At 54.6% G+C, this 115,343-nt stretch carries 88 protein-coding genes, 1 other RNA gene and 3 riboswitches (1 of these 92 running past the window's edge); of the genes, 41 read left to right on the forward strand and 48 right to left on the reverse strand.

What is annotated here, in order from left to right; genetic code table 11:
- Nucleotides 1-80: 80 nt before the first annotated feature.
- Nucleotides 81-1,175: an ISAs1 family transposase gene (locus ACMHXI_RS15250; protein ID WP_109248997.1), complete on the forward strand. Its 1,095-nt coding sequence runs from the start codon at nucleotides 81-83 to the stop codon at nucleotides 1,173-1,175.
- Between the two features lie 275 nt (nucleotides 1,176-1,450).
- Here ACMHXI_RS15250 and gcvP read toward each other — a convergent pair whose 3' ends face one another.
- The 6 genes from gcvP to ACMHXI_RS15280 form a co-directional block, all read right to left on the reverse strand.
- Nucleotides 1,451-4,339: an aminomethyl-transferring glycine dehydrogenase gene (gcvP, locus tag ACMHXI_RS15255; RefSeq protein WP_208123720.1), complete on the reverse strand. Its 2,889-nt coding sequence runs from the start codon at nucleotides 4,337-4,339 to the stop codon at nucleotides 1,451-1,453.
- Nucleotides 4,340-4,453: 114 nt separating this feature from the next.
- Nucleotides 4,454-4,843 (reverse strand): glycine cleavage system protein GcvH, encoded by a 390-nt coding sequence (gcvH, locus tag ACMHXI_RS15260; RefSeq protein WP_025009008.1) that lies wholly within the window; start codon nucleotides 4,841-4,843, stop codon nucleotides 4,454-4,456.
- 23 nt (nucleotides 4,844-4,866) lie between these two features.
- Nucleotides 4,867-5,961: a glycine cleavage system aminomethyltransferase GcvT gene (gene gcvT / locus ACMHXI_RS15265; protein WP_025009007.1), complete on the reverse strand. Its 1,095-nt coding sequence runs from the start codon at nucleotides 5,959-5,961 to the stop codon at nucleotides 4,867-4,869.
- A gap of 250 nt (nucleotides 5,962-6,211) precedes the next feature.
- Entirely contained in the window at nucleotides 6,212-7,423 is a 1,212-nt protein-coding gene (locus tag ACMHXI_RS15270) for an FAD-dependent monooxygenase (RefSeq protein WP_037474072.1), read from the reverse strand.
- Nucleotides 7,424-7,425: 2 nt separating this feature from the next.
- Complete coding sequence (ubiH, locus tag ACMHXI_RS15275) at nucleotides 7,426-8,697, reverse strand: 2-octaprenyl-6-methoxyphenyl hydroxylase (RefSeq protein ID WP_144166211.1); 1,272 nt, start codon at nucleotides 8,695-8,697, stop codon at nucleotides 7,426-7,428.
- Between the two features lie 67 nt (nucleotides 8,698-8,764).
- Nucleotides 8,765-9,346 carry a UPF0149 family protein gene (locus ACMHXI_RS15280; RefSeq protein ID WP_039034573.1) on the reverse strand — a complete coding sequence of 194 codons (582 nt, stop codon included), beginning with the start codon at nucleotides 9,344-9,346 and terminating at the stop codon, nucleotides 8,765-8,767.
- Between the two features lie 263 nt (nucleotides 9,347-9,609).
- Here ACMHXI_RS15280 and zapA point away from each other — a divergent pair, with 263 nt between their 5' ends.
- From zapA to sodC, 5 genes are all read left to right on the forward strand, one after another.
- Entirely contained in the window at nucleotides 9,610-9,918 is a 309-nt protein-coding gene (gene zapA, locus ACMHXI_RS15285; protein WP_025009004.1) for a cell division protein ZapA, read from the forward strand.
- Nucleotides 9,919-9,958: 40 nt separating this feature from the next.
- Nucleotides 9,959-10,139: non-coding RNA, 6S RNA (ssrS, locus tag ACMHXI_RS15290), on the forward strand.
- An 8-nt stretch (nucleotides 10,140-10,147) separates the two neighbouring features.
- The gene (locus ACMHXI_RS15295) at nucleotides 10,148-10,804 is read left to right on the forward strand and encodes a 5-formyltetrahydrofolate cyclo-ligase (RefSeq protein ID WP_144166212.1); all 657 of its coding nucleotides are present in this window, start codon (nucleotides 10,148-10,150) and stop codon (nucleotides 10,802-10,804) included.
- 50 nt (nucleotides 10,805-10,854) lie between these two features.
- Nucleotides 10,855-11,313 carry a hypothetical protein gene (locus tag ACMHXI_RS15300; RefSeq protein ID WP_117199907.1) on the forward strand — a complete coding sequence of 153 codons (459 nt, stop codon included), beginning with the start codon at nucleotides 10,855-10,857 and terminating at the stop codon, nucleotides 11,311-11,313.
- Nucleotides 11,314-11,539: 226 nt separating this feature from the next.
- Nucleotides 11,540-12,061 (forward strand): superoxide dismutase family protein, encoded by a 522-nt coding sequence (sodC, locus tag ACMHXI_RS15305; protein WP_025009001.1) that lies wholly within the window; start codon nucleotides 11,540-11,542, stop codon nucleotides 12,059-12,061.
- 99 nt (nucleotides 12,062-12,160) lie between these two features.
- On the opposite strand, the gene ACMHXI_RS15310 is transcribed toward sodC, so the two are convergent.
- Nucleotides 12,161-13,114, reverse strand: coding sequence for a DUF808 domain-containing protein (locus ACMHXI_RS15310; protein WP_025009000.1), 954 nt, complete (start codon nucleotides 13,112-13,114; stop codon nucleotides 12,161-12,163).
- A 290-nt stretch (nucleotides 13,115-13,404) separates the two neighbouring features.
- Between ACMHXI_RS15310 and rpiA the strand changes: the two genes are divergently transcribed.
- Complete coding sequence (gene rpiA / locus ACMHXI_RS15315) at nucleotides 13,405-14,061, forward strand: ribose-5-phosphate isomerase RpiA (protein WP_025008999.1); 657 nt, start codon at nucleotides 13,405-13,407, stop codon at nucleotides 14,059-14,061.
- A 94-nt stretch (nucleotides 14,062-14,155) separates the two neighbouring features.
- Here rpiA and ACMHXI_RS15320 read toward each other — a convergent pair whose 3' ends face one another.
- From ACMHXI_RS15320 to brnQ, 5 genes are all read right to left on the reverse strand, one after another.
- Nucleotides 14,156-14,470, reverse strand: a complete 315-nt coding sequence (locus ACMHXI_RS15320; RefSeq protein WP_025008998.1) for a cupin domain-containing protein — start codon at nucleotides 14,468-14,470, stop codon at nucleotides 14,156-14,158.
- 87 nt (nucleotides 14,471-14,557) lie between these two features.
- On the reverse strand, nucleotides 14,558-16,282 hold the full coding sequence (gene recJ, locus ACMHXI_RS15325; RefSeq protein WP_413735389.1) for a single-stranded-DNA-specific exonuclease RecJ: 1,725 nt from the start codon (nucleotides 16,280-16,282) through the stop codon (nucleotides 14,558-14,560).
- Between the two features lie 108 nt (nucleotides 16,283-16,390).
- A complete protein-coding gene (gene dsbC, locus ACMHXI_RS15330; protein WP_028779388.1) occupies nucleotides 16,391-17,119 on the reverse strand; it encodes a bifunctional protein-disulfide isomerase/oxidoreductase DsbC in 729 nt (242 codons plus the stop codon).
- A gap of 124 nt (nucleotides 17,120-17,243) precedes the next feature.
- A complete protein-coding gene (xerD, locus tag ACMHXI_RS15335) occupies nucleotides 17,244-18,188 on the reverse strand; it encodes a site-specific tyrosine recombinase XerD (protein WP_342188894.1) in 945 nt (314 codons plus the stop codon).
- A gap of 36 nt (nucleotides 18,189-18,224) precedes the next feature.
- The gene (gene brnQ / locus ACMHXI_RS15340; protein WP_044735101.1) at nucleotides 18,225-19,634 is read right to left on the reverse strand and encodes a branched-chain amino acid transport system II carrier protein; all 1,410 of its coding nucleotides are present in this window, start codon (nucleotides 19,632-19,634) and stop codon (nucleotides 18,225-18,227) included.
- A 576-nt stretch (nucleotides 19,635-20,210) separates the two neighbouring features.
- Between brnQ and ACMHXI_RS15345 the strand changes: the two genes are divergently transcribed.
- From ACMHXI_RS15345 to ACMHXI_RS15370, 6 genes are all read left to right on the forward strand, one after another.
- Complete coding sequence (locus tag ACMHXI_RS15345) at nucleotides 20,211-20,942, forward strand: tRNA1(Val) (adenine(37)-N6)-methyltransferase (RefSeq protein ID WP_413735392.1); 732 nt, start codon at nucleotides 20,211-20,213, stop codon at nucleotides 20,940-20,942.
- Nucleotides 20,943-21,049: 107 nt separating this feature from the next.
- Nucleotides 21,050-22,276, forward strand: coding sequence for an ATP-dependent RNA helicase SrmB (srmB, locus tag ACMHXI_RS15350; RefSeq protein ID WP_045283068.1), 1,227 nt, complete (start codon nucleotides 21,050-21,052; stop codon nucleotides 22,274-22,276).
- Nucleotides 22,277-22,457: 181 nt separating this feature from the next.
- Complete coding sequence (locus ACMHXI_RS15355) at nucleotides 22,458-23,669, forward strand: efflux RND transporter periplasmic adaptor subunit (RefSeq protein ID WP_025008995.1); 1,212 nt, start codon at nucleotides 22,458-22,460, stop codon at nucleotides 23,667-23,669.
- Complete coding sequence (locus ACMHXI_RS15360; protein WP_187575496.1) at nucleotides 23,669-26,818, forward strand: efflux RND transporter permease subunit; 3,150 nt, start codon at nucleotides 23,669-23,671, stop codon at nucleotides 26,816-26,818. Before ACMHXI_RS15355 ends, ACMHXI_RS15360 begins: the two co-directional genes overlap by 1 nt.
- Nucleotides 26,819-26,988: 170 nt before the next feature.
- A complete protein-coding gene (locus ACMHXI_RS15365) occupies nucleotides 26,989-27,606 on the forward strand; it encodes a TatD family nuclease-associated radical SAM protein (RefSeq protein ID WP_144161568.1) in 618 nt (205 codons plus the stop codon).
- 180 nt (nucleotides 27,607-27,786) lie between these two features.
- A complete protein-coding gene (locus ACMHXI_RS15370; protein ID WP_025008993.1) occupies nucleotides 27,787-30,006 on the forward strand; it encodes a PAS domain-containing protein in 2,220 nt (739 codons plus the stop codon).
- Nucleotides 30,007-30,531: 525 nt separating this feature from the next.
- On the opposite strand, the gene ACMHXI_RS15375 is transcribed toward ACMHXI_RS15370, so the two are convergent.
- The 5 genes from ACMHXI_RS15375 to gbpA form a co-directional block, all read right to left on the reverse strand.
- Nucleotides 30,532-32,688, reverse strand: a complete 2,157-nt coding sequence (locus tag ACMHXI_RS15375) for a S46 family peptidase (RefSeq protein ID WP_100142563.1) — start codon at nucleotides 32,686-32,688, stop codon at nucleotides 30,532-30,534.
- Nucleotides 32,689-32,824: 136 nt separating this feature from the next.
- A complete protein-coding gene (locus tag ACMHXI_RS15380; RefSeq protein WP_025008990.1) occupies nucleotides 32,825-34,018 on the reverse strand; it encodes an aromatic amino acid transport family protein in 1,194 nt (397 codons plus the stop codon).
- 424 nt (nucleotides 34,019-34,442) lie between these two features.
- Complete coding sequence (locus ACMHXI_RS15385) at nucleotides 34,443-34,880, reverse strand: hypothetical protein (RefSeq protein WP_044735944.1); 438 nt, start codon at nucleotides 34,878-34,880, stop codon at nucleotides 34,443-34,445.
- A gap of 215 nt (nucleotides 34,881-35,095) precedes the next feature.
- A complete protein-coding gene (locus ACMHXI_RS15390; protein ID WP_208185033.1) occupies nucleotides 35,096-36,364 on the reverse strand; it encodes a dicarboxylate/amino acid:cation symporter in 1,269 nt (422 codons plus the stop codon).
- Between the two features lie 574 nt (nucleotides 36,365-36,938).
- A complete protein-coding gene (gbpA, locus tag ACMHXI_RS15395; RefSeq protein ID WP_413735397.1) occupies nucleotides 36,939-38,381 on the reverse strand; it encodes an N-acetylglucosamine-binding protein GbpA in 1,443 nt (480 codons plus the stop codon).
- Between the two features lie 83 nt (nucleotides 38,382-38,464).
- A riboswitch (cyclic di-GMP riboswitch) is annotated at nucleotides 38,465-38,549 on the reverse strand.
- Nucleotides 38,550-38,783: 234 nt separating this feature from the next.
- Nucleotides 38,784-38,956, forward strand: a riboswitch (yybP-ykoY riboswitch).
- Nucleotides 38,957-38,976: 20 nt separating this feature from the next.
- Between gbpA and ACMHXI_RS15400 the strand changes: the two genes are divergently transcribed.
- Nucleotides 38,977-39,534, forward strand: coding sequence for a TMEM165/GDT1 family protein (locus tag ACMHXI_RS15400; RefSeq protein ID WP_025889349.1), 558 nt, complete (start codon nucleotides 38,977-38,979; stop codon nucleotides 39,532-39,534).
- A 64-nt stretch (nucleotides 39,535-39,598) separates the two neighbouring features.
- On the opposite strand, the gene katB is transcribed toward ACMHXI_RS15400, so the two are convergent.
- The 6 genes from katB to ACMHXI_RS15430 all read right to left on the reverse strand — a co-directional run bounded on the left by katB (nucleotide 39,599) and on the right by ACMHXI_RS15430 (nucleotide 48,271).
- Nucleotides 39,599-41,062 (reverse strand): catalase KatB, encoded by a 1,464-nt coding sequence (gene katB, locus ACMHXI_RS15405; RefSeq protein ID WP_208185035.1) that lies wholly within the window; start codon nucleotides 41,060-41,062, stop codon nucleotides 39,599-39,601.
- A 332-nt stretch (nucleotides 41,063-41,394) separates the two neighbouring features.
- Nucleotides 41,395-41,682, reverse strand: coding sequence for a YgjV family protein (locus ACMHXI_RS15410; RefSeq protein WP_044735110.1), 288 nt, complete (start codon nucleotides 41,680-41,682; stop codon nucleotides 41,395-41,397).
- 10 nt (nucleotides 41,683-41,692) lie between these two features.
- Nucleotides 41,693-42,163 carry a cupin domain-containing protein gene (locus ACMHXI_RS15415; protein ID WP_096140950.1) on the reverse strand — a complete coding sequence of 157 codons (471 nt, stop codon included), beginning with the start codon at nucleotides 42,161-42,163 and terminating at the stop codon, nucleotides 41,693-41,695.
- A gap of 38 nt (nucleotides 42,164-42,201) precedes the next feature.
- Complete coding sequence (locus ACMHXI_RS15420; RefSeq protein ID WP_025008982.1) at nucleotides 42,202-42,639, reverse strand: PaaI family thioesterase; 438 nt, start codon at nucleotides 42,637-42,639, stop codon at nucleotides 42,202-42,204.
- A gap of 118 nt (nucleotides 42,640-42,757) precedes the next feature.
- Complete coding sequence (exeM, locus tag ACMHXI_RS15425) at nucleotides 42,758-45,349, reverse strand: extracellular exonuclease ExeM (RefSeq protein ID WP_413735400.1); 2,592 nt, start codon at nucleotides 45,347-45,349, stop codon at nucleotides 42,758-42,760.
- A 420-nt stretch (nucleotides 45,350-45,769) separates the two neighbouring features.
- Entirely contained in the window at nucleotides 45,770-48,271 is a 2,502-nt protein-coding gene (locus tag ACMHXI_RS15430; RefSeq protein ID WP_413735402.1) for a S8 family serine peptidase, read from the reverse strand.
- A gap of 411 nt (nucleotides 48,272-48,682) precedes the next feature.
- Here ACMHXI_RS15430 and ACMHXI_RS15435 point away from each other — a divergent pair, with 411 nt between their 5' ends.
- Both ACMHXI_RS15435 and ACMHXI_RS15440 read left to right on the forward strand, forming a co-directional pair.
- On the forward strand, nucleotides 48,683-49,111 hold the full coding sequence (locus tag ACMHXI_RS15435) for a curlin (protein ID WP_025008981.1): 429 nt from the start codon (nucleotides 48,683-48,685) through the stop codon (nucleotides 49,109-49,111).
- 18 nt (nucleotides 49,112-49,129) lie between these two features.
- Nucleotides 49,130-50,566 carry a curlin gene (locus tag ACMHXI_RS15440; RefSeq protein WP_025889354.1) on the forward strand — a complete coding sequence of 479 codons (1,437 nt, stop codon included), beginning with the start codon at nucleotides 49,130-49,132 and terminating at the stop codon, nucleotides 50,564-50,566.
- 997 nt (nucleotides 50,567-51,563) lie between these two features.
- Here the strand turns inward: ACMHXI_RS15440 and ACMHXI_RS15445 are convergent.
- The gene (locus tag ACMHXI_RS15445) at nucleotides 51,564-52,229 is read right to left on the reverse strand and encodes a helix-turn-helix transcriptional regulator (protein ID WP_025008979.1); all 666 of its coding nucleotides are present in this window, start codon (nucleotides 52,227-52,229) and stop codon (nucleotides 51,564-51,566) included.
- Nucleotides 52,230-52,440: 211 nt separating this feature from the next.
- Nucleotides 52,441-53,046 carry a DUF2238 domain-containing protein gene (locus ACMHXI_RS15450; protein WP_071238484.1) on the reverse strand — a complete coding sequence of 202 codons (606 nt, stop codon included), beginning with the start codon at nucleotides 53,044-53,046 and terminating at the stop codon, nucleotides 52,441-52,443.
- Between the two features lie 158 nt (nucleotides 53,047-53,204).
- Between ACMHXI_RS15450 and serA the strand changes: the two genes are divergently transcribed.
- Together serA and ygfZ are read left to right on the forward strand one after the other, a co-directional pair.
- The gene (gene serA / locus ACMHXI_RS15455; RefSeq protein ID WP_028779409.1) at nucleotides 53,205-54,434 is read left to right on the forward strand and encodes a phosphoglycerate dehydrogenase; all 1,230 of its coding nucleotides are present in this window, start codon (nucleotides 53,205-53,207) and stop codon (nucleotides 54,432-54,434) included.
- Nucleotides 54,435-54,542: 108 nt separating this feature from the next.
- Complete coding sequence (ygfZ, locus tag ACMHXI_RS15460; RefSeq protein WP_109247847.1) at nucleotides 54,543-55,505, forward strand: tRNA-modifying protein YgfZ; 963 nt, start codon at nucleotides 54,543-54,545, stop codon at nucleotides 55,503-55,505.
- A 58-nt stretch (nucleotides 55,506-55,563) separates the two neighbouring features.
- Here the strand turns inward: ygfZ and ACMHXI_RS15465 are convergent, their stop codons facing one another.
- The 3 genes from ACMHXI_RS15465 to ACMHXI_RS15475 form a co-directional block, all read right to left on the reverse strand.
- Nucleotides 55,564-56,595, reverse strand: a complete 1,032-nt coding sequence (locus tag ACMHXI_RS15465; protein ID WP_044735116.1) for a two-component system response regulator — start codon at nucleotides 56,593-56,595, stop codon at nucleotides 55,564-55,566.
- 88 nt (nucleotides 56,596-56,683) lie between these two features.
- Entirely contained in the window at nucleotides 56,684-61,987 is a 5,304-nt protein-coding gene (locus ACMHXI_RS15470) for a PAS domain S-box protein (protein ID WP_413735406.1), read from the reverse strand.
- A 249-nt stretch (nucleotides 61,988-62,236) separates the two neighbouring features.
- Nucleotides 62,237-62,386 carry a hypothetical protein gene (locus ACMHXI_RS15475; RefSeq protein ID WP_413735408.1) on the reverse strand — a complete coding sequence of 50 codons (150 nt, stop codon included), beginning with the start codon at nucleotides 62,384-62,386 and terminating at the stop codon, nucleotides 62,237-62,239.
- 90 nt (nucleotides 62,387-62,476) lie between these two features.
- Between ACMHXI_RS15475 and ACMHXI_RS15480 the strand changes: the two genes are divergently transcribed.
- On the forward strand, nucleotides 62,477-63,385 hold the full coding sequence (locus tag ACMHXI_RS15480) for a LysR substrate-binding domain-containing protein (RefSeq protein WP_167716534.1): 909 nt from the start codon (nucleotides 62,477-62,479) through the stop codon (nucleotides 63,383-63,385).
- Here the strand turns inward: ACMHXI_RS15480 and ACMHXI_RS15485 are convergent.
- The gene (locus tag ACMHXI_RS15485) at nucleotides 63,370-64,737 is read right to left on the reverse strand and encodes an alanine/glycine:cation symporter family protein (RefSeq protein ID WP_144215845.1); all 1,368 of its coding nucleotides are present in this window, start codon (nucleotides 64,735-64,737) and stop codon (nucleotides 63,370-63,372) included. The two genes, ACMHXI_RS15480 and ACMHXI_RS15485, sit on opposite strands and share 16 nt — an antisense overlap.
- Before the next feature lie 117 nt (nucleotides 64,738-64,854).
- A riboswitch (glycine riboswitch) is annotated at nucleotides 64,855-64,955 on the reverse strand.
- Between the two features lie 355 nt (nucleotides 64,956-65,310).
- Between ACMHXI_RS15485 and ACMHXI_RS15490 the strand changes: the two genes are divergently transcribed.
- The 8 genes from ACMHXI_RS15490 to ACMHXI_RS15525 all read left to right on the forward strand — a co-directional run bounded on the left by ACMHXI_RS15490 (nucleotide 65,311) and on the right by ACMHXI_RS15525 (nucleotide 74,889).
- Complete coding sequence (locus ACMHXI_RS15490; protein ID WP_101095530.1) at nucleotides 65,311-65,976, forward strand: ABC transporter ATP-binding protein; 666 nt, start codon at nucleotides 65,311-65,313, stop codon at nucleotides 65,974-65,976.
- Entirely contained in the window at nucleotides 65,969-68,542 is a 2,574-nt protein-coding gene (locus tag ACMHXI_RS15495) for an ABC transporter permease (protein ID WP_101095531.1), read from the forward strand. The genes ACMHXI_RS15490 and ACMHXI_RS15495 overlap by 8 nt, the downstream gene beginning before the upstream one ends.
- Entirely contained in the window at nucleotides 68,542-69,732 is a 1,191-nt protein-coding gene (locus tag ACMHXI_RS15500) for a lipocalin-like domain-containing protein (RefSeq protein WP_101095532.1), read from the forward strand. Before ACMHXI_RS15495 ends, ACMHXI_RS15500 begins: the two co-directional genes overlap by 1 nt.
- 257 nt (nucleotides 69,733-69,989) lie before the next feature.
- On the forward strand, nucleotides 69,990-70,289 hold the full coding sequence (locus ACMHXI_RS15505; protein WP_025889977.1) for a chaperone NapD: 300 nt from the start codon (nucleotides 69,990-69,992) through the stop codon (nucleotides 70,287-70,289).
- Nucleotides 70,286-72,769, forward strand: a complete 2,484-nt coding sequence (gene napA / locus ACMHXI_RS15510) for a nitrate reductase catalytic subunit NapA (protein ID WP_208185044.1) — start codon at nucleotides 70,286-70,288, stop codon at nucleotides 72,767-72,769. The genes ACMHXI_RS15505 and napA overlap by 4 nt, the downstream gene beginning before the upstream one ends.
- Nucleotides 72,770-72,779: 10 nt before the next feature.
- Entirely contained in the window at nucleotides 72,780-73,523 is a 744-nt protein-coding gene (gene napG, locus ACMHXI_RS15515; RefSeq protein WP_144438187.1) for a ferredoxin-type protein NapG, read from the forward strand.
- Nucleotides 73,520-74,452: a quinol dehydrogenase ferredoxin subunit NapH gene (gene napH, locus ACMHXI_RS15520; RefSeq protein WP_144438186.1), complete on the forward strand. Its 933-nt coding sequence runs from the start codon at nucleotides 73,520-73,522 to the stop codon at nucleotides 74,450-74,452. The genes napG and napH overlap by 4 nt, the downstream gene beginning before the upstream one ends.
- Nucleotides 74,449-74,889: a nitrate reductase cytochrome c-type subunit gene (locus tag ACMHXI_RS15525; protein WP_025889974.1), complete on the forward strand. Its 441-nt coding sequence runs from the start codon at nucleotides 74,449-74,451 to the stop codon at nucleotides 74,887-74,889. Before napH ends, ACMHXI_RS15525 begins: the two co-directional genes overlap by 4 nt.
- Nucleotides 74,890-74,996: 107 nt before the next feature.
- On the opposite strand, the gene ACMHXI_RS15530 is transcribed toward ACMHXI_RS15525, so the two are convergent.
- On the reverse strand, nucleotides 74,997-75,632 hold the full coding sequence (locus ACMHXI_RS15530; protein ID WP_413735413.1) for a class I SAM-dependent methyltransferase: 636 nt from the start codon (nucleotides 75,630-75,632) through the stop codon (nucleotides 74,997-74,999).
- Between the two features lie 970 nt (nucleotides 75,633-76,602).
- Entirely contained in the window at nucleotides 76,603-77,595 is a 993-nt protein-coding gene (locus ACMHXI_RS15535) for an aldo/keto reductase (protein WP_025889972.1), read from the reverse strand.
- A gap of 96 nt (nucleotides 77,596-77,691) precedes the next feature.
- Between ACMHXI_RS15535 and ACMHXI_RS15540 the strand changes: the two genes are divergently transcribed.
- Complete coding sequence (locus tag ACMHXI_RS15540) at nucleotides 77,692-78,624, forward strand: LysR family transcriptional regulator (RefSeq protein WP_219017903.1); 933 nt, start codon at nucleotides 77,692-77,694, stop codon at nucleotides 78,622-78,624.
- Between the two features lie 63 nt (nucleotides 78,625-78,687).
- On the opposite strand, the gene ACMHXI_RS15545 is transcribed toward ACMHXI_RS15540, so the two are convergent.
- On the reverse strand, nucleotides 78,688-79,161 hold the full coding sequence (locus tag ACMHXI_RS15545; protein ID WP_025889971.1) for a hypothetical protein: 474 nt from the start codon (nucleotides 79,159-79,161) through the stop codon (nucleotides 78,688-78,690).
- 120 nt (nucleotides 79,162-79,281) lie between these two features.
- Complete coding sequence (gene acnA / locus ACMHXI_RS15550; protein WP_109247832.1) at nucleotides 79,282-81,954, reverse strand: aconitate hydratase AcnA; 2,673 nt, start codon at nucleotides 81,952-81,954, stop codon at nucleotides 79,282-79,284.
- A 338-nt stretch (nucleotides 81,955-82,292) separates the two neighbouring features.
- On the opposite strand from acnA, the gene ACMHXI_RS15555 reads away from it, so the two are divergent.
- A complete protein-coding gene (locus ACMHXI_RS15555) occupies nucleotides 82,293-82,553 on the forward strand; it encodes a DUF5062 family protein (protein ID WP_025008966.1) in 261 nt (86 codons plus the stop codon).
- Nucleotides 82,554-82,568: 15 nt separating this feature from the next.
- Here ACMHXI_RS15555 and ACMHXI_RS15560 read toward each other — a convergent pair whose 3' ends face one another.
- A complete protein-coding gene (locus ACMHXI_RS15560) occupies nucleotides 82,569-83,591 on the reverse strand; it encodes a GGDEF domain-containing protein (RefSeq protein ID WP_413735416.1) in 1,023 nt (340 codons plus the stop codon).
- 110 nt (nucleotides 83,592-83,701) lie between these two features.
- Complete coding sequence (locus ACMHXI_RS15565) at nucleotides 83,702-83,842, reverse strand: hypothetical protein (RefSeq protein ID WP_156018842.1); 141 nt, start codon at nucleotides 83,840-83,842, stop codon at nucleotides 83,702-83,704.
- Nucleotides 83,843-83,937: 95 nt separating this feature from the next.
- On the opposite strand from ACMHXI_RS15565, the gene ACMHXI_RS15570 reads away from it, so the two are divergent.
- Nucleotides 83,938-84,819 carry a LysR family transcriptional regulator gene (locus tag ACMHXI_RS15570; RefSeq protein WP_107005056.1) on the forward strand — a complete coding sequence of 294 codons (882 nt, stop codon included), beginning with the start codon at nucleotides 83,938-83,940 and terminating at the stop codon, nucleotides 84,817-84,819.
- Nucleotides 84,820-84,831: 12 nt separating this feature from the next.
- On the opposite strand, the gene ACMHXI_RS15575 is transcribed toward ACMHXI_RS15570, so the two are convergent.
- Entirely contained in the window at nucleotides 84,832-85,701 is an 870-nt protein-coding gene (locus tag ACMHXI_RS15575) for a universal stress protein (protein WP_413735419.1), read from the reverse strand.
- Nucleotides 85,702-85,809: 108 nt separating this feature from the next.
- Between ACMHXI_RS15575 and ACMHXI_RS15580 the strand changes: the two genes are divergently transcribed.
- Nucleotides 85,810-87,006 carry a cation:proton antiporter gene (locus ACMHXI_RS15580; RefSeq protein ID WP_144191231.1) on the forward strand — a complete coding sequence of 399 codons (1,197 nt, stop codon included), beginning with the start codon at nucleotides 85,810-85,812 and terminating at the stop codon, nucleotides 87,004-87,006.
- Nucleotides 87,007-87,065: 59 nt separating this feature from the next.
- Here the strand turns inward: ACMHXI_RS15580 and ACMHXI_RS15585 are convergent, their stop codons facing one another.
- Complete coding sequence (locus ACMHXI_RS15585) at nucleotides 87,066-89,303, reverse strand: S9 family peptidase (RefSeq protein ID WP_190533202.1); 2,238 nt, start codon at nucleotides 89,301-89,303, stop codon at nucleotides 87,066-87,068.
- A gap of 183 nt (nucleotides 89,304-89,486) precedes the next feature.
- On the opposite strand from ACMHXI_RS15585, the gene ACMHXI_RS15590 reads away from it, so the two are divergent.
- The 3 genes from ACMHXI_RS15590 to ACMHXI_RS15600 all read left to right on the forward strand — a co-directional run bounded on the left by ACMHXI_RS15590 (nucleotide 89,487) and on the right by ACMHXI_RS15600 (nucleotide 92,093).
- Nucleotides 89,487-90,476 (forward strand): class 1 fructose-bisphosphatase, encoded by a 990-nt coding sequence (locus ACMHXI_RS15590; RefSeq protein WP_219161241.1) that lies wholly within the window; start codon nucleotides 89,487-89,489, stop codon nucleotides 90,474-90,476.
- 207 nt (nucleotides 90,477-90,683) lie between these two features.
- Nucleotides 90,684-91,211: an inorganic diphosphatase gene (gene ppa / locus ACMHXI_RS15595; protein WP_025008962.1), complete on the forward strand. Its 528-nt coding sequence runs from the start codon at nucleotides 90,684-90,686 to the stop codon at nucleotides 91,209-91,211.
- 435 nt (nucleotides 91,212-91,646) lie between these two features.
- Entirely contained in the window at nucleotides 91,647-92,093 is a 447-nt protein-coding gene (locus tag ACMHXI_RS15600; protein WP_028779430.1) for a hypothetical protein, read from the forward strand.
- Between the two features lie 31 nt (nucleotides 92,094-92,124).
- Here the strand turns inward: ACMHXI_RS15600 and ACMHXI_RS15605 are convergent, their stop codons facing one another.
- The 4 genes from ACMHXI_RS15605 to ACMHXI_RS15620 form a co-directional block, all read right to left on the reverse strand.
- Nucleotides 92,125-93,369 carry a dicarboxylate/amino acid:cation symporter gene (locus tag ACMHXI_RS15605; RefSeq protein WP_413735445.1) on the reverse strand — a complete coding sequence of 415 codons (1,245 nt, stop codon included), beginning with the start codon at nucleotides 93,367-93,369 and terminating at the stop codon, nucleotides 92,125-92,127.
- Nucleotides 93,370-93,549: 180 nt separating this feature from the next.
- Nucleotides 93,550-93,807 (reverse strand): hypothetical protein, encoded by a 258-nt coding sequence (locus ACMHXI_RS15610; protein WP_413735422.1) that lies wholly within the window; start codon nucleotides 93,805-93,807, stop codon nucleotides 93,550-93,552.
- 295 nt (nucleotides 93,808-94,102) lie between these two features.
- The gene (locus tag ACMHXI_RS15615; protein WP_025008959.1) at nucleotides 94,103-94,792 is read right to left on the reverse strand and encodes an LrgB family protein; all 690 of its coding nucleotides are present in this window, start codon (nucleotides 94,790-94,792) and stop codon (nucleotides 94,103-94,105) included.
- A 4-nt stretch (nucleotides 94,793-94,796) separates the two neighbouring features.
- Nucleotides 94,797-95,264, reverse strand: coding sequence for a CidA/LrgA family protein (locus tag ACMHXI_RS15620; RefSeq protein WP_025008958.1), 468 nt, complete (start codon nucleotides 95,262-95,264; stop codon nucleotides 94,797-94,799).
- 99 nt (nucleotides 95,265-95,363) lie between these two features.
- On the opposite strand from ACMHXI_RS15620, the gene ACMHXI_RS15625 reads away from it, so the two are divergent.
- Nucleotides 95,364-96,254, forward strand: coding sequence for a LysR family transcriptional regulator (locus ACMHXI_RS15625; RefSeq protein ID WP_044735137.1), 891 nt, complete (start codon nucleotides 95,364-95,366; stop codon nucleotides 96,252-96,254).
- Nucleotides 96,255-96,622: 368 nt separating this feature from the next.
- A complete protein-coding gene (locus tag ACMHXI_RS15630) occupies nucleotides 96,623-97,828 on the forward strand; it encodes an aromatic amino acid transport family protein (protein WP_028779434.1) in 1,206 nt (401 codons plus the stop codon).
- Nucleotides 97,829-97,918: 90 nt separating this feature from the next.
- On the opposite strand, the gene ACMHXI_RS15635 is transcribed toward ACMHXI_RS15630, so the two are convergent.
- A complete protein-coding gene (locus ACMHXI_RS15635; protein WP_025008957.1) occupies nucleotides 97,919-98,356 on the reverse strand; it encodes a hypothetical protein in 438 nt (145 codons plus the stop codon).
- 333 nt (nucleotides 98,357-98,689) lie between these two features.
- Between ACMHXI_RS15635 and ACMHXI_RS15640 the strand changes: the two genes are divergently transcribed.
- Complete coding sequence (locus tag ACMHXI_RS15640; RefSeq protein ID WP_190535963.1) at nucleotides 98,690-99,547, forward strand: DUF72 domain-containing protein; 858 nt, start codon at nucleotides 98,690-98,692, stop codon at nucleotides 99,545-99,547.
- Nucleotides 99,548-99,578: 31 nt separating this feature from the next.
- Nucleotides 99,579-100,745, forward strand: a complete 1,167-nt coding sequence (locus tag ACMHXI_RS15645; protein ID WP_028779436.1) for an AAA family ATPase — start codon at nucleotides 99,579-99,581, stop codon at nucleotides 100,743-100,745.
- Nucleotides 100,746-100,781: 36 nt separating this feature from the next.
- On the opposite strand, the gene ACMHXI_RS15650 is transcribed toward ACMHXI_RS15645, so the two are convergent.
- A complete protein-coding gene (locus tag ACMHXI_RS15650) occupies nucleotides 100,782-101,321 on the reverse strand; it encodes a hypothetical protein (RefSeq protein ID WP_028779437.1) in 540 nt (179 codons plus the stop codon).
- Nucleotides 101,322-101,457: 136 nt separating this feature from the next.
- Here ACMHXI_RS15650 and ACMHXI_RS15655 point away from each other — a divergent pair, with 136 nt between their 5' ends.
- Nucleotides 101,458-102,387, forward strand: coding sequence for a GGDEF domain-containing protein (locus ACMHXI_RS15655; protein ID WP_208185049.1), 930 nt, complete (start codon nucleotides 101,458-101,460; stop codon nucleotides 102,385-102,387).
- Nucleotides 102,388-102,464: 77 nt separating this feature from the next.
- Here ACMHXI_RS15655 and lysS read toward each other — a convergent pair whose 3' ends face one another.
- On the reverse strand, nucleotides 102,465-103,967 hold the full coding sequence (gene lysS / locus ACMHXI_RS15660; protein ID WP_028779438.1) for a lysine--tRNA ligase: 1,503 nt from the start codon (nucleotides 103,965-103,967) through the stop codon (nucleotides 102,465-102,467).
- A gap of 17 nt (nucleotides 103,968-103,984) precedes the next feature.
- A protein-coding gene (gene prfB / locus ACMHXI_RS15665; protein WP_162173410.1) for a peptide chain release factor 2 occupies nucleotides 103,985-105,083 on the reverse strand; the annotation gives its coding sequence in 2 pieces (ribosomal slippage) (nucleotides 103,985-105,007 and nucleotides 105,009-105,083; 1,098 coding nt in all).
- A gap of 272 nt (nucleotides 105,084-105,355) precedes the next feature.
- Between prfB and ACMHXI_RS15670 the strand changes: the two genes are divergently transcribed.
- Entirely contained in the window at nucleotides 105,356-106,333 is a 978-nt protein-coding gene (locus tag ACMHXI_RS15670; RefSeq protein ID WP_107110799.1) for an ion channel, read from the forward strand.
- Between the two features lie 187 nt (nucleotides 106,334-106,520).
- Nucleotides 106,521-110,768, forward strand: coding sequence for a formate dehydrogenase subunit alpha (fdhF, locus tag ACMHXI_RS15675; RefSeq protein WP_413735427.1), 4,248 nt, complete (start codon nucleotides 106,521-106,523; stop codon nucleotides 110,766-110,768).
- Between the two features lie 93 nt (nucleotides 110,769-110,861).
- On the opposite strand, the gene ACMHXI_RS15680 is transcribed toward fdhF, so the two are convergent.
- The 3 genes from ACMHXI_RS15680 to chrA form a co-directional block, all read right to left on the reverse strand.
- Nucleotides 110,862-112,526: a methyl-accepting chemotaxis protein gene (locus tag ACMHXI_RS15680; protein WP_025888698.1), complete on the reverse strand. Its 1,665-nt coding sequence runs from the start codon at nucleotides 112,524-112,526 to the stop codon at nucleotides 110,862-110,864.
- Nucleotides 112,527-112,809: 283 nt separating this feature from the next.
- Nucleotides 112,810-114,468 (reverse strand): methyl-accepting chemotaxis protein, encoded by a 1,659-nt coding sequence (locus ACMHXI_RS15685; protein WP_025008952.1) that lies wholly within the window; start codon nucleotides 114,466-114,468, stop codon nucleotides 112,810-112,812.
- Nucleotides 114,469-114,568: 100 nt separating this feature from the next.
- Nucleotides 114,569-115,343, reverse strand: partial view of a chromate efflux transporter gene (chrA, locus tag ACMHXI_RS15690; RefSeq protein ID WP_208149986.1) — the 3' portion only. 374 nt of this gene lie beyond the right edge of the window; only the last 775 of its 1,149 coding nucleotides appear in the window; its start codon lies off the right edge, out of view; its stop codon occupies nucleotides 114,569-114,571.

Genomic DNA, 115,343 nt, shown 5'->3' on the forward strand with positions numbered 1-115,343 from the left:
CAGGGCGGGATCCCACTTTAAATTGAACTTTTACGGTTGGTCATGATCTGATCTGCCTTGCCCTTAATCCACAGATGACCATGACCCTTTTGAAACAACTAGAACAGATTACCGATCCCCGTAAGGACATCAATCTAAAGCATAATTTAGTGGATGTGGTGTTCCTGACACTCAGTGCTATCCTCAGCGGTGCGACTGGGTGGAAGTCCATTCAGGAATTCGGAGAAGAACAGCTAGATTGGCTCCGTCTGTACCGAAAATTTGAAAATGGCATCCCTAAAAGGCATTGTATCAGTAATATAATCAAAGCATTGGACAGCGAACTGCTCCTTCAAGCCATATTTGGCTGGATCAATGAGCAACGGCAAACGGAAGGGAAAACCGTTATCGCGCTGGATGGAAAAACCCTGCGCGGGGCGTGGAGTGAGGATGCTAAGAATGCACTCCATGTTGTCAGCGCATTTGATGTCGGCAACGGCATTACACTTTACCAAGACAGTTCACATTCTAAAGGGAAAGAAGCTGAAGTCGCCCGCAACATGATTGATGCTATGGCACTGGATAATGCCGTTCTGACGCTGGATGCACTGCATTGTCAGGTGTCTACCATGAACAAAATTAAACAGGGGAACGGTGATTTCATTATTCAGCTCAAGTCGAACCAGCCGGGATTATTTGAAGCAGTCAAAACCAGCTTCAGTAAAGCGTATGAGCAGCCAGAACTGGCTATATTTGAGCAGTTCAACATGGGTCATGGCCGCAGGGAGCGCCGAACAGTCATGCAGATAGAAGCAGAATTATCAGCGGAACTTAAGAAAAAGTGGCCGCACATCACCTCATTTATCGAAGTTGCCAGTGAACGGACAGTCGATGGAATAACATCATGTTCTTCACGCTGGTATGTCAGTTCCTTACCGCTCAATGCCGAAGAGGCCGCGAGGACTATTCGAGAGCATTGGGGGGTAGAAAATCAGCTCCATTGGGTGCTGGATGTGGTCTTCCGCGAAGATGCGCTGAAGGTAACGGATCCTGATGGCGCAAAGCATCTCGCCCTATTTAACCGAGCGGCTCTGAGTGCGATAAGGCAGCACCAAGGCAAAAAAGACAGTCTGGCAGGTAAGCGCCGCCGTGCTGGTTGGAGTCCTACATTTCGCTCAGAGTTGTTATTTGGTTAAGATATAAGCAAAGTGGAATCCCGCCCTGTAGTAACCATGGCGTCACTGCCGAAGAGAAGACAATGAAGCCGATCATTTTCGCCGCGCAGTTTACTTGAGTAAATGAGCAGCGAAAATGATTGGATGAAGCCCTAACTAATGTGCTCCACTAAACCATAATTGCGTTGCTGACGAAGCTAATGCTAGGCAAATCGATGGCGCCAGCGCGCAGTTGACTAATGTCAATGAGCACTGGCGCCAAGATTTAACGCCGCAGTAGCGAGTCCAAGCAGCAATTACTCGTACTCAGACATGGGCACACAGGCACAGAACAAATTCCTATCCCCATACACATCATCAATACGATTCACGGTTGGCCAGAACTTGTTGGCCTTGACTGTGGCATTCGGGAATACCGCCAGTTCGCGATCGTATGGACGGCTGTCGAAGGCGGGATCCATGATGTCGGCTAGCGTGTGTGGTGCATTGTGCAGCGGGTTATTGTCCGCAGGCCACTCACCGGCTTCGACCCGGGCGATTTCACCGCGGATGGCCACCATGGCTTCGATAAATCTGTCCAGTTCGGCCTTGGACTCAGACTCGGTCGGCTCGATCATCAGGGTTCCGGCAACCGGGAAGCTCATGGTCGGAGCGTGGAAGCCGTAGTCGTTGAGGCGTTTGGCAACATCCATTTCAGTGACGCCGGAGGCTTCTTTCAGCGGACGCAGATCGATAATGCACTCGTGAGCCACACGGTCGTTACGGCCGCGGTAGAGCACAGGATAGTGCTCTGACAGCTTCTTCATCACATAGTTGGCGTTGAGCATGGCGTTCTGGGTTGATTCACGCAGGCCCTTGGCGCCCAACAGCTTGATGTACATCCAGCTGATTGGCAGTATGCTGGCGCTGCCGTAAGGCGCGGCAGAGACGGCGCCGTTGTTGTCGCTTTCGCGGCCAGGCTTAACCAGAGTATGACCGGCAACGAAAGGAGCCAAATGCGCTTTTACGCCGATAGGACCCATGCCTGGACCACCACCGCCATGAGGGATGGCGAAGGTCTTGTGCAGGTTGAGGTGGGAAACGTCCGCGCCGATAAAGCCGGGAGTGGTCACGCCCACCTGGGCATTCATGTTGGCACCGTCCAGATACACCTGACCACCGTGTTGATGGATCACCTCACAGATCTCCGAGACGGTTTCTTCATACACGCCGTGGGTGGAAGGATAAGTGATCATAATGCAGGATAGGTTGTCGGCCACTTCGGCCGCCTTGGCGCGCAGATCTTCCATGTCCACGTTGCCGCGCTTGTCACAGCCCACAACCACTATCTTCATACCCGCCATCTGCGCCGAAGCCGGGTTGGTACCGTGAGCCGACTGAGGGATCAGACAGACATTGCGGTGCCCCTCGCCGCGGGATTCATGGTACTTCTTGATGGCCAACAGACCGGCGTATTCGCCGGATGCACCCGAGTTGGGCTGCAGGCACATGGCGTCATAGCCGGTGATTTCCACCAGATAGTCAGACAGCTCATTGAGCAGCTTTTCATAACCCTTGGCTTGATCCAGCGGGCAGAAAGGATGCAGGTTGGCAAATTCCGGCCAGCTGATAGGCAGCATCTCGGCGGTGGCGTTCAGCTTCATGGTGCATGAACCCAGAGAGATCATCGAGTGGTTCAGCGCCAAGTCTTTGTTTTCAAGACGCTTGATGTAGCGCAGCATCTCGGTTTCGCTGTGGAAGCTGTTGAAGGTTGGATGCGTCAGGATAGCCTCATCACGCAGCAGCGCAGCAGGGATGGACTCACTGCCCTTGGCAAGGATTTCAGCGTCCAGTGCCGCCACATCCAGGCCATGACCGGCGCCCAGGATGATATCGAACAGGGCAGCCAGATCATCAGCGGTAGTGGTTTCATCCAGGCTGACACCCAGAGTGCCTTCGGCATCGATACGCAGGTTGCTCTCGGCGGCAACGGCGCGGGCCAGCACGGCGTCTTTGTCGGCCACTTTGAAGGTCAGAGTGTCGAACCAGCTAGCGTTGACCAGCTCAACGCCCTTGGCCTTGAGGCCGGCGGCGAGAATGTCGGTCAGGCGGTGGATACGCTCGGCTATGGTCTTCAGCCCTTGTGGGCCATGGTATACAGCGTAGAAAGAGGCCATGTTGGCCAGCAGGATCTGCGCGGTACAGATATTGGAGTTGGCCTTTTCGCGGCGGATATGCTGCTCACGGGTTTGCATCGCCATCCGCAGCGCTGTGTTGCCGCGGCTATCTTTGGAAACGCCTATGATACGGCCAGGCATGGAACGCTTGTGCTCGTCACGGGTCACGAAGAAAGCGGCGTGCGGGCCACCATACCCCATAGGCACGCCGAAACGCTGCGCGCTGCCAAAGACCACGTCGGCGCCCAGGCTACCGGGAGACTTGAGCAATACCAGCGACATGATATCGGCGGCAACAGCCACAATCGCCTTCTGCTCACGCAGCTTGGCGAAGAGTTCACGCTGATCGTTCAGCTCGCCTGTCTTGCCGCTGTACTGGAACAGGGCACCAAAGAGTTCATGATTGAGCGCTTCCTCGGCGGGGCCTACGACGACTTCAAAACCAAAGCATTCGGCGCGGGTCTTGACCACATCCAGCGTCTGCGGGAACACGTCATCGGCAACGAAGAAGATATTGGCTTTCTTGGCCTTGGATACCCGCTTGGCCAGCGCCATGGCTTCGGCGGCGGCAGTGGCTTCGTCCAGCAGCGAGGCGGAGGCCAGATCCAGGCCTGAGAGGTCCATGGACATCTGCTGGAAGTTCAGTACCGCTTCCAGGCGGCCCTGGGCGATTTCCGGCTGGTATGGGGTATAAGCCGTGTACCAACCCGGGTTTTCCAGCACATTGCGCAAAATGACGTTAGGCACTTCAGTGCCGTAGTAGCCCATGCCTATGTAGCTCTTGAAGACCTTGTTCTGCTTGGCCAGACCCTTGATATAGGCCAGACCTTCGGCTTCGCCACAGGCTTCGCCCACGGCCAGATCCCGGTTCAGACGAATCGACTCCGGTACTATCTGCGCCGTCAGATCTTCCAGTGACTCGGCGCCTACATAGTTCAGCATCTCTTGCTGCTGCAGGGCGTCGGAGCCGATATGACGACGGATAAAGAGTTCGTGCTGCTCTAACTGAGTGAGGGTTTGCTTGGTCATGATTAACCTTGTTCCATGTTCGCCGGTATCCAGCCGTAGGGAGGCGGTGTACCAGTCTCTTTATTTAGTGGTAAAACAAACGAAGCCCCGGAGGGCTTCGTTTTTCAGCAACGCTTATTCTTCGTCGATGACAGCCTGATATCCTTCGGCATCCAGCAGGTTGTCCAGCTCAGACAGGTCAGAAGGCATGATACGGAAGAACCAGCCATCACCGAATGCATCGCTGTTGACCAGCTCAGGGCTGTCTTCCAGCGCTTCGTTGATGGCAATCACTTCACCGGACAGAGGGGCATAGATATCTGAAGCGGCCTTAACAGACTCGGCCACAGCGCAATCCTCAGAGGCGCTGACAGTGTCGCCTACTTCCGGCAATTCAACGAAAACCATATCACCCAGCAGCTCCTGCGCATGTTCAGTGATACCGACTGTGTAGCTACCGTCTTCTTCCTTGCGGATCCATTCGTGAGAAGAAGCGTACTTCAGTTCGCTTGGAATATTGCTCATTATTCTTGTTCCTTTCCCGTGTTTTAGAATGCTTGTTTACCGTTACGCACAAAGCCTGGCGCCACTACTTTAACAGCAACGCGCTTCTTGCGCATTTCGACTTCGGCCGTATCCCCAATGGAGTTCGGTACCCGGGCCATCGCAATAGAATAGCCCAATGTCGGTGAGAATGTACCGCTGGTGATCACGCCTTCCTGCTCTTGGCCGTTGGCGTCGGTAAAGAATACCGGCATGCCGTGGCGCAACACGCCTTTTTGCTCCATCACCAGGCCGATAAATTTGTCGGCTCCGGCCTCTTTGATGGCGGTCAGGGCTTCGCGACCGATAAAGTCACGATCGCTCGGTTCCCAGGCAATGGTCCAGCCCATGTTGGCGGCCAATGGATTAACGGTTTCATCCATGTCCTGACCATAGAGGTTCATCCCGGCTTCCAGGCGCAGCGTATCGCGGGCCCCCAGACCACATGGCTTAACACCGGCCTCGAGCAGCGCTTGCCACAGGGCTTCGGCTTCTTCGGCAGGCACTATGATTTCATAACCGGCTTCACCTGTGTAACCTGTGGTGGCCACAAACAGGCTGCCTGCCTGCACACCGAAGAAAGGCTTCATGCCTTCAACGGCCGCGTTTTGCTCGGCAGTGAACACAGTAGCGGTTTTGGCCTTGGCATTGGGGCCCTGCACGGCAATCATCGCCAGCTCAGGGCGCTCGGTCACTGTGACATCATAGGGCTTGGACTGCTCGGCAATCCAGGCGAGATCTTTTTCGCGGGTGGCAGAGTTGACTACAACCCGGTAATGGGTGTCATCGAGATAATAAGTGATCAGATCGTCAATCACCCCGGCTTCATGGTTCAGCATGCCGCTGTACAGCGCCTTGCCGGAGACCTTGAGTTTGGCGATATCGTTGGCCAGCAGTTTACGCAGGAAGGCTTTGGCGTCGCTGCCGGTGACATCAACAACCGTCATATGGGAGACGTCGAACATACCGGCGTCCTGACGCACTGCGTGATGTTCTTCTATCTGCGAACCATAGTTGAGTGGCATATCCCAACCATGAAAATCAACCATCTTGGCATTGGCTTCCAAGTGCTTGTTAAAGAGTACAGTTTTATTAGCCATTGTTATCCCTTCTAGTCGGGGCTTTACAGTGTCACCCAGGGGCAACACTGAGTTAAAATGCAGCGAAATTATACCCTGCGTCACAAATTTGTATACAAGTGATTTTTCTAATCCGAACCATTATGGATTAATTTTTCTCATGGTTTGCCTGTAATTTTTTTACAGTAAATCACAGCGCGTGTATAAAAAACGCCCAAAAGTGACTGTTTTTGGGCGCTTTCCTTCACATACGGCTAACCGGGGATGAAGATTATTCAGGACGGCACAAACGCGGCAGCTTGAATTTGTGTCCCATGGCCTGTTGCATGAACACAGTTTTCAGCCCAGCGACATTGTCCACCAGGTTGAGACCGAGATCGCGAATCGCCTTCTTCAGAGGATTACTGCCGGCAAACAACCGCTTGAACCCCTCCATGGCAGCTATCATCTCCATCGCCTCGGCTTTGCGCCAGCGCTCAAGGGCGCGCAGTTCGCCATAGGCGCCGATATCCTTGCCTTCGCCGTGCAATGCCGCCACGGTTTCCACTATGGCGCCGGCATCGAGGAAACCCAGGTTGACCCCCTGCCCCGCCAACGGATGTATGGTGTGTGCCGCATCACCGGCCAGCAACAAACGATGGCGGGCGAAATGGCGCGCATAACGCATCCGCAGCGGAAAGCTCTGGCGTTCACTCTCCAACTGACACAGGCCCAGGCGGCCATCGAAGGCGGCGGTAAGTGCCCGGGAAAAGGCCTCATCATCCAAAGCCTGCAAGGCTTCGGCCTTTTGCGGCGGCACCGACCAGACGATGGAGCAGAGGTCACTCTCATAAAGCGGCAGAAACGCCAGTGGGCCGTCGGCACTGAACACCTGGCGGGCGCAGTCACCATGGGGCAACTGAGTACGAATGCTGGCGACTATGGCGTGATGGCCGTAATCCCAGAAGGTCAGTGGGATCTGGCACTGTTGGCGAACCCAGGAGTTGGCGCCATCGGCAGCCACCACCAGGGCGGCACTAAGGTTATCGCCGTTATCCAGCGTCAGCCAGGCTTCACGCTCACCAAAGGCGATACGCTCAAGCCGGGTGTGTTCCAGCAGTGTCAGCTGTTCCAGCTCTGCGGCTCGCTGGGCCAGGGCGTAGTGAATGGCATCGTTTTCGATTATGGTGCCAAGGGAAGTCTCGCACTGGCTCTGGGCATCAAACTGGATGCGCCCCATGCCGTCTTTTTCCCAGACATCCATCTTGCTGTATGGCCCGAGACGGGACTTGTCCAGATAGGCCCAGGCCCCCAAGTGTTCGAGCAGCGCCTGGCTGGCCTTGTTGATGGCACTGACCCTCAGGCGTGGCGCCCCCTCGACCGGCGCGGCACCGGCGGCATCTATCACCACCACCTTGAGCCCGGCCTGTTCCAGGCCGCAGGCCGTTGCCAGTCCCACCATACCGCCGCCCACCACGGCCACATCATAGCTTTGGAAATTCATCGTCACTGACTCCTGGAAAACAAACAAGCAGCCGATTGCCTGTGCCACCCCATGGCTCTGTGGGCCACCGGGGTCTTGAGAGGTGGGCACCAGGAGAGGATCCTGAGTCCCAAATTACGTCCGGCCACCAGCGGCCAGTAGTTGTTGGAAAAACCGCGCACCAGAAACTCGATATTGTTGATGGTCTGGCGTCTGTCCTGCTCACGGGCAGCATGATAGGCATGCAGCACCTGGGCTGCGCCTGGGTCGCCACCTGCGGCCAATACCGGCTCCAGCGTTTCCAGCACAGTGACCAGATCCCTGAGCCCCAGATTGAACCCCTGCCCGGCTATCGGGTGCAGAGTCTGGGCGGCATTGCCCAAATAAAGCGTACGGTGATAGATGGGCCTTGGCATGTAAGAGAGACTCAGTGGGTAGCGGTTGCGCTCACCCACGGCCACAAAACGCCCGGCTCGATAGCCGAAGGCCTTCTGCAGCTGCTGCAAAAACTCAGCCTGCGGCAGAGCCTGCACCCGCTCGGCCTCTTCATGGGGCAAGGCCCACACCAGAGAGAGCCTGGCCTGGCCGTCGCTGTCCCCCATAGGCAGCAGTGCCAACGGGCCGTGCTCGGTGAAGCGCTCCCAGGCCATGCCATTATGGGGCTTGTCGGTAGCAACATTGGCGATAACCGCGCTCTGGCCAAACTCAAACTGCTGCAACGCCTGTTGCTGCTGGGCACGCACCGAGGAGTTAACCCCATCTGCCGCCAGCAATAAACGGCAGGAAAGCCGCCGACCATTACTGAGGGTCAAACTATGGCCCGCAGCCGAGGTTTGCAGCTTCTCGAGACGCGCCGGGCAATAAAGCTGGATATCACTGTTGCCGATGGCGCCAAACAGCCTCTGGCCGACCCGCTCGAGTTCCACTACCTGGCCGAGGGAGTCCAGCGCAAACTGCCCGGCGTTGAGCTCTGTCATGCCGAAATGGCCGCGATCCGAGACATGAATATCGGTTATCGCCGTGCCTAGGTCTTCAAGCAAAGGCCAGATGCCGAGGCGCTTGAGCTCAAACACTGAGCCATTGGCTATGGCGATGGAGCGGGCATCGAAACCTGGATGTTGCCTGGCGGGATCGAAGGCCTCGATAACGGCTATTTTCAGCGGACGGGAGAGTTTCCTGGCCAGGGAGGCCAGCCCCAATGCCAAGGTGGCACCGGCCATGGCGCCGCCGACAATGGCGATATCCAGCTCAGTGCATTCCTGACTCACAGCTTGGGCGTCAACTTGCGGGTTCATCTTTCCTCTACTCAGGCACGCTCAATGGGTGCCGTCACAGAAAATGACAGGGCGAACGGGCGCCCTGTCAATGCAGCGTATTATTGTCTGGTGTTTCGGCGTCGAGATCCGGCAACTCTGGGCCGAACTCTGAATAGCAGAGAATGGCGGCCATGCGAACAAACTCCAGCAGCTCGAGATATGCACTTTCGGATTCGTCATCGTCGGCAACATCGAACTCTACCTGGGCAATTTCCGCCAGATCTTTGATCACTTCACGAACATCTTCCGATGCCTGATTCAAACCCGGTTGAATAATGGCGATGCCGGTGAGGAAGCTCTGAGTCCAGAGCGAGAGTGCCTCGACCCGCACTGTCAGAGGTTCTTCCTCTTCCGGCAGCAGCAGGGTGAAGCCAAAGTCTGGATCCTGCAGTCGATTGACTGTGTCACCAAAAAGTTCGGTTATCAGTTGTGTCAGTTCGTCGGGCAGGCGCTGACCGTCGTTCATCAGCTCGAGCAGTGGCTGATACCAGGCCTGCTCCTGCTGTGACACGCCGCCACAAATCAGGCCCACCAAGGCGCCATGCACTTCAACCGGATGCTGACCTATGTCGGCGTTGTCGAGCGCACTGCGCAGGCTTTCGATACGTAATGAGGGTGGGGTTGCCATAAAGCTGTCCAAGTATTGAATTTACCCCCGTCATGCTAGCAGAGTTAGGGAAGGCGACCAAGACTGGAATCTTACCCAAGCTGCGAGCCAGGTCGTGCATTTGGCAATGCATCCAGGCTTCGCCGTTTATCTACTGCCGGGATTTGTACCAAGCTGGTCAGGGAAACAGCAGCCAACGCAACAAAGCGGCGCTTGTCTTGCACTTTAACGCTGAGCTAGATATATTCCGCCACAGAGCCAAAGAAAAGGATCCCGTGCGGAAGATGAGTAACAGTGCCATAGATATCACCCTGTTGGGGCGCACCTACTCCATCGCCTGTCCCCCGGGTCAGGAACAGGCTCTGCAAGCGGTGGCGCAGAAATTGGAGCTGCAACTGGGCAAGATAAAGTCCCGCACCAACGCCATCAGCCGCGAGGAAATGGCTTTGATGGCCGCACTCAACATAGGCTATGAGCTCTATGAAGAGCAGCGGAAGAATCAAGATTATATGAGCCAAATGGATGACAGAATCCGTTTGCTGCAATCCACTCTTGAGCACGCATTGGTTGAGCGAAGCGCAAGAGAGGATTAAACTGAAATAGCACGAACCCTCACAGGTTCGACCCAGAATTTGCTCCCTGGGGTGTGCGACAGCTGGTAATGTCCCTGTGCCGATATTTTTAATCTCAGGGTGAATGTTTTACTGACATTGTGCATGCTCGGCGCGAACCGAGAAGCCTTAGGATGTAATCATTTACCCGCCTTGAACCTACGGTTCAAGGGCTACACCGGCATCGACATTCTGGGGAGCATCCTCATTTATGACTCACACAGACTCTAGCAGCCAAACCCGTGATGCGCGTTGCAAGACGCTCAGGCAAGCCATTCGCCATGCCCGCAGGGCCATTCCCGAAGCCGAGCAGCATGTTGCCGCCCTCAAGGGTTGTGAGCAGTTTCTAACCTTGCTCGATGAACTGAGCGCCCAAGGCAGAGAAATCAAGACAGTCGCCCTCTACTTTAGCTGTGACGGCGAGCTGGACACAGCTCCCCTTATCGAAGCGCTATGGCAACGGGGAATAACCACCTGTCTGCCGATCATTCATCCCTTTGCCCCGGGGCGTTTACTGTTTCTGCGCTATCAACTCTCCAGTCAACTGCACGCCAACCGCTTTGGTATCCCCGAGCCCAGACTGGATATCCGCAGTCTGGTGCCTTTGGCTGAGCTGGATCTCATCCTCACGCCATTGGTGGCCTTCGACGCCCAGGGCAACCGCATGGGCATGGGCGGCGGCTTCTACGACAGAACACTGGCGGCGGCGCAGCAAAGCGCCCGAACTGTGCCATTGCTGGCAGTCGGTTTTGCCCATAACCTGCAGCTGGTGGACTCCCTGCCCCTCGCCCCTTGGGATATCCCGCTGCCCTTTATCGTTACCCCGGACAAGCTGCATAGCTTCAACACTCTGACGGCTGAATCTTGACCCGAAAAAGTGGTATAACATCAGCCTGAGAAGTCGCGGAGTAAGCAAGTATGGCACGTCAGTATCGCAGCCTTGATAGACCAGACAGTGCCCAGCGGGCCAAGGTTAAGCAGCAGATGCAGCGGGAAACCTATCACAATATGCGCCGGCAACAGTCACAGCCCAAGGCGCTGCTCGGCGCCTTGCTGGGCGCCATTCTTGCTATGTGGCTGTTTCTATTTATGGCCGGCAGCAACAGCACTCTGGTTTGGCTGTATATGCTGCCGGCGGTGGCTGTGGGCCTGGGTGCCAGATGGCTGGGGAAGTGTTTCGAGTGGCAGCTTTTGCTGCCGGTTCCGCTGATTACACTACTGCTTTATAGCCTGGCACTCTGGTTGTTGCTGCGCTTTCATGCCTCTGATCTCCTGATAGTGCCGCTTTGCTGTGGTATCAGTCTTTACTGCGCCCGCCGTTCACTGAGCCCCATGGAGCAAAGCGCCCTGTGGCAGGCCAAGCTGGATCAACACTGAGACCTGGCTCCAGGCTTTTTATTGCTATTGCTGAAATATCTTGGTGAATTGGCGAATCCTCTTATGGCGTAGGCTTGAATCTCAGGGCAGGTTAGCACCAGACATTATGCCGGCTGGCACTCTGCCCTGGCGGCTTCTATGCTGAAAGCCATATAGGCAGCTCATTATCATGCCGCCGAGTCGGCCTTGTCGTTTTTGGAATTCCACTCAAAGGAGAGAACAAGCGATGAAAAAGTCCATCCTGATCCCGGGTTGTTTGTCACTGGTGTTTGCCGCATCACAACTGGCCGCCGAAGAAGTCAGTATCTCATTACTGTCGGCCGATGGCCCAAGCCCCATAGGCAGCATCAGTCTCAGTGATTCCGCCTACGGCCTGGTGTTAACCCCCAACCTCAAGCAACTCACGCCCGGCGTTCACGGCTTCCATGTGCATCAAAATGGCAGTTGTGACACCAGCAGTAAAGACGGTAAGACGGTATTGGGCGGCGCGGCCGGAGGTCACTTCGACCCTGATGGCAGCGGCAAGCACGGTTACCCCTGGACAAATGACAATCACAAGGGTGATCTGCCGGCGCTCTATGTCGATGCTGATGGCATGGCTTCCACACCTGTGCTGGCACCAAGGTTGAAACTGGCCGACGTCAAAGGTAAGGCACTGATGATCCACATGGGAGGCGATAACCATTCAGATCACCCGGCGCCACTGGGTGGCGGTGGCGCCCGCATGGCCTGTGGCGTGATTAACTGAGCCGCACCAAACACAAAAAACGCGGCTCTTGAGCCGCGTTTTTTAATTCAATTCAAGCCAATGTCTTTTTAGCTTTGATCTTTTGTTGGCTTGGCACGTTTAGTGGCTTTCACTCTTGCCTCTCAAACGCTCCACCATACTCATCAAGGCCACCGCGATGGCACCGGCCACAATGCCAAACAGGGCGTTGAGCAAGGTAGGTGTCAGCGCTGCCAACACAGGGCCGGCCACAGCCAAAGAGCCTACCCAGTTGGCGGCATGGGTTATTTGCTCACTGACCCAATGCAGGCCATGGGTGAGAATGCCGCCACCTACCATAAACATGGCGGCAGTGCCCACTATGGTAAGCAGCTTCATAAGTTTAGGGGCAGCACTGACCAGCATAAGCCCAATACGCCTGAGGTTGTGGGCCCAAAAACCCTCGCCTCTGCGTCTTGAGAGATACAGCCCGGCGTCATCCAGCTTAACGATACCGGCCACCAAGCCGTAGACCCCGATAGTCATTACCACTGCAATGATAGACAGAGTGGCCAACTGGGTCATAAAGGCTTTTTCCGCCACAATACCCAAGGTGATGGCGATGATCTCTGCCGACAACACAAAGTCGGTACGTATCGCGCCTTTGACTTTCTGCGCTTCCCAGGCGCGAATATCCTCGACCTCTTTCATGGCGGCCTCGGCGGCGGCTTCATCATCTGTTTCGGCAGAAGCCTTGCTGTGACTGGCCTTGTGCCAGAGTTTTTCAAAGCCTTCAAAGCAGAGAAACAAGCCACCGAACATCAACAGAGGTGTAACTGCCCAGGGAATAAAGGCGCTGATCAGCAAGGCTGCCGGCACCAAAATAAGTTTGTTGCGAAAAGAGCCCTTGGCAACGGCCCATACCACGGGCAGCTCCCGCTCGGCGCTGATCCCTGTTACCTGCTGCGCATTCAGCGCCAGATCGTCCCCCAATACCCCGGCGGTTTTCTTGGCGGCAACCTTACTCATTACCGCCACATCATCCAGGATGGTGGCAATATCATCCAATAGAGTCAGTAGACTCGCTCCAGCCATTTAAATCTCCTTAAACCAGGTCAATTTTGCGCTCTAAATAGGTTCGGTATGCGACATATTCAAGCGGCAACTGTGCACTTTTTCAGCGCAGCACTGCCACATCAGCCTGGCCGTTCCCCCCTGGCCGTATAGTAGCGCAGGGGCGCAGGCGGGCGCAGTAAAAAGTTCTTAACTTATGTTGCACTTCAAGAACTATTCTTCAGGACAAGATTGAGCGGCACTTTTCACTACAACTCGGAGTATACTAGGGCAAGTTCAAGTAAATTTGTCAGAATCAACAGGATGGCATTATGACCCAAGATGAAATGAAGAAAGCGGCCGGTTGGGCAGCGCTGGAATATGTCGAGAAAGACAGCATAGTTGGCGTGGGCACCGGCTCTACCGTCAACCACTTTATCGATGCTCTGGCTACGATAAAGGCCGATATTGAAGGCGCGGTTTCCAGCTCTGAAGCCTCCACCGCCAAGCTCAAACAGTTGGGGATCCCTGTGTTTGATCTCAATTCGGTAGACAAGCTGTCTGTGTATGTCGATGGCGCCGATGAAATCAACGGCCACATGGACATGATCAAGGGTGGCGGCGCCGCACTGACCCGGGAAAAGATAGTTGCGGCCGTGGCCGACAAGTTTATCTGTATCGTTGATAATACCAAGCAAGTCGATGTGCTGGGCAACTTCCCGCTACCGGTGGAAGTGATCCCCATGGCCCGCTCCTACGTGGCCCGTGAGCTGGTGAAACTGGGTGGCGATCCTGTCTATCGTGAAGGTGTGGTAACAGATAACGGCAACGTCATTCTGGATGTCTACAACCTGAAGATACTGAACCCCAAAGAGCTGGAAGTGCAGATTAATGCCATAGTGGGCGTAGTGACCAATGGTCTGTTCGCCAACCGTGGCGCCGATGTGCTTCTGGTGGGCACCCCTGAAGGGGTTAAAACCATCAAGTAAGCCTTAATCTTAAATGGCAAAAGCCGCCAGCAGGCGGCTTTTTTGTGGAAAATTGAGCGGATTGCAGAGCAAAAGCATCGCAAGAACAGTCGGCTCAAGAGTAAAAAATGGCCAACCAGACGCTAGTTTGATCCTCGGCGGTCCAACTGACTCTGTGGCGTACATGAGCGGGGATATTGAGCCAGTCCCCCGGGTTCAGGCTCACTTCTGAACCATCTTCATATTGCAGCCGGGCGGCGCCCTGCAGTAGCAATACCCATTCATGCTGCGCTTGATCGTACCATTGCCCTTCGGGTGTCACCTGACCGTGGGACAGAATGCGCTCAATTTTAAGATCCGGCGTGGCCAAAAGCGCGTCAAACTGCTCGGCATCAAGCTGCTTGGGTAAGTTGGCAAACAGATTGTTCATCTTGCTCTCCTGCGATATATGCCCCGTTACTCGACCTATCCCTATCTTAAATAGACTCCCGGTTTGCACTTGGTTTTACAGCCAGTGTTACAAGGGCTCCAGCTGCTCGACCAGCAATTGCAGGTTACTGTTGCCGCGAAACTCGTTCACATCCAGCTTATACAGCAGGCGCACATGATTGATGCTGGCATCAGGCCAGGTCTTGAGATCCACATTAAAGGCGATGGCATCGGCCATGATCCGGCCGCATTCGGTTTCCAACACCAGTTTAAGGTGTTTCTCTGCCACCAGTCTCTGCTGCAGAATTCTGAAATGGCCATCAAATAGCGGCTCGGGGAAAGCCTGGCCCCAGGGACCGGCATCTCTAAGCAGCTGCGCCGTATCCAGGCTAAAGCATTCAAGCGGCAATTCACCGTCGGAGAACAGCTCGCCATTGAGATCTTCCAGGGTCAGCAGCTCACGGACACAGGTGTCAAAGGCCTCGGCAAACTGCTCGAAGGCATCCTTACGCAAAGAGAGCCCGGCGGCCATGGCATGACCACCGAACTTGAGGATCATCCCCGGATGACGGGCATTGATAAGCTCCAGCAAATCGCGCATATGCAGCCCCTTGATGGAGCGGGCCGAGCCCTTGATTTCAGTGTCGCTGGCTTCGGCAAAGGCGATTACCGGGCGGTGGAACCTGTCTTTGATCCGGGAAGCCAGAATACCTATCACCCCCTGATGCCAGTCCGGCTGATACAGGGCTATGCCCCAGGGCTGTTCACTCTCTTTGAGCTGCAGCGCCTCCAGGCTCTTCATCGCTTCTTGCTGCATGCCGGTTTCCAGCTCACGGCGCTCGGCGTTGAGGCCATCAAGCTCGGCCGCCATCCTTCTTGCCTTGAGCATGTCATCACACAAGAGAGTTTCAACCCCGAGCGCCATTTCATCCAGCCTTCCGGCGGCGTTGAGTCTGGGGCCAACCGCAAAGCCGAAATCGGCGGCCACCAAACGCGCCGGATTGCGGCGGGCCACCTCCAGCAAGGCGGTGATCCCCGGACGACAGGCGCCGTTTCGCACCCGTTTGATACCGGCATCCACCAAAATACGGTTGTTGGCATCGAGCGACACTACATCGGCCACTGTGCCCAGGGCCACCAAGTCCAGCAATACGCTCAAGTTGGGCTCGGCCAAAGCATGATTAACAAACCAGTGACGTTTTCTCAGCTCGGCCCGCAGTGCCAACATCAGATAGAAAGCCACCCCGACCCCGGCAATCGACTTGGAAGCGAAGCTGCAACCGGGTTGGTTGGGGTTAATGATGGCATCGGCCTCGGGTAATTCATTGCCCGGCAAATGGTGATCTGTGATGACAACCGTCATCCCCAGCGCCTTGGCGGCCCTGACGCCTTCGATGGAGGAGATACCGTTATCGACAGTGATCAGTAGCTCGGCGCCCTTGCTGTGCGCCACCGCCACTATTTCAGGGCTGAGGCCATAGCCATAATCGAAGCGATTGGGGATCAGATAATCACAGTTTTCCATTCCCATCATTCTGAGCGCCAACAGACACACACTGGTAGAGGTGGCACCATCGGCATCGAAATCACCCATGATCAGAATGCGCCGATTGGCGGCGATGGCATCGGCCACCAACTCGGCACCTTGCTGCAAGCCCAACATGGTATCCGGCCTGAGCAGACGATTGAGCACCAGTTCGCACTCGGGAGCCTGAACGCCGCGACTGGCGTAAATCTGTTTTAACAGCGGATGCAGATTAGCGGGTAAATGGCTGTCGTCCACCCTGGGACGACGGACGATTTTGTGGATCACTATGGGCTATTCTTGAAAATGGCTTTGCCGGGCAAGATAACAAAAAGGCGAGTGGGTTGCTCGCCTTTTTGAGTGAGATTTTTCGATTGAGCGCTGCCGCTATTGAGATTAAAGGCTACGACTCTCAAGGTTGTTCAACAGATCTTTCGGTGGCTGATAACCCGGGATCAGGCTGCCATCTTCGAGGATCAACGCAGGAGTACCATTGATACCAAAACTCATCCCCAGTTGATACTGCCCCGGGATATTGGCATCACACTTGGCCATCTTGATACTCTTGCCGGCCTTGGCGTCATCCATGGCCTTGTGAGGGTCTTTGGCACACCAAACCGCTTCCATCTCTTCGGCGTTGGGTGAAGGCACGCCCTGACGGGGATAGGCCAGATAGCGCACTGTTATCCCAAGGTCGTTGTATTCCTGCATCTGGTTATGGAGCTTACGGCAATAACCACAGGTGATATCGGTAAAGACAGTCACCACATGCTTTTCGTTCTTGGCCTTGTAGACCAGCATCTTGTCTTCGAAGGACTTGAGCATCTCGAGTCTTGGGCCTGCAAGCGCCGCCTCGGTGAGGTTTTTCATCCCTTGATTCAGATCATAGAGGTTGCCATGCAGCAGCTTGGAACCATCTTTACTGACATAGAGCACGCCGCGGTTGGTGATTGCCTGATACAGGCCTGGGATAGGTGAATCTGCCATAGAGATCACTTCAATACCCAAGGTGTCACTGAGCTTTTGCTTCAGCTGATCACCTGGTTCGGAAGCCGCAGAGGCAACACCGACAAAGGGTGTAACCGCCAGCGCCAGACACAGAGAGAATGCACGGGTTAACTTCATTGGAAATCCTATCTTATTTGGGCCTGATTGGTTTTTTATCGTCTCTCATCAGACCGGGCCAGAGGCTGAAAAGTTACAGGCTGTTGTCAGTGAAAGCAACTAATTGCGTGCCAGATCACCGAATTCAGCCTCTTGGATGATGCTGCTGATGCAGCGATAGCAACCTGGCATTGGCCACATGGGTATAAATTTGGGTGGTGGACAGCGAGCTGTGACCCAACAGTAACTGCACTACCCGCAAGTCAGCGCCATGGTTGAGCAAATGAGTGGCAAAGGCGTGTCTCAAAGTATGGGGCGACAGCTCGGTGCTGATACCGGCCCGCAACGCATAAAGCTTGATCCTGTGCCAGAAGGTTTGCCGGGTCATCATCTGGGCGCGCTTGGAGGGAAACACCACATCACTCTGTTTACCGCCGAGCAGCTCGGTGCGCGCCAGCTTGAGGAAAGACTCGATTTCGCTGACGGCCACCTCGCCCATGGGCACCAAGCGCTCCTTGCCGCCTTTACCCGTGATCCGTACCAGGCCCTGACGCAGACTCATCTGCTCCAGCGTCAACCCCACCAGTTCACTGACCCTGAGTCCGGTGGCGTATAACAGCTCAAGCATCGCCTTGTCTCTGGCTTCGACCGGGTCTTCCCGTATGGGCTCAGCCAGCAAGGCATCCACCTCAGCCTCGCTGAGACTACCGGGCAATTTGCGCTTGAGCTTGGTGGACGCGATACGCGCCATGGGATCTTCCGCTATCAGTTGCCGACGCAGCAAAAAACCATAAAAGCGCCGCAAGCTGCTCTTCAACCTGGCACTGCTGCTCTGGGCAACCCCTTTGTCGACACGAAAACCGAGATAATCCTGCACCGCTTCGCGCCCGGCAGAGTTGAGCGTCAGCCCTCTTCCCTGCAGGTACTGATCAAAATGGCGCAGATCATTGCGATAAGCCGCCAATGTGTTGTCGCTCAGGCCCTTACTGGACCAAAGGTCATCGAGAAAACCTTCAATCAAGGGGTCCTGGACATAAGCGGATGAAGAAGTCGCGGCCACAAACAATACTCCAATAAAAAACGGCGTCATCAAGGATAACGCCGTCTCGAAATGGACTCCAGCTACTCAGACAGCCTGTGCCGCCTTGGGGCTGACAAACAAACAGATAATCATCACTGTCAGGGTGGGTGGCAGCCAGGCCATGCCCTCTTCGTAGAGAGGCAACGCCGACATCACAGGGGCCAGGCTTTCAACCCCGGACACAAATGCCAGCAGCAAGCTGTTGGGCTCGGCCACTTGGGTCAGCGGCTTGAGTGAAGCCACTGTCACCTTAAGGGCATCAAAAATTCCGAAGAACAAGGCCACCGACAGCGCCAGTCTGTGGGCAAATTTCGGATTGCGGAAATAAGGCGTCAGGAAGGTCACCAACACCAAAGCGATAGCCACAGGGTAGATGGTCATCAGCACAGGAATACTGATAGCCAACAGCTGGGTCAGGCCTACGTTGGCCACCACGGCACAGATCACGCTGAACAGCACCACCAGAAAGCGATAAGTGGCGCCCGGGATCAACTCCTGGAAGAAGTCGGAGCAGGCACTCACCAGCCCCACAGCCGTGGTCAAACAGGCCAGAGTCACCACAGTGGACAACAGGATAATGCCCATATCACCGAATTCGTGAGTCACATAGTTGGTGAGGATTTGGCCACCGCTCTCGGCGCCCTTGGCCATATCACCTGCGGTTGCACCGAGGAAGAACAGCGACACATACACAAATGCCAGACCAGCGGCGGCTACCAGCGCAGCGCGCACCAGATAGCGGGTCTGCAAGCCAGGCTCAGACACGCCCTTGTTGCGCAAAATATCGATAATCAGCATACCGAACATCAAGGATGCCAGGGTATCCATGGTGTTGTAGCCTTCGATAATGCCTTTGGTCAGTGGGTGCTTGATATAGTCACCACTGGCGGCCGGTACTTCGCTGCCGGGCAGCAAGATAACGGACACTGCCAGCCCCATCAGCAGCAGAATCAGCACTGGGGTCAATACCTTGCCTATGCTATCCATCAGTTTGCCGGGAAACAGTGCCAGCAGCATGGTCACCAAAAAGAATCCCAGAGTGTAGAGCAACTGAGGCTTGTTCAGCTCAAGCCCGAGAATGTTCACTACCGATGCAGGGTCTTGAATAAAAGGCAGCGCGCCAATCTCATAGGCCACCAGACCGGTACGAGGCGCCGCGAATGCTGGGCCAATAATGATATAGATAGCGACTGCCAGAGCGGTCGCGGCAAAGGCCGGCAACAGCTTCATCACCTTGCCCTGCGCCTTGGCCACAGCTATCAAACCGGCCAGCGGCAAACCCACGGCGGTAATCAAAAAGCCAATCATGGCCATTGGCATGTTTTCGCCGGCCAACTGCCCGGCAAAAGGAGGAAAAATCAGGTTGCCCGCCCCCAGGAAAAACGCAAAGGTCATGAATCCCAGGCCCAGGGTGTCACCAAGTGTCAATTGAGTCTTGTGCACTGTATGCCCCATCTTGTTATGTTTTTCTAATAAACTTAAGTGATTGCAACATTTTTAGCTATAGCTGAAATAATAGCCGTCGCGCTCGCCCTACTCGAGTGTAAAGCCTTTATTACAGATATCCGTGGTAAATTTGGCCTATTCTTGGCGAGTTTATGAACAAATGGCAGGGGGTTTTCGCTGCTTTGCTTATCCTAAAACTGTTTTACCTTGATCTAATTCGCAGAATGCCGCGAATTAAGGGGGAACACTAATACCAGCCCCTCTTAAAGTGCGCAATAAGCCAACCAAACAGCAGCCTAAAAACACAACAGATGCAAAACTCAGGATGAGAAAAAGTTGTTCAAGGTCACACCCAGCCCCAATTGAGGCAACAGGCGTAGCATTTTGCAAACATTTGTCGACTCCCCAACGCCCTTGCTGGTACGACCTTTAACACTTGTCCAGCATCACCAGCCTAAAGTTAGCAGCATCCCCTGCCAAAGTATGAACCAGACCGAAACAAAACGGCGCCAAAGCCTTGGCGAATGATGACTCTTTCGGGATAAAATCCCCGCCAAGCATTCTGCTTGGGAGGTTGAGCACTCAATGGCATTCAGTTTCAAGGCATTTCATATCGAAGATTACGGTTGCGGTATGCCGGTCAGTACAGATGGGGTGCTCTTGGGCTCTTGGGCGCCATTGACCGGGGCCAAGCGGGTGCTGGACATAGGGGCCGGCAGCGGCTTACTGAGTCTGATGGCGGCGCAGCGCAGTGAGGCAGAGATACTGGCGGTTGAGCTCGACAGCAGCGCGGCCCATGCAAGCCGTGCCAACTTCAAGGCTTCGCCCTGGGCGAGCAGACTCGCTTTGTATCAAGGCTCAATTCAGGCCTATTGCGATGAACATGCCTTGGCAGACTCAGCGCTGTTCGACCATATACTCTGCAACCCACCCTATTTCGAAACCGGCCCACGCTCGGATGACCCCAAACGAGCCATAGCGAGACACACAGAGCATCTGAACTTTGACGAGCTGTGTGTGGCGATAAAGCAATTACTCAAGCCACAGGGACAGGCGAGCCTTATTCTGCCTGTTCAGAGCCTGGACAGATTTGCGTGCGCCGCAATAAAGGCAGGCTTGCGACTGGCCGCGCGGGTCAGTGTCAGCAGCACGCCTCAAAAGCCCAGTAACCGAGAGTTACTGCTGCTTGAACATGCCAAGGAAGGCGAGGCGGTTGCCGCGCCAAAAGCTCATTCCTCCCTCTACATAAGAGAAGCAGACGGCCGCTATTCGGAGGCTATGGCACAACTGACCCGGGATTTTTACCTGAAACTCTAAGCCGTTGCCGGTTGCAAGGGACTTATTCTCAGCTTCCCAAGCGACAAGCTGTGCACGGCACCCCAGACAAGGTATACTCCCGCGCATTATTGTTTGAGATGCTCCCCATGCTATTTGAAGATTTCGATCTGGACCACAGGCTTTTGGATTCACTGAAAGCCATGGGCCACAAGACCCCGACCAGTATTCAGCAATTGGCTCTGCCTTTGGCGCTGGAGCAACGGGATATTCTTGCCCATGCCCCAACCGGCACAGGTAAGACCGCCAGTTTCCTGCTGCCGGCACTGCAACATCTGATTGACTTCCCCCGCCGTCGTCCCGGCCAGGCCAGAGTACTGGTGTTGACCCCGACCCGCGAGCTGGCCAGTCAGGTTCACAGATATGCCTGCCATCTGGCGACCGGTCTTGGGCTGGAGATTGGCATAATCACAGGCGGCGTCCCTTACGCCCCACAGGAAGAAACCCTGGCCGGTAACCTGGATATTCTGGTGGCGACCCCGGGCCGCCTGCTCGAATATCTTGAGAAGCGCAAGTTTGAAGCCACCGAAGTGGAACTGCTTATCATAGATGAAGCCGACCGCATGCTGGATATGGGCTTCTCCCAGGTAGTGCAGACCATAGCCATAGAAGCGCAGGGACGTAAGCAGAACATGCTGTTCTCCGCCACACTGGAAGGCAGCGGCGTGCGCCGTTTTGCCACTGAGTTGCTCAACGATCCTGTGTTGGTGGAGGCCGAACCGCCACGCAGCGAAAAAGCCAAGATCCATCAATGGATCCACCTGGCCGACAACAAGGAGCACAAGTTCGCTCTCTTGTGTCACCTGCTCAATCAGGAAGAAACCAAGCGCGCCATCGTCTTTTGCAAGACCCGCGAAGTGGTCAGCAGCCTCGAGGGTTTGTTGCTGCAGGCCGGGATCCCGGCCGCCTTTATGCGCGGCGATATGGAGCAGAAGAAGCGTTTCCAGGCTCTGGGTCGTTTCACCAAGGGTGAAGTCAAAGTGCTGTTGGCTACCGATGTCGCCGCTCGCGGCATAGATATCGAAGGCATCACCCATGTGATCAACTATGATATGCCCCGCTCTGCCGATGCCTATGTGCACAGAATAGGCCGCACCGGCCGCGCCGGCGCCAAGGGCACAGCCATCTCTCTGGTGGAAGCCCATGATATGCGGATCCTCAGCAAAGTTGAGCGCTATATCGAGCAAAAGCTGAAACGGCGAGTCATCGAAGAGTTGCGCCCCAAGCACAAAGAAGCCAAGGTACCGACCAAGAAAAAGGTCAAAGCCAAGGATGCCAGTGCCAAAAACAGCAAGAAAAAGAAGAAGAAAAAATAAGCTTCGACTTAATTTCTCGTTTAAAAAGGACCTTTGGGTCCTTTTTTTGTTACCTGCCTCACAGCCCTCCCGCCGCCGACAGCTTTTGACACATTTTATTTACAAAAACACATTTATTGGCCGCTGCTTGTCTGGTAATTTAAGCTCAGATTAAGCCTCCAGCATGGATATGCAGAAGAATATGAAGACATTTTTCCGAAGAATAGCGCCGCTGCTCATCATAGTGGTCGCCGTACTCGGCGCCAAACTCCTGATGATGACCAAGCAGGAGCCGGAGCAAAAAGCGGAAGAGATCCCGCTGCCTGTGGTCGACGTGACTCAGGTCGAACAACAGACAATGTCACTCAACCTGCCCTCTTACGGCACTGTGACTCCCAAGTACAAGACTCAGCTGGTCAGTGAAGTTCAGGGCCGTATCCTCAGCATAGCCCCGGCCTTTGTGGCCGGTGGCGTGGTGCATCAAGGCGATGAACTGGCGGTGATAGAACCTTCTGACTATGAGGCCGACCTGATGCAGGCTCAGGCCACTCTGGCCCAGGCCAAGGCAGCATTGGATGAAGAAATCGCTCGCGGCGAAGTCGCCAAGATAGAATTCAGCGGTTATGACAACGGTATGCCACCCGAGCTTGGCTTGCGGGTTCCTCAGTTGAAGAAAGAGCAAGCCAACGTCAAGTATGCCGAAGCGGCACTCGCCAGAGCCAAGCGCAACCTGGAACGCACCGTTATCCGGGCACCTTTCGATGCCATAGTGCGCGCCCGCAGTGTCGATTTGGGGCAGTACGTTTCCATAGGCACCAATCTGGGTGAGCTGTACGACACGGCTGTAGCCGAAGTGCGCCTGCCGCTGGCCAACAAAGACCTGGCCTATCTGGAGTCGGTGGACAACCCTGAGACTCAGGTAACCCTGAGCGCCGCCCTGGCGGGTAAAACCGTGACCTGGACCGGCAAGGTAGTGCGCAGTGAAGGGGTGATAGATCCGGATAACCGCATGGTCTATCTGGTGGCCGAAGTGCAGGATCCTTATCTGCGAAAGCAGAAACAGACCGGCCAACTGCCGCTGAAATACGGCAGCTTTGTCAACGCCGTGATCAAGGGCCGCACCGTCGATGGCCTGGTGAAACTGCCAAGGTATATGGTGCGTAATCAGCATGTGGCCGTGGTAGACAAGGACAACAAGATAGAGATGCGTCACGTCAACGTGGTACGCACAGATCTTGAGTATGTCTACATCAAAGACAGCCTCAAGGATGGCGAGCGAATCTCCAAGACCAATCTCAACAATATGACCAATGGTCAGTTGGTGCGGGTTGCCAACAGCAAAGACAAAGACGCTTCCCACAGCGAAGAGGATGAAACTCAGGAACAGCGTCTGGCTGCGGCGGGTGAACTCTGATGGAGCAGGAAAAAGGAATCATTGCCTGGTTCGCCCGCAACAATGTTGCCGCCAACCTCTTGATGTGGATCCTGCTTATCGGTGGGATCTTCAGCGCCTTTCTGATCAATAAAGAGGTCTTTCCCAGCTTCGAACTCAACTATTTGCGGATCTCTGTCGCCTACCCAGGCGCAGCGCCGCAGGAGATTGAAGAAGGGATCACCATCAAGATTGAAGAAGCGATTCAGGACATCAGCGGCATCAAGAAGGTTACCTCGGTTGCCAGCGAAGGCGTGGGCTCTGTCACCATAGAGGTGGAAGACGGCTATGATGCCAAAGAGGTGCTGGATGAGGCCAAACTCAGGGTCGATGCCATCGCGACTTTTCCGGCCAATATCGAAAAGCCGGATATCTACCGGATCAAGCCGGAAAACAACGTTATTTGGGTGTCTGTCTATGGCGACATGACACTGCACGACATGAAAGAGCTGGCCAAGGAGATCCGTGATGAGATCACCAACCTGCCGGCGGTGACTCGTGCCGAAGTGACCGGGGTGCGCGACTATGAAATCGGTATCGAAGTCTCGGAAGATAAGCTCAGAGAGTACGGCCTCACCTTCACTCAGGTGGCGCAGGCAGTACAAAACACTTCGATAGATCTGCCCGGTGGCTCAATTCGGGCTCAGGACGGTGACATACTGCTGCGTACCAAGGGCCAGGCCTACACGGGAGATGACTTTGCCAACATAGTGGTCAGCACTCGCGCTGATGGCAGCCGGGTGATGCTGCCCATGGTGGCCGAGATCAAGGATGACTTTGAGGAGCGGCTCGAGTACACCCGCTTCGACGGCATGCCGGCGGCCATCATAGAGATCACCAGCATAGACGATCAAAACGCCCTGGCGATTGCCGATCAGGTCAAAGGTTTTATTGCCGAGCGTCAAGCCACTCTGCCCAGCGGCGCCAAGCTGGACTACTGGGGCGACCTGACCCACTATCTCAAGGGCCGCCTCAACATGATGCTGTCCAACATGTTTATGGGTGCCTTGCTGGTGTTCATTATCCTGGCGCTGTTCCTGGATCTGAAACTGGCCTTCTGGGTCATGCTGGGGCTGCCTGTGTGCTTCCTCGGTGCCATGGCACTGATGCCGATGGAACCTTTTGGCCTGTCTATCAACATGTTGACTCTGTTCGCCTTTATTTTGGTGCTGGGGATAGTGGTGGATGATGCCATAGTCATAGGCGAGAGTGCCCATACCGAGGTTGAGCGTCACGGCCACTCGATCACCAATGTGATCCGCGGTGCCAAGAAGGTCGCCATGCCCGCTACTTTCGGTGTGTTGACCACAATTGCCGCCTTTATCCCCATGTTGATGGTGCCAGGTCCCATGGGGATCATCTGGAAATCCATCGGCATGATAGTGATCCTCTGCCTGGCCTTCTCGCTGGTGGAGTCCAAGTTCATTCTGCCGGCGCACCTGGCGCACATGAAGCCCAGCAAACCCAATCCCAACCCTGGGCCATTTGGCCGCTTCAAGCGCGCCTTCAACGAAAAAGTGCAGCATTTTATCCACCACAGTTACCGCAACTTTATGGAGCGGATGATCCCCCACAGATATACCCTGGTGGCGGGCTTTATCGGTGTGCTTATTCTGTCGGTCGCCATGGTCACCAGTGGCAAGGTGCGCTGGGTGTTCTTCCCGGATATTCCGTCCGACTTTATCCAGGTCAATCTGGAAATGGATGAAGGCAGCTCAGAGCTCAACACCCTGGATGTGGTGCAGAAAATTGAAAATGCCCTCTACACCATGAACCAGCAGATGGAGTCCGAAATCGGCTACCCTGTGGTGAAGCACAGCTTCATCAATATGAGCAGCCGCACCTCGGCATTTATCTTTGCCGAGCTGACCAAGGGTGAAGACAGGGACGTGGACGGCGTGACCATAGCCGAGGCCTGGCGCAAACAGCTGCCGGACTTGGTGGCAGTGAAGAAACTCAATATCAATGCCAGCACCAATGATGCAGGCGGCGATATCTCTTTCCGCTTTACCTCCACCGATCTGGAACAATTGTCTGCGGCCGCCAAAGAACTGAAACAGAAGCTTGCCAGCTATGAAGGCGTTTATGATATTGCCGATAACTTCTCCTCCGGCAGCCATGAAATTCGCCTCAAGATTCGTCCCGAGGCAGAAGCGCTGGGGCTGACATTATCGGATCTGGCGCGCCAGGTGCGTTATGGCTTCTATGGCTATGAGGCGCAACGAATTTTGCGCAACAAGGAAGAGGTCAAGGTAATGGTGCGTTATCCGCTGGAGCAGCGCCGCACCATAGGCCACCTGGAGAACATGATGATCCGCACGCCAAACGGCATGGCGGTGCCCTTCTCTACCGTGGCCGAACTGGAGCTGGGGGAATCTTACTCTTCCATTACCCGGGTGGATGGTCGCAGGGCGATTACCGTGACCGCCAACGCCAACAAGGATAAAGTGGAGCCCTCCAAGGTGGTGCAGGAGATCCAGGAGAAGTTTATGCCCGAACTCGAGCGTAAATATCCCCATATTTCCGCCAGTCTCGATGGTGCCAGCCAGGATGAACAGGCCGCCATGGTCGGCTTGCTGCAAGGCTTCTTCTTCGCGATATTTACTATCTATGCCTTGATGGCCATTCCGCTCAAGTCCTACAGCCAGCCGCTGATCATCATGTCGGTGATCCCCTTCGGTATGATAGGTGCGCTGTTCGGTCACTTTATTCTGGGGCTGTCCATGAGCATTCTCAGTCTCTGCGGCATAGTTGCTCTGGCCGGGGTAGTGGTGAATGATTCATTGATTTTGGTGGACTTCGTCAACCGCGCCCGTGAGCAGGGTCAGTCAGTGGTCAAAGCGGCCATAGATTCGGGGTGTTATCGTTTCCGGGCGATTATCCTCACCTCGCTGACCACTTTTGTCGGCCTGGTGCCCATCATAATGGAGCGCAGCCTGCAGGCACAGATAGTGATCCCCATGGCCACCTCTCTGGCATTCGGTATTTTGTTCTCCACCCTGGTGACCCTGATCTTGGTGCCCATGCTCTATATCATTCTCGATGATCTGAGCCACAAGAGCCGAGCGTTTTATCACTGGTGGTGGCGGCCGAAAGAGACAGAGGCCCAGTTAAACGAGTCGCAACACTGAGTAAGTGATTGAAGGGAGCCCAAAGGCTCCCTTCCCTTATCAGGCAACAAATTCAACTCTACCGCATCTCGTGTGGCTCCTAAGTGGGTGTTTTCTGATCCTGCTAGCATTTTTCACTGCGGCTCTTGGTTAGACTCCAAGTTATCTCCTGCATGCCTTATTGAGTCGTTATGAGCAGCACAGCCCAAAGCCAACCCACACTCGTCTATGACATACGCAACAGCCGCTATCTGAATATCACCGGCCGCTGCACCCTGAGATGCCGCTTCTGTCCCAAGCATAACGGCAGCAAGAGCATTCATGAGTATCAGCTGGATCTCAAGGTTCGCCCCCGCGGCAGCGATATCATTCCGCTGCTCGGCGAGGTAACCCGTTTCGATGAATATGTGTTCTGCGGCTATGGTGAACCGACGCTCAATCTCGAAACCTTGCTGGAAGTGGCCCGCGAAATCAAACACCGCGGTGGTAAGGTCAGGGTCAATACCGATGGCTTGGGTAACCTGTTTCATAGGCGCAACATATTGCCTGAGCTGGCCGAGTGCGTCGATGCCCTGTCGGTCTCACTCAATGCCGACACTGAATCAGGCTACATTAAACACTGCCGCCCACGTCTGGCTGGTTCCTGGGATGCGGTCAACGCCTTTATTCGCGAAGCTCCCCGTTACATCAAGCAGGTGCAGGTATCGGCACTCGATGGCCTGGAAGGGGTGGATATCGACGCTTGTCGCAAAATAGTGGAAGACGCCGGCTGTCAATTCAAGCACAGGATCCTGGGACAGCTGGGTTAGCAAAGAGGCGGCACCAAGCAGATGGACCTGTAAACCTGCGCAGGCCCCCATAGGGATGTGTTCGCGCCTTCAGGGGCCACAGTGTTAACTGCCCGGTGAGCGGTCGGTAACTGCCGATGCCCACTGGGTTATTTCGTGTTAACATGAGCGCAATTTTCACTCTGGAGCCAGCACAGTTCCATGTTCAAAAAGAATACCGGACTCAAAGACACACCTCTGCTTATCTCGGCTCAGGGTATTCACTGGTCCCGGCAGCGCTTGCTGGCCGTTGCCAGTCAGCTGAGCATGCTGGTGATCACTGTGATACTCATTACCAATGTGCTGATCACCTTGGGCGAGCGACGTCTGCAGGAAGAGTGGGCGGTACAAAGATACAGCGAGCTGCAAACCGTTGGTGCCCTGCTGGCCGATAAAATCTCCTTCCAGCAGTTTCGCACCCAGATGTTTGCCAAGTCAGAGTATCTGCGCCAGTACCTGGATAATCCGGGACACAAAGAATATCAACGGCTGATGACGAGCTGGGACAGCCTGAAGCGCAGCACCCCAGAACTGCTGGATCTGGCGCTGTTTGATGCCGATGGCAAGTTCCGTATCGCCACCAGCAATACCTTCGGCAGCATGTCCATGCCGCCGGCACTCCTGGGCAACAAGCGCAATCTGGGGGGGCAGGAAATCTATACCTCGGCATTGGAGTTTGCCCCGATTGACGGCCGCCTCGAGCCCTATATTTACCAGTTGGCCTGGCTGGAAAATCAGGATCAGAGCGTGCGCGGTTATCTGGTCACCTACAACTCCATGTTGCAGATGCTGCAAGCGATAAAGCCCGCCTTCTCCAGTAATGCCTCACCTCTGCTGCTGTTTGACAATCAGGGCCTGCTTTATGCCGGCGCCTCAGATCTGGACCCCTTGGCCAGGCTGCCTGAAACCATGGGCAGCAGCATAAGACAGAGCTATCCGGCACTGTGGAGCAAGATGGCCAGAAGTAACTTTGGTCAATTCCACGGAGAAGACGCCACCTTCGTCTATCTCAAGGTACAACTGGCTTCGCAAAACGATACCAAGCGCGAATATCTGCTGCTTTCCTATATCCGCAATCACGACATCGCCTCCCGTTTCTTTCAGTGGCGCAACATCCTTTTGGCCTGCGCCGCCATACTGACCATTCTGGCAACCGCGGTTATTCTGCTGACCCATATGTTCCGCCTCGAACAGCGCGCCAGACAAAACAGTATCGAGTTGGCCCGCGGCCTGTTCCGCTCCAACCTGGGTTGTGTGCTGGTCAACCCCAGCGGCCGTATCGTCAGCGCCAATGCCACTGCCGCCCGCACTCTGCAACTCGAGCAGGATGAGCTGCCGGATCGCAGTTTGCAACGGATCCTGCAGCTGGAAGACGAGCTCTATTCTTCGATGAAACAACAGTTGGCGGATGCCGGCGAGTGGCGCGGTGAAGTGCAGCTCGAATCCCTGGACAATGCCCAACTCAGATTACATATCCGCCGCTACAACGCCAGCAGTCAAACCTATTTGCTGATCACCTTTGAAGATATCGGCGAACTGAAACAAGCCCAGCAGGAAGCCTTCCTTAGCAAGCTATTGACTGGCAGCAATGTGGCCACCGCCCTGACCACGCCCTCAGGGCAGTTGCTCAAGGTCAATGAAGCCTTTGATAAGCTGATGCAACTCAACGGTGATCTCAGCCACAGCCTGGCGGCTTTGCTGGAAAACGATCTTGGCAACCAGTGGCAGAGAATTAGCCAGTTGGTGAGCATGCAAGGCCAGTGGCAAGGGCAAATACTCTGCACCCACAGCCACGGCAGTTGCCTGCAGGCCACGCTCAAGGGCTATCTGGATGAAGATGGCGAGATTGAATATCTGGTGTGCACCCTGGAGCAGGCAACCCCAAGAGGCAAGATTGAAGCCAGTGGTGATCTGGTGCCGCACCGCAGCACCATCCTGGTGAACCTCAGGGATCTGGATCGCTACTTCAAGTCCATGTCCGAAGAGGAAAAGCTACAAGCCAGTCTGCTCCTGATGGACATCAGCCCCGAGGGCATGCTCAGCCATATGAGTGATATCGGCCAGCTGGAGAACCGCCAACACGAGGTGGAGATGCAGCTGCTCAGGGATCTGCCCAACAGCTATCAGATGTCCCATTGGCAGTTGGGTAAGCTGATTATCATACTACCGGAAACCGATGCCAATCAGGCGCATCACTATGCGGTCAAGGCACTGGCCAACTTGGGCGAAAACGGCTTGGCAGAAGGGATCAGTATAGGCATAGCCGCCTATCTGCCGGGCCAGAGCCTGGAGCAGTTCCTCGGCAATGCCGAAGTGGCGCTGAAACGAGCCAAGCAGACGGGTGAGCAGAATATCTGCCAGGCCTATACCCGTCAGCTCTGAGATGCAGCTGCCTTTGATACTGGAGGTCAATCGGTGCAAGTTGCTGTCTGCGGCGCTGTTTTTCATGGCGCGGCCCGTCGCATTCTACTTCAGTGACAGTTGATCTAGCTGGCCACGTCGGCTCTGCCGCTGACTTTGGGCTCTGTCTTGCTGGCCTTGATGTGTCTCTATGGCCTAAGGCCAGCAGCGATTTCCCTCAGCATCCATCAGCATGGCATCTGCTACCGCTCTTTGCTGCGGACACAGAAGCTGGACTGGCAGGATATCAGCGATATTTCATCTGTTTAATATTCAGCGAAACCCGCTAATTGGTTACTACTATTCAGATAGTTACCTGGCAAGGCTGGCACAGCGCAGCCCGCTCAGGGCCAAAGCTCGCGGGGTACTGCAATCTTTGCCCGCTAACTTTGAACGCCCGGCCGCCTAGGTGTGTGAGCTGTTGGATCAGGCCCTGCAACTCTCAATCCCCAGCGCTAGCTAAAAAAATCCCCGCAACTTGGCGGGGATTGTTGTTGATGGCGAAGCCTACTTAACGATTTCCATCTCTTGCAGCAGGTTGTCTGCATTATCCAGATACTTCATCACCCACAGCATGTAACGGCTGTCCACCTGAATGGAGCGGTTGATGTTATCGTCGTAGTTCCAGTCACCTATGATGCTCTCATAAACACCGTCAAACAGCAGTCCCACCAGCTCGGCGCGGCCGTTGAGGGTTGGCGAGCCTGAGTTACCGCCTGTGGTATCCAGAGTTGAGAGGAAGTTGACCGGTACCGAGTCAATATCCTTGAAGTAGAAGTCACCATATTGCTTGGCCTTGATAAGCTCCAGTTCTTTCTTGGGAGCATCGAAAGGTTCAACCCCGGTGTCTTTCTGCACTATGCCCTCCAGACGAGTGAAAGGTACGGCGTAGAGACCATCTTTGGGTGAGTAGCCCTTCACATGGCCCACTGTCACCCGCAGGCTGGAGTTGGCATCGGCATACACAGGTTTACCCTGCTCACGGTTGTAGGCAATGATGGCTTCCATGTACTGAGGACGCACCTTCATCAGCTCACCGGCCAACTCTTTCTTTTTCTGCTCCAGCTGCATACCTGTGTCATAGAAGGCCACGGCAAACTGGATCATAGGATCTTTCGAGGCCTTGAAATCGGCAACCGACTTGTCCATCCAGGCCAGACGCACATCTTTGTTATCCAGCTTGGTATTCTTGTACATCTTGTCCAGAGTCTTCTTCAGCTTGGCCTCATCGAGCTTGTTGCCTATGCCGAAGTACTTGTCCAGCGCCGGCAGGCGCTCAGACTTGGGCAGCGCCGCATAACGCTTGAGCATCTCAAACACCAGCGCCTTGTCGACACTGGCGGCATAACGGCGATCGATACGCTCCATACCGGCCTTGAAGCGGATCATGTCACGCTCCTGGAAACCCGGCTCGCGTTCCATGTCCGGCAATGCCTTTTCATTGGCCAGACGATAGAGTTCGCGGGCCGTTGGCAACATAGTGGTATACCCCAGATAGCCCAGGATAATGTCACGCTGCTGATCCGCCTGGCTTTGGGCTACCAGCTTGTCCAGCTGTGCCAACACCTCGCCATACTGGGCCTTGCGGCTGCTGTCGGCATCGATCCAGCTCTTGAGCTTGGCTTCCAGGGCACGCTTGTCTTCCAGCATAGTCGACTTACCATAGAACTCGATCATCGAGGTGAAGTTCTTGGCATAGTTGGCCAGACCGGCGATCAGGCTCTCGTACTTGATGCGCTCGTCACTGCCTTCCGGGGCCGTCTCTTTAATGATCTCGATAAAGCGCTCACGCAGCTCCTTGCCTTGTGGGTAAGACCACTCAAACTGGTTTTCCACTTCATTGCCGGTGCGGTATCTGTTGGTGCGGCCCGGGTAACCGGCTACCATCACAAAGTCCCCTTCCTTGACCCCTTTGGCCGACACCTTGAGGAAGCTCTTGGGCTCGTAAGGTACGTTATCCTTGGAGAAATCGGCCGGCTTGCCATTTTTGTTGACATAGGCGCGGTAGAAGGAGAAATCGCCTGTGTGGCGCGGCCACATCCAGTTGTCAACATCACCGCCGTACTTACCCACGCTGGCCGCCGGGTTATACACCAGGCGAACATCACGGATTTCCAGCTGCTTCACCAGATAGTACTCGAGACCACCGTGGAAGCTGTAAACCTGACAGCGATAGCCATCTTCTTTTTCACACTGGGCCACCAGTGACTTCTCGGCCGCCTCGACGCCCTTGTAGAAAGCGTCGCCCTGCTTGTTGTCCAGGCCTTGCTTGACCTTGTCGGTCACATTGGTGACCTCTTCGGTGACATATACCCGCGAGCCCGGAGTTGCCGGCAATTCTTCGGCAAAGTTTTTCGCCAGGAAGCCATCACGCAGCAGATTCTTCTCCGGGGTGGAGTTGTACTGGATGGAGCCGTAGGCACAGTGATGGTTGGTTACCACCAGGCCCTTGGGAGAAACGAAAGACGCGGTGCAGCCGCCCAGGCTTATCACGGCGTTCATCGGGAATTCGGTCAGCTTGGAGATAGACTTGGCGTCTATTTCCAGTCCTTTGGCCTTGAGTTCATCGGCCATGGCCGGCAATTGGTAGGGCTGCCACATGCCCTCATCGGCCTGAGCACCAAAACTGGTGGCTATGGCCGTTGCAAGTAACCATTTTTTCATTCTAGTAAGTCCATTCGCTGGTATCAGTTCAATTTGTTGTTTTTGTGCAACAAAAAAGCCGGGCACAAGTCCCGACTTTAACACAGACTACCAAGCGGCTACAGACTCGGAAAAATTCCCTTACAAAGGGCTTGTCTTAGGCCCCCAGCGTCGCATACAGCTGGGCAGCTATAATGCCTATCCCCAGGAGGGCCATCAGTGCCATCGCCGGCTTGCCACCGGCAACTTTGTAGCCTTCCGGCGACTCACGCCGCTGTTTCAGCGCTATGGCTATCGGCAGGAAGATGATGATCACCACCAAAGGCACGGCGGCAAAACCCAGCAGCGCTGAAAAACCTTCGGGCAGATACAGGGCGCAGGCCAGCGGCGGAATAAAGGTCAGCAACCAGGTCTGCAAGCGGCCGACAAAGTTACTCTTGGCGCGGATAAGCTCGGCACTGAAGTCAAACAGGCTCAGGGTCACTCCAAGAAACGAGGTGATCAACGCCAAGTCGGCAAACAGCCCAATGCACTTGCTCACCAAAGGCTGCTCGCTGATGGCCTGTAAGGCACTGATGAGTTTTGACAGTGAACCACCAAAACCGTGAATGGTATCACCGCCAACGGTACCCAGGGTTACCAACAGCCAAAGCAGATAGCAGGCCAGCGGAATGCCGGAGCCTATCAGCAGCACCTTGCGCAGGGAAACCGTGTCACCATCGAGATAGCGCACCAAAGTGGCAATACAGACATGGAAACCAAAAGAGGTAAATACCACAGGCACGGCGGCCAGCCACACATTGGCATAGGAATCGGTCGGCGCCTGTTCCAGTAAGGTATTCATATTCACCTCAGGCAGCAGAAACAGTACCACCAGCACCAGCATGACTATCATGGCAGAAAACAGCCCACGGGAGAGCTTATCGACCCAACCGACTCCCAAGGCGGCAAAACTACCCAGAGCCAGGGTAAACAAGAGTACCGCGTCCTGGCCATCCAGGGTCATATCGAACCAGGCCTTGGCCTTGAGCACCAAGAGATCGGCGCCGCCGGTCAGATAGGCGGCGGTCAGGGCAAACAGCAGGCTGAGAAAAGCGGCGCTTTGAATCAGTTGCCCCGTCTTACCCAAGGCTTTACCTGTGATGGCATGCAGGTTATCCCCCACGCCGGAGCGCAGATTGACTTCCAACATCAACAGTGAGGTGTAGGCGGAAATGCCCCAAATGACCAACATCAATAACAGTGCCGGCAGTAAGCCCATGGCAGCCGTTGCCAGTGGCAAGGCCAACATACCGGCGCCAATCGCAGTACCCGCGACTATGGCTATAGAGCCCAATATTTTTAAGTTCACTAAAATTCGTCCTGTTCTTTTGTCTTATTATCTTTAAGGTCAGATTTAACTCATGGGAAAGGCGAATTGTCAGCGCAGCTGGCAAGCTGTAACGTCTTGGCCGCAGATGAAATTCCGCCTTACGGAGTTTCATTGGCCCCAACAGCTCAGCAAACAGAAGAGGTATGCCACCAAGCCACTGGGGCTAACTAAATCGTGGACAGCGGAATTTGGGACTGCAGAGATGCAAACTCAACACGGAGGCTCTTTCTCAAAAAATTGACTTAACCGGGACATTAACAGAGCCACAGCCCTTGGGCAAGCAGGGAAGCGCGACTATCGGCCCTGAGGCGAAAAGCAGGCCGGTTGCTGCTCAGCGAACAGCTTGATAACCCGGCATTGCAGGCTCTGGAAACAAGAGCAGATGCCGGGCCGGGGCTAAAGTTTACCTGTAGTTTTGATACTTGTCGTTCAGCGGAATCGTTTGCGGGTTGAAGCGGCAAAACTCCACCAGGTTATCGGTCAACCTATCATACAACTCATCATCCACACATGGCAGGAGGTGTGCGTCACTCCTGTCTTTGAGCTCAGTGGGAAAGATAAAGTGTTCCAACCTGGATAAATCTCTTTCGATAGAGATTCTGGTAGTTTCAGAAAAGGACTTTTCCGAGAGCAAGGTATCCTTAAGAAAAGACACCAGTTTTTGAAAACCTTGATCCCAGTTAAAATTCCCGTTTGCCTGGGCTTCGTGGGCCAACTTCTCAATCGCCCGGAGAATTTCGCCCTGAACTGTCTCCGATTGCCCCGAATCGGGAACCAGATTTTCCCAGATCCATTGCGCCGTATTCTCTCCCTGAGGGATCCTGGTTATTTTTCTTTCCATGCGACCTTCCATATTGCTTTCCATATCCGCAATCCAGTGAAATACCCTAGCAGCCTAGCATTTTTGTACTGAGGTTTGACAATGATTCTACGCCCAATAGGTTCACACTTACCCGGATTTAAAAATTTCAATAAAATTCAATGCGATACCAAACTTATTCAGGTGTCACAATGGATCCTAACCGAGTCAATCACGCCTCAAGTATCCTGTTTGAATTATGCGACCTCAGCTTGTGGCTGTGGAACTATGTCAGCTGTGTCACTGAGGGCATTCTCGCTCTTGGCCACCACGCTGGCGGCAATACTGTTACCCAGCACATTGGTGGCCGAGCGTCCCATATCGAGGAAGTGGTCGACCCCGAGCAAGAGCAGGATCCCCGCCTCGGGAATGTTGAATTGCCCAAGGGTTGCAGCAATCACCACTAACGAAGCTCTGGGCACACCGGCCATCCCTTTGGAGGTGACCATCAACAGCAATAACATGGTCAACTGCTGCCCCAGACTCAGCTCAAAGCCATAGGCCTGGGCAATAAACATGGTGGCAAAGGTGCAGTACATCATGGAGCCATCCAGGTTGAAGGAATAACCCATTGGCAGTACAAAGCTGGAGATACGTTTGCTGCAGCCGAACTCTTCAAGCCGCTGCAACATTTTCGGATAGGCCGACTCAGAGCTGGCGGTGGAAAATGCCAGCAGCAAGGGCTCACGCATCAAGCTCAGTAAACGACGGATACGGCCGCCGAGGAACAAGGAACCTGCAGCAATCAACACCAACCACAACAACCCCATGGAAAGATAAAACTGTCCCATAAAGCTGCCATAAGTGAGCAATATACCACTGCCCTCCTTGGCCACCATGGCACCTATAGCGGCAAACACGGCAAAAGGAGCAAAGTTCATCACATAAGCTGTCACCTTGAGCATGATATCTGCGCCACTGCTGAGCACTGAAATCACCGGCTTGGCATGTTCACCGCAAGCCGCAGCCGCCAAACCAAAGAAGAGTGAGAACACCACTATCTGCAGAATTTCGTTGTCGGCCATGGCACCGATAACACTCTTGGGGATCGCATGGGAGACAAACTCTCTCAGGCTCAAACCACCGGCCTCCAGACCTGTCGTGGCATGGCTGTCCGGAAGCGCCAGGTCGAGCCCCACTCCCGGCTCCAGCAAGCTGACCATCAAGAGTCCCAACAGCAGCGAGATAACCGAGGCCATCATAAACCAGGAAAGTGTCTTCAAGCCGACCCGGCCAACAGTGCGGCTGTCTCCCATCTTGGCGATACCCACAGTCAGGGTGGTAAACACCAAGGGAGCTATGATCATCTTGATCAGATTAAGGAATATATCTGTGAGTATGGTAATGCTGTCTGCAAAGGTCTGGGCTTGTTCGGGGTAACACCAGCGCAAAATCTGACCTGTCGTAATACCCAGCAACATGGCGAGAATAATCGACAGGGTCAACTTGTTCATTTTCATTATCATGTGTCGTGCTCCAGTGAATGCCTGGGAGATGGATCCGCCGCCAACGCAGGGGTGCAAAAGGCCATAAGGCCAGAGAAATGCATAAAAAAGCCAGCTCAGATCCAGACAGAATGTCTTCAATAACGCTCATGACTTACATGCATATCCTATGGAGGCAAAAACTGGCATTAAGCAGTCCTGGAAGACGGTGAGATTGCCACTGGAGTAAGCCGATGAGCGTCAGCATCTTGAAACGTATCGTCCCGGAAGGGAAGCCTTAAGACTGGGTGGGCAAGTCGTCACCGTCATCTCTGACGGCTAAAAATGGCGCTTGCACTACAGGCTCGATTGGCGGGATAAGGCGAGTCAGTGTCCAATTCTATATAAATTTCAAATTATTAAAAATGTTTCGACACTAACTATTAAGATGGAAACTTTTAAAAAGAAAACCAGATTAACTGAAGATGAAACTTTATTTATCCAACTAATTTAGTGAGTTACTTCACGGCATTGTTGCGCTTGAAAAGACCACCAGGCATGAAACAGTAGCCGCAGCAGTCGCTGCGGCTATCGAGTCAGCTTTGGAAGGCGCTTATCACTCGGCTATCCAGGCCAGTTGCCAATGACTGCCGACACCGGGTTCAAACTGGGTCGCACTGGCCGACCATTGGCGGCAATAACCACTTTCCGGGAAGGGCTTGCAACGGTATATCTTGCCATCTTTGGGCTGCAGTACCCTGGTTCCCTCTGTGTATGACCCCAAACCATCAGGGAACTGGAAATCCGCCGGCGCTGTATCACCGGCTTGACGCAGGAAGAAACCAAACTCCTGGGTCAGCTCCTTGCCCTCTTGGGTCTGAGCCTTCAACTGCATGTGGTAATGTCCGGCAGCGGGCTCCAGCACTTCGATGTTGAAGTCGGCGCTGTTATTGTCAATCTGCTGCACGGCAGAACCGGATGCCTTGCCATCATGAGTACTGATAAAGGCACTGACCTGCATTCTGGCATCTGTGGTTACAGTAAAGCCAACGCTGGCCTTGCCATCGACTATCTCATAATTGTCGCTCAGGCCGCTGACACTGAAATCGCCGCCGGGAAGAGGCGCCAACTCAAAACCAGTTTCGACCCGGGTAATCCCGGAATCATTCTGGGCGAAGACATCATTCTTGCCATAGACGGGCACTATCTCACCATCGGCATTCAATTGCCCCGCCTTAAGGCCGCTGCCACCGGCATTGATCGCCTCAGCCAACAAACTGGGCCAGGTATTATGATTACCCTGCCCGGCATCGGCTATGGTGAGCCGGGTAGACAACGAAGGTTGTTCTCCGTTGTCACCAAACACCCAAGTGAACACCTGATCGCCAGCCTTAAGATCCTGGGACGGGTTGATATTCCCCACGTCCTGCCATTCGGAAGGAGTCGGGGCAGCGCCGTCAAAGTTCACATCTATGACATTGTAGAAACTGTTGCTGGTATCCCCCACTTCCCAAACCGCCAGCACAAGCTGATAACCGCTACGCTGTGGCAACTGACACTGATGTGTCAGTGTCTTGGGAGGCTGCACCATGCCGCCATCGACACTGCAAAATGGTTCGGACTCAAAGGCCGCCCGGCTCAAAGGTGCGTTGGGGTCCCAGTTTTGCTTGGTCAGATAGTAACGCCAGTCGCGGGTAACATGATTGGCGGTCAGCTGCCAGGTAAAGTTGATAGGGCCGGCACTCACAGGTTGTTTGGTCCAGCGACTGGATGACTGCTGATCCAGCTCTCTGAAACTGGCATTTCCGGCACTGGCTATCTGACCATCGGCCGGGCCGGACGCCGGAAATCCTGAAGGCCCTTCGACGCTTTGGGGTTCCCACTGAATCGCACCACAGCTAGTGTTGTTGTGTTGATTACAGGCGTAGGCTCTGGACTCTGGGCTTTTCACATAGCCATGAGCCAACGCCTGGGTAGATAACCCTACCCCAGCGGCTGCCAATGCCAAGGACAAAGCTGTTGTTTTAAATGATGATTTAACCACTTTGCAATACTCCATTTTGCTGCCTTAACGACAGTTCCTTGAACAAGCGGTATTTGGGCACACAAGAGAATGACTCTGTTGCAGACACAGTCAGCGACTGTGGCAGCCCCGCTATCTTAACCCGAGGGCCTTAGACCGGAAGCTTTGCGTCCTGAGCTTTCGCTCAGTTTGCCAAATACCCAGAAACTCTCACCTCAGTTTCCTGTGGCTGAGAGTTCTATGAGTAAAGGCAAAAATGACAACGATGTCAAAGAAGAATTTCTTTAAAAACCAAAAAGTTAAAAACAGACAATGCGTACAGCATACTGAGCATCACAACATCTGCTTGATTCATATCGGATAAACGAAGTACCGTAAAATCCCCCTGTCACTGAGCCGACCAGTGTTGCCATGACGAGCTTTATGGTTATAATGGCCGCCTCTGTCTTAGGGGAGTAGCTAACCTGGGTCCCGCCCAGGGGTAAGCATCAACACACTTGGCCTCATGCCATGGTGCTTACAGCAAGTTTAGGCTTGCCAGGCAAGACCTGAGCACGGTATACCGCACAAATATAAAGGGGTGGGCGGTGGACTGTGCTTGGAATTTTGCCACCCCGAAGGAACGCCCATTTTGGAAGCACTCATCGCCTCAACTCTCACTGTCGCCGTAGCCGAAATCGGTGACAAGACTCAGCTGTTGGCCCTGTTGTTGGCCGCTCGTTTCAAAAACAAGACCGCGATTATCTCAGGGATCCTTGTCGCCACCCTGCTCAACCATTTTGCCGCCGCCTGGCTGGGCCAATGGGCCATGGGTTGGCTCAGCGCCGATATCGGCCGTTACCTTGTTGCCGGCAGTTTCTTTGCCATCGCCCTCTGGGTGCTGGTGCCCGATAAGGTCGATGCCGAAGAAAGCCGCTTCTACCGTTATGGCCCATTCGTGGCCACCTGTTTGCTGTTCTTTATCGCCGAAATGGGTGACAAGACCCAGGTCGCAACCGTGGTACTGTCGGCCAAATACGATAGCCTGCTGATGGTAGTAACAGGCACCACTGTCGGCATGCTGCTGGCGAATGTTCCCGTGGTGCTGGCCGGCCATTTCAGTGCCGACAAGCTGCCCATGATCTGGATCCACAGAGGTTGCGCCCTGCTGTTTGCCCTCTTGGGGATAGCCACCCTGCTGTGGGAATAGGGAAACCGCTGACAGCGCAAAAGGGGCAGCTCAAGCTGCCCCTGTTATTTCCGGCGTGCCACTATCAGCTGGCCAGCATCTCTTGCACCCGGCGGCCGTAGTCGGCATCGGCCTGGCTAAAGTGGCCAATCATTCGCTGCTGCACATCCTGAGTCGCTTGACTCAGAGTACCGCAGATATTGCTGATAAGCCTGGCCTTTTCCTCTTCCGGCAACAAGCGGTAAAGATTGCCTGCCTGGGTGTAGTCATCCTGGCCATAACGGCTGTATCTGTCAGCTTCACCATCCAGGCGCAGCGGCGGCTCTTTGAACTCGGTCGCATCCTGTAGGCCGCTTGGCTGCGAGTTGGGGCCATAGTTTGCCGACGCATCGCCACCTGTCTGGCTACCATGGTAAGGGCATTGAGCCCCGGCCATGGCACCGGCACGTTGATGATGATTGGCCTGAGTCGCATGGGGGCAGTTCACCGGCAACTGGTTATAGTTGGCTCCTATCCGATAGCGCTGGGCATCGGCGTAGGCAAACAGGCGAGCCTGCAACATCTTGTCAGGTGACGCGCCGACACCGGGAACCAGGTTACTCGGCGCCAGTGCCACCTGCTCTACTTCGGCGAAGTAGTTCTGTGGCAGACGATTGAGCTCCAGTACCCCAACCTCGATCAGCGGGTAGTCCTTATGTGGCCATACCTTGGTCAAATCAAACGGGTTGATATGGTAAGTATTGGCATCGGCTTCCGGCATTATCTGTACCTTGAGCTTCCAACGGGGGAAGTTGCCATCCTGGATTGCCGCCACCATGTCACGCTGGGCATGATCCGGATCGATTCCCTTCACCTTGGCGGCCTGCTCTTCAGTCAGGTTGGCTATGCCCTGCTTTGTCTTGAAGTGGAACTTGACCCAGAAGCGCTCACCCTTGGCATTCCAAAATGAGAAGGTGTGCGAGCCAAAGCCATGCATCTGCCGATAGTTGGCCGGAATACCCCGGTCAGACATCAATACAGTCACTTGATGCAAGGACTCTGGGTTGAGCGACCAGAAGTCCCACATCGCCTGAGGATCTTTCAAATTGGTGTGCGGATTCCGCTTCTGGGTGTGGATAAAGTCAGGAAACTTGATGCCGTCACGCAGGAAGAAGGTGGGGGTGTTGTTGCCCACAATGTCGTGATTACCGCGCTTGGTGTAGAAACGTACCCCAAAGCCACGGGGATCGCGCTCGGCATCGGCACTGCCCATCTCACCGCCTACGGTCGAGAAGCGAACAAAGGCCTCGGTCTGGGTGCCAACCCCCTGGAAATGTTCGGCTATGGTGTATTGGCTCATATCATTGGTCACTGTGAAGGTGCCGTAAACCCCCGTGCCTTTGGCATGCACTACCCGCTCTGGGATCCGCTCGCGGTTGAAGTGGGCCAACTTTTCAATCAGGTGCCAGTCCTGCAGCAACAGGGGACCACGCTCTCCGGCGGAGAGGGAATTCTGATCGTCTGCGATGGGGGCGCCGCTCTGGCTGGTGATATATTGCTTCTGACTCATCTCGTGCTCCTTAATCCTTTGTCTCGTTTAACCAGTTTTCAATCACATCGAATATGGTAGCCATAAGTGCTCCCTTGAGCAGTCGTATTGGCGATGTGGTCATCTTAGTCAGGCGAAGATATTTTTAAAAACGATTAAAACTGATTGTCACAATTCTATTTATAGATTAAATGGGGTTTGGGATTGAGAAATGGGGATAAAGAAATGCATGACCGAGATAGCAGTGACTGCCAGTCGAGATGAGAAACGGCTGAAGCAGAGCAAACGTACATTGTCACAAAAGCAACAAACCTTCTAGAAACCGGCGTCTGGGGCCCCCTGACACAGGGTTGTCAGCCTTGCTGATCCTCTGATTTTTCCGGGCTTGCCTGAGGGGCGGCCTGTAAATCAGGCTCTGGGCTACGATAGAGTTTAACCAGGTAATAGGCATCGATAAGCACTATGAAGAAGTTCACCAAAGCCACAGGATATGCAGCAATGGCGATCCCATAGGCAACAAACAGCGCCGCTCCAAGCAGGTTCCACCAGCGCAGTCGTTTGATATTGGACATCATCAGAGAGATGGCCACCACTACCGATGCCAGATAACCGACCCACTCCCATATATTGATTGTATCCATTCAAGCTCCCCTATTTGGGATGGCTAATGGTGTCGAGATCCACCAGATCCCAACACCCCTGATTACGATAAAGGCGTTTACCCTTATAAGGATAGTCGGCCACATCATGGCTGAGGCGTTGTCCCATGACTAAATATTTGAGCGGCCTCTCGGAAGTGTTGTTCATGCCATGAGCCACACTGCCGGCCGGGAAAGCGATAAAGTCCCCGACCCCGATGGCGAAGACTTGTTGATCGATACACACCTCGCCTTCACCTTCGAGCACATAAATACACTCTTCTTCAAAATAATGAAGGTGGTATTCGGTGCTGTCACGCCCGGGCGCCAGCTCAATCAGATGCACTCCAAGATGACCAAGACCGATGACATCACCGAGAGATTTTCTAAGTCGCACCGCATTGGGGTTGAGGAAATGCGTCCGCTCCTCCCCTTTCATGGCATCTATCTCACTGGCTTTCAGCAGAAACTCCCTGGCATTCATCTCTGTCCCCTGAGTCAGAGCGCCCTTGAGTGAAGCTGTCAGCGCTTGACCACGGCCGCGGTCATACGGGAAATACAGGTCAGCTCACCGGCGCTGTTATGAATAAGCACTTCCCAGACAGAGCTGCGTTTGCCCAAATGTACGGCTCTGGCTGTTGCCTTGAGTTCACCATTGCGGGCTGCCCGCAGGTGATTGGCGTTGATCTCCTGACCTACACAATAGTAGTTTTCAAAGTCCACCGCAAAATTGGCGGCATAGCTGGCCACCGTCTCTGCCAGCGCCACATTGGCACCACCATGTACTATCCCAAGTGGGTTGTGGATAGCCGGAGACGCCGGCATGCTGGCTACCATATAGTCATCACCTATCTCAGTGATGCGGATCCCCAGGGTCTGCATCAAAGTGCCTTTGCCCCCCATACCGGCATCCAGTTTGGCACAATCTTCCAGGGTGATGGGTCGAAACCAAATACTCATCTTATTGTTATCCTTAGTACTCCAATAGGAAAATCAGTGTACTTGGCCGCCTGTATCCAAGTAAACCCGGCCAGCGCAATCCTCTGACCGGGTGGGTGTCAATCAAGACTTGAGAGCTTTAGCCGCGGCGGCGCAGCCCCAATGCTGCGAGAAACAGCAGTGACAGATACCCCAAGGCACCACCATCATGCTTGGAAGGCTCAACCTTGGCAGGATAACTGAGTGCCACTATCACAGGGTCATGATCCGAAGCCGAGAAGGCATTGTCAGACTTGGGCAATTCACCTGTGTACTTCTTGCCATACTCGAACATGTTGGATTCGACCGAGTTGATATGCCAGTCTTCAATGGCAACCAAACGCTCCGCCAGACTGGCGTTGGCCAGTGCATGGTCGAGATTTCCCAACTCACCGTTATAGCTGTAGGAGAAAGTATCGACACCATGGGCCAAGGTGTTGAGGTTGATAAGTCCATACCCCTTGCTGATTTCAGTTCCCTGATGCTCGTAGACCTTACCGTTCAGAGTGGTCCAGGAGGCGGTACGCAGAACCCGTTCTGATTGGGTGGCATCATAGTCGGTCAGCACCCGCACAGGATCTTCCAGACCATAGGCATTGAGATCGCCGATCACCAGGAGATCGCCGTCGATCTTTTGCAAGGCTTCTCCCAAAACTTTGGCAGCTGACACCCTGAAGGCGTTGCATTTGCCCTGCAGATCCTGAGGATCCCGGTTCTCATCAAAGTTCAGCCAATCCTCAAGACAACCCGAGCCCTTGGACTTGAGATGATTCACCACCAGAGTCAGGCTCTGATCTGCTATGTTGAACTTCTGTCCCAGACTGTAGCGCTGATACTTATCAAAGGCAGGGCTGGCTTCCTGCTTGCCATCGACTTCCCGGCTGGCAACCGCTTCAGCGGCATGCTGCTCTGGAGTCGCAATCACAAAAGCCTCGGCTGCCGGAGTCACCCTGGCGGGGCGATAAAGCATGCCCACGGTAATGGCATCGCCGCCGAGATACTTACCATCTTTTTTGTCGGCGTCGGCTATCTCTACAAAGGCATAGATATCCTCATCGGCTTGCTGCTCATTGAGCGCATCGACCAGATTGCGGATGGCGCTTTTCTCGCCAAAGCCGTTGTTGGCAATCTCCATCAAACCCACTATGTCGGCGTTCATGGCGGTAATGGCATTGACTATTTTAGTGCGTTGCAACAGCATCTCTTCTTCGCTGAGGGCGCCGCGGTTATCACCTGTTGGATTGGCGTCACCACCAACGGCATCGTTGAAGAAATTAAGCACATTGAAGCTGGCGACCCGGATATCCCCCTTCTCGGCAATAGCCGGTGCTTGGCTGCGATCGTCGCCGCGTAATATATCCCCAGGAGTAATACTGTTGGTTGCCACCAGACGATACTGGTTATAGCTGTATCCTATAACCCCCTCAAGGCCGGTTAACTGGTCGCCAACCCGCAGATATCCTGTCTCTGGGTTGAAGTCCGGCATCCAGGGCAGCTCGCCGTCTTTGACCTTGAAGTCTGACTCAACAAACAATTGGTTAGCACGGTTGGCTTGCTCCAGTGCCATCGCCTCTGGCGACAGCGGCAGGTGTACCTGGGTCGGCTTCAGCAGCGGCGCCTTGTGAGACAACATCAGGTTGTTGCGACGGGCATCGTAGTCAAAGCTGAAGTTACGGCTGACCTTGAGATCACTGCCGGCATCCAGTACTACCTTCATGCCTTCAAAGCGCTCCAGCGCTTGCTGCAGGGTTTCACCGTCTGCCACATAAAAAGGCGCAGCCACCGGCAGTTGGGTAAACTCACCCACGGCAAATTTTTTGTCAGCCTTGATATCCAACTGAGTCAGGCCATAGTACTCCTCGACCTTACCCTGTACGCAAACCTCGACACCGGGCTGCACTGTTTCCGGCGCTGCTTCACCTAGGAATACAAAGATGCCGTCGGAGGTGAAAGGCGAGTTGTCTCCCTTGGGATCTTGCAGATAAAAGCCTTTGAACAGGCTGTCGCCACGGGCACTGACCACACCCTTGAGGGTATATTCGCTGTCGGATTCGAACTTACCCTCAGGGACCAACGGACTGCGATCTCCGCTCCCCTGCACTTCATAGATGGGTGTCAGCGTGGCGCCATCACAGCTGAATGCCGTAACTTCAGGGGCTGCAGCCTCATCCAGGCTGCCGAGTCCTTTGAAGTTATCAGTGCCCATAGGTTGCCAATCGGCGGCATTGAATTGCGTCGAGGCAGTGAGCGCCGACTTGCTGCGGGCCAAAGTGATATTCAGGCCCCAGTCGGTTGGGGTAGGCACGGCGCCGACAATATCGACGACGACGCCATCTTTCATCAGGGCTACCGCATCACCGCCATTGAAATAGAGATTGCCCTTGAGGCTGTCGACTCCAGCAGGCAAGCTTATTTCAGCATTGGGATGCAGAATCACTTTAATCCCCTTGGCCGCCATGCTTTGGCCATCCAATACCAGCATATCGGAGGCATCAGTAGCGCCATCTTTATACCGCACCAATTTATAGCCGTTTAAATCGACTTGACTATCACCAGAGTTATATAGCTCTATGGCTTTATTATTGGCGCTGCCCTCAACGTATTCGCTGATTAAAACATCGGCATTGGCCATCACTGGAATGGTGGCAGCCACGGCAATCGCAATGGCTGTCAGCTTGTTAACATTATCCATATTATCAACCCCTTTAATTGTAATAATGCCGTTAATTTCTATTAACGTGCCGCGGGATTGTCCCAGAGAAGAACGGTCAATTGAAGTGGTTTAATCACATTTAGGCAACAGTTATACCGAACGCAAATTCTATATAAATCATTAATTAACCACCATGTTCTCAACTGAGAACAAAGCAGAAAACCCTGTTTCAACCCAAGCTGTTATTTAATAAATAAATAGTTAGACAGCAAATAAAGCCTGTCTTCTATAAAATATAATAAGCCGTATGATATGGTCGATAAAATAGACAAATATTTTTACATCAAATAATCAGTAAACCTCGAAACTAATTATCTCTCCCCGTCATCAAAAATTAATTTTTGCGCGATATGACCATAAAAAAAGCGGCCGGATGGCCGCTTTCATCTATTTGGGTTATCAGAATTGAGCAACAACGGGATCAGAGCAAAGCTCGGCTTCCAGTTCACAAACCTGATAAGTCACGCTATTGGCTTCGGTATTGAAGCGGTCACGGAACTGGCCATCGTTGACGGTGGTCGCAACCTGCTCACCGTCGCGGAAAATCGCCACTTCATCACCCAGGGCACCATTCCAGTTAACATCGACCATGGCGCTGCCACGACGGGACTTGAGGGCGCGGCTGATATCGGCAGAGATGCTGTGGGCAAATACCTGCACTTCCATGCTGACACTGTCGCTGAGCTCGGTGGCATCGGTCGCTGTCAGGGTCACTGTGTAGGTACCGGCCTCAGCATACACATGTTGAGGGTTTGCCTCGCTGGAGACAGAGCCGTCACCGAAATCCCAGTGGTAGCTGGCGATATCATCATTGATATCAGAGCTGCTATTGCTGAAACTGACGCTCAAACCTTCGGCTTGATAGTCAAAGCCGGCATTAGGTGCTGAAGGACCGGCTTCACCCAGCGCCGTGATCACCATACCCCAGTTGTTCAGGGTGCCTGTATCACCACCGGCATGGTCAGTCACGCTGAGAGTCCAGGTACCTTGGGCAATTTCACCGTTGAAGTCGCCCAGACCCCAGCTCTTGACGATATCGTCATTGCTGCTGCCTTCGCGATTATGCAGCACCACTTCGGTGCCGGATGGCGAAGTCAGGGTCACTGTCAAATCACCAATCCAGGTGTGGCTGATGTTGACGTTGGTATTGACACCAAAGATCTGCAGCGGATCGGCGATCTCAATGGTGCTGGTCACTGTGGTGTTATCGGCAATAGCCACTGGGGTATCATTGCTGTATGGGAAGTCATTCAGCCCTTGAGGGATGATTTCCAGGCTCACCACACTGCTCTTTTCAATACTGCCGTCATTACCCGATACCGTGATGGCGTAATCGCCCCACTGAGTCTCGGCGGTACTGGCTACGTTCAGGGTAAAGCTGTCACCGGCACCAACGCTGGTGGCAGACAAAGATACCCCTTCCAGAGCAGGCTCCACACTGACACTCAGCTCAACACTACCATCCCAACCGGCCACACTACCGACACTGAAGTCATAGCTGGTGCTTTCACCGGCTTCGATAGTGCGGGCAGCCGGAGTCACGCTGAAGCGATAACTGGGGCTTGGGTTGGCTTGATCGAGCGCGTTGGCCGCGTTCAGACGGGTACCGGCAACACTCTTGCCAGTCATGGCCGCATTGGCATCACCCGAATTCATCAACAGTTCTTTCATCTCAAGCGGTGTCAGATCCGGGTTGATGGACCACACCAGAGCCGCCACCCCGGTCACCATAGGCGTAGCCATGGAAGTACCCGAATAACTCTCGTAACCACCACCTGGAACCGTTGACAGAATGGCACTGCCAGGCGCCGCCATGTCTACGCTGGTAGCACCCCAGTTGGAGAACCAGGAGATACCATCCGAGCTATCGGTACTGGCGATAGACATCACTATGTCCGATTCATAGTTGGACGGATAATGAGGGCTGACATCATTGTCACTGGTGTCATTACCGGCCGCAGCCAGGAACAGAATACCGGCTTCACCGGCGGCTTCGATGGAGTCCTTCAGCGCCTGGCTGAAACCACCGCCGCCCCAGGAGTTGTTCGTTGCTTTGATATCAACGCCGTGATTCACCTTGAGATCAGTCATATAGTCGATACAGGCGATGGCATCTGCGGTAGAACCTGTACCGGCAGGGGTCAGGAACTGACAACCAATGATCTTCACATCCCAGTTAACCCCGACCACACCCAGACCATTGTTGCCCTTGGCACCAATGGTGCCGGATACATGGGTACCATGGCCGTTGCCGTCCATGGGATCGCCATTATTGTTGGCCGAGCTGAAACCGTGAACATCATCAATCACGCCGTTGCCGTCATCATCTATGCCGTTACCGGGAATTTCACCCGGGTTAACCCACATATTGGCCTGCAAGTCCGGATGGTTATAGTCAACCCCGGTGTCGATAACCCCAATGATCACATCCGAGCTGCCTGTGGTGACATCCCAGGCTTCGGGAGCATCAATATCGGCGTCAGCCACACCACCGGTTTGCCCAGTGTTGTGCATGCCCCAGAGCTCAGGGAAACGGGGATCATCCGGCATGCCTATGGCCCGCAGAATGTAGTTGGGTTCAGCATATTTAACCGCAGGGTGGCTGGAGATCATCTTGATCGCCTGCTCAATATCAGCGCCTTGACGCAGATTCAGCTTGGCCAGACGGCCATCGAGCAAGCGGGCAAATTTGTCATCTATACCATCGGCATTAGCATCACGCAGAGTGCCACGTACCAGGCGCTGAGCCGCGATGCGCTCCTCTTTGGTGGCATTATCCTTGTAAACCACCAGGATAGAGTCCTTGGCGTAACGGATCTCGTTTTTAGCCATTGCTGGAGCGGCGCCAAGCGCCATAACACCAGCGACAGCCACCGCCAATGGCGAGAATTTTTTCAACATATTCGGGCTTCCTATAGTCCTTATAATCCCTTGGTATCCGGAACGGCTTGCATCTGCGGCACTTCCTTGAAACGACAGGCAAACAATGGCCAGCGAGTGAAATCCGGCGTTTATTTATTGCAAATAGATTGTTACCGCAATGAAAACAAGAGAGAAAGTAGTAAACTGAAAAATACGACTTTGCTACTAGACGGGTTAGGTATTTTGAATCTTGAAAACATCTGAAAAATAAAAATAAAGACTTATTTTTCAATACACTAAATAAAATCAGACCTTCAAACCAAGACAATATCGACTAAAGCCTAAATAGCCTTTAACTCCGATTGCGGCACCCGTCCCATACGCGTAACTTTTGTTGCTGATTTGTTCCACTCTGGTTCAATCAAGGATATGTACGAAAAGGAGTCTTAGGTGTCGGTACTCGCAAAAATCCTGTTTGGTTCAGCCGTTTTGTTGACCAGTCTTGGTACAGCAGCGACAGAGCGCCAGGTAAATGCACTACAGGAGTTGCCAGTCACCCTCCAGACACTGCTGGAAACTCAGGGACGCGACAACTTGGTCGACCTGATGCAACAAGGCAGTTTCAACCAAGCCATCATAGTTCAAGCCGGAATTGACAACAGCGCCATCCTCACCCAGGCCGGGTTTGGAAATCAGGCACAAGTAGTACAACTCGGGGTCAATAACCAGGTTGAAATGATGCAGGTGGGTGACGCCAATAAGGCAAACATCACTCAAATAGGCAATGACAATCTGGTGCAACTCAACCAGCTTGGCAGCGCCAATTTTTCGATACAACAAATTGCCGATGCTGCCACTATCAGCATCACGCAGTATTAAAAACACAGGGAGCGTTTAATGAAATCTCAAGCTAAAAAGTCACTGATTGCACTGGCTATCACAACAGGTCTGGGTATGAGTGCCCAAGCCTTCGCCGGCAGTGTCAACGAAATCTCAGTTAACCAGCAGAGCCGCAGCACTGTAGGTCAGGAAGTCTATGCCGAGCAAACCGGCATACTGAACCTGGCAGTCATCAATCAGGAAGGTTCTGCCCAGGAAGCCACCGTGGTTCAAGACGGCGTTTGGCACGAAGCCTATGTTGATTCCAAGGGCGACGAAAACAAAGTTATAGTGACTCAGAATGAAGACTGGCACGTGGCCAGCGTCGATGTAGACGGTAACGTCAACACTGCAACTGTCGCTCAATCCGGTTTCTTCAACGAAGCCAATGTTGAGCTGATCGGTGACAACAACAGCGCCGAAGTAAACCAAAACGGTGACACCAACTTCGCAGTATTCCGTGTCAACGGCAACGACAACTCTGGCTATATCAGCCAAAACGGTAACAACAACGAAGCCGGCATGATAGCCGTTGATTTCAGCCCCAACGTAGGTAACGGTAACTCTGTGACCGTGCTGCAGGAAGGCAACAGCAACATAGGTGGCGTGCGTGGCGTTGCCGGTGATAACAACAACATCGAAATCGATCAGGCAGGTGATCTGAACACTGGTTTTGTTTACGCCCTGTCCGGCTCTGAAAACAACATCGAAATGATGCAAACCGGCACTGCCAACACCGCAGTACTCGAATTCACCACAGGTGATGACAACGATGTTGAAATCTACCAGAAAGGTGATGGCAACGCGGTAGGCGATCTGCTGGTTGCCGATATTCAGGGTAGCGACAACGTAGTCGATATCCAGCAGGAAGGCGACACCAACGGCGTTGAATTCCAAATCTGGGGTGACGACAACAACATCGACCTGGAGCAGGATGGCAGCACCAACTTCGCTACTGCCGCCGCCTATGGCACTGACAACAGCATGGACCTGACTTCACAGGGCGATTACAACGAGCTGGTTGCATTCGCCACAGGTGAAGACAACCAGATCGAAATCCATCAGGAAGGCACTGAAAACTTTGCCTATGCCGAGCTGGAAGGTGAGAACAATGAAGTTGATATGGAGCAAGATGGCAGCGCCAACGAAGCTCTGGTCACTGTTGTTGGCTATGACAATACCGATATCGAAACCACTCAAAGCGGTGACCTCAACCTGGTAGACCTGCTGATCCTCGGTGATGACAACCTGGCTCAAATCGTTCAAAGCGGCGACAACAACTGGGTGAGCGGTGTTGACGGCGGCGCCTTCGCCGTGGTTGGTACAGGTAACAGCCTGATGATCACCCAAAGCGGTAACGAAAACCTGGTTGTCGGTTCTCAGGCCGGTACCAGCAACGCTATCAGCGTAACCCAAAGCGGCGACTACAACGTTGCCACTGTTATCCAGAACTAATCACTCTGGTGCTTTATGCGAAGGGAGCCTCTTGGCTCCCTTTTTGTTTGCCCAATTGCCAACTGAGCGTGAGTCATCATGGCTTGAAAACTCATGGTTCCAGCGGTTTCTTGGGAACCCCATACCATAAGCATCGAATAACAAGGCGAGTATTCGCCGCTGGCACAACGGCTAACATGGCTTTGAACCAAATATCACTAATAAACCTGGTTTTAGCTGCCAGCTAAGTTGCAGCCCGGCTCTTGCACAGGCGATCCTGTGACTCGGCGAGAGTTGCGAAGCAACAAGCTTATGAGCGCGAGCCAGGGATGGCGAACTGGCCGTTGTGCATGGAGGCATTTACACCACGACTTTACGCCGCTGGCACGGCGGCTAGCATTGCTTTAAGCCTTAAATCCCTCACCAATACTTGCCGGGCTTTTGACCACAGACGTAACCCATCACCTGCGGTGGGCTCTTGCACAGGCGATCCTGTGACACGGCGTTAATACGTCCCTGTAGCCTCGACGAAAACATCTGACCTACATGGACGTAGGAAATGCCGAATTTGTCAGGAACAAAATTCGGCCCTGTTTTCGACGGTCACAGTTCCGCCTGTGCCTGAAAATGAGGTGTATGTCTGCAGGCATATAGGTAGCTTCAAACAAGTTAGCTCTCACAAAATTGCTCCAATCCCTCCTCGGTGTCGCCGAGAGCCTTTGGCGCAAATAACATAGCTGAAGGCGAATGCTCGCCGGTGGCGAGTGGCTTATGAACGCGAGCCAAGGAAGGCGAGCTGACCCTTATGCATGGATGCATTTACACCACGACTTTCGCCGCAGGCACAACGGCTATCATGGCTTTGGCAGAAAGCCATTCCCGACGCGCAAAAAGGCGCAAAGCAGCGGCGATTGCCGCACTCTGACAGGAATTTTCCACTGACTTGGCTTACATAAAAGCCATCAGAGCATAAACAAGCCCCATTCGGGGCCAAGTTCAGGCTGGATCTAGCGACAAATCAACTGATGAGATCGAAGTGACTCTGATAGGTCTGGGCCCAACGCAACAATTCGACTCGATTACGAGATTGAGTCTTGCGGAAAATCGATGAAATATGCGCCTTGACCGTATGCTCACTGATACACAGACGTTGGGCTATCTCTTTATTCCTGGCACCACTGGAAACCAGCTGAATAATGGTACGTTCACGCCGGGTCAACATCTGCAGCATGGAAACCGTATCGGCCGACATCTCATTGCCAGTGTCCAAGGTCTTGACCAGCTTACGGAACATCTTGCTGATAAGGGTTCTGTCGTACCAGAGCTCATCGGCCACCATCTTGCGCAGGCCAGTAAGCATAAGATCGATGCGCTGATCTGAATAAAGTACCCCGCGGATCCCCAGCAACATAGCCGATTCCTGATCCAGTGAACCTCTGGCAACTTGGTAGAGGGCGACAGGAACATGAGAGACCAGACGGCTGGCCAGCAGAGGAATGCCCTTATTGTCCAGCGCCGACCCCTTCTGAGAAATTAGATAGAAAGTACTATCGCTCTTCTGCGGATCCAACTGTTCCGGGTGGCGTACTATACGGGTCTTAAGACCAATGGACTCGGCCAGTATGGCCAAATGACAAGGGGCGGCTATCTGGTTTATAAAAACCAACTCATTGATACTACTCATATTTACTCTTCTCCCTGAAAAGTTTCGCTCATATCCCTAAAGGGATAGCTTCCTTAATCACTTTCCGTGAGCTTACACAAAAAGTATCAGATGATTCTGACCAGATAGTGTCCGGTTTTCATCACCATAAAGTATGATTCTAACAATCTTTAGTCGCATTGCCAGATGAAATATTGTAAAGACTGTATATGGCTCTCTCTGTCCCGACCTGTCAATCGGCGCCAAGACGCTGCAACTGGCGGTCATGAAATGAGGATAAAAACAGCAAGGCGGCGATGGCACCGATAAGAGCCATCAGCATATCCGACTGGGTATCCCAGACATAGCCCTGGGTGCCGAGAAAGGCCTCGGCACCTGTGCCTGTAGCCGCGGCAACCCACCATTCAATCAGTTCATAGAAAGCCGACAAGGCCAAGGCAAAACAACTGACCAGAAAAGCACACCAGGCACCAGGTTTCACTGCTTGATTACGCAGCAGTATCTCCCTGGCAATCATTGCCGGGATAAATCCTTGGGCCAAATGGCCCAGCTTATCGTAGTTGTTACGCTCAGAGCCCATCCACTGCGCTAAAGTATCGAACAGCGGCACCTCGGCATAGGTGTAGTGGGCGCCGACAAACAGTATCAGGCAATGCACCAAGATCAGGCCATAAAGCAGCGGAGTCAGCGGAAAACGTTTGCGGGTAAAAAACAGTATCGGCAGCGCCAGCATCCCAGGCAGCGCTTCCAGCCACCAAGTGAAATCATCTTTAGGCGCTATCGCCGACCAGATAAGTACCACAAAATAAATGACCAGCCAGATAATTGTGTTTTTCAAGCCACTTTCCTTATGCCAGTGATTGTTCTCAATTAGGAAAAAATACTTTAGCCATCTAGCCCTCCACTTCACCTGAAAAAAGTGCTACTTTGATTGGGCATGGGCGAAAGCATCATAGCATACGTACATTAGTTAATAATCAAGAGGGTACCTATATCATGGCGAAACACTCGCTGGACAAGGATAAAATTAAAATCCTGTTGTTGGAAGGCGTCCACCAATCAGCCGTCGATGTGCTGGAAAGGGCTGGCTATACCAATATCGAGTATCACAAGGCATCACTCTCCGGCTCAGAGCTTCAGCAGTCGATCAAAGATGCCCATTTCGTCGGAATCCGCTCCCGTACCCAACTGACCCAAGAAGTATTACAACAGGCGGAAAAGCTGGTTGCCATAGGATGTTTCTGTATCGGCACCAACCAGGTCGACCTCAAGGCTGCCGAGCAACTGGGTATTCCTGTGTTCAATGCGCCCTTCTCCAATACCCGCAGCGTGGCCGAACTGGTACTCGGTGAAATCATCATGCTGCTGCGCGGTATTCCGCAGCGCAACGCCCTGGCCCATCGTGGTGGCTGGCTCAAGAGCGCCAATGGCAGCTTCGAAGCCCGTGGCAAGACCCTGGGGGTCATAGGTTATGGCCATATCGGTACCCAGTTGGGGATCCTCGCCGAAACCTTGGGGATGAAAGTGATCTTCTTCGATATCGAAGATAAGCTGCCGCTGGGTAACGCCCAGCAGGTACATTCCATGGAGCAGTTACTGTCTCAAGCCGATGTGGTCAGCCTGCATGTGCCTGAAACACCACAAACCAAAGAAATGATTGCCCAGGCCGAACTAGCGATGATGCGCAAAGGCAGCATACTGATCAATGCTTCCCGCGGCACTGTGGTGGATATCGACGCCCTGGCGGTAGCCCTCAAGGAGCAACAGTTGGCTGGTGCCGCCATCGACGTGTTCCCGGTTGAGCCCAAGTCCAATACTGACGAATTCCAAAGCCCGCTGCGCGGTCTGGATAATGTGTTACTGACCCCCCACATAGGCGGCAGCACAGAAGAAGCCCAGGAAAACATAGGTATTGAGGTTGCCGGCAAGCTGGCCAAATACTCAGACAACGGCTCTACCCTGTCGGCAGTCAACTTCCCGGAAGTATCGCTGCCGCAGCATAAAGATGCCTCCCGCCTGCTGCATATTCACCATAACCGCCCCGGTATTCTGATCAAGATTAACCAGGCGTTCTCGGAGAAAGGCATCAACATTTCAGCCCAGTATCTGCAAACCACGGCCACCATAGGTTATGTGGTGATGGAGGTAGATACCACCCAGGCTGAAGAAGCACTGACAGAACTCAAGTCTATCGAAGGTACTATCCGTACCAGACTGCTGTTCTGATTTTTGAGGCTTTCACAGGGCGCCATATTGCTATCGGCGCCCTGTTTATTTCTGTCAAATCCGCTACAATCGCAGATCTCTTAATGCCTTCAATCTCAGGATCTTGTTATGAGCATTTGCGTTTCTCAGCCCGATTGGCCACTGGATGCCGGCATTCCGGATCTGCTTATTTCCCGCCTCTCTCACTTGGGTCTGCTTGCCGTTACCGGCGAACAGGGCCGCAGCTTTATCCATGGTCAGGTCACCACGGATATCAGCTCTCTCACGGCCGAGCAGTGGCGTTGGGGCGCTCACTGCGATCCCAAAGGCAAAATGCTTTCAAGCTTCAGAACCTTTGCCCTGGGTGATGCCCTGATATTGATGATGCCAAGGGATACCCTGGCTGCCGACTTGCCGCAACTGAAGAAGTACGCTGTGTTCAGTAAGGCCGAACTGGTCGATGTCAGCGACGATTACAGTCTCTTGGGTATAGCCGGCGCCAAGGCTGCCACTTGGCTGGCAGAGCAGTTCCCGGGCTTCAGTCCAGAGCAGCAAGTAAGTGCTGTCGATGACGGCGTGGTACTGCAGGACGGCGAGCGCTTTATTCTGGTTCTGCCCAAGGCCCGGGCCGATGCCTTGTGCCAGCAGCCTCCTGTCGATGCCAGTGCCTGGCAAGAGCTGGAAATCCTTGCCGCCTACCCTAACCTGCCGGCATCACACATGGGCCAATTTGTACCGCAGATGTGCAACCTGCAGGCCATCAACGGCATCAGCTTCACCAAAGGTTGCTACATGGGCCAGGAAACCGTGGCCAGAATGAAATATCGTGGCGGCAACAAGCGAGCCCTCTATATTCTCAAGGGTAAAGCCACTGTCGATGTCACCCCGGAAACCACACTGGAGATGGCGCTGGATGAAGGTTTTCGTAAGGGCGGCAGCATTATTGAAGCCGTACAACGAAATGGCGAGTTGCTGCTGACCGCAGTGCTGGCCAATGACACAGAAGTCGGCGCCAAATTCCGCATCGCTGATGATGAAAACAGCGAACTGACGGTACTGCCTCTGCCCTACTCTCTGGAAGAGCAGGAGTAACAATGAATGACCCAATAAAGGCGCCGTCGGCGCCTTTATTTTTATCCGCAGTTTGTCGCTATTCAGTGCCGGACTCAGTTTCCATATGAGTATCACGCACCTCTATCACCTGGGGCAGTATCTGTTTGAACAGTTCCACCAGTTCAGGGTCGAAGTGTTTCCCCGCCTCAGACTCCAGTAACGCCATGGTATCTTCTATGCTCCAGGCCTTCTTGTAAGGTCGAATCGAGGTCAGGGCATCGAAGACATCGGCAATGGCGACGATTCGCCCCTCAATGGGAATATCATTGCCTTTCAAGCCATTGGGATAACCTGAGCCATCCCACTTCTCGTGGTGAGTCAGCGCAATGCGCCGGGACATCTGCAACAGAGGATCCGGGTGCTCACCGATAATCTCGGCACCGATTTCGGCGTGTTGCTGCATGATTCGCCACTCTTCGGCGTCCAGTTTCCCCGGTTTTTTCAGCACAGCGTCCGGAGTACCTATCTTGCCGATATCATGCATGGGCGCCGCATTGTAAAGCAGCTCACAGAAGTTGTCCGGCAGCTTGGCCTGTTGTGCCAGGAGCCTGGCATAGTGGCTCATGCGAATAACGTGTAAGCCGGTCTCGTTATCCTTGTATTCAGCGGCACGGCCCAGGCGACGGATGATCTCGAAGCGGGTCTGTTCCAGCTCGCGGGTACGTTCGCGCACCTGTTGTTCCAGCAAACGCTTCTGATCGTAGAGGGCCAAGTGGTTACGTACCCTGGCTCTGACTATCGGGGCACTGACAGGCTTGGTGATGTAGTCGACAGCCCCCAAATCAAAGCCCTGGGTCTCATCGGCCACCTCAGAGAGAGCGGTGACAAAGATCACCGGGATATGGCTGGTCATGGGTTCCTGCTTGAGACGCTTACAAACTTCATAGCCATTCATGCCCGGCATCATCACATCCAGGAGGATCAGATCCGGAGGGCTCTTCTGCGCCAACGCCAGCGCTCTTGGGCCATCTATCGCCACCTTGAGCTTATAATCGTCGCCGAGGATCCCCACCAGAATATCTATGTTCTCCGGTGTATCGTCCACCACCAGTACAGTGGCTTTTTCCATCTCAATCTCCCTCTTGTTACGGGCTCCACATCCTATTTCAGCGCCACAGTGCTTTACCGGCGGCGCGAATATCCCCTAATGAGTATAGTCAGGCCTGCTCGGTCTCGTTCAGCTCCTGCTGCAGCTCGCGGATAAGATCGGCGGCATCATCAAACTGATAGCTGCCGACCATGCTGCTGACAGGTTTCAGGCGCTGCCACAGAGGCTTGCTCACCCTGCGGCTCAATGCTTCCAGTTGAACAACGGCTTCGGCATCGGCGTCTTCCAGACTCTGCAGCAGTTGCTCCAGGGCGGTTTTAAGCGCCTCGGGGTCCATCTCCTCGACGGCATCACCTTCCGCCAGTGGATCGCTTTGTGGCTTATCACCCATCCAGTCCGCAATGGCTTCGACAATGGCTGCAACCCGGGTTTCCACCGCCAGCAACTCTTGCTCACATTCTTCACCGGCCGCCAACTTGGCTTCCAATTGCCTGGCCTCTTCCACCAACGGCTCGGAGCAGAGGTTACCTGCCAGCCCCTTAAGGGTATGCGCCGCCCTGACCGCTTCTTCCTGCTGTTGTTCCTTGAGCGCCTTGCGAATCCGTTTGCCGACATTGCCCTGGCTACCGAGGAAACGCTCGAAGATGCGCCGATAGAGGCGCTCTGAATGCTGTACCAGCTGCAGTCCCCGATCGATATCCAGGCTCTCGTGTTCCGGCCAGCTCACCAGATTCTCAGGAGCATCGCCATCGGCCATACCAGCATCATTATTCCCTGCAGCGGCCGGGACTTGCCCACCTCCCAGATACTGCAACAACACCTGATACAAGAGGCTGACTTCTATCGGCTTGGCGATGTGATCATTCATGCCTGCTCGCAGACACATCTCCTTGTCACCGGCCATGGCGTTGGCCGTCATGGCAACCACAGGTAACTGCTCAAGCCCAGGCATCTTGCGCAGTGCCTCTGTGGCCTGATATCCATCCATCACAGGCATCTGGCAGTCCATCAGCACAAGATCAAACTGCTGCTGCGCCAACTTCTCCAGTGCTATCTGGCCATTCTCGGCAATGGACAAGTCTATGCCCACCTGCTCGAGAAACTCGGTCGCCACCTCCTGATTCATCTCGTTGTCTTCCACCAGCAACACACGTTTGCCGGCAAGAGCTGCCAGTTGCAGGGATTCGAGATCCAACGCCTTGCGCCTGACAGGAATATGGCCCTGACGCCCAAGAGCCAGCATAATGCCATCGAGCAGCCTGGAGGCACTGACCGGCTTGGTGATATAGCCGTTGATCCCGAGTTGCTCCAACTGTTCGATAAAGTCACTGTTGGCGTGGGCCGACACCATGAGGATCAGCGGCGGCTCTTTTACCTGCAGTATCTGCCGCGCGGTTTCCATGCCGTCCATCTCAGGCATCTTCCAATCGATCAAGGCCATCTTGTAGGACTTGCGCTTCACCTTATCCAGCGCCTCCATGCCGCTGCGGGCACAGTCAACGGTAAAGCCCATGCTCTCCAGCGTGGTGCGCAATATATCTCTGGCGGTACCGTTGTCATCGACCACCAGAATGGGCATGCCCTCCAGTTCCTGCTCTACATTCAGCTTGTCGTTTTCCGCAACCTTGAGCCGCACAGTGAAGAAGAAACAACTGCCGTTGCCAAACTGGCTCTCGACGCCGATTTCACCGCCCATCAGTTCTACCAGTTGTTTGGAAATCGCCAGCCCAAGCCCGGTACCGCCGTATTTACGTGTGGTCGAGGTATCTGCCTGGCTGAAAGACTTGAATAATCTGGCTTGCTGCTCGGCCGTCAGACCTATGCCACTGTCGCGCACAGCGAATCTTAGGATCACTTCATCCTGCTCGCGGCTGAGCTCACTTATCGACAGCATCACTTCACCCCGTTCGGTGAATTTGATGGCGTTGTTCATCAGGTTAATAAGCACCTGACCGAGACGCAGCGGATCCCCTTCCAGGTGGCTGGGTACGCTGGGGGCCACGGCAAACAGCAGCTCCAATTGTTTGTCGGCGGCGCGCTCAGAGAACATATCCCCGAGATCTTCCAAAATACTGTCGAGCTGGAACGGCACCACTTCGATATCCAGTTTGCCGGCCTCAATCTTGGAGAAGTCGAGAATGTCATTGATGATCCCCAGAAGGGATTGCGAAGCCCGTTCAATTTTTTCCACATAGTTACGCTGTTTGCGATCCAACTGTGTCTGCAGGCACAGCTGAGACATGCCGATAATGGCGTTCATCGGGGTGCGGATCTCATGGGACATATTGGCAAGGAAGTCACTCTTGGCCTTGTTGGCGGCATCGGCATCTTCCTTGGCAGCCATCAGTTCGTTGGACAATAGCTTGAGGCGGGTAATGTTGGCGATACTCATGACCACAGAACGTTCACGGCCCTCTTCCTCTTCAAGCTCGGAGGCGTTGATTGCCATCCACATGGGCTCGCCGGAGGCACTGAGCAGGCGCCACTCGCCGCTGACACTGTGATCGTCACTTAGCTTCAGGCGCTCGTACAGCTCGCTGGCATTGCTTCTGTCTTCCGGCGCCATCAAGTCGGCAAACGAGCGACGTTTGAGCTGCTCGGCACTCATGCCCATGTCACTGCAGAACTGGCCATTGCAATCCATTATGGTGCCGCGATCGTCCAGGTTGACTATGCCTATACCTGCGTTATCAAACAGGGCCCGGAAGTGGGCCTCGCTCTGGGCCAGCTCGGTTTCCATCTCCTTACGGCCGCTGATGTCGGTAAGATAACCGTTCCAGAGCATGCCATCCTGCTGTTTACTGCCCTTGGCACCAGCCTCTAGCCAACGCACCTCACCGGAAGGATGCCGGTAGCGGAACTCTTTGATCCATTGCAGTCCACTTTCGCCGGAAAGCAGGCGAATAATGCTGCCCCTGTCTTCGGCAACAATCCGCTCGGCCACCAGATCAAAATCGGCCATCACCTCATTCTTGTGGTGGCCAAGAGTGGCGATGGCTGCACTGGAAAGAAAGGTGAATCTGCGTTGCTGCGGGCTTTGCCAAAACAGTTGATACACAGTGCTGGGCACAGACTCTGTGATGGTTTCCAGTTGCTCCCGTGACTGCTCCATCTTCTCTTGAGCCAGCTTGCTGTCGGTGATGTCATTGAGGCTGCCATCGAACCACAGCGGGTTACCGTCTTCATCATAGCTGGCCTTACCCTTTTCATGGATCCAACGCACACTGCCATCCCGGTGGCGAATACGGTACTCGACATCGAAGGCTTGCTGCTCGGCCAGGGCCGAGTTGATGGTGTCGATACACAACTGTTTGTCTTCATCTATGACCAGGGAACCATAACTGCGCTTCTTGCTGTCGATGAAGTGCCAGGCCGGATAGCCGCTTATCTCAGTGATATTGTCGCTGACATATTCCATGGTCCACTGTTCATCGACCCGGGTACGATAAACGGCGCCGGGGATGTTGGATACCAGCCCACGAAAACGGCTCTCGCTCTCGCGAATTTTACGCTCTACCGCCAGTTGCTCGGTCAGATCCCGAATCGATGCCGCCACCTGACGTTTGCCCTTGTGATCGGCCGGCAACAGGCTCAAACCTATCTGCACCGGGAACTGGGAACCATCGCACTTGAGTGCCTGCAGCGCCTTGCCCTTGGCCATCATGCGATCCTTGCCGTCGGTCACGAAGGCATGGCGCTTGGCTGCGAGTTCCAGCCGGTCCACTTCCGGCAGCAGTTGGTCGATATTGAGTTTGAGCATCTCCTCGGCAGCATAACCGAACAGCTCCTGACAGCGGCTGTTGGAGAACACCAGCATGCCGCCTTCATCGACGATAAGCATCGCCTCCGGCGCCGCCTCCAGCACGGCGTTGGACCAGGCCGCGGCGGAAAACTGCTCGGTGACATCATTAAACAGCATCTCCACCGAAATCAGCTTGCCTTCATCATCGAGCAGAGGCTGCATAAACAGATCCAAACGCCTCAAGCCACCTTCGGCATCGGCCAACTCCACCTGATGCGGCGGCACCGACTCGCCGGCCAGCGCCTGTTCCATATACTGCCAGTTGGCTTCGTTGATACTGTTGCTGGAAAACAGCCGCTGATACTTACGCCTGAGCACTTCAGGAGTGATACCCAAGACCTTCTTCACCCCGTCGCTGGCCTGTACTATGGCGCCGTTGGGATCCATGGAGCAGTAGAAGGACTTGTCACTCATGCCGTCGATAAGCTTGGCAAACCTGTTGCCGCGGGAGTCGAGCAGCGCCTGTTCCCTCTCTTCGAGAATTTCAGCCATCTCATTGAATTTATTGCTGAGAGTCGCAATCTCCCGCACCACGCCTTCGGGTTTTTGCAAGCGTTTGATCAACCCCTTGCTGAAGTCCACTATCCCGGCTTCCAACTGCTCCAGAGGCTGAGTGAGACGCTTGGCGCTCCAGTAACTGGTGACCAGCAGTATCATAGCCAGCAACAACAGGTTGAGCGTCAAGGAGCTGAAATCCTGCAGGAAAGAACGCAGCAACTGCTTTTGCGGCGTGATCACCAACACCCGCCACTCCAGTGGTGCAACCCTGGCGACACTGGCAAGGTACTGCACGCCGTTGAGATCGCTCAGGGCCACCTCGGGGGTGTCGGCGGCATAGATATGCTGCGCTGCTTCCTTGCCGGCGGCGGTATTAGCCAGCCAGTCTTCCAATTTGGCGTTGCGGGTAAGATTATTGTCCGGGTGATAGATGAGCCTGCCCTGGTTGTCCAATACCAACAGCTTTTTGGGATCTATCCCCAAACGTATCGGCAGGCTGGAAAGTGCCAGATCTGTGGTAACCACGCCCAGCGGCGCCCCTTCGCTGCCAAAGGGTTGCGAGAAGGTGATCATCAGTGCATTGCCGGCACCTTCATCAAAATAGGGGGCCGTCCAGTAGCCTTCGGCATGTTTGAGTGCTTCGGTCCACCAGTCCCACTCGCCACTGGTGTAGTCATAGGCTTCCTGGCCTATGTCCATGGTGACAATCGACAGGTCCTGACGAAAGGCATAGGGAGCAAAGCGTTTTTGCCCGGGCAGAAACCCGGGCTGAAAGGCGATGGCGCTGCCGTAAAAGTTGGGGTTGCGCTGCAACCTGTCCCTGAGCAACTGATAGAGATTGTCCGCTTGTTGCAGACGTTCGAAAGACTCCAGATTCCCCAGGCTGTAAGCCAGTGTCTGGCTATCCCTTTGTGCCAAAGACAGCTCAAACTCGAGCCTTTTAGCAGCGAAGTCTGCCTTTTCAGCCAAGTCGGCAAAGAAGGCTTTCTCTTCTTCCTGATAGTTATACCAGCCGGTAATCCCCGAAATCACAGTCATGATGCTGATTAAGGGAATGGCTATCTGCAACAGAATACGGCTGCGAAAAGTTCTGAGTGTCGCGGTATCCGGCATAGCTCTGCCTCTCTGACGATTTCCTTGCGACTCTGCAACTGCAAAGTCCTATTGTCAGACACACTCTCTTGGGCAATCAATGCCGAAGTACATCAGGCGACTGAAGTCAACTAACTGATTAAAGGTCAAAAATTAACCTTGTTATTTAAGCATTAGCCATGCGGTTAAACAAGTGAAGCGGAGCAAATTTCACAAAAAAGTCAGCTGCAGCCAACTGACATAAAACACACAGAAAAAGATAAGCTGGAATTATTTAAATAAACTCTTGTGTTGCAGGGAAAGAGAACGGCCAATAGCTGCAAGCCAGCGCTGAAACCGCCCCTTTTCAAGCGGCTTGCTATTGGCAGTAGAATCTCTACTATCTGGGTTTAAAAAAGGTTTTTGAGTGGCTGAATTCATGGCGAGCTCCTGTGGTGACCAAATGCATTCTGCCGCGGCGCCCACCGTAAAACCAACGATGATTTCTTACCATTAAAATAAGTACAGCTTATGGAACACTTAGATCACTTCAAGGGACTGCGCTGCCTGGAAGCGGCGGCGCGGCACAAGAGCTACACCCAAGCTGCAGAAGAGTTGCATATCACCCAAGCGGCGGTCAGCCAACAGCTACGCTTGCTGGAGGCTCACCTGGGGATCAAACTCTTTATTCGCCGCGGTCGCAGCATGCAGCCCACCAGCCGTGCTCAGCAGCTGGCCGATACCCTGACGGCGGCATTCGGCTCCATCGGCTCCTGCTGGCAAGAGATACAATGTCAGGGGGTTCCAGGAGAGCTCAACATCACGACAACTCAGTCCTTTGCCTCCTTGATCCTGCTGCCGAATCTTGGGCAGTTCAATCGGCTGCATCCGGAAATCAAGGTCAGGGTCTGGGCCTCGAGTCAGCTGGAAGATCTCCAACACACAGAGATGGATATCGGGATACGTTTTGGTGACATTGACGCGGGTGAGCTTTACTGTCGTCACCTGTTCGACGATGACACTGTGCCCCTGTGTTCCAGCCAACTTGCACAGGAGCAAGCACTCACCCAAGCCTCGCAACTGAGCCAATGCTGGCTTATTGATGCCGACGACAAGCCGGGACAGGATTGGCTGGCCTGGTTTGCGGCGGCAGGTATCACGCCGGATACCCAGGCACTCAATTGGGTGCGGGTCGCCAATCTGGATATGGCACTGAGCACGGCGCTGTCAGGCCACGGGGTGTTTTTAGGCTCCCGCCTGATGGCCCAGCAATATATCCGCGCCGGTACGCTCACGGCGCCTCTGCCGCAAGTGCTACCGGGTGGGATCCGCTATCACCTCTTGTATCACGCCGCCTCACCCAAACTGGCAAGGATAAGACGGTTTGAAGACTGGTTGCTGGCCTTGATTGCTTCGCTCAAGACTCAGGCATCGGCCTGAGGCAGAGCCTCATCACCGCAGCCGCGCAGACGCTGAAAATAACTGCGGGTTTCTGCCAGCACCAGGTGGCGCAGACCTATAATGGCAATCAGATTGGGTATCGCCATCAAGCCATTGACTATGTCGGCGAGCAGCCAGATGAGATCCAGCGTGATAAAGGCGCCCGAGGCAATAAGCCCAAGAAAAACCCAGCGATAGAGCGGGATCCAGCGGCCCTTGGTGAGATAGCTCCAGCAGCGATCGCCATAATAGTTCCAGCCAAGAATAGTGGTAAAGGCGAAACACACCAGCGCTACGGTTACCAAATACTGGCCAATCAGCGGCGTGGTGGCACTGGAAAAAGCAGCACTGGTCATGCCTGCCCCGGCGGTATCGCCATTCCAGACACCGGTAAGAATAAGCACCAAGCCCGTCATGGTGCAGATGATAATGGTATCGAAGAAGGTGCCCGTCATGCTCACCAACCCCTGCTCAACCGGCTCCTTGGTCTTGGCGGCTGCCGCCGCTATCGGAGCACTACCCAAACCCGACTCGTTGGAGAATACCCCACGAGCAATCCCGGTTTGAATCGCCAGGGCGATACCTGCCCCCAAAAAGCCACCGGTCGCCGCCACTGGATTGAAGGCGGAATGCAGCACCAGTGCTATCGCATCCGGGATCGCCTCACTGGCGCTCAGCAGCACCCAAAGACAGGCAACCACATAACCTATAGCCATAGTGGGCACCAACTTTTGCGCCACAGCCGCAATCCGTTTAACACCCCCTAAGGTCACAGCAGCCACCAGCGAGGTCAGTACCACAGCAGTGATCCAGGCAGGCACATCAAAGGCGATGGTCATAGCTTCGGAAATCGCATTGACCTGGGCAAAAGTCCCGATACCGAAAAAAGCGACACCGACACCGAAAACCGCAAACAGCTTGGCCAGCCAGCCGAGCCCCAGGCCTTTTTCTATGTAGTACATGGGGCCACCGGCGATGTTACCGTGGCAGTCAGTGGTGCGAAACTTAAGCGCCAATAGACACTCGGCGTACTTGGTGGCCATGCCAAACAAGGCGGCAATCCACATCCAGAACAGGGCGCCGGGACCACCGAGTTTGATGGCAGTAGCCACCCCGACAATATTGCCCGTGCCTATGGTGGCCGACAACGCGGTACAAAGAGCGGCAAAAGAGGAGAGTTCCCCCTTGCCATTGGCGGGTTTGAACAGCAACTGCAGCGCCAGCGGCAGACGCAACAGTTGAATGAATCCCAGCCTGAAGCTCAGATAAATACCGGTTCCCACCAACAAGAGTAAGGTGGCAGGTCCCCAGACAATAGCGTTTATCTGGGTAAGAAGTGCATGAAAATCCATAGATTCCTCAGTTATTAAACATCAAAATTAATAAACGGAGGAGGAAAAGAAATGGCTGCGAAACCGCGGCAGCAGAGGCCAAAAGCGAAAGATCACCAGAGGCAAGGCGGTGCAATCATCCTCTCCTCTGTCCTTTTGCCTGAGCGTTTCGCGCCGGCCTAAGCCGGCACTTTCGCCTTCGGCGCCGGGGCATGCCCGGTCTCTCCAGAGGCTCGTCCAGTAACAGTCCACGCCGTCAATGCTGACCGGCACCTGAAAGAGTACCTCCAACCGGGTTAACCGGTGGAAATTGCCTCGTCGGTGTGGGGGCGATTCCCCACTCTCCTGCTACCTTCATCCGAACGGATTGCCACGTTATTTGTGGCAGGTGGCACAGTTTGCGCCTAAATGGCCCCCGACTCAAGGGGCAAAGCCGACTCGCGCCCTGTTTGCTGCAAAAAATTTGACCTTAGCCTACACCCCGAGCGACCGAACCAGGTTCGGTTTACGCGGTAACAACAGCTGAAAGTCGAGTTCACCGATTGAAAAAACTTGTTATGCTATAGCAGATTACTGCGGTTCACAGGAGTTCAAATGCAGAGCCAGGTGTTGCTGGAAGGGGTAAGCAAAGGATTTTTGGACGGCGATCGCCCCCACAGGGTGCTGGAAAATCTCAGCCTGGAGATCAAACCCGGCGAGACGGTGGCATTGACTGGCCCCAGTGGCAGCGGCAAGAGCACACTGCTGAATCTGATAGCCGGTTTTGAGCACCCGGATCAGGGCCGCATTCTGCTGGCAGGTCAAGACAGCAGTCGCTGGCAGGACAAACAGTGGAGCGCCTTTCGCCGCCGCCATCTGGGGGTGGTGTTCCAGCAATTCAACCTACTGACGCCGCTCAATGTTCGCGACAATATTCTTTTTCCCCTGTCGCTGCTCGGTGAAGGCTGGCAAGCCTGGTGCGATCACCTGGTACAGGCACTGGGGCTGACGCCACTGTTGAACCGGGAAGTCGAAAGCCTCAGTGGTGGTCAACAGCAAAGAGTCGCCATTGCCCGCGCCCTGGCCCATAAGCCTGAATTACTACTGGCCGATGAACCGACAGGCAACCTGGATGCCGCCGCCGGTGATGAGGTGATGCAGCTTTTGTGCTCTCTCGCCGCCGATGCCGGCAGTGCCATTCTTATGGTCACCCACAGCGAAACGGCCGCCGCCTATATGCAGCGCCGCTGGCACCTGCAGCAAGGGCGCATTCATGAGTGACACAGGGGCGCTAACCACAATCAAGTTGGCCTGGCAGGCCCTGAAAGTCACCCTGGCCCACTATCGCAAGGCACCACTGCAGGCCGGCGCCATACTGCTGGGAGTGGTGTTGGCGGTGACTCTGCTGATTGGCGTCAAGGCCACCAACGACAACGCCATCAACAGCTACCGTGAGGCGGGCGAAGCCCTGGGACAACAGGCCAGCCTTTTTATCACCCCCAAGGCCCGCGGGGCCAGCCTCGATGAAGCACTCTATTTTCAACTGCGCCAAAGCGGCATCCAGGCACTGCCGGTGATCAGCGGCGTCCTTGACGACGCTCAGGGTCGCCAGTGGCAAGTGGAAGGCAGCGATATCATTGCCGCCCTCGGCACCTTCGAGCAAAGGGGCAATGGCCGCAACCATCTGCCCTTGAATAGACTGCTCGCCGGTGAGCCCATCATTGTCATGAGCGACAGCCTGCATCAGGGACTCAAGGCGCCGCCAACCCTGTCCCTCGGTGGACGCACGCTCGAAGTGCTGGCGCTCGCCGACTCACAGCAGCTCGGCAACCGCCTCTATCTGGATATCTCGCTGGCCCAGCAGCTATTAAAGCGCGAAGGCACCCTCAGCTATATCGCCCTCTTTGGCGAGCCGCAGAGGCTCAAAGAGCGGCTCAAGCAAAGCGGACTGCCGCTGGGTAAGCTGAATATCAGCGAGCAGGACAAGGGCGCCGCCCTGACAGCGCTCACCCGCAGTTTTCATTTGAACCTCAACGCCATGGGGATGTTGGCCTTCGTGGTGGGGCTGTTTATCGCCTACAACGGTGTACGCTACAGCCTGATGAAACGCCGCCGTTTGTTGCTCTTGTTGCTCAAGCAGGGCCTGGGACGACGTGCCCTGATGCTGGCGCTGCTGCTGGAGTTGTTGTTGCTGGTGTTCATTGGCTCGGCCAGTGGCTTTATTCTGGCGCTGCAGCTCAGCCAGTGGCTGCAGCCCATGGTGGCGCTGACCTTGGAGCAGCTCTATGGTGCGACTCTGCTGCCGGGGAATTGGCGCTGGCAATGGTTGGCCGAAGGCGCCGGTCTGACACTTATCGCCGCACTGCTGGCCTGCGTGCCCCTGTATCTTGAGCTGTGTCATCAGAGCCTGGCACAAAATACCCAGAGCCAATGGCATGCACACAGACACAGAAGCATGCACAAACGCCTGTTTCTCATTGGGGTTGCGCTGCTTGCCCTGACGGCGCTGCTTTATCCCTTGAGCCAAACCCACCAACACAGCCTGGGCTTGATGGGGCTCTTGACCCTGGCTATCCCGCTGCTGTTGCCGCAACTGTTGCAGTCTTTGCTCGGGCTATTGGCGCGGCTGTTTCCGTCCGGACTCAGCAAGTACGCCATCGCCGATACCCGAGAGCTGGTGGCACCGCTGGCGCTGGCCATGATGGCGCTGCTACTGGCCCTGTGTGCCAATATCGCTATGAATACCCTGGTAGGCAGCTTTGACAAGACCCTCAGAAGCTGGCTCGACACCCGCCTGCATGCCGAGCTTTATATCCGCCCGGGCGCCGGCAATATGGCGAATCTGGAGCATTTTCTTGAGCAGCAAGCCCCCGGACTGGCTCACTTCTACCAATGGCAGGCGCCCTTCTATGCCAAGGGGAGCGGCAATACGCTGGAGATAAACCTTATTAGCCGGGACGCCGACTCTATCGCGCGCACCACGGCGCTGAAAACCCCAGCCCAGGCTCAGGTGCAAGGAGCCCAAAACAAGCAACAGCAAGCGCTGCTGACGGTGATCCAGGGCCAGACTCTGGCTATCAGCGAGCCCTTGGCCCTGATGCTGGGGCTGGCGCCGGGCGACAAGCTCAGCCTCTGCCCGGAAAAGGAATGTAAGACACCACTGACCCTACCCATCAGCGCCATCTATTACGACTATGGCAATCCCAAGGGTGAGGTCCTGCTGGCGCAATCCCTCTGGCAAGAGCTTAAGCTGCCAACTGAAGCCGTTAGCCTGGCGGTGAGTGGCATAGCAACAAGTGCAGAAAGGGCCAAGGGGGCAGGACTCACAAGCATTGCCGCCCTCGAGCGCGCCCTCATTCAAGAGCTTGGACTCAGTCCGGTACAGGTCTACAGCCAGCAAAAAATTCGCGATGAGGCGATTCGGGTCTTCAACAAGACCTTCAGCATTACCCTGGTACTCAACACCCTGACCTTACTCGTGGCTGCCGTGGGGCTTTTCAGTGCTGTGCTGATGCTGACCCAGTCCCGCCAGGCGAGCCTCGCCATGTTACGCTCGCTCGGGCTTACCCGTGGCCGGCTTTTGTCTATGTTGCTATTGCAGATGCTGCTGGTGGTGCTGCTCACCTGTCTGTTGGCCCTGCCCATGGGGGCGATTCTCGGTTACCTGCTTATCCATAAGGTGACGCTGCAGGCCTTCGGCTGGACCATAGCCATGCAGTGGGACTGGCTGGCCTATGGCCGGGTGGTGCTTTTGTCGCTGCTGTGCTGCATCCTGGCGGTGATAGTTCCCCTCTACTGGCAGAGCCGCCGCTCTCTGGTCTCCAGCCTGCAACAGGAGGTGCTCTAATGCGATTGATTACAATGCGGTGGCCTGCCGTAGCGCCCTTGTTAGCGGGTCTACTGCTGGGCTGCGCTGTGCTGAGTGGCTGCGATAAGGCTCATCAAGACAAGGCTCAGCAGCAAGACTCACGGGCCATGAGCCGGGTGATGGGTACTGCGAGCGAAGGCTATGCCAAAGTCGAGCCCGGTGCGGCGCTGCAGTTTCCGGAAGATCACCTGCCCCACCCCAGGTTTCGTCAGGAGTGGTGGTATCTGACCGCCAATCTGACCACGCAAAGCGGTGAGCCCCTCGGGCTGCAATGGACTCAGTTTCGTATCGCCCTCTCCCCGGATGAACCTGAATCCAGCTCTCCCTGGGCGACGAATCAGCTTTATATGGCTCACAGCGCACTCAGTTTTCAAGATAGTCACCAAAGCGCCGAGCGCTGGGCCAGGGGCGCGCTTGCCGCGCCCCAAGGCAAAGCAGCCCATCCCCAGGGAGCCCAGGACAAAACTCAAGCCGGAGCCATGGGCTTGCCGCTCAGGGTCTGGCTCGATAACTGGCGCTGGCAAAGCCAGGCGGCAAGCGGCCCCAATAGCGGGCTGTTTCCCGCCAGTTTACAGGTCAGCGAAGAGGACTTTGCCTTCGAGTTGCAACTCGATAGCCAAGCCGAGCTGCAGATTCAGGGAGAAAAGGGTTTCAGCCGTAAAAATGCCGCCGGCACTGTAGCCTCTTACTACTACAGCCAGCCTTTTATTCGGGTCAAAGGCAAAGTGCGCCACAAGGAGCAATGGCTGCAGGTATCCGGCAATGCCTGGCTCGATAGGGAGTGGAGCTCAGAATTTCTCAGTCGCGGCCAACAGGGCTGGGACTGGTTCGCCTTGCGGCTCGATGACGGTTCGGCCCTGATGCTGTTTCAGCTCAGAGAGCAGGAAAACAAAGCCTTTTTCAGCGGCAAGCGCATGTATCCCGACGGCAGTGGCCACCCGCTGGCGCTCGATGATATCAGCCTCAGCGTCAAGGACTGGCAACAAACGGCCAGCGGTCGCTACCCTGTAGCCTGGCAACTGGAGCTGCCGGGAGAATCTCTGTCATTGACTCTGGAAGCCCTCAATCCCAATGCCGCCATGAACCTGTCTATCCCCTACTGGGAGGGGCCCATCACCATCAAAGGCACACAAACCGGCGTGGGTTATATGGAGCTGACCGGCTATTGAATAACCCACTTTAGGTAGTAAACAAGAACTATTCTCAAAATGGCGTTACATTAATATTGCAAGAGTCAAGCCGCTAATCTGTTTAAATTTCAAACTTGGATTCAGATCACATTGAAAATGTTGATCCGGATCGCCAATCGCTTTCATTACCTCTCAAGAGGTATACCCACATTTTTAATGAGGTCTAGACTTTGATTCAGTTCCGGTGACTCGGCCCATGCCGTGCCAGTCGCCCTTACCTGTCGAGGTGAGCCTCAATGAAGCAACAAACAGAGATGGAATACCATGTCACCAGTCTGGTGGTGCATGCCGCTCCGGGAACCCTGGAGGCGGTGACCACTGCCATCCAGGCCCTTGAAGGCGCCGAAGTCCACGCCAGCAGCCCAGAAGGCAAATTGGTAGTCACCCTCGAAGGCGAAAGCCAGGGCGAGATCCTGGATAACGTCGAAGCAATCAACCGTCTGCCCGGGATACTGTCCAGCAGTCTTATCTATCATCAGGTCGATTCTGAGCCTGTCAGTCAAACAAAAGAAATAAAGAGTGAGGAAACACCATGAGCATAAGCCGCCGCGAGTTTCTTAAAGCCAACGCCGCCGTTGCCGCCGCCACGGCCGTTGGAGTCACTCTGCCAGTGAAAGTCGTCGAAGCCGCTGAGCAGAAAGACAATATCAAATGGGACAAGGCCCCCTGCCGATTCTGCGGTGTCGGCTGCTCTGTGCTGGTAGGCACAAAAGAGGGCAAGGTCGTCGCCACCAAGGGCGATCCTGAGAGCCCGGTCAACAAGGGCCTGAACTGCATCAAGGGCTACTTCCTGTCGAAAATCATGTACGGAAAAGACCGTCTGACCACTCCACTGCTGCGGATGAAAGACGGCCAGTATGCCAAAGACGGTGAGTTCATCCCCGTGAGCTGGGACAAGGCCTTCGATGTGATGGCAGAAAAGTGGAAGCACTCGCTCAACACCAAGGGCCCGACTTCTGTGGGCATGTTCGGCTCAGGCCAGTGGACCATCTGGGAAGGCTACGCCGCCTCCAAGCTGCATAAGGCAGGTTTCCGCACCAACAATATCGACCCCAATGCCCGCCACTGTATGGCCTCGGCCGTGGTCGGCTTTATGCGTACCTTTGGTATCGATGAACCCATGGGCTGTTATGACGACCTGGAAGCCGCCGATCACTTTGTGCTCTGGGGCGCCAACATGGCCGAGATGCACCCCATCCTATGGGCCCGCCTGTCGGATCGCCGTCTGAGCCACCCCGACGGTAAGGTGCATGTACTGTCTACCTTCGAGAACCGCTCGTTCGATTTGGCCGACAACCCGATAGTGTTCAAGCCTCAGTCCGACCTGGTGATCCTCAACTATATCGCCAACTACATCATCCAAAACGGCGCGGTCAACAAGGACTTCGTCAACAAGCACACCAAGTTTGCCCTGGGTGTGGATGACATAGGTTATGGCCTGCGTCCGGATCATCCGCTGGAGAAAAAAGCCAAGAATCCGGGTAACGGCAAGTTCAGCGATATCAGCTTCGATGAGTACGCCAAGTTTGTCAGCCGCTACACTCTGGAATACGCCAGCGAGATGAGCGGCGTGGAGAAAGAGCGCCTGCTGGAGCTGGCCAAGGCCTATGCCGATCCCAAGGTCAAGGTAATGAGCCTGTGGACCATGGGTATCAACCAACACGTGCGTGGGGTTTGGGCCAACAACATGCTCTATAACCTGCACCTGTTGACCGGCAAGATTGCCACTCCGGGTAACAGCCCCTTCTCTCTCACAGGCCAGCCCTCTGCCTGTGGTACCGCCCGTGAAGTCGGCACCTTTGCCCACCGTCTGCCCGCCGACATGGTGGTCAACAACGACAAACACCGCGCCATCACAGAAAAGGCCTGGCAGCTGCCTGAAGGCACTATTCCGCCCAAGCCCGGTTTCCACGCCGTGTTGCAGAGCCGGATGCTGAAAGACGGCAAGCTCAACTGCTACTGGACCATGTGTACCAACAATATGCAGGCCGGCCCCAATATCAACGATGAAATCTATCCCGGTTTCCGTAACCCGGAAAACTTTATCGTGGTGTCAGATCCATACCCAACAGTCACCGCCATGGCGGCCGACCTGATCCTGCCTACCGCCATGTGGGTCGAGAAAGAAGGTGCCTATGGTAACGCCGAGCGCCGCACCCATATGTGGCACCAGCAGGTGAAAGCCCCTGAAGGCGCCAAGTCGGATCTGTGGCAGCTGATGGAGTTCGCCAAGCGCTTCAAGGTAGAGGAAGTCTGGCCCGCCGAGTTGATTGCCAAGAAACCTGAATACGCCGGCAAGAACCTCTATGAAGTGCTGTTCGCCAATGGAGTGATCAACAAGTTCCCCACCAGCGACTGTCAGGCCGAGCTCAACGATGAATCTGAACACTTCGGCTTCTATGTGCAGAAGGGGATCTTCGAAGAATACGCCGCCTTCGGTCGCGGCCATGGTCACGATCTGGCTCAGTTCGACCGCTACCACGAAACCCGTGGTCTGCGTTGGCCGGTAGTGGATGGCAAGGAAACCCTGCGCCGCTTCGTTGAAGGTTCTGACCCTTACGTTAAACCGGGTTCAGGCTATCAGTTCTACGGTAAGCCAGATGGCAAGGCGGTGATCTTCGCCCTGCCCTACGAACCGGCCGCCGAAGAGCCCAACAGTGAATACGATCTGTGGATGAGCACAGGCCGGGTGCTGGAGCACTGGCACACAGGTTCAATGACCGCCAGGGTACCCGAGTTGTACCGCGCCTATCCGGATGCGCAGATCTTCATGCATCCTGATGATGCCAAGAGCCGTGGCCTCAAGCGTGGTGATGAAGTCATCGTCGCCTCGCCTCGCGGCGAAGTGAAGACCCGGGTTGAAACCAAGGGCCGTAACAAGCCACCCAAAGGCGTGGTGTTCATGCCCTTCTTCGATGCCCGTCAATTGGTCAACAAGCTGGTACTGGACGCCACCGACCCTCTGTCCAAAGAGACAGACTTCAAGAAGTGTCCGGTCAAAGTGATGAAGGCCTGAGGCAGCAGTAATGGGTGACAAACGCAATAGTGTCAATAACATCAATCGTCGCCAGTTTCTGGCGACCACGGCCAAAGCCGGCTGTGTGATGGGGTTGGCCGGGCTGGGGATATCAGCGCTGGCCAAGTCCCAGTCGCTGGCGCCCCAGGCGATACGTCCCCCGGGCGCCCTCGTTGAGGACGCCTTTCTCTCGGCCTGCGTTCGCTGTGGCCTCTGTGTCGAGGCCTGTCCCTATGACACCCTGAAACTGGCGCGTTGGTTTGAAGGGGCAGCCACAGGCACGCCCTTCTTCAGCGCCCGCAGTATCCCCTGCGAGATGTGCGAGGACATACCCTGTACCCGCGCCTGTCCCAGTGGGGCACTGGATACCGGCCTCGAGAAAATCGAGGATGCCAGAATGGGCACAGCCGTACTGATCGATGAGAAAAACTGCCTTAACTTCAAAGGCCTGAGATGTGATGTCTGCTACCGTGTCTGCCCGCTCATCGATGAGGCCATCACCCTTGAGCGTGCCCGCAATGAACGCAGTGGCCACCACGCCATGTTTATTCCTACCGTGCATGCCGATATCTGCACCGGCTGCGGCAAGTGTGAACATGCCTGCGTTTTGGAAGAGGCGGCGATCAAGGTGCTGCCGCAGAAGCTCGCCAGCGGCAAGACCGCCGAGCACGACACTTACATAGACACGGAAAAGACCACCCTGGAGATGCTCAATCAAGGGCTGCCCGGACTGGGTAACGGAGGCGAAATATGAGTCGGAAAAAAAGCTCAGACGCCTTTGCCGCCGATGCCATCGCTACCCTGGGCTGGTGGAAGGCACACAGGTTCCTGCTGCTCAGACGCCTGTCACAACTCAGCGTTTTGTTGCTGTTTGCTATAGGACCACTGTTTGGCCTCTGGCTACTGAAAGGCAACCTGTCGGCCAGTCTGTTACTGGACACAGTGCCGCTGGCCGATCCGCTGGTGACACTGCAGAGTTTGGCCAGTGGCCATCTGCCGGAACTGAGCCTGCTGCTCGGCGCTGCCATTGTCGCCCTGGGTTATGGCCTACTGGGTGGACGGGTGTTCTGCAGCTGGGTCTGCCCGGTCAACATGGTGACAGATACGGCCGCCTGGCTCAGACGCAAGTTGGGCCTGCCCAGATTGCCCGAGCTACCAAGGTCGCTGCGCTACTATCTGCTGGTATTGGTGTTGCTCTTGCCCCCACTGACCGGCCTGTTGGCCTGGGAGTGGCTCAACCCGGTTCCCGTGGCCTACCGAGCCTTGTTGTTCGGTGGCTTCAGTGGCCTGTGGCTGCTGCTGGTGATACTGCTGCTGGATCTGTTCGTCAGCGAGCGCGCCTGGTGCAGCCACCTGTGCCCAAGTGGCGCCCTCTACAGCCTGCTGGGCAAGCTGCGACTGGTCAATATCGAGGCGGTAAGAGCCAACGACTGCAACAACTGTATGGACTGTTTTACCGTGTGTCCCGAACGGCAGGTGCTCAAACCCGCCCTCAAGGGAAGCAACCCTACGATAACCAGTACCGATTGCACCCTCTGCGGCCGCTGTATCGATGTCTGTGCCAAGAAGGTCTTTGAGTTTGATACGCCATTAACCCGGCTCTCGCCCAAGGGTGAAGCCAAAGACAAATCCAACAAAATAGATTGCAACCGAATTGCCACCAAGGCGGAGAACAAGCAATGAAAAAAACACTCAGCGCAGCCGCGATGCTGCTGGCACTCAGCGCCTGCTCAGGACAGCAGGCAGAAACGGCTCAGCCGGTTAACGTCAGTTCTCTTGGCGGTGGCGATGCAGAGATTAGCTCTGTACGCCCGGCCGATGCCATGCCTTCCTATCCAATGCGTGGCAACGCCATAGAGCGTAACTACGCCGAACAGCCGCCGCTCATTCCTCACAAGGCCGACTACCCCATCAGCCTGAAGAAAAACAGCTGCATGAACTGCCATGACTGGAGCAAGGCCAAGCGCATGAAGGCAACGCCTGTGGCCAAGTCCCATGTTATCGACGACAAGGGCACCCTCAATGGACAGAACTATTTCTGTACCCAGTGCCATGTGCCTCAGGCCGATAACAAGCAGCCGCTGGTGGAAAATAACTTCAGCACTGGCGCTGCCAACTGATAGCGAAAAAAACCGGGTCGCTGCTTCCTGGAGGCGCCCCGGTTTCAAGGTACAGCCCCAAAGGGATTGGGGCTTGCCTGCCCTTCCCAGCCCTTCACTTTGATGCCTCAATTTTTTTGAAAAATGGCAATCCGCCGCTCATCGACAAAACATAAGCTCAAAGCAAACGTCTCACAGAGCCAGTCCAATGTTGCGCGATGGAAAAAACTGCAATGGGTAGGATCCCGGGTATAGTGCCAGTCATAAAACTGGGCTTCACTCTGCCAGCGGTCTGTCATTATGCCTAAATAGCCCCCAGGAACCAGACGTGCCAGCAGCGCGCTTATCTCGGCGGCAGGCCTGTGCAAGTGCTCGAAACACTCGCTGGAGAGAATAAAGTCATACTGCGCCTGCAATGGATTGGGGAAAAACAGCGGGTCGAAATCGTCACACGCTATCCCTTCCCGGGCAAGGAGTTTTGATAGTGTCGGCCCAGGGCCACAGCCAAAGTCCAGTCCCTGCATACCCGGGCGCAGAAAGGTCATCGCCGGCGTCAACAGGCGCTGCAAAAAGCCCACATAGCCGGGGTCGTCAATGCTGTTCTCGTGGGTATCGTAAAACTGCTGCTCCTCATTCAAGGGCAGAAAATGCGCAGGGTCGAGAAAGATGAGCTGACACTCTGGGCAGAGAAAATAACGTCTGGCAACCCTGGCGGGAACTGTCTGTTTAGGCTGGGTGTTGGCACACAAGGGACATGGATTCATCGATGACTCGGTTCACTTTAACGGCTTTGGTTTAACGACTTTGGTTTAACGGCTTTGGTTTTACAGCCTTGGTCTAAAGGCTTTAACTCAGAGCTTTGGCTCAGTGCCTGGCTCATTACTTTGACTCGGTAGTTGGCTATCGGGATACTTTCCCGCAACAGTCGCCGCCAAAAACTGCGCTTACTCTAACAAACCCCACCCCAGGCTCCTAGAGCTTAATCGGCAAGACGCAACAACCACTTTTCTCCAAGGCACTGGCGAAAGTCATAGAGTTTCACCCCACAGCTGCCGCGGGCTTTCGTCCTGGCGACTTTTCGGCATGCCATAAAATCATCCCTGATGGCGCCACTCTGGCATCCCTGCCAGAGTGGGCCTCAAATCCATCAGGACCTGGATTCTGGTGTCGTCGGCTAAATCACCGTCAATACAACTTCGCAGTTTAAGATGTACACCTTTATCCAGGCACAGGCGGAACTGTGACCGTCGAAAACAGGGATGTTTTCGTCGAGCGCCCAGGGATGGGTTTACAGCGTGTCACAGGATCGCCAGTGCGAAAGGCCGTTCTCGGACGTCCTATCCTTCACGGCATTCAGGCTTCCTGCCTATCCGCACCGCAGGTGATTGGCTGCCGCTTAGTTGGCAGTTAGATACAATTTGGTTAACCACTCTTGGCTGAAAGTTATGATAGCCACTGTGCCTGCGGCAGAAAGTTATGGTGTAAATGCCTCCATGCACAACAGCCACCTTGGCTCACACTCATAGACTTGTTGCTTAGTAACATTCGCCTTGCTCGACCTTCGAACCCCGGCATCCATGCCTCGCTACACTATTGTCATCAACGTCCTGCGACTACTCCAAAGCATATTCCTTGGTATTTGCAATGGCCTATTGTTAGGGTTAGGGGTTAGGCACAATTGAACTTGTGTAAAGCTCACCCCCAAGTAATGGGGATTAGCCAACCCCAGTACCACTACTCATTGGGTAACAGCGGCATCATCTGTGCGCCATAACGGCTCCCAGCTACTGCTGTGATGGGAAACGCCTCTTCAATGGCCGCCAACTCCTCTCGGCCAAGAGTCAAAGTGCAAGCCTGAATATTATCCTCAAGATAACGCCGCCGTTTGGTGCCAAATAGAGGGATCAGATGCTCATTGCGGCTGAGCAGCCATGCCAGCGCCAGCTGTGACGAACTGCAACCTCGGCTTTCAGCCAGTGCCTTGATGGCATCCACCAGCGCCAGATTACGTTCAAAGTTCTCCCCCTGAAATCTGGGATGAGAGCGCCTGAAATCATCGGCAGCAAAGTCGTCTATGCTGCGAATAGCACCGCTGAGAAAACCTCTCCCCAGAGGGCTGTAGGCAACAAAACCTATTCCCAGCTCTTGGCAAAGCGGCAATACCTTGCTTTCAGGATCCCGGCTCCAGAGAGAATATTCGCTCTGCACCGCTGTAATGGGATGCACCTTGTGGGCGCGGCGCAGCCTGTCGCTGTCCACTTCACTCAAACCCAGATAGCGCACCTTGCCCTGCTGCACCAACTCGGCCATGGCACCGACAGTTTCCTCTATCGGTACCTCGGGATCCATTCTGTGCTGGTAATAGAGATCGATATAATCTGTCCCCAAACGCTTGAGGCTGGCTTCCACAGAGCGGCGGACATACTCGGGGCGACCGTTGACGCCGCGCTTGTGCACATCTGCTTCATCCCTGACTATGCCAAATTTACTGGCAAGAAAGATCTGCTGCCTACGGCCTTTGAGCGCTTGTGCCAACAGTTCTTCATTGCGAAAAGGTCCGTAAACATCGGCGGTATCCCAAAAGTTGACGCCGCGCTCCAGCGCCAGATCCAGAGTTGCCAAGGACTCTGCATCACTGGCCGGACCGTAAAACTCGCTCATTCCCATGCATCCCAACGCCAGCGCCGATACTTCCGGTCCCTTGCTACCCAGTTTTCGTGTTTTCATCTGTTACCTCCATTGAACTGCCAACAGCATCTTTGTTTTTACCTTTGGGATAAATAACGCTATAACTGCCAGTGTATTCCAAAATCACGAACAATCATGGATAGACTGCAAACCCTGAATATCTTTCGCCGGGTCGCCGAGACTCGAAGTTTCACCAAGGCTGCCAATTTACTCAATCTACCACGCTCGACCGTAACCCAGGCGGTGCAGCGGTTGGAGCAGCAACTCAAGGTACAGTTGCTGGTACGCACCACACGACAGGTCAGGTTGACCGAGCAGGGCGAACAGGTGTTGGATAAGGCCTCGGCGCTGCTGGCAGACTGGGACGATCTTCAGGGCCTATTTGCCAAAGAAAGCTGCCCGGCGGGGCTACTTAGGATCAACATGCCCGCCAGACTCGCCCGATTGCTTATCTTGCCGGCCTTACCGGAATTTCATCAATGTTATCCGGACATAGAGCTGGAGCTTGGCGTTTCGGATCCGCGCATCGATATCATAGGTGAAGGGGTCGATCTGGCACTGCGGGCCGGCACACTGGAGGACAGCAACCTTATCGCCAGAAGTTTGGGAAGCTTTGAGATAGTCACGCTGGCAAGCCCGGATTATCTGGCGCGCTTCGGAGTTCCGCAAACGCCTTCGAAACTCAGTAACCACAAGATGGTGGGCTATCTGTTACCCGCAAGTGGTCGTATCGAGCCGCTGGAGTTCAGGCAAGAGGGGAAATACCATCAATATACCTTGCCCCAAAGCATAAGAACCAATGGCACAGATGCTTATATTGCCGCCGGATTGGCAGGCTTTGGTATTATCCAGGTGCCCACTTATGGTATAGCGCCACATTTGCAAAGTGGCGCTCTGGTGCCAGTGTTACAGCAGTATCCGCCGCAAGCCATGCCACTGTCGCTTATCTATCCATGCAAACGCCACCCCAGCCACAGACTGAAGCTGTTCATCGACTGGCTGGTGCAACGCTTCGGCGACAAGTTACCACATGAGGCCGACTCGGTACCGCTAACCTGGGACAACTGACTTGCCTCAGTTCAGCTAAACCGCACTCAGACTCGAGTAACGACCGGCTTGCCGGGCAACAGGCTATTTCCCGGGGGCTTTTCCCGCTTCCAGCAAAGGCAAGCCGGCCTCGGTTGGAATATAGATGCGCTCGCCCTTGCCTTCCTGCAGCCCCTTGATCCACACGTAACGCAGATAGGCTTCATTGCCCTTGAGTGACTCGCCGATGATCTTGTTGGCCTCGGCAGCCGCCTTGGCGCGCTCGATATCGGCCTGCCCTTCGGCCTTGGCTCTGGCGATCATTGCACGTCCTTCCGCTTCAGCCAGGGTGACTTTGGCCTTGGCCTGCATCAGGGCCGCCTGTTCCCGAGCCTTGGCTTCCTCAATCAGGATCTGCTTGCTCCACTCTGCTTCCTTCAAAGCGGCGATGCCGTCCAGCTCCAGCTTATAGACCTTGTATTTAGGCCAGGCCCAAAAGGCCAGTAAGATCAGCAGTATGGCAACGGCTGTCATCAGAGCCAGGCTGCCGAGGGCTACGGCTTGTTTGTTTTGGTACATGGGCGCTCCTGCCACTTGAGATTATGCGGCATTTTAAAACATGGAGCGCTGTGGCACCACTTGGCTTTTCCCAATAAAAAACCGCACCCCAAAGCGCGGTTTTTGCCTGAAGCAGCTGGGCTATTCGGCGGCCAAACGCTCCAGCACATAGGTCAGCACACCGCCGGCACGGTAGTAGGCAACCTCCATGCCGGTATCCAGGCGGCTGAGCAGCACTATGGTTTTGGACTCTCCATTGGGATAATGGATCTGCGCCTGCAGCTTCTGGTTTGGCTTAAGCTCGCCATCCAAGCCGAGAATATCCACTGTCTCATCACCAGTCAGGCCCAGAGTCTGACGGGTTTCTCCAGGCAGAAACTGCAATGGCAGCACGCCCATACCCACCAAGTTGGAGCGGTGAATACGCTCAAAGCTCTCCACTATGACCGCCTTGACCCCGAGCAGCAGCGTACCCTTGGCGGCCCAGTCACGGCTGGAACCTGTACCATATTCTTTACCGGCAATAACCACACTCGCCTGCTTTCTGGCGCGATAGGCCATGGCAGCGTCATAGATAAAGCGCACCTCAGATTCGCCCTGCATCCGGGTAACACCACCTTCATGCCTGGGCACCATCTCATTGCGGATACGGATATTACCGAAGGTACCGCGCATCATCACCTCGTGATTCCCGCGGCGTGAACCGTAGGAGTTGAAGTCCTTGTCAGCTACACCATGACCGCGCAGGTAATCGGCTGCCGGACTGTTTTTGGGGATCACCCCGGCCGGGGAGATATGATCTGTGGTGACAGAGTCTCCCAGTAGCGCCAGAATCGCGGCCCCCTTAATGTCATCCGCATTACCGCCGTATTCGGCTTCGAAGAAGGGCGGTAACTGAATATAGGTGGAGGCGGGATCGAAGGCATAGGTTTTGCCCGAGCCCGAGTCGATGGCGCGCCAGGCATCATCGCCATGAAACACATCGGCATACTGCTGCTGGAACAGGCTGCGACTCACCTTGCCCATTACAGCGGCTATCTCGGCATTGCTGGGCCAAATGTCCTTAAGGAAAACCGCTTTACCATCGCGGCCTTGGCCTATGGGATCGCGACTGAGATCGATACGGCTGGTTCCCGCCAACGCATAGGCAACCACCAGAGGAGGCGAGCAAAGCCAGTTGGACTCAACCAAGGGGTGGATCCGCCCTTCGAAGTTACGGTTACCGGAAAGCACTGAACCCACATGGATTTTCTGTTCGCTGACCGCCTTGGTGACCGCATCCGGCAAGGGGCCCGAGTTACCTATACAGGTAGTGCAACCATAACCTACCAGGTTAAAGCCCAGGCTATCGAGTGCCGTTTGCAGTCCGGCCTGTTGCAGATACTGGGTCACCACCTTGGAGCCTGGAGCCAACGAAGTCTTGACCCAGGGCTTACGCTCCAATCCCAGTTCCACCGCCTTTTGTGCCAGCAACCCGGCTGCCAGCATCACCGCCGGATTGGAAGTATTGGTACAACTGGTAATGGCGGCAATCACCAAATCGCCATGGTGCATGGCAAGCTCGCTGCCTTCGAGTACAAACGCCTGCTCAAGCTCGCTGCGCCCCGAGAGACGAATGGCATCTTCGGCCGCCTGTTTGAGCTGACTGACGGCGACTCTGTCCTGGGGCCGCTTGGGCCCGGCCAGGCTGGGTTCAACACTGGCAAGATCCAGGCTCAGGGTATCGGCAAACTCGGGGGCGCTATCGCCAGTCTCTCGCCACAGCCCTTGGGCCTTGGTGTAAGCCTCCACTAAGGCAACCGTCTGTTCATCTCGGCCACTGAGGCGCAGATACTCCAGTGTCTGCGCATCCACCGGGAAGAAGCCACAGGTTGCACCATATTCCGGTGCCATATTGGCAATGGTGGCTCGGTCGGCCAGCGGCAACTGATCCAGGCCATCACCATAGAATTCGACAAATTTACCCACTACCCCCTGGCGGCGCAGCATCTCCACAACTCTGAGCACCAGGTCAGTGGCAGTAATGCCCTCACTGAGTCGCCCCTTGAGCTCGAACCCCACCACATCCGGGATCTGCATTGAGATGGGTTGCCCCAACATGGCCGCTTCGGCTTCGATACCCCCGACACCCCAGCCAAGTACCCCCAGGGCGTTGATCATAGTAGTATGGCTGTCAGTGCCCACCAGTGTATCTGGATAGACCCAAGTGGCTCCTTCTTCGCCAAGCCCCTGCCAGACACCTTTGGCCAGATACTCGAGGTTTACCTGATGGCAAATGCCGGTGCCCGGAGGCACCACGGAGAAGTTATCGAAGGCGCCCTGGCCCCACTTGAGAAATTGATAACGCTCGAAGTTGCGCTGCATCTCAATCGCCACATTGTCCCGATAGGCATCCGGATTGGCGAACTTGTCGATGCTGACCGAGTGGTCAATCACCAGATCCACCTTGGACAGTGGATTGATTTTTTGCGGACTGCGCCCTTTTGCCACCAGCGCCGCCCGCATAGCGGCCAGGTCGACTATCGCCGGGACGCCGGTAAAGTCCTGCATTAATACCCGCGCCGGATGATAGGCGATCTCCTGCTGGCTGCCGCGGCCGCGGCCCTTGGCCAGCGCCTGCAGATCGTCGATATCACAATGGTCGGTATCCAGATGCCGCAGAATGTTTTCCAGCAGCACCTTGCAACTCTTGGGTAATGCGGCAACCTCGGCAATTTCCGCCAAGGGCCCTTCATTGAGACTGTAGTATTGGAATGAGGTGTTTTTGACGGTCAAGGTGCGTTGCGCCTTGGCTTGATATTTGACTTTGGACATCACTTTTCTCCCTACGTTGAGGTACGCCATTCCGTGCAGAAGCTGGCTCACCGAGCGAGAATGAAAAGGTATGGAGGCAAGTAGGACAATGGAAAGTTCATCGGGATAAATCGACATTGGCCTGCGCCGTACAAGCACCTTTTCAACACGCCTCAGGGAAGCTTGTTGGAAAATCCACCTTCGATCGGGAATGGTATTAATCCTTGTCGTTCCAGCGACCAGCTTAAAGTATGCTCAAATAAGGTACAAGGGTACCTGAGGCTGTCGAAGGATTTTTAAGTGTAATCTCAGTCACTTTGCGTTAGCTTAGGAGCAGGCACAAGCTGGGAGCGATACAGATGAAGAAACACAAGAATGAAGCGGCTCTGTTGAAACTGGCGTTGGAGATAGGTTTGGGATACTCGCTCAAGCGTGGCTTTGCCCCGCTTGGGGACAAGGTGCCGGAGAAAGAGAAAGTCGAGTGCGTCTATCGTCTCTTGGTGCAGGATAAACTGATAGGGCCATTGCCATCGGACAAGGAAGATGGCCCCAATATGAAACATAGGTTGGTAATGTGGATCAGCGGCAAGTTGCCCAAGGAGCATCCACTGCTACAGTAGCCGCAGCACTCAGGACTACGGCGGTTCGATTCGGTTACGGCCATTGAGCTTGGCCTGATACAGGCGCTCATCGGCCTGACGATACAGCTGGCGCAGCTCAGGCTTTAGCCTGGAGCTCGGCTCTGGTGACAAGGCTATGCCAATACTGACGCTTAGGCCCTGTGCTGTGGCCAAGTCCAGGGGCAGAGACTCAGCCGCCGCTCTGACAGACTCTGCCAGCCTCTGCGCCTCGGCCATGTCCGCCACCGGCAGCAAGAGACAAAACTCTTCACCGCCGACGCGAAAAACATGCTCAGGGGATGGCACAAACTCCTGCAGTAGCCGCGCCAACTGCTGCAACACCCTGTCGCCGGCATCGTGGCCCAAATTGTCGTTAATCTGCTTGAAATGATCGACATCCACCAGCAAGAGTGCCAAACGCCCTGTTATCTGTTGCTGCAGTAGATTGAATACCGGTTCCAGATGCAAGCGGTTGTAGACAGAGGTCAGTGGATCCAGCGCCGCCATCAGTTGCAAACGTTCAACCATTTCGGCCCGCTTGCTCTCAAACACATGACTCATGATCCACAAAGTAGACAGACACAGACCCACATTGATGAATAGGGAAAAATGCAGCTCCGACTCCAGCATAACCAGCCGCAGCAGCAATAAACTCATACCGCCAAAGATAAATACCGCGTTGAAACCCACGCCCCAACGTTTACCCAGCAGCAGGTAAGAAAGCAGCGGAAAGATAAATAACCAGCTATAGAGAATTGAGCTCAAGCGCGCCTGCCAAATTCCCAGCAGCACGATGAAAAAGAGCAAAGACAGAAAGCATAACGACCACTCTTTCAGCCTGGAGGTTGTGGGCAAACGGTAGAGCAACAACAGACAGAAACCGGCCATGGCCAGTTCCATCAAAGACAGTAATGGCAACCCCATATACCAGTTAAAGCCACTGAACAGCACCCCGAGGCAAAAAATAGTCCATGCACTGACTTTGAGCGCAACCCGACGGTACTCGGATTCGTCCGTCCATATCTGGCTGAGATCCACAAGCTTCCCCTTGAATTAATCAGGCAAATACTAACCCAAAGGGCCAACAGGGCAAAACAAAGGAAGAGGTATTGGCGGGATAAAAGAAACCCGGCACGGGCCGGGTAACTTTAGACTGCTTTGGCTTTTTTGTGGAACATCAGCTTCCAAAAACTCTGGGACTTGGCTTTGGCAGGCTTGGCCTTATGTTCCTGAGTTTCAGTGGCGGTTTGCCACAGAGAGCTGACCCACAAACCTTGATAGGCTTTCATCGATTTTTCCTCTTTACTTGGGACGCTGATCAAATTAACGCCGCCATGACTATTAGTAAAATGAATTAATTCCATAGCGAGAATTCCAAATAAGCATGAACGTACCTATCAAGACCTTACACTGCTTTCTGACCCTGGTGGAAACCGGCAACTTTACCCGCGCCGCCGAGCAGCTGTACCTGACTCAGCCGACATTGAGCAAGATGATCCAACGTCTGGAGGAATCCCTGGATCAACAGCTCTTGATCCGCAGCAATCAGAAGGTAGAGCTCACTCAGGCCGGAGAGATATTCCATGCCAGCGCCTGCCAGATAATAGGTCAATGGCACAGAATGGAGCAGGACTTGAGTAACTTGAGTGGCCTCAAATCCGGCCACCTGCGCCTCGGGGTCTGCCCCATGATGAGCAGTCTGACCATAGATCTGTTGACCGAGTTTCGCCGCACCTATCCGGCGGTCGAGTTGCAGATGCATGAATACGGTGGTTTTGGTTGCGAGCAGGCACTGCTGGCCGACACTCTGGACATCGCCTTCACGGCGCTGCCGGCCACCCATGGAGAGCAGCTATCTTCATCGCCGCTGCAGGGTTATCCGCTGAAGGTCTGCCTGCCGGTAGGTCACCCACTGACCAGCAAGCAGGCGATAGAATGGCGGGATCTGGCCGAGTATCCTTTCATTCTCTACAACGAGGACTTTTCACTGGCAAAATTATTGACCCGCCTGAGCCGCGAGGCCGGGGTCACGTTGAATATCGCTTTTCGCAGTGGTCAATGGGACTTTCTCGGCGCAATGGTACAGGCCGGAATGGGGCTGGCGCTGCTGCCGGAGCCCATCTGCGACAAGCTCGGCGAGCAAACCCTCAGCTATCGGCCCATGGCGAGAGAAATCACCTGGCAGTTGGGGCTGATTTGGCGTAACAACCTACCCTTGACCCCGGCCGCCGAGGCCTTGGTTGCCCTCAGCCAAAAGGGCTTGTGAGCAGGCAAGCTATCAGCTTGTCTGTTCCTCATCGGTTGGGATCACCAGCACATTGCTGCGCACGCGCCGCAAGATCTGCTCGGCGGTATTGCCTATCACCCGTCCCATCAAGCCCTGGCGCTGACGAGCACCTATCACCAGATAGTCGCTCTTGAGCCTGCAGGACAACTGATACAGACAAAGAACCGGATCGCCGGCAATGATATGGATCTGTTCTTTGGGGAGCCCGGTCTGGTCCAGCATGGCCTGATGCTTACGCCAGGCCGACTTGACCATTTCATGCAGGTTGAGCACCTCGAGATCGCGGATCACCTTGGGTACCCGGATGATATGTGCCAGATGCAACTTGGCACCGCTGGCCTCGGCCAACTGGCGGCCATGTTGCAACACCAGTTGGTTGAGGCGCTGTTTTTGCTGGCTTCTGGCATCGAGATCCACCGCCATCAGAATACTTGACGCCTTCTTGATCGGATTGTCGCTGAGCAGCATCAAGGGCACCTTGGTACTGCGAATAAGATGCCAGTCGGTCGGCAGAAAGTGCTCGCTCTGGTGAACTGTTTTGACCACCATATCAAAACCATAGCGGCCGGCATGGTTGCTGACATGCTCGTAGAGATACTTGCTCCAGATGATATGCAGCGGTACATCTTCGGCATCCAACTCCTTGAGATGAGCCGACACCTCGGCTTGCTTCTCCTTCATCAGCCGCTGCTGGGCGGCCCCGGCAAGCCGTGGGCTATAATAATCATCACCGGAAAAATATTCGTAGCAATAAGCAAATACCTGTGGTTGCTTACCAAGTAGTTCCGCTACTTCCAGTCCCTTGGCAATCGCATCAGTGTTAGCCTCTTCATGTTGTTCGATGATAAAAAGCTTACCCATTTGTTTTCTCCGGATTTTTCTGGTAATCGGCTATTTTTTAGACTCTAATCTGATGCAGAATAAACCATACTGATCCCGATCAACAATTGCACCTATGGGGGATACTCAATGTCGATAGATAGCCTGTTGATCGCCTTGTTCCTGATCTTGCTGTTCTCCCGGGTGCTGGGAGAGTGCTGTAACCGTATCGGTTGGCCGCCGGTGGTGGGGGAAATAGGTGCAGGCTTGTTGCTGGGCCCTTCAGTGCTGGGCTGGCTCGAACCGACCCAGGTGCTGGCTAATATCGCTGAACTCGGGGTGATACTGTTGCTGTTTTCCATCGGCGCCGAAACCTCGATAAAACGCCTCTACAGCGCCGGGCGCCAGGTGGCAGCAGTGGCCATTATCGGCATAGTGGTGCCGCTGCTGCTCACCGGCCTGGCCGCCTTTTACTGGCTGGAGCTGTCGCTGTTTGCCGCCCTCTTCTACGGCTGTACCCTGACGGCTACCAGCATAGGCATCTCCCTCAGGGTGCTAAGCGACAGTGGTCAGCAACAATCCAGTGCCGGTCATTTGATTCTGGGAGCGGCGGTATTCGACGATATTGCCGGGGTAATACTGCTCAGTTTGCTGTTCAACTTTGCCAGCGAAGGCCAGTTGGCACCGCTGGCAATTATCAAACTCTGTGGCTTACTGCTGCTGTTTCTGCTGCTGGCGCCGCCTCTTGGCAGAATACTGGTCTATCTGCTGCGGGTATTCAGCTACCAGTCCCAGACACCCGGCTATGAAGCCGTGGTTATGCTGACACTGATCTGCCTGTTTGCCTGGCTGGCACACCTTTTCGGCGCTCCGGCACTGCTCGGCGGTTTTGCCGCCGGTTTGGCGCTATCAAGGCAGTTTATCTGGCCCTGGCAGAAGTATCTGCAAAACCCCTTTCCCTTTACCCACAAGCTGGAAAAATCGATGCAACCGCTGACCGATGTGTTCGCGCCTGTGTTCTTTGTCTATGTGGGGATAAGCCTCGACTTGAGCCAGTTGAACCTCAGCCCCTACAGCCTGTTACTCTTGCTGGCGATGATACTGCTGGCATTTATCGGCAAGCTGGCGGCCGGTTTGGTGGTTAGCGGCACTTGGCGGCAAAAGCTGATAGTCGGCAGTGCCATGGTGCCCAGAGGTGAAGTCGGTTTGGTCTTTGCAGAAGTGGGGCGGCAGTTGGATATCATTCCGGCCAAGGTATTTACCGAATTGGTGTTGGTAATAGCCATCACCACCCTGCTCGGCCCCTTGCTGCTCAGACGCCTGTTGCCCAAGGAGGGCGAAGCATAAAAAGCCGCGCCATATGAGGCGCGGCATTTTATGCTTCCAGATAACTTCAGCTTACCGGCTCAGTTACCTTTCAACTCTGTCTCGAGGAAGTCGGTCAGCGAACGGTACAGATGGGTGCGCACCTTATCCCCCCGCATCGAGTGCTTGGAGCCGGGGTAATCTATCATGCGGAACAACTTGCCTTCATCCTGCAGCGCCTTGTATACCCGGGTGCTATTCTCGAACAATACATTGTCATCGGCCATGCCGTGATACATCAGCAAGCCTGAACGATACTTGCTCACATAGGGGAAGACACTGCTGGCCTCGTAGCCCTTGGCGTTGTCGTCAGGATGGCCGAGGTAGCGTTCGGTGTAGTGGGTGTCGTACAGGGCCCAGTCGGTTACAGGGGCGCCACTGATGGCCGCCTTGAAGTAGTCGGGCGCCTTGAACAGGCTCATCAGCGCCATATAGCCGCCATAGCTGTGGCCATAGATGGCAATGCTGTCGGCCTTGACCCAGGGAAGGGTGCGCAGGAAATCGACACCTGTCTTCTGATCTTCCACTTCGGCTTCACCAAGATGGCGGTAGATTACCTGCTCGAAGGCCGTGCCTCTATGCGCCGAGCCCCGGTTATCCAGCTGGAACACGGCAAAGCCCTGCTGCAACAGATATTGGGTGTAGTAATCCTGCTCACTCCAGCTATTGACCACCAACTGGGCGTGAGGCCCACCGTATACCCGCACCACCACGGGGTATTTGGCCTGACTATCGAAATTCACCGGCTTGAACAGGCGGTATTGCAGCACCTTGCCATCTTTGGCCTTGAGGGTGCCAAACTCGGGCAACTGCCACAGCCCGGCATAGTCATACAGAGGGTGTCCGGCCTTGACGGCGTTCTCTTCCACCCAAGCCAGATGCTCACCGCTTTGGTTGTGCAGACTCACCTGGGGAGGCTGCGACAGGCTGTTAAAGTAGTCGAGGTAAACAGATTCCTTGTCGGCAAACACGGCGTTATGCATGCCGCCACGCCGGCTGATCCGCTCTATCTCACCGCCATTGAGGCTGACCCGATACAGATGGCGCTCGACCACACTGTCTTTACGGCCACTGAAATAAACCCAGCCCTGCTTTTCATCTAGGTGTTCTATCTCATCGACCGCCCATTTCCCCTGAGTCAGTTGCCGTTTGACCTTACCCTTGTCATCAAACAGGTAGATATGGTTGAAGCCATCACGCTCGGATGCCCAGATAAAGCCGGGCTGCTGCTTGAGAAAATAGAGGTCGTGGTTGAGGTTAACCCAGGCATCGCTGCGCTCGGAAACCAGAGTCACGGCGCCTTTGCCCTCGCGGCTGTCTACCTGGCGCAGATCCAACTGCTGCTGACTGCGATTCTGCCACTGGAACGACAAGTGCTTGCTGTCCGGCAGCCATTTCACCCGCGGCAGATAGATATCTTTCTCACTGCCGAGATCCATCCATTGGGTCTTCCCGGACGCCAGCGATACTACCCCCAGGGCAATCTCGACATTGGGCTTGCCGGCATAGGGATAACGCTGCTCGGTCAGCTTGATGCCATCGGCATAGATCTCATTGCGGGTCACCAGCTCCACGCCCGACTCATCGATGCGGGTATAGGCGATGGCCGATTCATCCGGTGCCCACCAGTAACCTGTCATACGGTCCATCTCTTCCTGAGCCACAAACTCGGCCATGGCGTTCTTGATGGCCCCGCCACCATCCTGGGTCAGCGCAGTGAGCTTATGGTCTTTCAGCTTGAGAACATAGAGGTTTTGTTCGGCTACAAAGGAGACAAAATTGCCCTTAGGCGACAGTTTGGCATCTGTAGCAAAGGCATCCCCTGTCGGCAGCAGAGTCACCTTGGCATCGGCCAGGCTGAAGTAGTAGAGCTTGCCGGCCGCCGGGATCAGCAGTGCCTGACTGTCGTCGGCCCAGAAGTATTCCATGATCCCCTGGCCATACACTCGCTGCCGCTCGCGGCGGGCCTTCTCTTCATCGGAAAGTTCACCGGCTTCGAGCCTGGAGGCGTCCAGCAGCAAACTGACCTGGCCGGTGGCGACATCCATCTGCCAAAGATCGTAGAAATACTGATTGTCTTTACGGCCCGCCAGGTAAGTAACCCGCTTGCCGTCGGGAGACAGTTTCAGCCCTCGGGGACTGGCACCGGCCAGTGCCGGTGAAGAATAGAGACGCTCAACCGTCAAAGGGGTTTTGCCACCCTCCAGAGCGAAAGACTGGCCGGAGGCCAGTGTCAAAGGTATTGCCATAAGCGCCGAAGCCATCCAAGTTTTTTTCATTATTATTTCCGGAATTGTAGGATACAGGGGCTTTGGCATCCGGCCACAGCCCAAAAAACAGCCCTCATTCTGCCCCAATTGACAAGGGATCGGCAAACCCGTGCAATTGGCCGCTGAAATATCGCCGGTTCTCGGTTATGATCCTGTCCCAGAAAAAGCTCAGACCTCTTTTAAGGAAACAAGATGCAGACTCTGGCCCAAACCCTCAAACAGCAGGCTGTCAGCCCAGCCTTGTCCCAATTGCTCCTCACTCTGGCCCAAAGCTCAGTCGCCATCAGTCAGGCGGTAAGACACGGTGCACTGGCCGGTGTACTGGGCGCCACCACCCAGGAAAACGTTCAGGGTGAAACCCAAAAGAAACTGGATGTGATCACCAACGAAATGCTCAAAGATGCCCTCAAGGCCGAAAGCACAGTGCGCGCCCTGGCATCGGAAGAGGAAGATCATATTGTTGAAGTCGGTGACAGCGGTGAATTTCTGGTGTGTTTCGACCCACTGGATGGCTCTTCCAACATAGACATCAACTCACTGGTGGGCACCATTTTTTCTGTACTGCCGGCACCCGAGGGGGAGATCAGCGAGCAGAGTTTCCTGCAAAAAGGCAGCGAGCAACTGGCGGCTGCCTATGTGCTCTATGGCCCATCGACCATGCTGGCCCTGACCACAGGCCAAGGGGTACAACTCTTTACCCTGAACCCGGACAGCGGCGAGTATCTGTTGACCAATGAAGCAGTGAACATTCCCAAAGACACCGCCGAGTTCGCCATCAATATGTCCAACCAGAGATTCTGGGAAGCACCGATGCAGACCTATATCGCCGATCTGCTGCTCGGTAAAATAGGCCCGAGAGAGAAGTCGTTCAATATGCGCTGGATTGCCGCCATGGTGGGCGATGTGCACAGAGTATTGAGCCGCGGCGGCATCTTTACCTACCCAACTGACAACAAGAACCCGAATAAGCCCTACAAGCTGAGACTGATGTACGAAGCCAACCCTATGGCACTGCTGGTTGAACAGGCCGGCGGCAAGGCCAGCACAGGTTATCAGCGCATTCTCGACATCCAACCGGAGCAAATTCACCAGCGGGTAGCTGTCATCCTGGGTTCGGCCAATGAAGTCGATGCCTGCCTCGAGTACCATCAGCAGGATTACAGCGGCGAGCCTGAACTCTAAACGCCGCTTGGGGCTGCCGTGGTCGGCAGCCTTGAATTGGCGGTATGGGCCAGGGCCTAAGACAGATAGCCTTAGATGAACTGTTGGCAATTAGTCTTAAGACCGCGGCCTTTCATTGGCAAGCCGTCAAATCGCGCTATAATACGCGCCACACTGAACTTCAGGCCGGACCTGAAATAGATTTATACACAGTCTAAGGATACTTCCATGAGCTTAAATGCAGTGCCTGCGGGCAAATCCCTGCCAGATGACATCTACGTGATCATCGAAATCCCACAAAACCACGACCCTATCAAGTATGAAGTGGACAAGGACACAGGTGCCTTGTTTGTGGATCGCATGATGACTGCGCCTATGTTTTATCCTTGCAACTACGGCTATGTGAACCAAACTCTGAGCCTGGATGGTGATCCGGTAGACGTACTGGTTCCTACTCAGTACCCACTGCAGCCAGGCAGCGTTATCCGTTGTCGTCCAGTTGGCGTACTGAAAATGACCGACGAGTCAGGTGAAGATGCCAAGATTGTTGCCGTACCACACGAGAAGATCTCCAAAGAATACGGTCATATCCAGGATGTGAACGATCTGCCTGAGCTGCTGAAAGCCCAGATCAAACAGTTTTTCGAACACTACAAGGATCTGGAATCCGGCAAGTGGGTTAAAGTTGATGGCTGGGAAGATGCCGAAGCCGCCCGCGCCGAAATCCTGTCAAGCGCCGAGCGTTACAAAGGCTAAGTGGCCCTGTAACCCGAGGATAAGCATAAAAGCCAGCCAACTGCTGGCTTTTTTATTGGCATTTCACAGCTTCAAGTGCATGGGTTTAAGTGCATAGGTTTAAGTTGGTTACCAGGAAGAATACCCCGCCTATCAAGGCTCGCTGCTCCCGAGTCATCAGCCCTATTCCATCCAGCTTTGATCCAATTGATAGCCATTAGTGAAAACCGTCTCTCAGGGCCAAACTTCCAGACTACAGGCAATGAGTTTCAAACAGGATAAATAGACAAAAGCCATATACAGTACGGCATGTAAACCTAAAGTCATACAAATGAGAAGTTACCAGCAAACGAAACAATAATAATTACCCAAAAAACAACCTCTGCTATAAAATCGCCAAGCTTTTGACAAAAGTACTTAATTTGACGCCGTTAGTTAACCTTTCCAAGAGACACTATGAATAAGTTGCTGCTGTCTGCACCTCTGCTAAGCGCGTTGGCTTTGATGGCATTTCATTGCCGAGGTGATGTAGAACATTTCCACCAGATATCCTTCCATCAGGATGCGACTCAACTGCAGATACAGTGCTCAGTGCAACAACCCCAGCCGAGATTGATAGTGAGGGTGCCTCAGTCTTATGCCTATAGTCAGGATCCCAGTGTCTTGGTGTTAAGAACCGCCGATGGTGAGATCCTGCAACTGGCCAGCGTGAGCTCGTTGACGACACTCACCACCCAGGCCCGCGCCGATGAAGATCTCTGGGCCGAACTGACCTCGCTCCACAGTGAGCCAATTTCGCTTGAAGTTATCTCGTTTCGCTCCGGTGGCTCTTTCTCATCGGCTATCCAGATGAGTGATTTCCAAACCAGTCTGGCACAGCTCAAATCCAACTGTCAGCCATAAAAGAAATCCGGCCAGTGGCCGGATTTCTTTATCAGGTGTTAACCGCCTCTGTCTGATGTACCTTCTCTGTTTGGTCCACTATGGTAAGCACTGCAGCGTCGCCCACCACATTGCAGGAAGTCAGCACCATATCTATGATTCTGTCCAGCGCCGCCACTATCGCAAAAGCTTCCACGGGTAAGCCCAGTTGATGGATTAATACACCTATCATCACCATACCGCCGCCGGGAACCCCGCCGGCGCCCACCGACAGCAGAAAGATACTGAATATCAGAGTTGGCAGCTGTTCACTGGAGATAGGCTGACCAAAGGCGTTGGCGACAAAGAAGATGGCGATAGTGATATAAATCGACACGCCGCCCATATTCATGGTGGCACCCAGAGGCACGCCAAACCCTGCCACTGCTTTGTTAACCCCGAGCTTTTCGGTCAAGGTTCGCATGGTCACCGGGATGGTGGCATTGGAGCTGGCAGTCGACAGAGAGAAAAGGATCTGCTCTTGGGTCTTGGCACGAAAACTCTTGGCACTGACCGGGGTGAACACAGCCACAGCCAGAGGATAAACAATGAAAATCCACAGCAGCAGCATGGTTAGAATAATCGCCATATAACCCAGCACACTGAGAAAGACTTTGGCTTCCAGGGTGGCACCCAGTTTGAACATCAGCGCAAACACACCAAATGGCGCCAACTGCATCACAGTCATAATGAGCTTCATCATGATCCTATTGGCGACCTGAAAGCCTCTGACAGCTGAGCTGCCGGCTTCATCCAGCGACTTGATAACTCCGCCCAGCAGCAGCGCCATAAAGATCACCTGCAACATGTTGCCCGACATAAAGGCATCGACAGGATTGCTTGGCACTATGCCGACAATCAGGCTCATCAAATTGGGCAGTTCAGTCGCGGTAATGGCCACATCCGTGCCACCACTCATATCAACCCCGACACCGGGATGCAGCAATAGTGACACACACACCGCCGCCAGGATGGCGACCAGAGTGTTGATGATATAGAAGCTGAAGGTCTTGCCGCCCAAGCGGCCGAAGCTCTTGAGATCCTGCAACTCGCAGACACCACAGACTATGCTGACAAACACCAGCGGCATCACCAGCATCATGATCATATTGACAAACATGGTGCCTGCCGCGGTGGCTACCTCGACCAGGGTACCGGAAAAGAAGCCGATATGGCCCAGCCCATATTGCACCACAGAGCCCAACAACAGGCCGCTGAACAGACCCATAAAGATCCGTCCGGAAAGAGATTTGAGTATCGCCATTGTACGTTCCAATTCGGCATCGTTCCTGATGCACAACTGTCTTCCCTGTTCGCTCTGGGAAGGGATAGTGAAACATGCTACTCAAAAATTCAATGACAAAATGATCAAAACTCGCCTCGGTAACATGCAATAACTGTCAAGCAAAGTGACTAAGATATTGTTTTCAAAAAACCTTTAATCAACCCAAATAAATTCACCCAAGAATGGCGTGTTTACAAAACTACAAATAACAAACAAATAGGAAACAAACACAAAATACTTTACAGTGAATAACTCCAAAAAACCACATAAAGCAGCATTAAAAGCCAATAAATATAGAAATAGCAGTGAGCTGATTAACCAAGCCACTATTTTACTGCAGATCCTGCTTGTTAATTTCGCCATCAAACCGGCATTTCCTGCCTGCACAGCTTCAGGCACAAAAGCAGCCACAGAGCAAACCACGCATAAAAATACGAGATAAACAGCGAAGGAGGAAACCACAAATACGGGACAGGGGAAGCATAAGTGCGCTATCGGAAAAGATAGTCATCTAGCTAAAAAATGGACAAAAAAAAGCCGGTGGGGCGCACCGGCAAATCAAGCAACATATTACCTGAGAGGCTCAGGAAAAACGCCTGACGATGCAGGCGGTCACCACAAGAAAAGGCCATCGGGTGATGGATAGACTCAAAAACGGCAGTAACCCTTGTGGCCAGGTCACCTACTTGAATCAAATTCGGTTAAATCAAACAAAAATCAACGCAAATAAGGGCGCGCCGAGCACCATGGCAATGCCGGTAAAGATCATCGTCAAGCTGGCAATCACGCCTTCCTGCTGACCAAACTCACTGGCTTTGGCGGCGCCGGCCCCATGGGCAGAAGCACCGAGTGCCACCCCTTTCCCAAGAGATGTTTTTATCCTCGCCAACTTAAACAGCGGCTCACACACCAGCATGCCTATCACGCCGGTGAGCAACACCAACATGGCGGTTAATTCCGGCACGCCACCGAAGGCACCAGTGGCCTCCATGGCAAATGGAGTCGACACAGAGCGTACCAGTACGCTGTGGCTAAGTTCACTGGGCAGAGGCACCAACTTGACCAACAGCCAGGATGACACCAGGCCCAACATGAGTCCGGCCATGACCCCAAGGCTAATGGTGATCGGATAACGGCGGATTAACTTGCGCTCGCGGTAAATAGGTACAGCGAAAGCTATGGTCGCCGGAGCCAGTAATGCCATCAGCCAATGGGTGTACTCAAAATAGGTCGGCAAAGGGATCGCCAACAGCAGCACCACAGCCAGCACGGCCAAAGGTGCCAAAAATATCGGTGCCAACCACCAGCTACGATGCCTGCGATATAGAGCCTTGGCGCCGTAATAACAGATAAGAGTGATCAGCAGACTCAAGAGAGCAAGCAAGGTATGAGACATAGAGTTACCCTTGCACTCCATGTTTGGCCAGTTGGCGTTTCAGATTGAGGCGCCGCTCGAAGCGAAACACCCTATCCACCACGAAACCGGTTCCCAGCAATACCGAAGCGCTGCCGAGCACCAGGGTCAGCATAATATTGAAACCATATTCCTCCAGCAGGGTTTCATACTTGAGTACTGAAATCACGGGTGGAATAAAAAACAGCAAGAGATCGCCAATCAACCAGGCCGCTCCCAGTTGCAACGCCTTTTCCGGTATAAGCTTGAGCCCGAGCGCCAACAACACTACCAGCATCCCAAGTACACTGCCGGGAATGGGAGAATGCAAAGCGGCGGCCAAGGCATGAGTGGCCCATGCCAGCAAACAGATAGCCGCAATTTGCAGCAAGGTCGCGCTTATGTGTTTGCCTTGGAGCCAAATGACTTTGGCCACTCTGTGAGGAGAAGCCGGGCGTTTGCTGAGGGAGTGCATATCTTTACCGAATAACTTAACTGGGGTTTATTCTAGGCTTGCAATATCAATAAAAAAAATGAATATTAAGCATAGTTTGCATTCCATAGAGTTATTCAATTGGATCTGAAAGTTGTTCGCTACTTTATTGAGATAGTGGATGCCGGCGGATTTGCCAAAGCGGCGGAAAAGATCCACCTGACCCAACCTGCGCTGTCCAAGTCTATTCGCCAGTTGGAACAGGATCTGGATCTTGTGCTCTTGGAAAGGGGCAAACGCGGCAGCCAGTTACGTCCCACAGCAGCCGGAGAGGTCGTCTACCGTCACGGCCAGGAACTATTGAATGTACGTCGCAACATGCTCAGAGAGCTGGCGGCGCAGCGCAGTCTCAACTCGGGTGAACTGCATCTGGGACTGGCCCCCCTCGGCAGTGCCGAACTCTTTGCTCCTGTCATCGCTCGCTTTCGCAGCCGTTATCCCAAGGTGCAGATGCATCTCTTGGTTCGCGGCGGCGTAGAGCAAACCGCTGCCCTCAAGAAGGGGGAAATCGAGCTGGCAACCGGGATCATCTCCTTTGAGGATGAGTTTGATGGCATCAGGATCCGCCGCGACCCAATGGTGGTGGTATTGCCAAGACAACATCCTTTGGCCAATAGCCAAGAGCTGACCCTCAAGGCATTGGCAGATATTCCACAGATACTGTTCGAACCCGAATATGCCCTGCATGAGCTGGTGATAAATGCCTGTCAGAGAGCCGGCTTCAGCCCCAAAGATGTAACTCGGGTAAGTCATCCCGACTTTGGTATCGCTCTGGTGGCAGCAGGCACAGGTGCCATGATACTGCCAAGCTTTATTGCCGAGCGCCACGCGGTGGCCGGGGTGATCAGTATTCCTCTGGCCGCCTCCGATCTGATCTGGGAGCTGTCGCTGTTCTGGCGCCGGGGGCAACCACTGTCTTTTGCCGCCCAGGCCATGGTCGAGCTGGTCAGACAACGGCTGGCGCTGAGCTGAAATCCCGACGCTTCAAGTGCTGCAGCCGAGTTAATTTTCGCCAACCGAGTCACAGCGTACCGTTACAGCAGTACAAACTCATTGACACCCTCTTTTCGCGCCGCTAAGGTGAATCACACTTTTCCGGGCCCAATGGGCCCGGGGTTCATTTACACAACCCGAGGTTCGCAATGCGGCCAATACACAAGCTTTATCTCTATCCCAAGCCACAGTGGCTTTGATGGGGATAATGACCTGAACTTCCCTCTCCTGTGAGCCATTGTGGCTTTGTTGTCAGGTTTCGTTACCGGTTATCCGGCTCTCTTGGGGCCCCCCAAACCAAAACCCTGGGGACCCAGTACGAAAATGCTTGTTGAGAATGTAATAAAATGAAGAACAACAAAACCTTCGGTAGCATGCTGATCATTGCAGGCACCACGATAGGCGCCGGGATGCTGGCGCTGCCGCTGGCTTCTGCCGGCCTGGGTTTCGGGGTCGCCTCGATACTGATGCTACTGCTCTGGGGATTGATGAGCTACACAGCGCTGTTAATGCTGGAAGTGCATCAACATGCCCCGGCTCATGCCACTCTGCACACCTTGGCGCACAAGTTGCTCGGCCGTAAGGGGCAGTTGCTGGCCAGCCTGGCGATGATGTTCCTGCTGTACGCCCTGTGCGCCGCCTATATTGCCGGTGGTGGTGCCCAGCTCAACGATAAATTGGTTCGCTATGCGGATTTAACACTTCCCCCCCAGGTGGGTGCCATTGGCTTTGCCCTGTTGATAGCCCTGGTGGTCGCCATAGGCACCCACTCGGTCGATATGATTAACCGGGTGTTATTTGCCTTGAAGATCATTGCCCTGGTCATCATGTTGGCGCTGCTGTTGCCCCACGCCCAAGGCGGATACCTGCTGGAGCTGCCGTTGCAGCAAGGTTTGGTCATCTCTGCCCTGCCGGTAATCTTCACCTCTTTTGGGTTTCACGGCTCTATCCCCTCTGTGGTGCGCTATGTGGGGTTGGATATCAAGGCGCTGAAGAAGATCATGATTGTCGGCTCGGCCCTGCCACTGCTGGTTTACCTGCTTTGGCAACTGGCCAGTCAGGGCGCCTTGAGCCAGAGTGAATTGATGGCCTCCAAGGAGCTCCCCAAATTCATCAATGGCTTGGGGCAACTGCTGCATAACCCCATGATAGGCCAGACTGTATCCATATTTGCCGACCTGGCACTGGCCACCTCCTTCCTGGGTGTCAGCCTGGGGCTATTTGATTTTATGGGCGATATTCTGCGCCGCAACGACAGTGCCGGCCACAGGCTGCAAACGGCGGCCATCACCTTCCTGCCTCCGCTGGGATTTGCCCTCTTCTACCCTCAGGGATTTATGGCCGCCCTGGGCTATGCCTCGATAGCTTTGGTGATACTGGCAGTATTCCTGCCCGTCGCCATGGTCTGGAAGCAAAGGAGCCAGCCAATGTCCGAGGGCAGCTACCGGGTTGGCGGCGGTAAAGCGGCACTCATGCTGGCTGCGCTGTGCGGGGTGGTGATTATTCTCAGCCAACTGCTGCAAATGGCCGGGATACTGACCAAGGTAGGCTAACAAGGGATTGTATGGAGTCGGCAAACTGGCCGCCATCCATTCTTAAAGTAAAACGCAGCTCTCGGGCTGCGTTTTACTTTGGTTCATCCTTCAGTTTATCGGTTCCAACGATACTCTGAAGCGACTGGCTGACAGCTGGGAAAAAACCAGGTCAAACCCTTCCGGGATCTCTTGCTCACTGATGACGACTCGCTGATCCAGCTGCTGTTCCAGGGCCTGTTGGCGCCGCTGCTGCCTTTGCTGCATTGCGCTCCTGCCACTGATAAAACTGGCGCCGCCAAGCAAGACTCCAACCAGCGCCAGCAGATTAGCCACCATGGGATTGCCTATTTGCAGCGCACTGGCGTCATCCAGCAGCCACCAGAGAATGGAGGCACTCAGCAGTAATACCCCAAAGGCCAACCTGGCTATCGCGCTCGGCGCATTGTCTATCGGCAATACCAATTGGATATCGGCGGGTAAGTCTGCAAGGGTTACTGTCTGGGGTAACGGCTCGTCCTGCGCTGAGGCACTCTGGGGATCGGGCATAAATCATCCTTAATTTGAATGGAATGGGCTGAAACACGCGGGTCGGCTTCAACCCAATTTAACGACATCTTGTCCTTATGTCTGTGGTTACTGCCGTTCACAACGGCCGGTTCATTATACGCAAGCATCAAGAAGCGTCGCAAACTCAATGTGTTATCAATTTGAACTCTGCTGGAAATCTGTGCATTTTGTGGCGGCAACAGCGCCTGTTGTACACACTTGGCAAACTTGACCCCGATAGTGACGGCAGACACAATAGCGCCGGAGACTCATTTGACGGAGCACGTGGTGAGCGGTCAGCAACAGATACCAGAGCTGAAATTGGGACTGGCCATGTGGTCCCATAACCAGTGGCAGCAAAGCCTTTATGGAAAGGGGACGCCTCAAGCCGAGCGTCTGGCGCGCTACGCCGAGGTTTTCAATACGGTGGAGGGCAACACCAGCTTTTATGCCACCCCGTCAGCAAACAGCGTCAGTAACTGGCGCGATGCCGTGGGTGAGGACTTTCGCTTTACCTTTAAACTGCCACAGGAGATCACTCACAAGTTGCAACTGAGGCACTGTGACGATGAACTCAGGCAGTTCCTGCAGGTGATGTCGCCACTGTTTGCCAAGACAGGTCTGTGGAAGATTCAGTTGCCCGGCTATTTTGGCCCAGAAGCCCTTGGGGCACTGGACGCCTTTCTTGGCAAACTGCCAACCGAGTTGCCTCTTGGGGTTGAGGTGCGCCACCCGGCCTTCTTTGCCAAAGGGGAAGCCGAGCGTCAACTCAACCGCTTGCTGCTGCAGCGCTCGGTCAACCGCATCATAATGGACACCCGACCGGTATTTGCCGCACCGCCAAACAGTGCCGCCGTCATCGATGCCCATGAAAAGAAACCCAAAGTACCGGTACATGCCATAGCCACCGGCCGCTATCCCACAGTGCGCTTTATCGGCCACCCTGAGCTTGAGGCCAATCAGGGCTTCTTCAAGCCTTGGCTGGACAAGCTATGCCAATGGCTGGAGGAGGAGCGCCAACCCTATCTGTTCATCCACACCCCGGATAATGCCCAAGCACCCGAGCTGGCCATAAGCCTGCAGCGTCTGCTGAGCACTCGCTGGCAAGCCAAACACGGCCAACCTCTTCAGGCGTTTCAGCTGGTTGAACAGGCTGACTCCCAAAACCAACAGCTGGGTCTGGCACTGTGACCGGCACAAGCTATTTATCCGCGAGGTCCTTATGCTGAGTTGTCTGGCGATAGAAAATTACCGCTCGTTACGTGAAGTGGTGTTGCCGCTGGAGCGCCTGAACCTGGTGACAGGCAGCAACGGGAGCGGCAAGTCCAATCTCTACAAGGCGTTGAGACTGCTGGCGCAAACAGCTGATGGTGGCGTGGTCAAGGCACTGGCAAAAGAAGGCGGCCTGGAGTCCAGTTTCTGGGCCGGTCCGGAAAAGTTCAGTCGCGATATGTTGGCAGGTACGGCCAACATAGAAGGAACCGTGCGCCACCAGAGCAAACGTCTTAAATTGGGTTTTGCCGCCGATGACTTTAGTTATCTCATCGAGCTTGGACTCCCCAAACCTGACTCTACGACGCTATTTGGCCTGGATCCCCAAATCAAACGCGAAGCCATCTGGTGCGGCTCCCTCTATCGGCCTGCCTCTGTGTTGGTCGAGCGCCGCGGTGCCCTGGTGAAAAGACGCGGGGAGCATGGCTGGCAACTACTGGACAACCATCTCCATCTCGGCGACAGCATGCTCAGCCAACTGGCCGATCCTGAACGCAGCCCAGAGATCCTCACCCTCAGGGATAGAATTCGAGCCTGGCGTTTCTACGATCATTTCCGCAGCGATCAACAAGCACCGGCCCGTCGAGCGCAACTGGCGACCCTGACCCCAGTGCTGCACCATGATGGTCGCGATCTGGTATCGGCGATTCAAACTATTTTCGAGATAGGTGATGCCGAAGCCTTCCATCATGCGATCAAAGATGCCTTTCCCGGTGCCACTATCAGCATAGTGGCCACGGGTGCCGGCATGCTGCAACTGGCATTTCACCAACAAGGCCTGCTAAGACCCCTGTCGCTGAGTGAATTGTCGGACGGTACCTTAAGGTACTTACTGTTGGTGGCAGCCTTACTGACTCCCAGACCACCGGAATTAATGGTGCTTAACGAGCCTGAAACCAGCCTGCACCCTGATCTCTTGCCCGCGCTGGCGCGTTTAATCATCAAGGCCTCTTCTGTGTGTCAGCTCTGGATAGTGTCACACGCCGCAAGATTAATCCATGCGCTGGAAACCCAGGGAGACTGCAACACATTACAGCTGGATAAACAGCTGGGGGCCACTTGTGTCCAGGGGCAAGATTTGCTCTCAACTCCGCCGTGGCGCTGGCACAATAACTAGCCCGCGATTGCGGGCTAAGGTGAGTAACTCGAATCCTTACTTCCTGGCACCGATCGGGATCATTATGTGGGCATAGGGCGTGCCCTTCCACATCACATAGGGCCCACCTTGAGCCGGGTCGGTCGGCAAACTGTCGAGCATGGCAGGATCCGGCAGCAGAATCATCAGGTGCGGCCCTTCGACTATCCATTGATTATCCGCGGTTTCCATTTCGGCATAAGGGTCGATATTGCTGGCCCCACCATCACCGGCCAGCATGTAGGAAATACCTATCGCTTTGGCTTGAAATGGTTTTTTCTCCATCCAGGCGTGTGCCCATTCCATCCAGGGACCATCCATACACATGGGAGCCGTTCCCTTGAGCTGTGGCGGAGTTGGAAAGCAGGTGTAGCTGCCATCACCTTGTTGCAGCACATTCTTGTTCCAATCAACAACGGTAACACTGGCACGTATGGTGGGCGGAGCGGCATTCAGGGCGTCATCCAACATAATCTGCTGTGCTTCAGTGAGTGCGGCATGGGTGGCACTGGCGAAGGAAGACAGGGTCAAAGTCAAAATTAGAGCTGAAGTTTTCATCAAATCAGCCTCCAGGTTGAACTCGGATACAACAACACCGAGATCTCCAGTATAGTTTCTGCAGAAAAAATCGATTTTGCCCCGTAAATTCAATATATTGGACTAAGATAAAACCAAAACCCCATGAGGAGACAAAATGTTTTCTCTGTCCCAGACCTTATCTATCTTCGCCGCTTTACCGGATCCGGTATTTATTCTGACCCGCAGTGGCCGCTATGCCGCGGTACTGGGAGGTTCCGACAGTCGCTACTATCACGACGGCACAACCTTGATAGGGCAATACATCTCCCAGGTCATCCAGCAGCCCAAGTGCGAATGGTTTCTGAGCCAGATTGCGCAAGCCTTGCTGAGCCGCCGTCTCTGGGTGGTGGAATACAGTCTTGGCGGCAACGACGTCAAGGGACTCACAGAGCAAGGCCCCGCAGAGCCCATCTGGTTTGAAGGTCGGGTACAGGCGCTGGATTTTCAAATAGAGGGTGAAGATGCCGTGGTATGGGTCGCCAGCAATATTACCCGCCGCCATCAATTGGAGCAGGAGCTCAGGGAAAGATGCGAGCGCGATCCGCTCACTCAGCTCTACAACCGCCGTAAGTTGCTCAAACTGCTGACAGAAAACCTAACCCTGTTTCAGCGTTACCGAACCCCGACCAGCATATTGATCTTCGATCTCGATAACCTCAAGAAGCTCAACGACAGCTCTGGCCATCTGATGGGCGACAAGGCGATAGTCACCCTGGGTGAGGTCTGCCTGGCCAGCCTCAGAACTCAGGATATCGCCTCCCGTTACGGCGGCGATGAATTTGTCATTCTTATGCCCCACACTGCTGCCGAGCAGGCATTACCCATAGCCGAGCGCCTACGAAGCGAGTGTGCCCGGCGCCTCAGAGCCTTGGGGATTGCCGCTGAATGCGCCAGTATCAGCGGCGGCCTCAGCGAATTTCAGTGCAGTGATACCGATATAGATGCCGTGGTTTCCAGGGCCGATGGCGCCCTTTACCAAGCCAAAGCACAGGGCCGCAATCGGATTGTGTTGGCCAAGGGGCCAGAGTGCACTGAATCCCCCTAAAAAACACGGGCAAACAAAAAGCCGGCACTTGGCCGGCTTCTTCATTGCATAGACTCGTCTAATTCGAGCGACTGAACTTAAGCCTGTGGGCGCATGGCCGGGAACAGGATCACGTCACGAATGGTGTGAGTGTTGGTAAACAACATCACCAGACGGTCGATACCTATGCCCTGACCAGCTGTCGGTGGCAGGCCGTGCTCCAGCGCCGTGATATAGTCTGCGTCATAGAACATGGCTTCATCGTCACCGGCATCTTTGGCTTCAACCTGAGCCTTGAAGCGGTTGTCCTGATCTTCGGCGTCGTTAAGCTCGCTGAAGCCGTTAGCCACTTCACGACCACCGATGAAGAACTCGAAGCGGTCGGTGATGAAGTCGTTGTCATCGTTGCGACGAGCCAGTGGCGAGATGTCCGCTGGGTAGCCGGTGATGAAGGTAGGCTGCATCAGTTTAGGCTCGGCAGTTTCACCAAAGATCTCTTCCAGCAGTTGACCACAGGTCCAGAAAGATTCGATTTCCAGCCCTACGTCTTTGGCCAGCTTACGCATAAACTCAAGATCCTTGACCTCTTCATAGGTCATGGCCTGAATCGTGGCGTTGTCTGGGTTGTAGTGCTGAATCGCTTCCAGCATGCTCATGCGGGCGTAAGGGCCGCCAAAGTCTATGCTGTGCTCGCCGTAAGGCAGCTTGGTGTCACCCAGCAGATCCTGAGCGATGGAAGAAAGCATCTCTTCGGTGAGATCCATCAGATCGCGGTAATCTGCGTAGGCCATATAGAATTCCATCATGGTGAATTCTGGGTTATGGCGTGGCGACAGACCTTCGTTACGGAAGTTACGGTTGATTTCGAACACTCGTTCAAAACCACCGACAACCAGACGCTTGAGGTACAGCTCAGGCGCAATACGCAGATACATGTCGATATCCAGCGCATTGTGGTGAGTGATAAATGGACGCGCGGATGCACCACCCGGGATGACATGCATCATAGGGGTTTCCACTTCCATAAACTCTTTTTTCACCATAAAGTTACGTATGGCTGAAACCACTTTGGAGCGCATGACGAAGGCGTCACGGGAATCCTGGTTGACGATCAGGTCAACATAACGCTGACGGTAACGGGTTTCCTGATCGGTCAGACCATGGAATTTCTCAGGCAGCGGGCGCAGCGCCTTGGTCAGCAGCTGATACTCCTCCATATTAACGTACAGGTCGCCCTTACCGGACAGGTGCAGAGTGCCTTTAACACCAACTATGTCGCCGATATCCAGGCCCTGATAGCGTTCTTTCAGATCAGCCTGTACTTCTTTGCCGGCATAGGCCTGAATGCGGCCGGATACGTCCTGCAGAACCAGGAAGGGGCCGCGCTTGGCCATGATCCGACCGGCAATGGCGGTCTTGAAGCCCAGAGACTCGAGTTCTTCTTTGCTCTTATCGGCGAACTGCGCCTGCAGCTCGGCAGCCTTGTGGCTACGACGGAAAGTGTTAGGGTGACCATTGGCCGGGCAGCCCTGGCGTACATGTTCCAGCTTGGCGCGACGTTCCGCGATCAGCTTGTTCTCATCCAATACTTGTTCAGTCATTTTCCGCTTCTTCTCTGTTACAGCCCGGACTTCAGGCTGGCTTCAATAAATCTGTCCAGATCACCGTCTAACACGGCCTGGGTATTACGGGTTTCCACCCCGGTGCGCAGATCCTTGATGCGGGAATCATCCAGCACGTAGGAGCGGATCTGACTGCCCCAGCCGATATCCGACTTGGCATCTTCCGCCGCCTGCTTCTCGGCGTTCTGCTTTTGCATCTCCAACTCAAACAGCTTGGCTTTCAGCTGTTTCATTGCCGTGTCTTTGTTCTTGTGCTGTGAACGGTCGTTCTGGCACTGCACCACGGTATTGGTCGGAAGGTGGGTAATACGCACCGCAGATTCGGTTCTGTTAACGTGCTGACCACCGGCACCCGAGGCGCGGTACACGTCGATACGCAGATCGGCCGGATTGATGTCGATCTCGATGGAGTCGTCAATCTCAGGGTAAACAAACACAGAACAGAATGAAGTATGGCGACGGCCACCCGAGTCAAAGGGCGACTTACGTACCAGACGATGCACGCCGGTTTCGGTTCTCAGCCAGCCATAGGCATATTCACCGCTGAACTTGATGGTGGCACTCTTGATACCGGCCACATCACCGTCTGAGACTTCGATAAGTTCAGGGTTGAAGTCATGTTCTTCACCCCAGCGCAGATACATGCGCAGCACCATGTTGGCCCAGTCCTGTGCTTCGGTACCGCCGGAGCCGGACTGAATGTCCAGATAGCAGTCGGAAGCGTCTTGTGGGCCCGAGAACATACGGCGGAATTCCAGCTCTTCCAGACGCTTTTCCAGATCGCCCAGTTCACTGTTGGCATCATTGAAGGTTTCTTCATCTTCCTCTTCAATGGCCAATTCCAGCAGCCCCTCGACATCTTCGAGGCCCGCATCCATATCGTCTATGGTCTTAACCACAACTTCCAGCGCCGAGCGCTCTTTACCCAGGGCCTGAGCACGCTCTGGCTCATTCCATACTTCGGAGCTTTCCAGCTCGCGGCTTACTTCTTCCAGACGCTCTTTCTTGGCGTCATAGTCAAAGATACCCCCTAAGGAGCATAGTGCGGTCGGCAAGCTCCTTGATTTTGTTTTTTACCGGATTGACTTCAAACATGCGATTTCAACTTTCTTTGGTGTTAAGGACGTATGCAAACGAGGGATTTTAACCCAAGCAGCCGCTGAAACCTATGCCACAGCGGGCAGAAGCTTGATTTTTTTTCGCCGGCGCCGTATTCCGCGTCTGTTCCGATAAAGCATCTGACACACTCTAGCCAATTCCGCGGTGAAAAAACTGTGACAAAAAATCAAATATGCCAACTCAATCAGTAAATAAACCAGACGAGCATGCCGATCAGCAGCTTTCAATGACAGGCTATACTTGCAACCATGGAGCAGAAAAATTGCTGTTATCAGGAAGACGAGGGCTTTTGCTGTGAGGAACCGGCCGGTGAGTCAGGCCTCTGTTACTGGCACGACCCGAGAATCGTCAAAAACCACCCCGAAGACAGGGCCAGGCTCGAAGCCTTCGCCCGCGGCGGCGGCATGCTCAGAGGCATCTGCCTCAAGGGTGCTGAACTGGCCGGTATCGATCTGGTAAAACATCACTCCAAAACCGGCTATGACATGAGCTATGCCGAGCTGTATCGGGCCAACCTTCAAGGCGCCCACATGTTCAATCTGACTCTGGATAACACCAGCCTGATGAAGGCCGACCTGCGTGACGCCAACCTGCACTGCGCCAAGCTCAACAACTGCAATCTGCTGGGAGCCAAATGGAATGGTGCCCGCATCGAGAATATCTACACTGGCAAGCTATTGCGTCAGGAACGCATGGCACTGCAGGCAGAAAGAGTCGGTGAACGTGAAATCGCCCGCGACTACTTTGAACAGGCCGAAGAGATCTACCGGGATCTGCGCAAGGCGGCCGAGCGTGAAGGCCTGTTTGCCATGGCCGGCCTCTACATTCGCCGCGAGCTCACCATGCGGCGCCATCTGCTACCCAAATGGAGCGGCAGAAGGATGTTATCCAAGTTGATCGATCTCTTCTGCGGTTATGGCGAAGACCCGCTCAGGGTGGTGATTTTCTCGCTGGCTTTGGTGTTTGTCTGTGCCTTCATCTACTGTTTTACCGGCGTCAGTTATGATGGCCGGATCCATCAGTTTGCCCCGGGCCGCGCCATCACAGACTATCTGTCGCTGTTCGGCAACTGCCTGTATTACTCGGTGGTAACCTTCACAACCCTGGGATACGGCGACTTCACCCCTGTGGGTTTTTCCCGCGCCGTGGCCGCCATTGAAGCCTTCACCGGCAGTTTCACCATAGCCCTGTTTGTGGTGGTGTTTGTCAAGAAGATGACCCGCTGAGCCAGATCACACTGGCCAAAATCCATTTTTCAGATGAGTGCACAGAGTCGATAGGCTTTGTGAATTCCCCGGCAAAAGCCTGTTCCAGCTCAATGAAGCGAACCCTGCGATCGATATACTGCATGGTTATCAGCTTAATTAGTCCCTACTTCACCCCCATCAAGGTGAGCAAATAACAAGGCTGCCCATGTTTGAGATCTATATCGACGGCCAGGCCGTCAGCGCCTTTGAGGGCGAGACCCTGTTGCAGGCGGCCCATCGGGCCGGCATCGACATTCCTTGTCTGTGTCACCATACAGACCCCGGTCCGGCTACCACAGAAGGCGCCGATGAACACCTGTGCCAACTGACCCGGCTCGACCAGATAATGGCCGATGGTGACAGACCGCTGCTGGCCTGCTCGACTCCGGCAATTGCCGGAATGCAGCTCAAGAATCATACCCAGGCAGTGCACAGCCATCGGCAGCAGACGCTGAAACGGATATTGAAAGATCACTTCGCCGATTGCGAAGCCCCCTGCCAGCAAGCCTGCCCGGCAGGCGTCGATGTGCAGTCTTATCTGTATCACATAGGTCAGGGCAACCATACAGAAGCGGTGCGGATCCTCAAGCAGACCCTGCCTCTGCCTCTGTCTATCGGTCGGGTCTGCCCGGCATTTTGTGAAAGTGCCTGTCGCCGCGCCCTGATCGATGAGCCACTGGCGATACGTCAGCTCAAGCGCCACGCCGCCGATCTGGACTTGGCCGATGCCGAGCCCTATCAGCCGCCCAAGGCCGACCCCAGCGGCAAGAAGGTGGCCATAATCGGCGCCGGGCCAGCCGGGCTCAGCGCCGGTTTCTTCCTCGCCAATCAGGGCCATGACGTGGACATCTTTGAGGCCGCTCCCAAGGCCGGTGGCTGGCTAAGATACGGCATTCCCGAGTATCGCCTGCCCAAGGCAATACTCGATAGAGAGATAGCGCTGCTGGAGCGCAGCGGCATCCGCATTCACACCAACACAGCAATAGGCGAACAAATACTGCTGCCGAAACTGGCCGAAGAGTATCATGCCCTCTGTCTGGCGATGGGCGCGCAAAAGGCCGTACCACTGGAGTATCCCGGCAGCGACCTGCCCGGCTGCTATCTCGGGGTCGACTACCTTAAAGATCTGGCAATGGACCACCAACTTGTCACGGGTAAGAAAGTGGCCGTTGTCGGCGGCGGCAATACCGCTATCGACTGTGCCCGCAGCGCCAGACGCCTCGGCGCCGAGGTGACGCTGATCTACCGGCGCACCAAAGAGGAGATGCCGGCCGAAGCCTTTGAAATTCATGAAGCTGAGCAGGAAGGGATCCACTTCCTGCTGCTGACCAATCCTGTGGCCAACCATGCCGGCAGTGACGGCCGTCTTGCACGAGTCACGCTGGAAAAAATGTCCTTGGGCGAACCGGATGCCTCCGGCCGCCGCCGGCCTCAGCCCAGCGGCGAAACCTTCGACTGCGAGTTTGATACCCTGATCGCCGCCGTATCCCAATCACCGGATCTGGCCTTTCTGCAGCAGCCTGAAAACCGTCTGCTGCAAGGCTCTCCGGCGCTCAGCCACTGGAATACGATCAACGGCTGCGACATCAGCATGAGCACTGGGCTGGAAAAACTGTTTGTTATCGGCGATGTGCGCCGCGGACCCGCCACTGCGGTGGAAGCGGTCGCCGATGGTCGCCGCGCCGCCGAAGCTATAAACGCCCTGTTCAATCAGGGGCTCAGTTGCCCACTGACGCCGGTGGCGTTCAATGCCAGCAAGGCGATAGGTCTCAAGTCCCAACAGGATTTACCCAAAGATCTTTTCCCTTCACAGGTCAAAAGTGCCAGGGTCAAGATGCCGGAGTTACCTGTAGCCGAGCGCCTGAGCAACTTTGCCGAAGTAGAGCTGGGACTGACGCCGCAAATGGCCGAAGCCGAGGCCAAACGCTGCCTCGAATGTGGCTGTCAGGCCAATATGGACTGTCGCCTGCGAGACTATGCCAGTGAATACAAGGTCAGCAGCCAGGGCTTGCTAGAGCAAGATAGCAGTGGTGACTCGGCGCTGCAGGCCAGACACTTTGCCCAGGATTTGAGCACACCCTTTATCCGTTTCGATGCCAACCGCTGCATCAGCTGCGGTGCCTGCGTTGACATCTGCCACCGCCGCAGTGGCCACAAGGCCATCAGCTTTGAGGCCAACCAATTCTCGGCGCTGCCGGGAGGCAGTAGCGAACGCCGGGCCCCCAGAGCCGGTTTCAGCGTTTCCATGGCCGACAGCGATTGTGTTCAGTGCGGCAACTGCCTGCAGGTGTGCCCAACCGGCGCCCTGGTCGATGCCCGCCACAAGACCCAAGGACAAGCCCCCGACACCAAGGTGACCAGCACCATCTGCACCTATTGCGGCGTGGGTTGTCGCATCCGCTTCAAGGTAGACACCACCCAGAATCGTATCCTTACGGCCGAGGGCGATGTGCGCTCACCTGTGAACCAGGGCATGCTCTGCGTCAAGGGCCGCTTCGGCTTTGACTTTATCAACAGTGAAGAGCGCCTTACCCAGCCGCTGGTTCGCCGTAACGGCAAATTGGAACCCTGTAGCTGGCAAACGGCCATCAGCTATATTGCCGCCCACTGGCAAGAACAATTGGAACAGTTTGGCCCGAGTTCATTCGGCGCACTGGCATCCGCCAAGGCCACCAATGAAGAGAACTTCCTGCTGCAAAAGCTGTTCAGAGCCGTTATCGGCAGCAACAACATAGATCACTGCGCCCGCCTGTGCCATGCCTCCACAGTGACCGGGCTCTACGATGCCCTCGGCAGCGGCGCCATGACCAATGATATTCCCGGCATAGAGGATTCAGATCTCATCTTTATCCTGGGCTCGGATACCGACTGCGCCCACCCCATCATAGCCTCGAGGATCAAGTCGGTCGTCAGCCGCGGCAAGGCAAGGCTCCTGGTCGCCGACCCCAAGCGGGTCAGCATAGCCGACAGTGCCGAGCTGTTTGTGCGTCATCGCCCCGGCACAGATGTGATGCTGCTCAACGCCATCATGCAGCAAATACTACTCAACGGCTGGCATGACAAGGCCTATATCCGCAGCCGCACCACAGGCTTTGAGGCCTTGCGCGAAGAGCTGTTGCGGCCGGACTACAGCCTGGAGCAGGCCGCCAGGGTGACAGGCGTCAGCTGCAGCGAAATAGCGGCCATGGCCGAGATGCTGGGCACCGCCCAAAAGACCGCTCTCTACTACGCCATGGGAATTACCCAACACACCACAGGCCATGACAATGTCACCGCCATTGCCAACTTGCAGTTATTGCTGGGTAACCTCGGGCTCAACGGCGCCGGGATCAACCCTTTGCGCGGCCAGAGCAATGTCCAGGGTGCCTGTGATATGGGCGCCCTGCCCAACTATTTCAGTGGCTATCAACGTCTGGATGACGATGCTGCGCGGCTGAAACTGGCGCGGGCCTGGGACACAGATAAGCTGAGCCCTGAGACAGGCATTCCGGCCTCTCATATGATGCAGGCGATTTTGGATGGCCGGCTTCAGAGCCTGTTTGTGATGGGCGAAAACCCGGTACTGAGCGACCCCGACCAGGCACATGTGCTCAAGGCGCTGAAAAAGCTGCCATTTTTGGTAGTGCAGGATATCTTCCTCACGGAAACCGCCGAAATGGCCGATGTGGTATTGCCGGCAGCGGCCTTTGCCGAAAAGCGCGGCCACTTCACCAATACCGAGCGCCGGGTTCAACGACTGGAAGTCGCCTTGCAATCGCCAGGTAGTGCCCGTCCGGACTGGCAGATACTGCAGCTGCTGGCCAATGCCATGGGCGCCGACTGGCACTATAGCGATGAACAGGCAATTTGGCAGGAAGTCACGGCCCTGACCCCTAGTTATGCCGGGATCAGTTGGCACAGAACCACGGATAATCCGGCCGGGTTGCAGTGGCCTTGCCCAGATGAGCAACATCCGGGTACCCGGGTATTGCACCGCAACAGCTTTACCCATGGCAAAGGGCGACTGCAGCCGGTCAATTATCGTTTACCGGCTGAGCTGCCGGACGATGACTATCCCTTGATGCTGTCGACCGGACGCCTGCTGGAGCAGTTCCACACCGGCACCATGACTCGTAAAACCGCCGGGCTGGACGAACTCGGCTCCCCCAGAGTGATGATCTCGGTTGAGGATGCCGAGCGTTTGGGCGTCGGCAAGGGCGACTGGCTCAAACTGGAAAGCCGCCGCGGTGAAATCTTTATTCAGGCCTTTGTCAGCCGCCGGGCTCAGCCTGGGGTGCTGTTCCTGCCATTCCATTTCGTGGAGGCGGCGGCCAACAAGCTGACTATCAATGCGCTGGATCCCGTGGCCCATATTCCTGAGTTCAAGGTGTGTGCCGTCAAGGCGGAGCGCGCCGAGGCGCCCCCAGCGACTTGAAATTGAGCCACATTAAAAACGGCGCCATGGTTGGCGCCGTTTTTTATTTCCTTATTTTCCTACTTGAGCACTGAAGCCAGTGAAGGATAGGTGTTAGACCCGAAACTGATTGACCAACTTGCCGAGGTTATCACCACTGTGGGACACAGTCTGACTGACCCTTGCCGCATCTTCGCTGGAATGCAGCAGCTCGGCAACTATCTCCTGAATGGCGTAGATATTCCTGTTAATCTCCTCAGTCACCGAACTCTGCTCTGTGGCGGCGGTGGCGATTTGGGTACTCATATCATTGATGGAGGTGACTGAGCTGGTCACAGCTCCCAGGCTTTCGGAGATAAGCTTTGACGACTCGACACTGCGGTGGCAACTCTGCTGACTCTCTTCCATGGCACTCACCGCCTGACTCACCAGACGATGCAGCTCGCTGAGCATCTCGTTGATCTCCAACGTGCTGGCCTGAGTACGACTCGCCAGACTGCGCACTTCATCGGCCACCACGGCAAAACCTCGGCCCTGCTCACCGGCGCGAGCCGCTTCAATGGCAGCATTCAATGCCAGCAGGTTGGTCTGCTCGGCGATGCCGCCGATGACAGACAAGACGCTGTTGATCCGCTGTGATTGCTCGCTGAGCGACTGAATATGGTTGGCGGCGCTGTTGATTTCCGCCATCAGGGTCGAGATCTCAGTTAGCGAGGTATCGACGCACTCCTGGGCCTTGGCCACTTCGTCGGTAGCCACATGAGTCGCCTCCGCTACCTGGGTGGTGTTCATCGCCACTTCCTGAGCGGTGGAAGACATCTCGGTAATGGCGGTCACCACCTGATCGGTTTCATTGTTGTGGTTCACCAATTGGGATGCTATCGCCTGGGTCTGGGAATGGATGGAACCGGCGGCATCCTGCACTTCATGGGTGGCCGTGGTGACATCGCGGATGATGTGCTGCAGTTTTTCGACAAAGCGATTGAACGCCAGCCCCAACTGGGCAATCTCATCTTCACCGCGCACCTGCAGGCGCTTGGTCAGGTCCCCTTCCCCCTGAGCGATATCGTTGAGGTTATCCAACATATTGCGGATAGGGATTATCATCCGCTGAGCAGTAAAGAGAATGGCAAACACAGTAACCAGAGTCAGCACCAGCGACATCAACAGCACCCCTATGGTCTTGGCCTGCATCTCCTCGGTGGCGGTTTGTCGATAAGCGGCAACAGCCGCCTCTATGTCATCCACATAAACACCTGTGCCTACCAACCAGTCTTTCCCGGGGACCCGGATGGCATAGGCTATCTTTTCCACCAGGCCAGTCACTCCGGGCTTGGCATGGAAGTAGTTGATAAAGCCTTTACCAGTTCTGGCGGCATCGATAAGACCGCGCACAATTTGTGTGCCATTGGGGTCTGTCATGCCGCTTTGATCTGTGCCTTCCTGCTCAGGCTTAACCGCATGAAATACACTGATCCCATTGAAATCATAAATGAAGAAGTATCCGGCACTGCCAAACCTCTGTTGCCGCAACGCCGCGTTGACATCACCTCTGTCTCCCAGACCGAGTTGATAGTTGATGTTTTCCAAAGCCAGCCCTGTCGCATCCTTGAGTTGCTGTTTTCGTTCATCGACCAACTTTTGTTTGAATAAAGCGATCGAATTTTCCAGTGATTGATGTTCGGCACGATAGGAATACCCCATCACCAATATCAAAGTCAGAATTAAAGGTAGTAAAGCCAGCAGCAAGAATTTGCTTCTCAAGCTCAGAGCAGACAAGGACATAACTTCCCCCCAGTAGCTGTCAGACACTCTTTACTGAGTATAGTCCCGCGCCCCAACACGCAATATCAATACGATTACAAATAAAACAATTAACAAACAAATGATTCAAAATGTTACACAAATTACTTTTTTACCTTACGACCAACCGAAAGGTTCCACGATTGGCGGGGAATGGTTGCTGGGAAACATCATAAGCGGTACGGCATCTTGTGCTGGACGGTCGAGATAAAGAAACAGCGCCAAATGGCGCTGTTTCTGTCTTCTTCATATTGAATGATTAAACCCGGAACTGATTGACCAATTGCCCCAGATTATCACCACTGTGAGACACGGTTTGACTGACTCTGGCCGCTTCTTCGCTGGAGTGCAACAGCTCGGCGACTATCTCCTGAATGGCGTAGATATTACGGTTGATCTCTTCGGTCACCGAACTCTGCTCTGTGGCGGCGGTGGCGATTTGGGTACTCATATCATTGATGGAGGTGACAGAGCTGGTGACGGCTCCCAGACTCTCGGAAATCAGCCTGGAAGATTCGACACTGCGATGGCAGCTTTGCTGGCTCTCTTCCATGGCACTCACCGCCTGGCTCACCAGACGATGCAGCTCGCTGAGCATCTCGTTGATCTCCAAAGTGCTGGCCTGAGTGCGGCTCGCCAGGCTGCGCACTTCATCGGCCACCACGGCAAAACCGCGCCCCTGCTCACCGGCACGAGCCGCTTCAATGGCCGCATTGAGTGCCAACAGGTTGGTCTGCTCGGCAATGCCGCCGATGACAGACAGCACGCTGTTAATCTTCTGCGACTGTTCGTTGAGCGACTGAATATGGTCGGCGGCGCTGTTGATTTCCGCCATCAGAGTGGAGATCTCGGTCAGCGAAGTATCAACGCACTCCTGGGCCTTGGCCACTTCATCGCTCGCCACATGGGTCGCCTCCGCCACCTGGGTGGTGTTCATCGCCACTTCCTGGGCAGTGGAAGACATCTCTGTGATGGCAGTCACCACCTGATCGGTTTCATTGTTGTGGTTGGCCAACTGCGCCGCTATCGCCTGAGTCTGGGCATGAATAGAACCAGAGGCATCCTGCACCTCGTGGGTAGCGGTAGTCACGTCACGGATGATGTGTTGCAACTTGTCGACAAAGCGGTTGAATGCCTGCCCCAGCTGGGCAATCTCATCTTCACCGTGCACCTGCAAACGCTTGGTTAAATCCCCTTCCCCCTGAGCGATATCGTTGAGGTTATCCAGCATGTTGCGGATAGGAGTCACAGTGCGCTGAGCAGCAAACAATATGAGCGTTGCGGTGATCAGAGTGATGACTATGACTATCATCAACGTCAGCCACAGCTTACCTTCCATGTCTTCCAATGCGGTCTGTCGATATTCGGCCACTGAGGCTTCGATATCATCCACATAGGCGCCGGTGCCTATGATCCAGTCGGTGCCTGGAACCATGGCGGCATAACCTATCTTTTCCACCAGCTCGTTGGTGCCGGGCTTTTGGTAGTAATAGGTGAGAATACCGTCACCACTGCGGGCTGCATTCAGCAAGCCTACTATGATCTTGGTTCCCTTGGGATCTGTCATCCCTATCTGATCTGTACCTTCAAGCTTGGGCAACAGGGCATGAAACAGGTTTTTACCTTTGCCATCATAGACAAAAAAATAACCTGCGCTGCCAAAGCGAACATCCCGCAAGGCCGCCTTATAGTCTCCGCCCTGACTGCGCTGAAAGCTGACAATCTCTTTGGCGACTTCGGTCACATGCACCAACTCCTGACGACGCTCGTTGAGCAGCTTTTCTCTGAAATTGGTAATTTCGCTTTCAAGCGCATCCGACTCTACTGTCCAGGACGCCAGCATCAAGACAATGGAAACAGTCAACAATGGCAACAGGGCAAGCAGCAGTAACTTATTTCGTAAACTCAGACTGGACACTTAGGTTTCCCCCGGGAATGGAATATCTGCAAATTATAGTAACTTTGTTCACTTTAAGTTCGTATAAAAAATGCCTGAGATCAAAGTTTAACCATTTGTTTTACATGAAGAGAGTGGAAATAGCACCCATTGCTGCAAATCCGAGCACCAAAAACACCAGGGGCAAACGCCACAGCTTGAGCAACATAAAGCCCGCCAGCACCATGGCCATATCAACCGGGCGGGTCACAGCACTGGTAAATACCGGTTGATAGAGGGCACTCGCCAACAAACCAACGACAGTGGCATTAATCCCCATCACCATGGCAGCCATTTTCGGGCGTTCGGCGATTCCCTGCCAGCCTCGGATCACCGCCAGCAGCAACAGAAAACCGGGCAGAAAGATGGCTAACGTTGCCACCGAGGCGCCAACTAGGGCATCTTGCGGCCACAGTTCGGCGCCCAGATAGGCGGCCAGACTGAACATGGGGCCGGGAACGGCTTGCGCCAGGGCGTAGCCGGTGAGGAATCTGTCATGATCTATGCTGTTTGCCAGTTGGCTCTCCAGCAAGGGCAGCACCACATGGCCGCCGCCGAATACCATGGCGCCGGTCTGATAAAACTGTTTGAAGAGTTCAGCCAGAGGGTGAGCAAGCAAGGGGCCGGTGAGCAGCAGTAAAAATAGAAATATCAGTAAAGCACTCCAGTTGAGCTGCATACTTCCCGACTTGGGCGGCGCTGGAGCCTCACGATTGAGCCCATAAAGACCGACAATGGCACCGGCAAGCAACAGCAGCAATTGGGTCAAATTCCCCGGCCACAAAAGCAGAATCACAGTACTCAGCAAGGCCAACATCCGGGTGATATGGCTGCGGCAAAACTGTTTGAACATACCC

The sequence above is a fragment of the Shewanella sp. BJSY2023SW005 genome (assembly GCF_047314585.1).
GTDB classification, from domain to species: Bacteria; Pseudomonadota; Gammaproteobacteria; order Enterobacterales; family Shewanellaceae; genus Shewanella; species Shewanella algae.

Coding starts and splice junctions, on each gene's coding strand:
- ACMHXI_RS15250 (WP_109248997.1), top strand. CDS start 81: ATGACCCTTTTGAAACAACTAGAACAGATTACCGATCCCCGTAAGGAC.
- gcvP (WP_208123720.1), bottom strand. CDS start 4,339: ATGACCAAGCAAACCCTCACTCAGTTAGAGCAGCACGAACTCTTTATC.
- gcvH (WP_025009008.1), bottom strand. CDS start 4,843: ATGAGCAATATTCCAAGCGAACTGAAGTACGCTTCTTCTCACGAATGG.
- gcvT (WP_025009007.1), bottom strand. CDS start 5,961: ATGGCTAATAAAACTGTACTCTTTAACAAGCACTTGGAAGCCAATGCC.
- ACMHXI_RS15270 (WP_037474072.1), bottom strand. CDS start 7,423: ATGAATTTCCAAAGCTATGATGTGGCCGTGGTGGGCGGCGGTATGGTG.
- ubiH (WP_144166211.1), bottom strand. CDS start 8,697: ATGAACCCGCAAGTTGACGCCCAAGCTGTGAGTCAGGAATGCACTGAG.
- ACMHXI_RS15280 (WP_039034573.1), bottom strand. CDS start 9,346: ATGGCAACCCCACCCTCATTACGTATCGAAAGCCTGCGCAGTGCGCTC.
- zapA (WP_025009004.1), top strand. CDS start 9,610: ATGAGTAACAGTGCCATAGATATCACCCTGTTGGGGCGCACCTACTCC.
- ACMHXI_RS15295 (WP_144166212.1), top strand. CDS start 10,148: ATGACTCACACAGACTCTAGCAGCCAAACCCGTGATGCGCGTTGCAAG.
- ACMHXI_RS15300 (WP_117199907.1), top strand. CDS start 10,855: ATGGCACGTCAGTATCGCAGCCTTGATAGACCAGACAGTGCCCAGCGG.
- sodC (WP_025009001.1), top strand. CDS start 11,540: ATGAAAAAGTCCATCCTGATCCCGGGTTGTTTGTCACTGGTGTTTGCC.
- ACMHXI_RS15310 (WP_025009000.1), bottom strand. CDS start 13,114: ATGGCTGGAGCGAGTCTACTGACTCTATTGGATGATATTGCCACCATC.
- rpiA (WP_025008999.1), top strand. CDS start 13,405: ATGACCCAAGATGAAATGAAGAAAGCGGCCGGTTGGGCAGCGCTGGAA.
- ACMHXI_RS15320 (WP_025008998.1), bottom strand. CDS start 14,470: ATGAACAATCTGTTTGCCAACTTACCCAAGCAGCTTGATGCCGAGCAG.
- dsbC (WP_028779388.1), bottom strand. CDS start 17,119: ATGAAGTTAACCCGTGCATTCTCTCTGTGTCTGGCGCTGGCGGTTACA.
- xerD (WP_342188894.1), bottom strand. CDS start 18,188: ATGACGCCGTTTTTTATTGGAGTATTGTTTGTGGCCGCGACTTCTTCA.
- brnQ (WP_044735101.1), bottom strand. CDS start 19,634: ATGGGGCATACAGTGCACAAGACTCAATTGACACTTGGTGACACCCTG.
- ACMHXI_RS15345 (WP_413735392.1), top strand. CDS start 20,211: ATGGCATTCAGTTTCAAGGCATTTCATATCGAAGATTACGGTTGCGGT.
- srmB (WP_045283068.1), top strand. CDS start 21,050: ATGCTATTTGAAGATTTCGATCTGGACCACAGGCTTTTGGATTCACTG.
- ACMHXI_RS15355 (WP_025008995.1), top strand. CDS start 22,458: ATGAAGACATTTTTCCGAAGAATAGCGCCGCTGCTCATCATAGTGGTC.
- ACMHXI_RS15360 (WP_187575496.1), top strand. CDS start 23,669: ATGGAGCAGGAAAAAGGAATCATTGCCTGGTTCGCCCGCAACAATGTT.
- ACMHXI_RS15365 (WP_144161568.1), top strand. CDS start 26,989: ATGAGCAGCACAGCCCAAAGCCAACCCACACTCGTCTATGACATACGC.
- ACMHXI_RS15370 (WP_025008993.1), top strand. CDS start 27,787: ATGTTCAAAAAGAATACCGGACTCAAAGACACACCTCTGCTTATCTCG.
- ACMHXI_RS15375 (WP_100142563.1), bottom strand. CDS start 32,688: ATGAAAAAATGGTTACTTGCAACGGCCATAGCCACCAGTTTTGGTGCT.
- ACMHXI_RS15385 (WP_044735944.1), bottom strand. CDS start 34,880: ATGGAAAGAAAAATAACCAGGATCCCTCAGGGAGAGAATACGGCGCAA.
- ACMHXI_RS15390 (WP_208185033.1), bottom strand. CDS start 36,364: ATGATAATGAAAATGAACAAGTTGACCCTGTCGATTATTCTCGCCATG.
- gbpA (WP_413735397.1), bottom strand. CDS start 38,381: ATGGAGTATTGCAAAGTGGTTAAATCATCATTTAAAACAACAGCTTTG.
- katB (WP_208185035.1), bottom strand. CDS start 41,062: ATGAGTCAGAAGCAATATATCACCAGCCAGAGCGGCGCCCCCATCGCA.
- ACMHXI_RS15410 (WP_044735110.1), bottom strand. CDS start 41,682: ATGGATACAATCAATATATGGGAGTGGGTCGGTTATCTGGCATCGGTA.
- ACMHXI_RS15415 (WP_096140950.1), bottom strand. CDS start 42,163: ATGAATGCCAGGGAGTTTCTGCTGAAAGCCAGTGAGATAGATGCCATG.
- ACMHXI_RS15420 (WP_025008982.1), bottom strand. CDS start 42,639: ATGAGTATTTGGTTTCGACCCATCACCCTGGAAGATTGTGCCAAACTG.
- exeM (WP_413735400.1), bottom strand. CDS start 45,349: ATGGATAATGTTAACAAGCTGACAGCCATTGCGATTGCCGTGGCTGCC.
- ACMHXI_RS15430 (WP_413735402.1), bottom strand. CDS start 48,271: ATGTTGAAAAAATTCTCGCCATTGGCGGTGGCTGTCGCTGGTGTTATG.
- ACMHXI_RS15440 (WP_025889354.1), top strand. CDS start 49,130: ATGAAATCTCAAGCTAAAAAGTCACTGATTGCACTGGCTATCACAACA.
- ACMHXI_RS15445 (WP_025008979.1), bottom strand. CDS start 52,229: ATGAGTAGTATCAATGAGTTGGTTTTTATAAACCAGATAGCCGCCCCT.
- serA (WP_028779409.1), top strand. CDS start 53,205: ATGGCGAAACACTCGCTGGACAAGGATAAAATTAAAATCCTGTTGTTG.
- ygfZ (WP_109247847.1), top strand. CDS start 54,543: ATGAGCATTTGCGTTTCTCAGCCCGATTGGCCACTGGATGCCGGCATT.
- ACMHXI_RS15465 (WP_044735116.1), bottom strand. CDS start 56,595: ATGGAAAAAGCCACTGTACTGGTGGTGGACGATACACCGGAGAACATA.
- ACMHXI_RS15470 (WP_413735406.1), bottom strand. CDS start 61,987: ATGCCGGATACCGCGACACTCAGAACTTTTCGCAGCCGTATTCTGTTG.
- ACMHXI_RS15475 (WP_413735408.1), bottom strand. CDS start 62,386: ATGAATTCAGCCACTCAAAAACCTTTTTTAAACCCAGATAGTAGAGAT.
- ACMHXI_RS15480 (WP_167716534.1), top strand. CDS start 62,477: ATGGAACACTTAGATCACTTCAAGGGACTGCGCTGCCTGGAAGCGGCG.
- ACMHXI_RS15485 (WP_144215845.1), bottom strand. CDS start 64,737: ATGGATTTTCATGCACTTCTTACCCAGATAAACGCTATTGTCTGGGGA.
- ACMHXI_RS15490 (WP_101095530.1), top strand. CDS start 65,311: ATGCAGAGCCAGGTGTTGCTGGAAGGGGTAAGCAAAGGATTTTTGGAC.
- ACMHXI_RS15495 (WP_101095531.1), top strand. CDS start 65,969: ATGAGTGACACAGGGGCGCTAACCACAATCAAGTTGGCCTGGCAGGCC.
- ACMHXI_RS15500 (WP_101095532.1), top strand. CDS start 68,542: ATGCGATTGATTACAATGCGGTGGCCTGCCGTAGCGCCCTTGTTAGCG.
- ACMHXI_RS15505 (WP_025889977.1), top strand. CDS start 69,990: ATGAAGCAACAAACAGAGATGGAATACCATGTCACCAGTCTGGTGGTG.
- napA (WP_208185044.1), top strand. CDS start 70,286: ATGAGCATAAGCCGCCGCGAGTTTCTTAAAGCCAACGCCGCCGTTGCC.
- napG (WP_144438187.1), top strand. CDS start 72,780: ATGGGTGACAAACGCAATAGTGTCAATAACATCAATCGTCGCCAGTTT.
- napH (WP_144438186.1), top strand. CDS start 73,520: ATGAGTCGGAAAAAAAGCTCAGACGCCTTTGCCGCCGATGCCATCGCT.
- ACMHXI_RS15525 (WP_025889974.1), top strand. CDS start 74,449: ATGAAAAAAACACTCAGCGCAGCCGCGATGCTGCTGGCACTCAGCGCC.
- ACMHXI_RS15530 (WP_413735413.1), bottom strand. CDS start 75,632: ATGAATCCATGTCCCTTGTGTGCCAACACCCAGCCTAAACAGACAGTT.
- ACMHXI_RS15535 (WP_025889972.1), bottom strand. CDS start 77,595: ATGAAAACACGAAAACTGGGTAGCAAGGGACCGGAAGTATCGGCGCTG.
- ACMHXI_RS15540 (WP_219017903.1), top strand. CDS start 77,692: ATGGATAGACTGCAAACCCTGAATATCTTTCGCCGGGTCGCCGAGACT.
- ACMHXI_RS15545 (WP_025889971.1), bottom strand. CDS start 79,161: ATGTACCAAAACAAACAAGCCGTAGCCCTCGGCAGCCTGGCTCTGATG.
- acnA (WP_109247832.1), bottom strand. CDS start 81,954: ATGTCCAAAGTCAAATATCAAGCCAAGGCGCAACGCACCTTGACCGTC.
- ACMHXI_RS15555 (WP_025008966.1), top strand. CDS start 82,293: ATGAAGAAACACAAGAATGAAGCGGCTCTGTTGAAACTGGCGTTGGAG.
- ACMHXI_RS15565 (WP_156018842.1), bottom strand. CDS start 83,842: ATGAAAGCCTATCAAGGTTTGTGGGTCAGCTCTCTGTGGCAAACCGCC.
- ACMHXI_RS15570 (WP_107005056.1), top strand. CDS start 83,938: ATGAACGTACCTATCAAGACCTTACACTGCTTTCTGACCCTGGTGGAA.
- ACMHXI_RS15575 (WP_413735419.1), bottom strand. CDS start 85,701: ATGGGTAAGCTTTTTATCATCGAACAACATGAAGAGGCTAACACTGAT.
- ACMHXI_RS15580 (WP_144191231.1), top strand. CDS start 85,810: ATGTCGATAGATAGCCTGTTGATCGCCTTGTTCCTGATCTTGCTGTTC.
- ACMHXI_RS15585 (WP_190533202.1), bottom strand. CDS start 89,303: ATGAAAAAAACTTGGATGGCTTCGGCGCTTATGGCAATACCTTTGACA.
- ACMHXI_RS15590 (WP_219161241.1), top strand. CDS start 89,487: ATGCAGACTCTGGCCCAAACCCTCAAACAGCAGGCTGTCAGCCCAGCC.
- ppa (WP_025008962.1), top strand. CDS start 90,684: ATGAGCTTAAATGCAGTGCCTGCGGGCAAATCCCTGCCAGATGACATC.
- ACMHXI_RS15600 (WP_028779430.1), top strand. CDS start 91,647: ATGAATAAGTTGCTGCTGTCTGCACCTCTGCTAAGCGCGTTGGCTTTG.
- ACMHXI_RS15615 (WP_025008959.1), bottom strand. CDS start 94,792: ATGTCTCATACCTTGCTTGCTCTCTTGAGTCTGCTGATCACTCTTATC.
- ACMHXI_RS15620 (WP_025008958.1), bottom strand. CDS start 95,264: ATGCACTCCCTCAGCAAACGCCCGGCTTCTCCTCACAGAGTGGCCAAA.
- ACMHXI_RS15630 (WP_028779434.1), top strand. CDS start 96,623: ATGAAGAACAACAAAACCTTCGGTAGCATGCTGATCATTGCAGGCACC.
- ACMHXI_RS15635 (WP_025008957.1), bottom strand. CDS start 98,356: ATGCCCGATCCCCAGAGTGCCTCAGCGCAGGACGAGCCGTTACCCCAG.
- ACMHXI_RS15640 (WP_190535963.1), top strand. CDS start 98,690: ATGTGGTCCCATAACCAGTGGCAGCAAAGCCTTTATGGAAAGGGGACG.
- ACMHXI_RS15645 (WP_028779436.1), top strand. CDS start 99,579: ATGCTGAGTTGTCTGGCGATAGAAAATTACCGCTCGTTACGTGAAGTG.
- ACMHXI_RS15650 (WP_028779437.1), bottom strand. CDS start 101,321: ATGAAAACTTCAGCTCTAATTTTGACTTTGACCCTGTCTTCCTTCGCC.
- ACMHXI_RS15655 (WP_208185049.1), top strand. CDS start 101,458: ATGTTTTCTCTGTCCCAGACCTTATCTATCTTCGCCGCTTTACCGGAT.
- lysS (WP_028779438.1), bottom strand. CDS start 103,967: ATGACTGAACAAGTATTGGATGAGAACAAGCTGATCGCGGAACGTCGC.
- ACMHXI_RS15670 (WP_107110799.1), top strand. CDS start 105,356: ATGGAGCAGAAAAATTGCTGTTATCAGGAAGACGAGGGCTTTTGCTGT.
- fdhF (WP_413735427.1), top strand. CDS start 106,521: ATGTTTGAGATCTATATCGACGGCCAGGCCGTCAGCGCCTTTGAGGGC.